We start from the raw sequence: 113,474 nt of genomic DNA, 5'->3' as shown, positions 1-113,474 counted from the left end.
GAGGACGATTCGTCCGGGCTCATCAGCATCCAGCTCGACGGCGAAACGGCCGACATCACCGCGGCGACGAAGGACGCGCTTGGCGAGGAAGTCGCCGCACTGCAGGACGCGCTGCCCGAGGGAGCCGTGGCCTCCCTTGGCGGGCAGCTGTTCAGCACCAACCTGCCTGCGTTGAGCATCGTCGAGCTTGTCGGTGTCGGCGTTGCCCTCATCGTGCTCCTGCTCACCTTCGGATCGTTCCTCGCTGCTGGGATGCCCCTGCTCACCGCCCTGCTCGGCGTCGGCATCTCCATGGCACTGATCTTCCTTGCGACGGCGTTCAGTTCTATCAACTCGACAACGCCGATGCTCGCCCTCATGCTCGGTCTCGCCGTCGGCATCGACTACGCGCTGTTCATCATCTCGCGGCACCAGGAGCAGCTGAAGGGTTCACTCTCGGCCGAGGAATCGGCGGCGCGGGCGACGGCAACGGCTGGTTCCGCCGTGATCTTCGCCGGGCTCACCGTGATCATCGCCCTGCTCGGTCTCGGTGTCGCCGGGATCCCGTTCCTCACCGTCATGGGTGCTGCCGCCGCGGTCGGCGTCGGCGTGGCCGTGCTGATCTCGATCACCCTCATCCCAGCGCTGCTCGGCTTCGCCGGCGAACGCCTGCGGCCGAAGCCGAAGAAGCACGCGAGACGAAAGCGCCGGGCACGCGCTGCCGCAGCATCCGATGCGGTAGACGCGGCCGAACACCGACCCAACCGGTTCTTCACCGGCTGGGTGCGTGCGGTCACCCGGTTCCCGATCGTCACGATCCTGGCGGTCGTCGCCGTTCTGGGCCTTGCGGCGCTCCCGGCCCTCGGACTCCGCCTCGCCCTCCCGGATGCCGGCGGCCTGCCGTCTGATGATCCGGCCCGCATCACATACGACCTCGTCTCCGAACACTTCGGCGAAGGGTTCAACGGTCCCCTCATCGTGACCGGGTCGATCGTCACGTCGACCGACCCGCTCGGGCTGATGGCCGACCTGAAGGACGAGATCGAAGCCCTCGACGGCGTCGCCGCCGTTCCGCTTGCGACGCCCAACGAGACAGCGGACACTGGGATCGTCCAGGTCATCCCCGAAGGAGCACCGGACTCTGAGGAGACCAAGGCGCTCGTCGCCGAGATCCGATCGATGCACGACTACTTCGTCGACGAGTACGACGTGGACCTCTCGGTTACCGGCTTCACCGCTGTGGGCATCGACGTGTCCGACAAACTCGGCAACGCCCTGCTGCCGTTCGGCATCATCGTCGTCGGCTTGTCGCTCGTGCTGCTGACCATGGTGTTCCGGTCGATCTGGGTACCGATCAAAGCCACCGTCGGCTACCTGCTCAGCGTCGCGGCGTCCTTCGGCATCGTCGCCCTCGTCTTCGAGTACGGCTGGTTCGCCGACGCACTGCACGTCGCGAAAGAGGGCCCGGTGATCAGCTTCATGCCGATCATCCTGATGGGCGTCCTGTTCGGACTGGCCATGGACTACGAAGTGTTCCTCGTCGCCCGGATGCGCGAGGACTACGTCCACTCCGGCAAGGCGCGCGCCTCCATCGAAACCGGCTTCCTCGGCTCGGCGAAAGTGGTGACCGCGGCCGCCATCATCATGTTCGCTGTGTTCGCGGCCTTCGTTCCCGAAGGTGACGTGAACATCAAACCGATCGCGCTCGGTCTCGCCGTCGGTGTCTTCATCGACGCGTTCATCGTCCGGATGACGTTCGTCCCCGCCGTTCTCGCCCTCCTCGGCGAGAAGGCATGGTGGATACCGCGCTGGCTCGACCGCTCGCTCCCGTCGTTCGACGTCGAGGGTGAAGGCCTGCACCACGAGATCGAACTGCGCGACTGGCCGTCGACGGCATCCAGCGACGTTCTCAGCGCGGAGGGTCTCACCCTCTCCGGTTCACGGACTGCACTCTTCGACAACGTCGACGCGCACCTGCCAGAAGGCGGAACACTTCTGGTCTCCGGCGAGCGCGAGTCCAGCGTCACCGCGTTGCTCCTGACCATGTCGGGCCGCATGCACGCCGACACGGGGAAGCTCAAGGTAGCCGGTTATGTGTTGCCGGTGCGGGCGGCATCCGTTCGTTCCCGCGTCGCATTCGTCTCGATCAGCGAAGCGGTGGACCCCATTCGGGCGATCACCGATGCTGTCCGCGAGTCGCCGCGGATCCTGACCCTGGACGGAATCGACACGGTGACGGATGCACTCACCCGCCGCAACCTGCGCGACGCCCTCTCGGATGCGCAGGCCCAAGCGCACGCGAACGATCGCCCGCTGGCTCTCATCGTTGGCACCGCGTTCCCCGATACGCAGGCCGACGCCGTTCCCGGCGCCGACACGGCTGTCCGCGTCGCCCTCACCTCCTCCAACCTGTCGCACGAAGCAGAGGTACCCGCATGAGCACACCACTGGCACGATTCGAATCCGCTCGCGCTCCCGGGCGGGTCACCTGGTTGTCCATCCTCGGCATCGTTCTCGTACCGCTCGTCGTTGCCGGAGTTCTGGTCTGGGCGTTCTGGAACCCTTCTGAGCGGCTTGACCAGGTGAACGGGGCCATCGTCAACAACGACACGCCCGTTGAAATCGACGGGCAGACGGTGCCGTTCGGTCGCCAGCTCGCCGCAGGGCTTGTCGGCGGCGACGCGGCATCCGACACCAACTACACCTGGGTGATCACCGACGAAGACGACGCAGCCAGTGGCCTCAACTCAGGGAAGTTCACCGCTGTCGTCACGATCCCCGAAAACTTCTCGTCGGCAGCCACCTCGTTCTCGGGCGAAGCCTCCGAAGCCGAGAAAGCGACGGTCGACGTGGCGACGAGCGATCAGAGCCGCCTCGTCGATGACGCCGTCAGCCAGGTGATCACCACGACGGCAGCCGGTCTCGTCGGCAACGAACTCACGACCTCCTACCTCGAGAACGTCTACGTCGGGTTCAACGGCCTCGGCGAGCAACTCGGAACGGCCGCAGACGGCGCCGCTCAACTGGGTGCAGGCGCAACGGAACTTGCGACAGGTGCATCGACCCTCGCTGATGGCACGACCGAGCTCTCCAGCGGCGCCTCAGGACTGGCAACAGGAATTTCGGGGCTGTCCGGAGGACTGTCGTCACTAGCATCCGGTCTGTCGACGCTCGAGAACCAGACCGCAGCGCTGCCGACGCAGGCGCAGTCCCTCGCGACCGGCGCCGCGGAAATCGCAGACGGCATCGACCAGCTTCAGCTCGCGGTAGCCGGCCAGGCCGTGTCGCTGAACGCACAGGCCGCCGACCTGGCCGCCCTCGCCACAGAGTCCTGCACAGCGGACCCCGTGGGCAGCCAATGCGCCGCGCTCAGCACTGCCGCAAGAAACGCCGCTGTATCGGCCGGAACGATCGCCGCGATCGGCACGCCAGGTGAACTCGCCACAGGGGCCGACTCGGTGTCCGGCGGGATCAGCGCCCTCGCCACCGGGCTATCGAGCGTCACCGCTGGGATCAGCGACACGGCGGCAGGCGCATCGAGCCTCGCTGCCGGGGGCTCATCCATCAGTGCGGGGGCATCGGAGCTTGCCGACGGGGTGTCGGAGTTGAGCACAGGGGCCGCCGGACTCTCGACCGGCGCGGCAGGCGTCGCCGACGGGGTGAACTCCCTTGCGGGCGGGCTCTCCGAAGCGGTTGCGGCTGTGCCGAGCTACAGCGAATCCGAACGCACCACCCTCGCCGAGGTCGTCGCTGAACCGGTCGTCGCCGACGGCGAACTGGCCCTCTCGTTCGGTGCCGCCGGGGTTCCGTTCTACGCGGCACTCGCCCTCTGGCTTGGGGCGTTCGGCAGCCTGATCGTGCTCCGAGCGAAGCCCGCGCGCACCCTCGGCTCGACGCGGCCATCGGTTCTGCTCGCCCTCCGGGCCTGGGCGCCGGCCGCTGGTGTCGGCGCGCTTCAGGGCATCCTCGTCGCGGCGATCCTTCAGCCGCTTGTCGAGCTGGATGCCGGCGGCTGGATCGGGTTCGCCGTGGTCGCGGCGCTCACCGGGGTCGCGTTCGCCGCAACGAACCAGGCCCTCAACGCGGTCTTCGGTGGGGCGGGGCGGTTCCTGTCGATGATCGTCGCGCTCGCGCTCATCGGCACAAGCATCATCGCCACGGCACCTGCCGCGCTCGACACGGCGCAGAGTTTCATGCCGGTCCACCCGGCTGTGAACGCCCTCCACGCCGTCGTCACGTCGGGCGGTGGGCTCGGTGCGGCCATCGTCGGGCTGCTGATGTGGACGGCGGGGTCCCTCGCGGCGACAACGCTCGCCATCGCCAGGTCGCGCACCGTGACGGTGCGGCAGCTGGTGCCGCGGGCGGCGTAGCTCGCCCGCGCGGGTGAAACTGCGGTGCGCGGGTGCAATTGCACCCGCGCAGCGCAACAACACCCGCGCGAGCGGCCCGGCGCGCTAGAGGAACGGCGTGCGCGTCGCGACCTCGGCTTCGGACCAGATCGCCTGGGCGGCACCCGCGTCGACGGTGACGGCCGCAGGCTGGGCGCGGACCGCCGGCCCCTTCGCCCCGTAGCGCGGGCCGTAGAAGGCACCGCCGCCGGCATCCGGGTCGGTGACCGCCCGCACGACCGGTTCAGCGCCGCGGTTCTTACCCTGCGTGAACGGGGCCTGCAGCCCGTCGACGAACCGCTTGCCGCGGCTCGGTTCATTCACTCCGGGCACGTGAGGGGTGCGCCCAGAGATCGAGTACCCGGGGTGGGCGACGAGAGACCGGATGCCGCTCCCCCGCTCGCGCAGACGGCGGTCGAGTTCGAACCCGAACGACGACAGCAAAATCTTCGACTGGGCGTACGCCTGCCATCCTGAGTATCGGCGGGTCAACTGCAGGTCATCGAGCCGCAACGACACCAACAAGGTGGCGAGGCTTCCGAGAGACACGACGCGCGAACCCGGGGTCCGTTCGAGCGCGGGAAGAGCTGCAGCGGTGAGCGCGAACGCCCCGAAGAAGTTGGTGGCGGTGATCAGTTCGAGCCCGTCGACGGTTTCTGTCCGCCGCAGGGGCGGGTGCACGATGCCGGCGTTGTTCACCAGGGCGTCGAGCCGATCGAGCCCGGCCAGGTGTTCGCCGGCGGATCTCACCGACGCGAGGTCCGCCGTGTCCAGCTGCAGCACCGAAAGCTCCGCGTCAGGTACCCGCGCACGGATCGCGCGCATCGCGGCATCCGCTCGCTGCGAATTCCTGCAGGCCAGGATCACGGATGCGCCGGCGCGCGCGAGCGCGAACGACGTCCAGAACCCGAGCCCCGCGTTCGCGCCGGTAACCGCGACCACCCGTCCGCGCTGGGACGGCAGCCGAACGGGGTCCCAGGTCACCGTTGCCCGTTGGCGATCTGCTCGTGGTGGTGGATGACCTCGGCGACGACGAAGTTAAACCATTTCTCGGCGAATGCCGGGTCGAGGTGTGCTTCTTCGGCGAGCCCGCGGAGGCGTGCGATCTGGCGCCGCTCCCTCTCGGGGTCGGCGGGGGGCAGCCCGTGCTCCGCTTTGAGGGTGCCGACCTGCTGGGTGGCCTTGAACCGCTCGGCGAGCATGTGGATGAGCGCGGCATCGATGTTGTCGATGCTGCGTCGAAGGCTGTTGAGCTCTGCGGAGACTGCGTTCTCGACCATGCGACCAATCTACCGCGCCGGGCTGTCGTGCCGGACGTTGCCCTCTGGTGTGACGTCAGGCGACGACGCGACGGCTGAGCCGGATGCGTTGCTGGGTGAGCAGGATGCCGATGAATACCAGGACGGCGCCGACGGGTTCGTGCCAGCCGAGCGACTCCTGCAGGAGCAGCACGCCGAGGATCACGCCGACGACCGGGGTCACGTAGGTCACCCCGCTCGTGGCTGTTGGCCCCCATGCTGCGAGTACGTTCATGTTCCAGATGTAGACAACGCCGGTGCCGAGGGCGCCGAGGCCGATCAGGCTCAGAACGACCCAGACGTCCAGTTGCACGGGATGCCAGGCAACCACCGGAGTGAGTAGCGCCATGATCACCGCCGCCATCCCGATGTACATGAACGCCGACGTGATCGACGGCACCTTGTACGGGGCGAGGAACTTGCGCAGGTAGCCGAGCGCGAAACCGTAGCAGGTCACCGCCCCGAGGCAGGCCAGTTGTCCACGCCAGTCGCCGAGCAGCGCACCGACCTGCCATGGCGCCACGATAACGACGACACCCACCATGCCGACGAGCACCCCGAGGACCTGGCCCCAGTTGAGTTTCTCCACCCGGAAGACGAGGGTGGCCATGATCGCGGTCGTGATCGGCGTCACGGCGTTGAGGATCGAGGCGAGACTCGACGAGATGTATTGCTCCGCCCAGGCGAACAGGAGATATGGGATAACGCAGAAGGTGATGGAGATGATCGCGTAGTGCAGCCAGATGATCGGCTGGCGCGGGAGCCGGGCGCGCGTCACAAGGGCGATGATGCCGAGGGTGAGAGCACCGAGCATGATCCGGGTCCAGGCCACCTGCCCGAACGAGACGCCTTCGAGCGCGACCTTCATGAAAAGGAAGCTGGCACCCCAGATCATCCCCATACCGATGAACTGCAACACGATCCGCGGCTGGGCGGATGTCTGGGTCGATGGCGGGGTCATGCGCGGGGATCGGCTGGTGCGGATGCTGGTCACTCAGTCAATCTAGCGACCGCGCGGCGTCGCCACTGGCGGATTCCGGCCACGGCACCGCAAGATCCTGCCCGATCAGGACGGACGCGGCACGACGGGGCCAACCTGCCTCGACAATCGCGCTTCCAGGTGGGCTCGAACATCGGGCCAATCGTCGAGAATCACCGAGAACTGGGCCGTGGTGCGCCAGGTTCCATCGGCGCGCCGCTTGTCCCGGCGGATGAGCCCCTCGAAGGTCGCGCCGATCCCGGCGATTGCCGCCCGTGACCGTTCGTTCCGTTCGTCGGCCTGGATCTTCACCCGCCCGAACCCCGAGTCGAAGGCGAGGCCGAGAAGAAGCAGCTTCGCTTCAGAGTTGACAGCCGAACCCCACACCGTGGGACTGTACGCGGTCCAGCCAAGGTGCGCATGCTCGTTCGCCTCATCGAAGTCACCGAGGGTGGATGTGCCGACGATGAGGCCGTCGGCGTCGCCGCCGCCGATGAGACGGATCGTGAAAGACCGGTTGGTTCCCTGGTTGAAATAGCCGGCGGCGAATCGTGTGAAGGCGTCGAGGTCGCGCGGCAGTCCCGCCGGGCCTCCACCGTACCCGCCGGCGAAGACGTCGGGAGTCGCTATGGCGTTGAACAGCCCTGGATGATCGTCGCTCGTCATCGGATCGAGCCGGAGGAATGTGCCGACCAGCGACGCTGGCTCAGGAATCGTTGCGATCACCGGAACAGTCTAAAGACGCGCACGGACGAGGCAGGTCGGGGAGCCCACTTCAACCGTCCCGATCCGCTTGGAGGGCACGCCGCGCGAATCAAGGCGGAAACTCGACACTCCACCGGATCGTTCGTTGGCGACGTGCAGGAGCTCTCCCGACTCGACATGGTGCCGCGGCCAGTTGCCGCCACTGTCAACGTCGGCCACCGCGCGCACGGTCGACCCGTCCCCGGTGATCGCAAGGGTTGACACCCGGTTGCTGCCCCGAATCGACACGTGGAGCTGTTCGCGGGAGGCCGCGAGGCTGATTTCCGAGGCGTTGTCACCGTCCTCGATCGAATCGGCCGTCGCGAGAACGGATGCCACGACCCGCCATCTCCCGTCGTCCCCCCGCCCCAGCGTGAAGACTTCGTTGGAGTATTCGGTGACGACATGCACGTGGCCTGACGGGTGGGCGACCAGGTGGCGCGGACCGACGCCGAACGGGAGGACGATCTCCTGGCTGCGCGACAGTCGCGTGCCGGTGCGGGCCCAGATCCGGACGGTGTCGTGGCCGAGGTCCGTTGTCGCGACGCGGCCCTCCGGCAGCACGAGGGAGGCGTGCGCGCGGGACTGGCGGTCGACGGCGGCGTCGGACACCGCCTTGCGCAGCGCGAGTTCGGCGAACGGGTCGTCACCGAAGTCGACCGGCTCCTCCGACGCGGCCTGCGCTGCGAGCGGATTGCCGTACGGGTCGTTGGAGGCGTCCGCGGCGATGCCGTCGGCAGCGAACGATCCGTTGCCGGCCAGCGCGAACACAACGACGCGTCCGTCGCCGTAGCAACTCGCGATGAGAGCCGAGCCGTCCGGCGTCACCGTGAGCTGGCAGACCGCTTCCCCGGCCTCGATCGGTTTGCCGAGCGGCACGAGCCCGTATTCGCCCCGTCGGGCGAGCGCCTCGACCGTGCCGGAGTGTTCGAGTGCGGCATACACGACGGGAAGGGTGGGGTGGGTGGCGATGAACGACGGCGAGTCGAGCGCCGACGAGGACAGCGGATGCAGCGTGCCCCGGTCTTCTTGCCGGAGTGCGGTGATTCCGGCGCCGGACCCACCGGCATCCTCGGTGTACGAGCCGAGCCAGAAGAAGGGGTTGGGGACCTCGCGCTGTGCCATGCCTTTCAGTCTGGCAGCAGTTCGTGCAAGCATGGGGACCATGGGCACTGCCTCCAGCTTCTCCCGCGCCGCCGATGTCTTCGTCGACCTGGTCCGTGGCATCCGATCCGACCAGTGGGAATCGCTTGGGCTCGGTGTGTGGAGCGTCCGCTCGCTCGTCGGTCACACCGCCCGCGCGCTGATCACCGTCCGCGACTACCTCGAACTCGACCCGGCGAACCAGATCGATATGGAGACCGCCGGTGACTACTACGGGCAGATCTACCTCGTTTACACGAACCCGGAGGCCATCGCCCAGCGCGGCGTCGCCGCGGGCATCGCGCTCGGCGACGACCAGGCCGCCCGGATCGAGGAGCTGAAGGAGAAGGCACTCAACCTGATCCTGGCCCAGGAGCCGTCACGCCTGGTGTCCCTTGGCGGAATGGGGATTCCGCTCGACGAATACCTCCGAACGCGCGTCTTCGAACTCGTCGTCCACTCGATCGACATCGCTCGCGCCACCGGTCAGAAAGCCCTCTTCGACCCGGACCTGGTCGAAGAGGCCGCGGCGCTGGCGGCCGGGATCGCCGCGCGCAAGGGCGACGGCGAGCAGGTGCTGATGGCGCTGACCGGCCGCGAAACGCTGCCTGAGGGGTTCAGCGTCGTCTGATCTTCTTACGGGAAGCCTGTTGACCGGCGCGGATCGGGTAAGTACCGTCGGAGGATGAATTTCGTTGAGGCCGTCGGCCTCACAAAGACATACACACCCAAGGGCGCAGAGCCGGTCCACGCGTTGGACGGGCTGGACCTCTCCGTGCCACGGGGCACGATCACCGCAATTCTCGGACCGAACGGTGCCGGTAAGACCACGGCGGTAAAGGTGCTGACGACGCTCATCGTCCCAGACAGCGGCACCGCGACGATCGGCGGCATCGACGTGTTGCGCCGCCCTGAGGCGATCCGCCCCATCATCGGCGTGTCCGGTCAGTATGCCGCGGTGGATGAGAATCTCACCGGCTTCGAGAACCTCGACATGGTCGGCAGGCTCTATCACCTCGGCGCCAAGGCGTCCCGGGCGCGAGCGAAGGAACTGATCGATCTGTTCGACCTGTCCGAGGCGCAGAACCGCCCGGTGAAAGGGTTCTCCGGTGGCATGCGGCGGCGGATCGACCTGGCCGGCGCCCTCGTCACCCAGCCGGAAGTGCTCTTTCTCGATGAGCCGACCACCGGGCTCGACCCGCGGAGCCGCCTGGGCATGTGGGACATCATCCGCTCACTGGTGAGCCAGGGCTCCACGGTTCTCCTCACCACCCAGTACCTGGAGGAGGCAGACCAGCTCGCCGACGACATCAACGTCATCGACGAGGGAAGGGTGATCGCGAGGGGAACCGCCGACGAACTGAAGGCATCCGTCGGTGGCCAACGGGTGGAGTTGAACCTCGTCACCCCCGATGACACCGTCGCCACAGTGGAGGTCCTGCGCCGCTACGGCACCTCGGAGCCCGCCGTGTCGAATGACTCGCGCACGGTCACGGTCAGCGTGGCGAGCGGTCCGGAGGCGCTACAGCTCGTTCTGCGAGACCTCGAGCAGCAGAACGTCGCCCTCTTCGACGCCGGCATGCGGCGGCCCACGCTTGACGACGTGTTCCTGCGGCTCACCGGGCACACCACCGCCGATGCCGAGGCTGAAACCGTGAAGGAGAAAGCACCGTGACCGTCGGGGCAGCGATCCGAACGGATGCCACGGCGCGACCCGGTCCGCTCTCGCGCTGGATCAACGACGGCTGGATCACCACCCGCAGGAACCTGATCAAGATCAAACGAGTGCCGGACATCCTCGTGTTCACCACGCTTCAGCCGATCATGTTCGTGCTGCTGTTCACCTATGTCTATGCCGGCGTCATCGATATCCCGGGCAGCACGTACACCGAGTTCATCATGGCTGGGATCTTCGCGCAGACCGTCGTGTTCGGGTCCACGTACTCCGGATCGGCGATGGCCCAGGATCTCAAAGACGGGATCATCGACCGGTTCCGCACCCTGCCGATGAGCCCATCGGCTGTGCTCATCGGCAGGACGAACGGCGACCTGCTCATCAACAGCATCTCGATGGGCGTGATGATGGCGACCGGGTTCGTCGTGGGCTGGCGGATTCGATCCAGTTTTCTCGAGGCCGTGGGCGGCGTCGCGATACTGCTCCTCTTCGCCTACGGGCTGTCGTGGGTGATGGCCTTTCTCGGCATGATGGTGCGCAGCCCTGAGGTGATCAACAACGTGTCATTCCTCATTCTCTTCCCACTGACCTTCATCTCGAACGCATTCGTCCCGGCCGAGACCCTGCCTCCGCCGCTGCGGCTCATCGCCGAGTGGAACCCCGTGACCTGGCTCGTGCAGGCTGCCCGTGAGCTCTTCGGCAATGTGCCTCCTGGCACTCCGGTCGGCGACAGGTGGGTGCAGCAGAACCCGGAACTCGCCGTTCTGATCGGAGTCGTCGTGATTCTGATCATCTTCGTACCTTTGGCCATCCGCCGGTTCTCGCAAGTGACGTCACGCTGATTCGCATTCCTCACTCCGCGCACAGTCGACGGCATCGAATCTTTGACAAACCTTGAGGTTAGACCACCCGAAATCCTGATAATCGACAGGAAGAATCTAAGTCAGCGGCAACCCGAATACCGCTTCGGGCCGATGCCCGGTGGAAATCTACAGCAGCACAATCGTGGCGGACCCCCCCCTCGCCGCCATGATTCCCCTGAAGTCCACCGGGCGTCGCCTCTTCTCGCCGCCCGGCACCAGACAGGCGGCAGCTGGAGCCGCGTCAGACCATTACGGACAGCCGGTACCCGACGCCACGGACCGTTTCGATCCAGCGCGAATGCTTGGGGTCGTCGGCCAGCTTTCGTCGAAGGTTCGCGACGTGCACTTCGATGGAGCGTTCCTCCGACTCGCTGACGAAGTCGTTGGCGATGTAAATATCGTCCCGCAGCTCGCGGACCAGGTCGGCTTTGGAGCGCACCCGACGCTTGCTCTGCAGGATCGACTTGAGCAGGTCGAACTCGGTGCGGGTGAGCTCGAGCTCGGCGGCGTCAAGCTCGACCGTTCGGGTGTCGGCATTGAGGGTGAGTCCGTTGTGGCTGTAGACCAGTTCGTCCCGGGCCGGTTGGAGGGCAGGTCGCGGCGGGTCCGCGTTCGTCACCCGGGGCTCGGGGACGCGCGCCGGCTCAACCGGCGGCGTCGCGGCGTCCGGCGCCAGAGTGCTGCTCGAGCGTGGTCGACGGAGCATTGCTTCGATGCGGGCGCGTAGCTCTCGTGGACGGAACGGTTTGATCACGTAATCGTCTGCCCCGGATTCCAGACCGAAGAGGAGGTCCGCTTCGTCTGACTGGGCCGTGAGCATGACGATGTAACAATCGCTGAAGAGGCGCACGCGGCGGGCCACTTCCAGCCCGTCGATGTCGAGAAGACCGATGTCGAGGGTGACAACGCTCGGCTGCTTCTCGCGAACCAGCTCAACCCCTTCGGTACCGCTCGCCGTGGAGGTGACGTCAAAACCCGCCTGCCGCAGAACAGTCTCGACGAGGATCCGGATGTCAGCATCGTCCTCGATCACCACAGCCGTACGGCGCGTGTCCTCTGCCATCTTGAGCGGTCCCCCCATCGAGCGTTTGCACTTTCCCGTCGGGTGCAAGCGGCACGATACTCACTTCGGCTCCACTCTAGTTGGCGCCGCGGAAATCTCGGGCCGGAGCGCGACCCCAACGCGGGGTACGTGGCGCCCCTTGTTGTTGAGAATTACTCAAATTTTGCGTGATTCTTGAGGACTCCTTGCGCCGTTGCCGCGACTGCCCCACCACAGTGATCCCAACGCTTTGGGGGAACGGCGATAAGCACCGCAATGATCCCGGTGCGGTCGTATTGCCCAGCTTCGGCGCCTGGAGTGGCGTCTTCGAAAGGAAACACCATGAACAAGTTCGTAAAGGGATCCATCGCCGGTGCAGCCGGCATCACGCTCCTGCTCGGCGGCCTCGGATCGTTCGCCCTGTGGAACGACTCCACAACCGTGACCGCCGGGGCGGTGAACTCCGGTGAGCTGCAGATCGTCGAATCCGCCGCTGAGGGGTCGTGGGCACCCAAACTCGCGCACATCGTTCCCGGTGACACCGTCACCTACACAGAGACCTTCACGGTAAAGGCCAAGGGAGACAACCTCCACGCACAACTGATCGCCAACGTCGGCGAGCCCGCGTCCAAAATCACCGGAGCGGAGGTGACCACGAATTTCAGTGTGTCGGGGGGAGCCACTCGGGACCCGGCCAATAAGAACCTGTACACCTTCGACCAGGGGACTTACGAAGTCAAGGTGACGATCACCGTCGTGTTCGACTGGACAACGGCCGGGCGCACCGGCCAGAACCAGACATTCACGCCAGGCCCCGTAACGGTGTCGCTGGAGCAGGTTCTTCTTCCGTAGCCCATTCAGCGGGGGCGCCCGCCCTCTGGCGGGCACCCCCGGCTCCTCGGTCGCCGGAGCATCCGGATTCCCACACTCGCAAAGGACGCGGACCCCGCATGACACAGCACAGAAGGGCACACGCCTCCGAGAGGCCGAGGTCGTCCGCCATCCGGCGGATTCTCGCCACCGCCGGCGTCTTCGGGGTCGCAATCGCGACCGCGCTCTCGGCGACGGGAGCTACCTACGCGCTATGGAGCGACAACGCCTCGGTGAACGCGCCCACCCTGACGGCCGGCTCAACGGGACTGACCATCAACGGGATGACGGACGCGACCATCCCCATGACGGCGGCCCATCTGTATCCCGGCGGCTCGGTGGTGTCGGCGGCACCCCTCACCGTGCACAACACCGGAACAGTTCCGCTTTCAGTGACAGCCGCCGCCCCGGTCTTTTCCAGCACGGACGCCGTTCTTGCTCCCCACCTCACCGTCGCTCTCCGCCCCTCTGACGCCTGCGCGCCCGGCGCCGTTGGCACCCCGCCGACAGCGTTGCCTGCGTCCATGGGCAGCCCCCTCCTTCTTCCGCCGGGGGCCGACGTTCGGCTCTGCCTCGAGGTCTACCTCAGCGCAGACGCTCCGAGCACGGTGCAGGGAGCAGCGGCCGCTTTCGCCGTGGAGCTCGACGGCGCCCAGGTTCCGCGATCATGATGCGCAATCGCGCGGCGGCGCTTGCCGCCGTCATCCTGTTCCTCGTTCTCTCCGGAAGCGGGATCTCCCACGCTTACTGGAGCACTCACGCAACGAGCCGGGCAAACGTCCAGGCGGCATCCCTCGCGGACAACTGCCCGACCGTCCGGGGCGTCCCCACTGGTTCGGGGCCGTGCCTTGTCGCCGTCACGACCCTCACCAACGTCACCAGCCCAGGCACGCCGCCCCGCGTCGGTGACACCCTCGAGTACACCACCACCGTCACGAACAACGGCGGCGCTCCGTCCGGTCTCACCCGGCTCAGCGGCACAATCCCTGACGGGCTCACCTTCGAGGCCGGATCTCTAGGAACGACCGGAGCGTCGCAGTCGGATGCCGCAGGCGATGATCATGCGGAATACCTCGCGTCGTCTGGCACCTTCACCGCACGGCTCGGCGACGGCGCTACGGCGACGACAGGTGGGGCCATCGCGCCAGAGAGCAGGGCGACGTTCACGCTTCGAAGCATCGTCAACGCGCACAGCACCGCCGAGAAGATCATCAGCTACGCCCAGGCGACCGTCACCTACATCGACACTCGTGCCCCGCAGTGGACGGTCAATTTTTTGTTGGTCCCGGTCGTCTCAACGATCCAGGACTCAACCGACCTCGCGACGACCCAGGTCGTCGCGAGTCCCTGGGTGACCCCGGGAGGATCGAACGGTCCGCGCTGGACGATCACCGTGACGAACAACGGCCTCAGTAACGACGGCGCCGTCGTGCGCGTCGTGGTTCCCACCGGGCTGGCGAATCCTTCCTTTTCCGGGCCGAATTCGTGCCCGGCGGTCACCGGGATGGCACAGACGTTTGACTGCGACGCGGGTACTTTGTCTGCCGGGGCGTCGAAATCGATCATCTTTCAGGGGACGGTGCCGTCGACGTACTCCGGCGACCCGTTGCTGTCGGTGACAGCGACCGTACGGGGATCGATCTACGACCACGAGCCGGCAAACAACACGTCGACCGGCACCGTCACTGTGGTGTATCCCGTGAACACCCCGGCTGGGGGACGGTGACATGGTGACATCCTGCTCCAGTCCCCGACTGATGGCTGGCGCTTTCCTGTTCGCCGCGAGCGCGTCGCTCGGAATGGCCGCAACCCCGGCCAACGATCCGGGCCTTCTCGTCAGCTCAGACGGCGTCACGTTCGCGACGACCCTGGACAAGAGCCTCTTCGACGACCTCGCGCTTCTGGTGCCCACCGAGTCGACGACGTCTGACCTCTGGATCAAAAACCCCACCGCCTCCCCCATATCGGTGCGCATCAGCGTCGAGGAGGTCGATTCCGGATCCAGCGCGTTTGCCGACAACCTGACGCTGACCTCGCTTGTCGCGAGCTCGGGCACGACGCGCGCCGCGACGCTCCGGGAACTGTCCGGATGCAACGTGATCGTTGCATCCGAAACGCTCCCGGGCCGTGGCACTGTGAAGGTTCACTTCACCGCATCCCTCGGCGATCTGAACGGTCTTGCCGGGCAGAATGACAGTGCGCCCATTGTGCTCCGAGTCGAGATGCGCGACGGCGAAGCCGGCCGGTTCCCGTCGACGCCGTGCGAGGACCCTGAGACGACGGCCACAGCCTCCGGAGAAACCCTTGCCCACACCGGCGCCGACGCGTCCGGCATGCTGACCGCTGGCGGCTTGCTTCTGGTGGCGGGCATCCTTCTCGTCGTCGATCGTTTCCGACGCGGGCGTTCGGCGCGATGACGACCACCGTCGAGCGCCGAGGGAGCATGGCCCCTCCCTCAGACCGGCGCGCACGGCGAGGGGTGTGGCACTACCTCGGACTCGGATCCAGCATCGGGCTCCTGCTGATCGTCGTCGCTGTGGCCTTCGCCGTCATCGTCGTGCCGAAAGTCACCGGGTCGGTGCCGCTCACCGTTCTGACGAGTTCGATGAAGCCGGGCCTGCCCGCCGGAACCCTCATCATCGTCCACCCGGTCGACCCGGAGGACCTTCACATCGGCGACGTCGCCACCTACCAGATCCGCTCCGGCGAGCCCGATCTCATCACCCACCGGATCGTGTCCATCGGCACAACGACGGCAGGCGAGACCTTCTTCACGTTTCAAGGCGACAATAACCGCTCTGCCGACCCCGATCAAGTCCAGGCGGATCAAGTGCAGGGGAAGGTCTGGTACTCGTTGCCCCTCCTTGGACACGTCAACAGCGTGGTCGGGTCGAACCGGTCCTGGCTGGTCCCCGTCCTCGCCGCCCTGCTCCTGGGGTATGCCGTCTTCATGATGGCGAGCGGCGCAGCCGAGGCAGCGAGACAGCAACGGATGGCCAGAAGGGCCGCACGAGGCTCCTTGCTCGAATGACACCTTAAACGTGATTTCTCCTCCCTGCCGCGCGCGTAACACCCGGCGTACCATGTGCGCTGACGGGTTCGACACACGGGGGCTTGAAACACCGGGGGTCTGAAATTCAAAGGAGTGGACGCGATGAAGCGTTCAATAGCATTACTTATTGGCATGCTCCTCGGCGCGGTCTTCCTCGTGTCGACAGGGCCTGCTGCGACAGCCGCTCCGTACTGCGGCATCACCTGGGGCTCCCTTCCGGAGTCCCAGAGCATCGGGTCGATGGATGCGTCATTGACGAACGTTCGCGCCGGACAGCATCCGTGTTACGACCGACTCGTCCTCGACGTCCGCGGCGACGTGCAGGGCTACTTCGTCGAGTACGGGCCGGTCGTACGTGACGGCATCGGTACGCCCGTTCCGTTGCGTGGCGCGGGCGACCTGCGCGTGATCGCCCTCGTGCCCGACAATCTCAACGGGGTGAAGACCTACAACCCCGCCAACGAGACTGAACTGGTCAACGTGACGGGATACTCCACCTTCAGACAGGTATCGTACGCAGGCAGCCACGAAGGCCAGACGACAATCGGGCTCGGCGTCCGAGCCCGCCTTCCGTTCCGGGCATTCATCCTCGACGGGCCGGGAACCGGAAGCCGCCTGGTGGTCGACGTCGCGCACTTCTGGTAGCCACGCCAGCGGCCATCACCCGAACGCAGGAGTGGCCCGAAAGACAGACTCTTTCGGGCCACTCCTGGAATGGTGTTGTTACTGGCTAGTCGATCAGGTCGTGACGCACAACGATCGCTTCACGACCCGGCCCGACGCCGATCGCCGAGATGCGCGATCCACTCATGGCCTCAAGCGCCAGCACGTAGTCCTGCGCGTTCTTCGGCAGATCCTCGAACCGGCGGCAACCCGAGATGTCCTGCTTCCAGCCCGGGAACTCTTCGTAGATCGGTGTTGCGTGGTGAAAGTCGGACTGCGAAACCGGGACCTCGTCATGTCGGACGCCGTCAACGTCGTATGCGACACAGACCGGGATGGTGTCGAGTTCGTCGAGGATGTCGAGTTTCGTGAGCACGAAATCGGTCACTCCGTTGATCCGCGCCGAGTAGCGTGCGATCGGAGCGTCGTACCAGCCGACCCGACGTGGCCGCCCGGTGGTCGTTCCGAACTCGAATCCGCGTGAACGCAGGTGATCACCGGATGCGTCGAACAGTTCGGTGGGGAACGGACCTGCACCGACCCGAGTCGTGTACGCCTTCACGATCGCGATTACCCGGTCGATCCGGTTCGGAGCGATGCCGGAGCCGGTCGCCGCTCCGCCGGAGGTCGCGCTGGATGACGTGACGAACGGGTATGTACCGTGGTCGACGTCGAGCATCGTCGCCTGGCCGCCCTCGAAAAGCACGATCTCGTCGCGCTCGAGCGCCTGGTGAAGCTCGAGTGCGGTGTCAGCAACCATCGGACGCAACCGTTCGGTGTACGACAGCAGGTCGTCGACGATCTCGTCAGCCGAAATCGCGCGGCGATTGTAAATCTTCAGCAGCATGTGGTTTTTGACGTCGAGCGCACCCTCGACCTTCTGCCGGAGGATGTTCTCGTCGAACAAGTCCTGGATCCGGATGCCGACCCGGTTGATCTTGTCGGCATACGCCGGCCCGATCCCCCGCCCGGTGGTCCCGATCTGGCGCTTGCCGAGGAACCGCTCGGTCACCTTGTCGAGCGTGCGGTGGTACTGGGTGATCACGTGTGCGTTGGCCGAGACTTTGAGCTTTGACACGTCGACACCGCGCGCGGTCAGCGCTTCCAGCTCGTGGAACAGCACCTCGAGGTCGATGACGACACCGTTCGAGATAACGGGGGTGACCCCTGGCGTCAGGATGCCCGACGGCAGAAGGTGGAGCGCGTACTTCTCATTGCCGACGACAACGGTGTGGCCGGCGTTGTTACCGCCGTTGAACTTGACGACATAGTCGATCCGGCTGCCGAGGAGGTCGGTCGCCTTCCCCTTGCCCTCGTCGCCCCACTGGGCGCCGACGATCACGATTGCTGGCATGGCGGATGCTCCTTCTTGGCGGAAAAATAGTGGGTGCCGGCGCGCCGGCGGCTTTCTCGAGCTAGTCCTGTCCTCGGATGAAGAACACTTCGGTCGAGGGGGGCGGCTCCAGTGGCAAGCCTTCGGTGTCGATCCGCGCTGCCGCGGTCTCGTCGGCGTCACGCAGGAATTCGGTGAGCCGGTTCACCTCGGCGACCTCGCCGATGGCATCCGCCGCATTCCGCAGCGCGTACAGGGCACGGAGAAATCCCTGGTTGGGTTCATGGGACCACGGCACCGGGCCCTGCCCCCGCCAGCCTGCCTTGCGGAGCGCGTCGAGCCCGCGGTGGTAGCCGACCCGAGCGAAGGCGTACGCCGTGATGGGGTGTGCTGAATCGAACGAGGCTTCGGCGAGTCGTGCCCAGGCCAGGGATGACGTCGGGTGCGCTGCGGCGACGGCGGCAAGGTCGTCGACCGTCGATGAGCGGTCGATGGCGTCGACGACCTCCGGCTCCGCGGGCAGGCGGGTCTCCGGCACTCCAAGCAGGTTGTCTCCAGTCACCCGTCCAGCCTACCGCGTCGCGGATGCACAGGCAGCGGCCGGGATTCTGCTAGACCGAAACGCCGCGGGCCCGGAGGAACGGTGCCGGATTCGTGTGGGCGCCGTTAACGTAGATCTTGACGTCGGCGTGGCAGCCTGTGGCAACGCCGGTTGCTCCAACGTTTCCGACAAACGTGCCAGCGCTGATCTGGCTCCCGACACCTACCCGTATTGAACCAGCCTGCATGTGCCCGTAATAGGACTGCACCCCTCCGCCGTGGTCGACGATCACGCGGTAGCCGAAGCCTCCGGCGTAGCTGGCGTATGAGACCCTGCCCCCGGCCACCGCACGCATCGGCGTGCCGCAGTTGTTGGCGAAGTCGATTCCGCTGTGAAACGGTGCGGAGCAACCGGTGCCGGCGCAGATGATCGAGCGGGGACCGTACGACGAACTGACTCTGCCGGGCAGCGGTCGCCACCAGCCCTGAGCGGACGGCTGGAAGTAGGTTCCGGTGGCACCGGCGTTCGAACCGCCGCCACCCCCGTCGCCGCCACCGCCACCACTGCCCCCGTTGTTCTTGCCCGCTGCAATGGCATCGGCAAGGGCTTTGGCGGCTGCGGCGCGTTCGCGTTCCTTACGCTCTTCCTCCGCCTTCCTGGCTGCTTCAACGCCCGCGGCGTAACCCGCCTCCACGGTCGCAGTCTCACCCTCGAGGAACGACAGCTGGCCGAGGAGGGTTTCCTCGTGCAGCTCCTGTTCGGCCACCGCTGCGGCCGCAACGGCGGCGGCATCCTCAGCCGCCTTGAGCTTCGCTTCGGACTCTGCCCGCGCTTCTTCAAGCACCGTCGCGGCGACGACCGCCTGCTCGCTGAGCGAGGTGACCTGGTTCGCATCCTGCCGGGCATCGTCGAGCAGTTGGGAGGACAATCCGGTGAGCTTGTCGATCGCCCCGAGCTTGTAGAGTGTGTCGTCGGCATTCCCGGAGTCGACGAGCAGGCTCGCGGTCACGTCGAACGTGTTCGTGCGCCCCATTCGGGCGAACATGGAACCGGCCTGCTGGGCGGATGCGGCAGCAGAGGCCTGTGCGGTTTCGAGCTGGGTCTTCAGGTCGGCGGACTTCTGCTCGGCTTCGTGCGCGACAAACAAGGCATCGTCATACTCGGTGGCGGCGGTTGCGGCCGCGGCCTGGGCGGCGGCCGAAGCGTCACGAAGTGACGTGATCAACGCTTTTACCGTGTCGATCTGCGCCTTCTTGGCCGCCTCGTTCGCCCTGGCGTTCGTCACATCGTCCCAGCTCGGGTAGCTGACGGCGGCGGTTGCCGGCACGGCGATCCCGACCGCTCCAACGACCACCGCGAGGGAAACGGCAGCGACAAGGGATCGAAAACGCAAAGGCTTTTCTTCATCGTGACAGAAAAAAGAGGATCTGTCTGGAGGCTAAGGGTGAGTCGCTCACACCCAAAGCGGGTGCCCCCCTGCACCCGCTCGGGCTGTTGCCAGGCCTAGAAGAGGTCCTTTTCGGCGAGCCAGTCAGACGCGAGGACCTCGGGCGATGCCTTCTCGTCGCCCTGGTTCCTGCCGTTGAGTTCGATGAGATCTTCAGTGGTGAGCTCGGCCGAGACGGCATTCAGAACGTCCTTCACCTTGTCGGATGCTTTCTCCGAGTTGATCAGAGGAAGCACGTTCTGGGGAAGGATCATGTTCAGAGGATCATCGAGGGTGACGAAGCCGTTTTCGGTGATCGACGGCGTGGTCGAGAAAATGTCGGCGATGTTCACCGTGCCGTCCAGGAGGGCGGCAGTGGTGAGCGGTCCGCCGGAGTCGCTGATCGGAACGAAGCTGATGTCGGCCGCAGCGACACCGTAGACGTCGGTCAACCCCTGCGGACCGTAGGGGCGCTCTGCGAGTTCGGGGTTTCCGCCGACGATGAGCGGAACGCCGACCCCGGCGAGGTCCGCGAGGCTCGTGACACCGTTCTGCTCGCTGAATTCCTTCGTGACGTTGTAGCTGTCCTTGTCTTCGGCCTCGGACTGGTCGAGGACTTCGAAGCCATCGGGGAGGGCATCCGGGAGTGCGGCAAAGACCTCCTCGCTGGACTTGGCTTCTGAGTTCTCGTCGAAGAACTGGAGCAGGTTACCGCTGTAATCGGGGATGAGGTCGATCGAGCCGTCCTGCAGGGCTTCGATGTAGACGTCGCGCTGGCCGATCTGCCCGGCGAAGTCGACGGTGATGTCATTGGCCTCGAGTGCCTGCGCGAAGATCTGGGCAATGATCTCGGACTCGGCGAAGCCCGCAGACCCGACGATGATCGTTTCTGCGTCGCCCGACGACTCGTTCCCGGACTCGAGAGGGTTGCCTCCTGCGCCGCAACCGGCGAGGGCGAGGGCTGTACCCGCCGCGAGGACTGCAGCGGCCAGGCGGCCGTGTCGTGAAAAGAACATCGAATTTCCTTACTGTGTGGGATGAAGCGGTGCCGATCAGGTGGCTCGGGATGCTGCCGAAGCGTTCTGGCCAGTCGCGCGAACCCTTCGGAGCGGCGGGCTCGTTCGGATTGCCCGGACTCCGGCCGGGACGGTCAGTCGTTGGATTGAGATGAGGATTCCCTCGAGCACAAGGGCGAGGAGGGTGACAAGCAGCGCTCCGACGAGCACTTTCGTGTAATCGCGGACAGGGAGGGCATCAATTATGTACCGCCCAAGCCCGCCAAGCGAGATGTACGCGGCAACGGTGGCCGTCGCGACAACCTGCAGCACCGCGGATCTCACTCCCCCGATGATGAGCGGAAGCGCGAGCGGAATCTCGACTTTCCACAGGATTTGCCACTCGGTCATCCCCATCGACCGTGCGGCATCCACCGTGCGGGGATCCACCGACTCGATCCCCGAGTACGCGCCCGCGAGCAGCGGCGGAATCGCGAGGACGACGAGCACGATAATGGTGGGGATGAGGGCAAGCCGGATGCCGAATCCAAAGGCGATGGCGAGGTAGGTCAGCAAGCCGAGGGTGGGGAGCGCCCGCAGCGCGCTTGTCGCGCCGATCGAGGCGCCCCGGAATCGCCCGGTGTGGCCAATGTACAGGCCGAGCGTCACGGCGATGAGAATGGCGATGACCACCGTCAGCCCGGTGTAGGCCAGGTGCTCGGCAAGGCGGGTGGGGATGCCGTCTGGACCGCTCCAGTGGGACGGGTCGCCGATCCAGGCGAAAGCTTCGGCGAAAGCATTCATGCGGCAACGGCTTTCGTGCGCGCCGTCCTGGCGTTGCGACGAGCTGCGGCGTCCACGCGCGCCCAGGGCAGGAGCATCCGCCCGGCGAGGACCAGCAGTACATCGAAGACCACGGCGATGAGGATCGTACCCACGATCCCGACGAGGATTTCCGTCGCGAAGTTTCGTTGGTACCCGTTGGTGAAGAAGTAGCCGAGCCCTGACATTCCCACGAGGGCACCGAGCGTCACGAGACTGACCGTACTCGTTGAGACGACGCGCACACCGGCGAGGAGAACGGGCCCGGCGAGAGGCAGCTGAACCTGCCAGAACCTGCGCCAGGCGCCGAAGCCGACGGCGGTGGCCGATTGCGTGACGTCGCCGGACACCGCGTCGAAGGCATCCGTCGCCGTACGCACCATGAGCGCGACGGCGTAAATCGTGAGCGTGACGATGAGGTTCGCGGGGTTGAGGATCTGGGTCCCGAGCACAGTCGGCATAGCCACGATGAGAGCGAGTGACGGGATCGTGTAGAGCAGCCCGCACACCGTCAGCAAAACGCCGCGTGACAGGCGATAACGGTGTGCGACCCACCCGATCGGTACGGCGAGGAGGAATCCGAGAAGAATCGGCGGGACGCTGAGCATGATGTGGTCGAGGGTCAGGTCCCAGATTTGCTCGATGTTCGCCAGCACCCAGGTCATGTCGGAGCGCCATCCTTGAGGATGCCGGCGAGCCGGCCGGTTCCGTCGATCACGACCTGGCGCCCTGACACCTCTTCGATGCGAAGTGCGCGTCTGCCGCGGTCAGCGCCGATGAAGGTGTCCACGAAGTCGTCGGCGGGGTTGGCGAGGATCTCGGCCGGAGTGCCGACCTGTGCGATCTGGCCGCCGGTTCGCAGGAGCACGACCTGGTCGCCGAGCAGGAACGCCTCGTCGATGTCGTGGGTGACGAAGACAATCGTTTTCGCGAGGTCCTTCTGGATGCGGAGCAACTCCTGCTGCAGTTCGCTTCGAACGAGCGGGTCGACCGCTCCGAACGGTTCGTCCATCAGGAGGATGTTGGGGTCGATGGCAAGGCCCCTGGCGACGCCGACCCGTTGCTGCTGCCCGCCCGAGAGCTGGGACGGGTACCGATCGGCGAGTGAACGGTCGAGCCCGACCGTATCCATGAGGGTCAGCGCTTCGGCACGCGCCTGTGCGCGTTTGACGCCGGAGAGCAGCGGTACCGTGGCGATGTTGTCTGCGACGGTGCGGTGCGGCAGAAGGCCCGAGTTCTGCATGACATAACCGATGCTGCGGCGCAGCTTGACCGGCTCGAGGGTGGAAATGTCGTCGTCATCGATCCGGATGCTGCCGGATGTCGGATCGACCATGCGGTTGATCATGCGCAGCAGAGTGGTCTTGCCTGACCCGCTCGACCCGACCAGGACCGTCGTGGTGCGTGACGGAATTGTCAGGCTGAAGTTCTCGACGGCGAGTGTGCCGTCGGGAAACCTCTTCGATACCGCGTCAAACCTGATCATGGCGGACCCCTCGGGCTAAGCCGGTCGGGTGGCTTTGCATTATTCAGCGTAGACAACGAAATGCCGGAGGCGCCAGCGTTGCTACGCGGGACTCTGCTGGTGTAGAGCGACGTGCCAGCTGCCGCCGCCGTACAGGTACGTCGTCGACATGCGGAGTTCGACCGTCTCATTTCCGCGGGTGGCGACCGCCCGATAGGCGACGATTCCGGCCCGCTCACCCAGCCGGACGATCGCGGGCTCGTGGATTTCATACGCATCCCACGGGACCGTGCCGGCGAAGGACGACACGATGTCGTCGCGGCCGATCGCCCCGCCGGGGACGATCATCAGGGGGTCGCGGGTCATCGCCCTCGCGTAGTGCTCACCGCCGCGGCCCTGGAGAATGGCTTTCCAGCCGGCGTGTTCCTCGCGGAGGAGGATTGCGGGTAGATCATCGGTGATCTCAGTCATGGGCTCACGCTACCCCCTCAGGGGCCGTTCACTCTCGATCAGCTGTCGAGCGGGGAAAGCTCACGTGCTGCATCACCCAGGCGTGCATCGCGACGGCCGCCGCTGCTGACGCGTTGATCGACCTTGTTGAACCGAACTGGCTGATCTCGAGCACCGCGTCCGATGCGGCGATCGCTTCAGGTGAGAGTCCTGGCCCTTCCTGCCCGAAGAGCATGAGGCAGCGCTCAGGAAGGGTGAAGGTCTCGATCAGCACAGAGCCGGGAACGTTGTCGATTCCGAGGATCGGGAGGTTCTCAGCGCGCGCCCATTCGACCAGCCCCGCCACATCCGGATGGTGCACGACGTGCTGGTAGCGGTCGGTGACCATCGCGCCGCGTTTGTTCCAGCGGCGGCGACCGACGATGTGCACCGTGTCGGCGCCGAACGCGTTTGCGGTGCGCACGATGGAACCGATGTTCATGTCGTGCTGCCAGTTCTCGATAGCGACATGGAACGGATGCCTGTGCTCATCGAGATCGGCGACGATCGCGTCGAGCTTCCAGTAGCGGTACCGGTCGATGACGTTGCGGGTGTCGCCGTGGGCGAGCAGGTCCCGGTCGAAGTATTCCTCGTCCGGCCAGTCGCCTTGCCACGGGCCGACGCCGTTCGTGGACAGCTCGTGGCTGAGATTGGGAGGGAGATCTGGCACCCTCCAACCCTAACCGCGGCGCCCGCCCTCACTGTCCCCGGCCGCGGTCACCCGGCCGGTGTTCCCGTCGACCGTGACCAGCTGCCCGGTCGCCAGAACGCTGGTGGCCGCTCCTGTTCCCATCACCGCCGGCAGCCCGTACTCCCTCGCGACGATCGCGGCGTGCGAACCGACGCCTCCGCTGTCGACGACGACAGCGGCTGCGCGGGAGAACAAGGGCGTCCAGGACGGATTCGTGTACGGGCAGACGAGGATCTCACCCGAGTGCAGGGTGCCGAATTCGGAGGCGTCGACGATGACGCGCACCCGCCCGGTGGCGACGCCCTGGCTCGCCGCGTTGCCCGAGACGAGCACGTCACCGGTGGGCGACGGGTAGATCTGTGAGTAGTCGAGGAGCTTCACCGAGGCGAGTTCCTCCCTCCGGGCTGCGCGGACACGGACCGCTGAACGCAATCGTGCCGCTTGCCCCGCCGGTATCCGTCGCGGGTCCGCGATCGTCTCGAGTTCTTCGAGTCTCAGGTGGAAGACGTCCTCCGGTGTTCCGAGCAGTCCGGCCTCGGCAAGCCGCCTGCCCATTTCGAGCAAAGCGGTTCGAAGCGGTGGGAGCAGGCGCATGAATTCGAAGTGGGAGTCTTCGCGGAAGCGGATGCCTTCCCTCGCCCGCGCGAGCATCCGCTGAACACCGCGCCTTCGTATCGCTCCTGCCAGCAGCGGATGCCGCAGCAGCTCGCGTTCCGCGTCGCCTCCGGGAGATTCCCGATCCGGGTCGTCGGTCGAGGCGAGAAGGGCGATGAGGCCGAGGGGCACGTCGGGGCGCTCGGACCAGGTCGGCGACGACGCAAGCACGGGGCTCACCGTCTCCCGGTGCCCGAACTCGTCGAGGAACCCGGCAAAATCGGCCCGGAAACGGTCGGCACCCTCGACGGTTGCGAGCTTGCCCTCGATGTCGGCGGCGTCGTTCGCAGCGAAGACCGCCTGGAGGGCGGGCCCCTCCTTCACCTGGGCGGCCAGGCGGACGAGGGCGTCGTTGCCGTCGGTCGTGCGGGTGCGCGCGCCGATGAGGAGATCCCCGAGGAGCCGTCGTTTGCCGAGCACGCTGAGCAGCAGGAGCAGCCGCCCGATGGCGAGTGCTGAACCGGGAAGATAGTCGGCACGCAGGCCGGTTATGGGCGTAATTGCGGCGGCCACGGAGCGGGGCACGCGCAGAAGCGAACCCCATCGCATGCGCTCGGGCTGCGCCGCACGCAGCATCCGTACCGCGGTGTCGAACTGGGCGTACCGGGGATCGGCTCTCCACCTGGCCGGGTCGAATCTGCGTGCGCGCCAGACGATTCGGATCGGCGCGGTGAGGGTTCTGGGCGTGGGCCGGGGCGACGGAGGCACGAACCGGGTGACCACGCCGTCGACTTCAGGAAGGAGGCCGGCTTCGTCGATCCGGATGCCCAGTCCCTTCGCGATGGTCAGCATGAGGCCAGCCGGGCCAAACCTCCACCAGGTTGTGATGTCGAGCGGGTACGGGCGAACAGAGAGGTAGTCGAGGAGCACGGTCGCGGCTCGCTTCTGGATCGGATTCAGCCGGATCGGGGGCGGGGGCAGCGCTGTCATCGGCCGGGCCTGGACGATGGACAGGATGCCGCCGGCGAGGACCCATTCGATGTCCTGTGGCCGGCCGAAATGCGCCTGCACCTCCGCTCCCAGCTGCGCCAGTGCGGTCACCTGGGCGGGATCGAGGATCGGCTTCGCCGTCGCCATTCCAGTCTCACGCCGGACCCCGCCGTCGGAGGGGCGGATCACGACCTCCCGGAGACCGGCCGTCCAGCTCAGGATCTCGCCGTGCTCGCTGACGATGAAGTGATCGGGGGTCACGAGACCGGAGACGACGGACTCGCCCAGGCCGGCGCTTGCGTCGACGACCGTTCTGCTGCGATCGCCGGTGACCGGGTCTGCGGTGAACATGACCCCAGCGGCATCCGCATCGATAAGCGACTGGACGACCACCGCGATCCGCACCTCGGCTGGTCCTATGCCGAGCCGCCGCCGGTAGGCGATGGCTCGGTCTGTCCACAGCGATGCCCAGCAGCGACGAACGGCGTCGACCACCGCTTCGTCTCCGTCGACGCCGAGGTAGGTGTCCTGCTGGCCGGCGAAGGCAGCCCCGGGGAGGTCCTCGGCGGTGGCACTCGACCGGACGGCGACCTGACCCCGGCCGAGATGCTCGTACGCGCTCACGATCTGCGACCGCAGGTCGGAGGGTATGGGAACGGATGCCAGTGCAGCGCGGATCGAGGCGGCGTCCCCGGCCGAATACCACCCGGCGATGTCGAGGGCACCAGCGACCAGGGCATAGGCATCCGTGGTGATGACGAAGCCGGGTGGAACGGGGAAGCCCGCCCGCACGAGCTCGCCGAGGTTCGCGCCCTTTCCCCCGGCCCGGGCGACGTCACCGCGGCCAACGTCGGCCAGCGGCACAATGAGCGGCCGTGCCTTCATCGCGACACCTTCCTCGGTTCCCGGCTGTCCCTCAGTCCTATCACCGGCATCTTTCCAGCCGCCTCTTTTCGGTACACCGAAATCTTGCTACGATTTCGGCATGCCGAAATCGCTGTCTGTCGTCGATACTCCTCCCGCGCGGGTCGCGAGACCGCCTCGACTGCTCTGGCTGCTCGGCCCCGCACTGGTCGCCGGAGTCGCCTACCTCGACCCAGGCAACGTCGCCAGCAACATGACGGCTGGCGCGCAATACGGCTACCTCCTCGTCTGGGTGGTCGTCGCCGGCAACACCATGGCGTGGCTGATCCAGTACCTCTCCGCCAAACTCGGCATCGTCACCGGTAAGAGCCTCCCCGAGATCCTCGGCGAGCGTCTGCGCTCGCGGCCGGGCCGGCTCGCGTACTGGCTGCAGGCCGAGCTCGTCGCCATGGCCACCGACATCGCCGAGGTGATCGGCGGCGCCGTCGCCCTCTACCTCCTCTTCGACCTCCCCCTCCTCGTCGGCGGACTCATCACCGGGACGGTCTCGATGATTTTGCTCGCCATCCAGTCCCGGCGCGGCCCGCGCGCCTTCGAGTTCGTCATCATGGGCCTTCTCGTCATCATCGCGGTCGGCTTCAGCGCTGGGGTGTTCCTCGCGCCGCCGGACGCCGCAGGTGTCGCGTCCGGCCTGGTGCCCCGGTTCGAGGACGCCAACTCAGTCCTGCTGGCGGCATCCATTCTCGGAGCGACGATCATGCCGCACGCCATCTATGCGCACTCGGCGCTGAGTCGGGATCGCTTCGCGGTGCGGGCGTCGGGCCTCACCACGAAACGCCTCCTGACGGTGACGCGGTGGGATGTCTCCATCGCCATGGTGATCGCCGGAAGCGTCAACCTCGCCATTTTGCTCCTCGCAGCGGCCAACCTCGCGGGAGTCCCGGGGACCGACAGTCTCGAGGGCGCACACGCCGCCCTCGAGTCGTCACTCGGCACCGTCGTCGCGACGCTCTTCGCCGTCGGCCTCCTGGCATCCGGTCTCGCCTCAACGTCGGTCGGGGCCTATGCGGGTGCCGAGATCATGCATGGCCTTCTGCACGTGCGCATCCCGCTGCTCACCCGGCGCATCATCTCGCTCATTCCTGCGCTGGCCATCCTCGGGCTGGGATTGGACCCGACCATGTCGCTCGTGCTCAGCCAGGTGGTGCTCTCATTCGGCATCCCGTTCGCGCTCATTCCCCTCGTCGTGCTCACCGCCAAGTCGAGCATCCTCGGGAGTTTCGCGAACCGGTGGCTGACCACCGCGGCGGGCGCGGTGGCATCCGTCCTGCTGGTGACGCTCAACGCTGTACTCCTTTTCCTTGTGTTGACGGGCGCCTAACGACCCTCCCGGTAGTCTGGGCAACAGCATGAAGCAGTCGAAACCGGTGATCGAGGACTACCTCAAGACCATCTACGCCCACACCGAATGGCAGTCGGATGCCATCACCCCGTCCGCGCTGGCGGCGCGGCTCTCTCTGGCACCGTCGACGGTGACCGAGATGGTGAAGAAGCTTGCCGCGCAGGGCCTCGTCACCCATGTGCGCTACGGCGCGATCACGCTCACCGACGAAGGAACCACGGCGGCCGTCGCCGTCGTGCGGCGGCACCGGCTCGTTGAAACCTGGCTCGTGCAGGAGATGGGGTACGGCTGGGACGCCGTCCACGACGAAGCCGAGGTACTCGAACACGCGATCAGCGACCGGCTCCTGGCGAGCATCGACGAACGGCTCGGGCACCCGGACCGGGACCCGCACGGTGACCCGATCCCGGCCGCTGACGGTTCGGTTCGGCGTGAACGTGCCGTGCTGCTGGAGGCCGCGCGTGACGGGCACACCGGGGCGGTGCTGCGGATCAGCGACCGCGACCCCTCCCTGCTTCGCGACCTCGAGGCATCCGGAATCGATGTCGGCACGACCGTGTCGGTTCGCCCGGGTGCGTTGCTCGTCGGGTCGACACTCGTTCCGCTCCCCGCACCGGCGGGGACGGCGATCTGGCTCAGCATCTGAGGCCATCACCCTAAACTGGGGCTGAGCGAAGGAGTTGCGGCATGACTAGACGCGATGAAGTTGAATGCTGGCTGACCGACATGGACGGCGTGCTCGTGCACGAGAACAGGCCGCTTCCCGGCGCTGCCGAGCTCCTGCAGCAGTGGCGCGACCAGGGCAAGCCCTACCTCGTGCTCACCAACAACTCGATTTTCACCCCGCGCGACCTCAGTGCGCGGCTGCGGGCATCCGGTCTCGAAGTGCCTGAAGAGTTCATCTGGACCTCAGCACTCGCCACCGCCGCTTTCCTCAAAGACCAGATGCCCGGCGGCTCCGCCTTCGTCATCGGCGAAGCCGGCATCACCACCGCGCTGCACGAGGCCGGCTTCATCATGACCGAGACGGCACCGGACTACGTCGTCGTCGGCGAGACCCGCAACTACTCGTTCGAGGCGATCACCAAGGCCATCCGGTTGATCAACGACGGCGCCCGGTTCATCGCGACGAACCCGGATGCCACCGGCCCGAGTGCGGACGGCCCGATGCCCGCAACGGGCGCGATCGCCGCTCTCATCACGAAGGCGACCGGCAAGGAGCCGTACATCGTCGGCAAACCGAATCCGATGATGTTCCGCTCCGCGCTCAACAAGATCGGCGCCCACTCTGAGAACACGGGCATGATCGGTGACCGGATGGACACCGATGTCGTCGCCGGAATCGAAGCCGGCCTGCACACCATCCTCGTGCTCACCGGCATCAGCGATGAGGCCGAGATCAAGAAGTACCCGTTCCGGCCGTCGGAAATCCTCGGCGGTGTCGTCGATCTGCTCGAACCCCACCCGGTCGAGTCCGAGATCGTCTGACCCGCCGCTGACCACCCGACCGGGTTCAGGCGGACGCGTTTAGCCCTGGGGTGCGGCGACCGATCCGTTCAGCGGCTCACCGCTCGAACGGTCGACGAAGCAGTAGTAATTGCGCTGCCCCGCGGCCCACTGCTCAGCGGATACTGGATACGTTCCCTGCACCTGGAGGTCGGAGTAGTTCTCTGCCGCGGCCGGGTCGAGGACGCCGGGCGCGCTGCACCAGAGAGAGATCTGCGAGAGGATCTCGTCCTCGCCCGGGTATTCGGCCGCCGGATCCTCGGCCACCGGTGCGGTGAAGACCATCTGCGCGGCGTGCGGGGCGCCGCAGTCGACGACAGTGAACGTCTCGGCCCACGGCGTCGAGTATGGGTCGACACATTCGCCGCCGCCGAGTGCCGTCCAATGCTGTTCGCCCAGGGCAGCGGGTCCGACGGGTGCTGCCGGCGCCGCTGGGCTCGTCGGTGCGGGTGTCTCAGTGGGGGCGGGTGAGGAGGATGCCGCGGGTCCGGCGAGCAGAGCCGGGAGCCGGGAACCGAGGAAGAACAGTCCGACGAAGACGAGGAGTGCGACGACGCCGATTGCCGCAAGGATCACCGGGCGCGGTGCCCGGGCAACGGCCGAACGCACGGACGAACGCTCGGACGGTCGTGCTGCCCGGAGCGGGCGCCCAGGGGGCTCGACCGAAGGCGGCGGTACGCTCGGCGACTCCATGTCGGTGAACGTTCGCCTGCGCGGAGCGGACTGCGCCGGCGTGGTGACGTCGGCCGGTTCGGGCAGAACCGAAACCGGCTCTGCATCCTCACGAGCGACTGGTGCCTTGCGGCGGGTCTGGGCCTCGGTACCGGGCTCTCCGACCGGGAAAATGGCGGTGTCGGGAGGCGTCGCCCCCGCGGCATCCCTTCCGGTCACCGGGGCGTGGACCCGGGGATCGAGCTGGTCGTTTGCGGTGAGCCCCCAGCTGAAGTTGTCGAGGTCTTCGGTCTCGTACGGTGCGTCGCCCTCGGGCGTCCGTGCAACCCCGACGGCCTCTGGGTTCGACTCTGGGTTCGACTCTGGGTTCGACTCTGGGTTCGACTCTGGGTTCGACTCTGGGTTCGACTCTGGGTTCGAACCGAAGTCGAGGTCTTGTGCCGGCGGAGTGAACACCGGGGCCGGAAGGGGCTCGTGTGCGTCGTCGGCCGGAGCGTCCGATCCCTCGGGCTCCTCACTATCGGACTGGTCAGATTCTGACGTCTCGTCGTCGACGACGTCTCGTGCGGATCGCGGTGTGAACATCGGCGATTCGAACGAGGGAATCAGCCCGGTCTCAGCCTCGTCTTCAAGCTCAGCCTCGTCTTCAAGCTCAGCCTCCGGCTGGCGATCGAAGGACGTGGTGGCGTCGACATCGCCGGGGGCCCGGGTGCGTTCGGGGGCCCGGGTGGGTTCGGGTGTCCAGGCAGGTTCCGGAAGAAATGCGGGCTCCGGCCCAGTCAACGAATCGGGTTCCGCCGTCTCGGCACCCCTCGGTTCGAACTGTGCGGGTTCGGCGAGCGGGGATGTCACGTCGTCGACGTCCGCCGAGTCGGTGGCACCTGTGTCGGTGAGATCTTTGTCGATGGCATCGGTGTCCGCGGGATCCGTCCCGGCGGCGTCCTCGACGACCGGGCGTGGCTCAGGATTCACGAGGGCGTCTGCGGCGACGAGCTTCTCACGCCACCACGCGAGTACGGGGCTGTCCCCGCCGTCAGCGTTCTCCCGTGGCGCCTGTCGCGTGTCGAACTGCCCCGTCGGGGCGGCGTCGAGTTGAGAGATCAGCCAATCGGCCCCCGCGACGTCGTTCTCACCGGTGGGCGGGTCGACCGGTGCCTCGTCGTCGTCCCCCGGCGGCCGGCGGGTGTTGTCAGCCACTACTCCAGCCCCAGGTCGGCGAGTCCGATGGCGGCGAAGTAGGGGTACCCGGCTGCTTCGATGATCTCGCGTGCACCGGTGTTGCGGTCGACGACGACGGCGACACCGGCGATCTCGGCGCCGACCTTCTTGAGCGCCTCGATGGCCGCGAGCGGCGAACCACCGGTTGTCGAGGTGTCTTCGAGAACGATGACGCGCTTTCCGGCGAGCTCGGGTCCTTCGACCTGCTTGCCGCGGCCGTGGTCCTTGGGCTCCTTGCGCACAACGAACGCGTCGTACGCGAGGCCGCGAGCGGCCCCCTGGTGCAGGACCGCGGCAGCGACGGGATCCGCCCCCATGGTCATTCCGCCGACGGCGGCGACATCGGGCACGTCCGCGATCAGGTCGATCATGACCTGTCCGATGAGTGGTGCAACGCGGTGGTCGAGGCTGACCCGGCGGAGGTCGACGTAGTACGTCGCCTTCTTGCCGCTGGTCAGCGTGAAGTCCCCGTGGAACACGGCATCCGCTGTGATGTATTCGATGAGTTGCTTGCGCGCGTTGGTCACAGAGGCAAGTTTAGCGATGCGGGTTCCCGGCGGCGAATGCCAGCGCGCGTGGCTGGCATCCGCTCTTCTCTTGGCACGGGGCTTAACGCACGAATTCGCGCCCACCCTGGGACACACCGCATCTGGCGCTGCGGGGTCGACCGGGGAAGACGCGAATTCGTTTCGCGATGCCTTACGGCAGCGTGATGTAGGTGCGCGCAGGCACCTGGCGGTATCCGTCGCGCTTCACCACGAGGACGCTGCCGGCAACAGCGGCAGCACTCAGGACGGCGATTCCTGCAAAGAACACGAACATGAGATTCCAATCAGGGAGGCGACGGGATGCCGCTGGACACGCTCCAATACTGGACCCTTCAACTATTCAGGACAAGCGATGCTTTCTTAGCTCACTCAGTAGCATAGCTACATGGACGTACGCCGCCTCGACCTGCTCCGCGAACTCGCGGAGCGCGGGAGTATCGCTGCGGTTGCCGCCGCCACTCACCGCACCCCGTCTGCCGTGTCGCAGCAGTTGAAGGTGCTCGAAAGAGAAGCGGGCGTTCCCCTCACCGAGCGGAGCGGTCGGGGCATTTTGCTGACGGATGCCGGGCGCGCGCTCGCCCGAAGCGCCGGCGACATCGCGGTCGCCCTGGAGCGCGCGAACGCCGTGTGGGACGAATACCGCAACGACGCGACCGGGACGGTCTCGGTCGCCACCTTCCCGACGGCAGGGCAGATGCTCCTGCCGCCGGTGCTCGCCTTTCTCAAGTCCGTCGCCGGACTGGAGGTGACGATGGTCGATCGTGACCCTGAAACCGAGGACTTTCCGGCGTTGACCGCCGACTTCGACATCGTCCTCGCGCACTCGGTCCCCGGCGGCCGCTCCTGGAGTGGCCGCGGACTGCGGAACCTGTACCTGCTCAGCGAACCCCTCGACATCGCGCTTCCCCTCGGGCACCGCCTGGCCGGTGTGAGTGCGTTGACGCCGGAACACCTCGTCGACGAACCGTGGATCGGGGTTCCGGAGGGCTACCCGTTCGACCGCCTGCTGCATGAGATCGAGGCAGTCACCGGTGCGTCACTGAAAGTCGTGCAACGGGTGACAGACAGCAGTATCACGGAGGCCCTCGTCGCCGCGGGGATCGGGATCAGCATGATTCCGCGTTTCACGGCATCCGGCCCTGAACGGGGCATCCTGACCCGCCCGCTCACGGGCGTGGACATGTCCCGGCACATCGTCGCGCTCATGCGGCCGGACAAGGCCGAACGCCTCTCGGTCCGGACGGTCGCCGACGCATTGCAGCGGGAGGCGGCTGCGGTGCAGCAGGCGCACGCACCGGTTGAGGACCCCGCTCCGTTCACGTCCCCGCGCTGGGTGTAGCCGGCCGCGCATAATTCGGTCTGCCTGCCGCCGAAACGGGCAAAACCGGCCCCGCAGGGCCGGTTTTGCTCGTTTGGGCTGAGTTATGCGCGGTTCAGTCGTGCTCAGGGAACCCGAGGTTCAGGCCGCCATGGCTCGGGTCGAGCCAGCGGCTCGTGATCGCCTTCTCGCGGGTGAAGAACTCCACCCCCTGCGGACCGTACGCCTTCGCGTCGCCGAACATCGAGTGCTTCCAGCCGCCGAACGAGTGGTAGGCGACCGGCACCGGGATGGGCACGTTGATGCCGACCATGCCGACGCTCACTTCGCGCTGGAACCGGCGCGCGGCACCGCCGTCGTTGGTGAAGATCGCCGTGCCGTTGCCGTACGGGCTGTTATTGATGAGTTCCAGCCCCTCGGCATAGCTCGATACCCGGACGACCGAGAGCACCGGCCCGAAGATCTCGTCGCTGTACACGGTCGATGAGGTCGGCACGTGGTCGAGCAGGGTGGGACCGAACCAGAACCCGCCGTCGTCACCGTTGACCTCCGGGTTCCGCCCGTCGACGACGACGGTCGCCCCGTCGGTGCTGGCGACCTCGACGTACCCGGCCACTTTGTCGCGGTGGACCTCGGTGATGAGCGGCCCCATGTCGCAGCCCCGACGGCCGTCGCCGGTGGTGAGCGACGACATCCGTGAGGCGATGCGAGAGACGAGGTCGTCGGCGATCGTGTCGACGGCGAGGAGGACGCTGATCGCCATGCAGCGCTCACCGGCCGATCCGAAGCCGGCGTTCACCGCGGCGTCGGCGGCGAGGTCGAGGTCGGCATCGGGCAGCACGAGCATGTGGTTCTTGGCGCCGCCGAGAGCCTGCACCCGTTTGCCGTTCTTCGACGCCGTCTCGTAGATGTAGCGCGCGATCGGCGTCGAGCCGACGAAAGACACCGACTGGATGACGGGATGCTCGAGGATGGCGTCGACAGCTTCCTTGTCGCCGTGCACGACGTTGAAGACCCCGTCGGGCAGCCCGGCTTCCTTGAGCAGTTCGGCCATCCAGACGGCGGCGGACGGGTCCTTCTCGCTCGGTTTGAGCACGACGGTGTTGCCCGCGGCGAGCGCCAGCGGGAAGAACCACAGCGGCACCATGGCCGGGAAGTTGAACGGGCTGATGATGCCGACGACGCCGAGCGGCTGCTTGAGGGTGTACACATCGACCCCGGTCGAGACGTTCTCGGAGTACTCCCCCTTCAGTAGCTGCGGGATACCGGTCGCGAAGTCGACGACTTCGAGACCGCGCGCGATCTCGCCGCCGGCATCCGACAGCACTTTGCCGTGTTCGGAGGTGAGGATCTCGGCCAGCTCTCCCTTGCGGGCGTTGAGCAGTTCTCGGAACGCGAAGAGAATCGCCTGCCGTTTCGCCAGCGAACTGTCCGCCCAGCCGGGAAAGGCGGCCGCTGCGGCCTTGACGGCGGTGTCGATGTCGGCGGCACTGCCGAGGCGGACCTCTTTCTGGATGACCCCGGTGGCGGGGTTGAAAACGGGTGCGGTGCGGGTGGAACTGCCCTCTGCGGTCGAGCCGCCGATGAAGTGGTTGATGTATGTGGTCATGCGTGTCCTCCCTGGACGGTTGTGAAAACGGCGTCATACGCCGCCAAAGCCTCGGCGACCTCGTCGCTCGTGACGGTGCACGGTGGCACGACGTGGATCCGGTTGTCCTGCACGAACGGCAGCAGGCCGCGCCCGACGAGCGCTGCCTTGATCTGCCCCATCGCGCTGGCCGGGAGCGGCTCCCGGGTCGCGCGGTCGGCGACGAGTTCCATTGCCCAGAACACACCCTCCCCGCGCACCTCGCCGATCAGGGAATGCTTCTCCGCCAGTTCTGCGAGGCCGGGGCCGATCGCCTCGCGCCCGATCCGGGCGGCGTTCTCGACGATGCCCTCATCGGCCATCGCGTCGAGCGCTCCGACGATGGAGGCCATGGCGAGCGGATGCCCGGAGTACGTCAGTCCACCAGGGAACACCGTCTCATCGAAGTCGGCGGCGATCGCGTCGGGGATGATCACGCCACCGGCGGGCACGTACCCAGAGTTCACGCCCTTAGCGAAGGTGATCAGGTCGGGCACGACGTCGTACCCCTCGAAGGCGAACCAGCGTCCGGTGCGGCCGAACCCGGCCATCACCTCGTCGAAGATGAGCAGGATTCCGTAGCGGTCGCAGAGCGCGCGAACGCCGGCCAGGTATCCGGGCGGCGGCACGAGGATCCCGGCGGTACCGGGAACCGACTCGAGCAGGATCGCCGCAATGCTCGCCGGCCCCTCGGCCTGGATCACTCGCTCGAGGTGGTGCAAGCCGCGTTCCGCCTCCTCAGCGGGCGTCGTCGCCCAGAAGTCGGAACGGTAGAGGTACGGTCCGAAGAAATGCACGTGTCCCCGCGCGAATTCGTTCGGTACCCGCCGCCAGTCCCCCGTGGCGACGATCGCGCTGCCAGTGTTGCCGTGGTACGAGCGGTAGGTCGACAGCACCTTGTCCCGGCCGGTGTGGAGGCGGGCCATCCGGATCGCGTTCTCGTTGGCATCCGCCCCGCCGTTGGTGAAGAAGACTTTATTGAAACCGTCGGGCGCCAGGTTTGTGATGCGCCTGGCTGCCTCCCCGCGGGTGAGGTTCGCCGTCGACGGTGCAATGGTGGTGAGCTGGTCGGCCTGGGCCTTGATGGCGGCGATCACCGCCGGATGCTGGTGGCCGATGTTCACGTTGACGAGCTGGCTGGAGAAGTCCAGATATTCGGTCCCCTCGAAATCCCAGACGCGGGTTCCGAGCCCTCCGGCCAAGACCAGAGGCTTGAGCGTTCCCTGGGCCGACCAGGAGTGAAAGACGTGGGCGCGATCGAGGTCGAGCGTCTGCTGGTTGGTGTCGGATGTGAGCGTGAGTGTCACGGCATCTCCCTTGTTGCGTGAATCTGTTGCGGGTATTGCTGGTGGAGGCCCAGGGCGGCCGTCGGGCCGCCCTGGGCCTGGAATGCTAGTTGCCGCCCTCCTTGAGGGTGACCTCGATGGGTTCGAAGTCGTCGCCGGAGGTGTCGACGCCGTCTTCCTTGAGCTCATCGAGCGCCTTCTGGACGTACTCGTTCGAGTACGCCGTCTCCGGCGGCTCCGTGGTGATGATGGTCGCGCCTGTCTCGTTCTTAGTTCCGAGGGCGATCGCGACGGTCCTTGCCCACGAGTCCTCGTCGATCAGGCCTACCCCGTTCGTCGACGGCCAGATCAGCTTGTTGACCTCATTGGTCATCCAGAGCTGGTGGCTCTCGCCGAGGGTGGACCCGGACGCCGTGACGATCGCCGCCGCTTCCTCCGGGTTGTCCTTCGCGTAGACCCAGCCCTTGATCGATGCCTTGATGAACTTCACCGTGGTGTCGGCGTAGTCCTCGTCGTCAAGCTTCCCGGTGTCAGCCCAGATGGCGTCCTGGAGCATCGCCGTTCCGACGTCGTTCCAGTTGATGACGTTCAGCTCGTCGGGCTGGTACAGCTTGCCAGTCTCCGGGTTCATGGTCTCCAGGACCTGCGCGTACTCGTTGTAGGTCATCGCCTGCGCTGCGTCGATGTCGCCGGCCAGGAATCCGTTCATGTCGAACGCCTGCTGGACGAGGTTGATGTCTTCGAGGCCGACACCCTCTTTCTGCATGCCGGCGAAGAGTTCCCATTCATTGCCGTAGCCCCAGCTGCCCACGTTCTTGCCGGCGAGGTCTGCCGGCGACGTGATGTTCTTGTCCTTGAACGAGATCTGCGTTGTGGCTGACCGTTCGAAGATCTGGGCGACATTCGTGATGTTCGCGCCCTGTTCGATGGAACCGAGCACCTTGGGGACCCAGGAGATCGCGTAGTCCGCGTCTCCTGCGGCCAGGACGTCCTGCGGCACGATGTCTGCGCCGCCCTCGAGGATTTCGACGTCGAGGCCTTCATCCTCGTAGTAGCCCTGATCGAGCGCCGCGTAGTACCCGGCGAACTGGGCCTGCGCGAACCACTGGAGTTGAAGTTTGACCGGGGTCAGGTCGCCCGATTCCGCGTCGCCGCCGTTCGACGAACCGCCGGTCGAACAACCGGTCAGAACAAGTGCGCTTGCCGCGGCGATCGCGCCGATCTCGAGGGCAAGCCGTTTGCTGTGTTTCATTCTTCCTCCTTCTCATTCTCTGTCTGTGCTGCTGTGGTGGTACTTCGACCGCGGAGCGGACGCTCAGGGGGTCGGTCTGTGCCGGGAAACGAATTTCTCGAGGCCGAGGGTGATCGAGTAAAAGACGAGGCCGACAAGAATCGATCCGAGCACGTAAGCCCAGGCGAGCGAATAGTTGCTGCTCGATGCTGCCGAGGTGATCGATTTGCCGAGGCCACCGACCGGACCGCCGAAGTACTCGGCGATGAGCGCCGAGATGACGGCGAGGCTCGACGCGATCCGGAGCCCGGTGAAGATGAACGGCAGTGAGCTCGGGAGGGTGACGTTTCTCGCCGTCTGGATCCCGGATGCCGCGTACACGTGCATGAGTTCCCGGTGCACCGGCCGGACCTGCCGGAAGCCGCGCAGCGAGTTGAGGTACACCGGGATGAAGACCGCGATGGCAGCGATGATCTGCCGTGCCGTCTCGGCGCCCGCCCCGTACATCGTGTACAGCACGGGCGCCAGTGCCACGATGGGGATCACCGCGAGAGCAGCGACGATCGGGGCGCTGAGTTCGTCGAGGACCGGCCACACAGCGGCCAGGGTGGCGAAGAGCACGCCGGCTATGGCGCCCAGGACGAGCCCGACCAGAGCGTTCCAGCCGGTCACGGCGCTCGCCGTCCAGACATTGTCGATGTTGCCGAAGAACTGGTCGGCGATCGCCGCGGGGCCGGGCAGCACAAACGGCTTGATCTCAAGGGCGACAACCGCGAGTTGCCACAGGGCGAGAACGGCGATGCCGAGCAGGAGCGGCGCGACCACCATCCTCGCCGAGGTGAAATGCAGTCTCATCGGGTATCCACCCCCCGCGCGTTGCCCGTGTCCGGTGTGCCGTGCAGGCTCTCGCGCACCGCGCTGACCCCGTCGAAGAACGCGGCGTCCTCTCGAATGTGTTCGCTGCGGTCGTCCGGCCCGCCCAACCGGATCGGCAGGACCGAGCGGATGCGCCCGGGTCGCGGCGACATCACGACCACGCGGTCGGAGAGGAATACCGCTTCGGGGATCGAGTGTGTGACGAAGACGACGGCGGCCCGGGTTTCGGCGCAGATCCGGATGAGCTCGTTCTGCATGCGTTCCCTCGTCATCTCGTCGAGCGCGCCGAACGGTTCGTCCATGAGCAGGAGGTTGGGGCTCTCGGCGAGGGCGCGGGCGATGGCCACGCGCTGCTGCATACCGCCGGAGAGCTGGTCGGGGTAGCTGTCGCCGAAGTCTCCGAGGCCGACGAGTTCGAGCAGTTCGGTCGACCGGGACCTGCGCTCGGCGGTGCCGACCTTGTGTAGTTCGAGCGGCAGCTCGATGTTCGCCCGCACCGTCCGCCACGGCAGGAGTCCCGCCTGCTGGAACGCGATGCCGTAGTCCTGGTCGATCCGGGCCTTCCTGGCCGTCTTGCCGAAGACCTCGATGGTGCCTGCGGTGGGTTGGTCGAGGTCTGCGATGAGCCGCAGCAGTGTCGACTTGCCGCACCCGGAGGGCCCGATCAGCGAGACGAACTCGCCAGGCGCGACGGTGAGGTCGACCGACTCAAGCGCCGTCACCGGCGGCTTCTTCTTGATCGAGAAGATCCGGCTGACCCCGGTCACCTTCACTGCGTGGGCATCGGTCACGGGGAGGGAGTCCTTCCGGGTCATGCGGGAACCTCTGCTCGGCGGAAGCGGCGGAGGGTGAGGCCGATCAGGGAGACCAGCCCGGCGGCCAGGAGGCCGACGAGGACGGCGCCGAAGATCGGGGCCCAGGGTTTGCCGGGGTCGCCGCCGGCTGCCGCGGCGAACTCGACGACCATCCGGCCGAGTCCGCCACGCAGACCGATCGACACTTCGGCGACGACGGTGCCGATCACGGCACTGGCAGCGGCGAGCCGGAGGGCGGGAAGCAGATACGGGACGCTGGCCGGAAGCCGCAGCCGAAGGAGGATCTTCCACCAGCCGGCTGCGTAGCTGTGCATCAGTTCCACGTGGTTGGTGTCCGGGGATTCAAGCCCTCGGAGTGCGCCGACGGAGATCGGGAAGAACGCGAGATAGGAGGCGATCAGCGCAACGGACATCCAGTTCTCCCAGGAGAACTCCCCGATTTCGAGAGCCGATCCCCACCGCCTGACGAGCGGCGCAATGGCGATCAGTGGCACGGTCTGGCTGAGGATGATCCACGGCAGGACCGCCTGCTCAGCGGTGCGGAACCGCTGCATCAGCAGCGCGAGGAGTATCCCGACGACGACGGCAACGAGCCAGCCGACCCCCGCGACCCCGAGCGTGAACGCCGACGCCTGGAGCACGGCCAGCCACATCGGCGGTGAACCGGCAGCCGAGGTGACCGGCTCGAACAGCCGCTGGAACATCACCCAGATGTGCGGCATGGCGAGGTCGGTGGTGCGGGGAAGCACCGTGACTCCGCCGATCACGACGCCTTCTGCCGGGCCGCGGAACTTGTACAGTTCCCAGACGCACGCGAGGAGCACGACGCCGAGCAGGCCGAAGCCGAAACGCCGCCACCAGCTCGAGCCCGCCGTCATGCCGTTGCCACGATCTTTTCCTTCAACGCGGGGATGACCCTCTCGCCGTAGACCCGCAGGGTTTCTTCCTTATTGTCGTGTTGCAGGTAGCCGGCGAACTGGTCGACTCCGATGCTCTTCAGCTCTTCCAGTTTTGCGATGTGGTCGCTCGCGCTGCCGAGCAGGCAGAACCGGTCGACGATCTCGTCGGGCACAAACGTGGTGTGGGTGTTCCCCGCTTTTCCGTGTTCGTTGTAGTCGTACGATTCGCGGCCCTTGATGTAGTCGGTGAGTGCCTTCGGAACCGCGCCGCCCGTCCCATATTTGGCGACGATGTCGGCGACGTGGTTGCCGACCATTCCACCGAACCAGCGGCACTGGTCGCGCATGTGCTCCACGTCGTCGCCGATATACATCGGTGCGGCGACACAGAACTTGATCGACATCGGGTCGCGGCCGGCCTGCTCCGCGGCATCCCGGACCGTTTTGATCATCCATTTCGCGATGTCGATGTCGGCCAGCTGCAGGATGAACCCGTCGCCCACTTCCCCGGTGAGTTTGAGGGCGAGCGGACCATACGCCGCAACCCAGACGTCGAGCTTCGAGCCGGCGCTCCACGGGAACTGCACCCTCGCCCCGTTGTATTCGACGGGGCGCGAGTTGGCCAGCTCGCGGATGACGTGGATCGACTCGCGGAGGGTTTTGAGGTTGGTCGGTGCGCCGTTCGTTGCGCGCACCGCTGAATCGCCGCGTCCGATCCCGCAGATCGTGCGGTTGCCGTACATCTCGTTGAGGGTGGCGTAGGTGGATGCCGTCACCGTCCAGTCGCGGGTGGCGGGGTTCGTCACCATCGGGCCGACGGTGACCCTCTTCGTTTCGTTGAGGATCTGGCTGTAGATGACGTACGGCTCCTGCCAGAGCAGGTGCGAGTCGAAGGTCCAGACGTGGCTGAAGCCGTACTGCTCGGCGAGCTTCGCGAGGTGGACGGTTCTCGAGGCGGGCGGGTTGGTCTGAAGTACAGCTCCGAAATCCATGGATGTCCTCAGATCAGGTACTGGCTGAGGCCGCGGTGGACGTATTCGCCGTCACCCTTGGTTCCCAGGTACTGGTTGTCGTCGACGATGACCTTGCCGCGCGAGAGCACGGTATCGACGTGTCCGTCGATCTCGAAACCCTCATAGGCGGAGTAGTCCATGTTCATGTGATGGGTCTTGCCCACGCCGATGGAGGTGTGGCCATTCGGGTCGTAGATCACGAGGTCGCCGTCTGCTCCTGGCTGGATCACGCCCTTCTTGCCGTACATGCCGAACATGCGCGCAGGAGTGGTCGAGGTGACCTCCACCCATCGTTCGAGTGAGATCTTCTTGTCGACGACGCCCTGGTAGAGCAGGTCCATCCGGTGCTCCACGCCACCGATTCCGTTGGGAATCTTCGCGAAGTTGCCGACCCCCATGTCCTTCTGCCCTTTCATGCAGAACGGGCAGTGGTCCGTGGAGACCATCTGGATGTCGTTCGTGCGGAGGCTCTGCCACATGTGGTGCTGGTGGCCTTCCGCTTTCGACCGCAGCGGCGTGGAACACACCCATTTGGCGCCCTCGAAGTCACCCCACTCCTCGCTCGTCGCACCGAGCTGGTCCTCGAGCGAAAGGTAGAGGTACTGCGGGCAGGTCTCCCCGAACACGTTCTGCCCGGTGTCGCGGGCGATCGTGATCTGTTCAACCGCCTGCTTCGCGCTCACGTGAACGACGTACAGCGGAGCTCCGGTGAGGTTCGCGAGCATGATCGCCCGGTGGGTCGCCTCAGCCTCGGCCTGCCACGGGCGGGTGATCCCGTGGTAATACGGCGTCGTGTTCCCGGCCGCGAGGGATTGCTGCACGAGCAGGTCGATGACGCTGCCGTTCTCGGCGTGCATCATGATCATCGAGCCGTTGTCGCTTGCCCGCTGCATCGCCTTGACGATCTGCCCGTCGTCAGACAGGAAGACGCCCTTGTAGGCCATGAACAGTTTGAAGCTCGAGACACCCTCCCTCACGAGCTCATCCATCGCCGTCAGTGACGAGTCCTGCACGTCGCTGAGGATCTGGTGGAAGCCGTAGTCGATGGCGCAATTGCCCCTGGCTTTGTCGTGCCACAGGGCGAACTGGTCGAGCACCTGCTCACCGGCGTACTGCACGACGAAATCGACGATGCTCGTCGTGCCGCCGTGGGCGGCCGCCCGCGTGCCGGTTTCGAAAGTGTCGCTGGCCTCCGTGCCGCCGAACGGCATCTGCATATGGGTGTGCGCGTCGATACCGCCGGGGATGACGTATTTCCCGGATGCGTCCAGCACGGTGTCGACGTTGCTTTCGACGTCGAAGCCGAGCAGCTGCGAGCCGGGGGCGAGTACCGCAGCGATCGTCTCGCCATCGACGAGGACGTCGGCCTGAGCCGTGCCGGTCGAGTTCACGACGGTGCCGTTCTTGATGAGCGTTTTCATGATTGCTCCTCTCGGTCCGGCTACGGCTTCGGAATGGACGTGTAGGACTCGGGACGGCGGTCGCGGTAGAACTGCCAGTCGTCGCGGACCTGCTTGATCATGTCGAGATCCAGGTCGCGGATGACGACCTCCTCGTGCTCGGAACTGCCACGCTCACCGACGAAGTTGCCCTGTGGGTTGACGAACTGGCTCGTTCCGTAGAACGTGACGGCGAGCGCCCCGTATTCGTTGTCCTCGGTTCCGACGCGGTTCGGGGCGGCGACGAAGTACCCGTTCGCAGCGGCGGCCGTTGCCTGTTCAAGGTCCCAGAGCCGGTTGGACAGGCCGGGTTTGGTCGCGTTGGGGTTGAACACGATCTGTGCGCCGTTGAGGCCGAGTTCACGCCAGCCCTCAGGGAAGTGCCGGTCGTAACAGATGTAGACGCCGACCGGGCCGACGGCCGTGTCGAACACCGGGTAGCCGAGGTTGCCAGGTCGGAAGTAGAACTTCTCGTAAAACTTCTCGAGGTGCGGAATGTGGTGTTTACGGTACTTACCGAGGATCGTCCCGTCTGCGTCGACGACGACGGCGGTGTTGTAGTAGACGCCTGGCATGTCCTCCTCGTAAATCGGGAGGATCATCACCATGCCCAGTTCCTTGGCGAGGGCGGCGAAGCGCTGCACGATGGGGCCATCCGCCGGTTCGGCGTAGTCGTAATACTTCTTGTCTTCGGTGATCCCGAAGTACGGGCCATAGAACAGCTCCTGGAAGCAGATGATCTGCGCTCCTTGCGAAGCGGCATCCCTGGCGAACTGTTCGTGTTTCGCGAGCATCGATTCTTTGTCGCCGGTCCAGGTGGTCTGGGTGATTGCGGCGCGGACTACCGTCATATCTAGCCTCCGTATCGTCATTGAGCGGTGGGCGCTTCTGGCCGTCCATCCGGGTTCGGGTTAGGGATACCGGAGCTCAGGCCGAGAGCTGTTTTCGTGTTCCGCTCATTTGTTATTATTCGAGCTGAACATTTCTCCATTGTTTCCCTCTGTGACGCGTTCGTAAATACCCAATCTCGGTTTCGCAGGAAGGCCGACCATGATTCCGGCGTACGGCGAGCTCATCGACGACCGGTCACCCCGTGGAATCGCGGAGGCGATCTCGCGGCTGATCACATCCGGCGTCCTCGCACCGGGCGACCGGCTCCCCACCGTCCGCCAGCTCGGCGCGGAACTGGGCGTCAGCCCGGCGACGGTGAGCCAGGCCTGGCAGGCGATGGCAAGCGTCGGACTGATCGTGTCCCGCGGCAGGAGTGGAAGCTTCGTGCGGGCCAGCGCCGTCCCGTGGCTCACCCCGCGCATGCAGACGATGGCCGGGCACATCGGGGAGTCCAGGCTCGACCTCTCCCGGGGCGCGCCAGACCCGCTGCTACTCCCCGACCTCACGGCAGCGCTCAGCCGGGTCTCCCAGTCCGCGGACACCTTCAGCTACCAGGAGCTGCCGGTCATTCCGCCGCTCCTCGAGCACCTCCGAGCGGCGTGGCCGTACGAGGTGGAGTCGATCACCGTCGTCGACGGTGCGCTCGACGCGCTGTCACGATCGCTCGAACAGGTGATTCGGTTCGGTGACCGGGTGATTGTCGAGGACCCGTCGTTCCCGCCGTTCTTCGACCTGCTCGACCAGCTCGGCGCCGTCCGAATACCCGTGCCGCTCGACCCCGACGGGCTCGACCCTGCCGCTCTCCGCCGGGCGCTGGCCCTCGGGCCGACCGCCCTGATCCTGCAGCCGCGCGCGCAGAACCCCACCGGGATCTCGATGACAGTGGAGCGGGCCGAAGAACTCGCTCGGATCCTGCGGTCCAGCCGACAGGCATCCGATCTGATCGTGATCGAAGACGACCACTCCGCCGGGATCAGTGCGTCGACCGAGATCAGCCTGGGCCGCTGGCTACCTGAGCGCGTCCTGCACATCCGCAGCTACTCGAAATCACACGGGCCCGACCTCCGCATCGCAGCGCTCGGCGGACCGGAACGGGTGCTCAACCAGATCGTCGCACGGCGGATGCTCGGTCCGGGCTGGACGAGCAGGATGGTCCAGACGATCCTGTACGAACTGTTGACCAGTTCGGATGCCGTCAGCACAGTGGCGGCGGCCCGTAGCATCTACCACTCCCGGCAGCGGCAGTTTGCCGAGGCCCGGCGCGCAACCGGCTTCGCCGCACCGCAGACCGATGGGCTCAACACCTGGATCGAGGTCACGGACGAACGCCACGCTCTTGTGCAACTGGCGGCGTCAGGCATCCGGGTGACCGGGGGCTCCCCCTATCTCTCCACACCGGAAGACCGCCAGTTCGTCCGGGTCACGGTCGGGATGCTGCGCGACGATTTCGACGGGGTCAGCGGCGCCCTCGCGGCGGTGGCTTCCCGCCGCTGAGCCCGGCGCAATATGCTCGGGGTGTGCAGCAGGCCAACGAAGACCTCTTGAGCGGTGATCTCCTCCAGCGCGTCGACGGACGGGTCGGACGGATCACGCTGAACCGCCCCGACGCGATCAACGCACTCACCCCAGCGATGCTCCACTCCCTGTCGGCTGCGCTGACCGACTGGGCCGAGAACGACCGGATCGAAGCCGTGGTGCTCGACGGCGCCGGCGCGCGGGGCCTGTGCGCTGGAGGCGACATTCGCCTGATCGCGTCGATGTCCGCCCCGGAGGCCGCACGCTTCTGGCGCGAGGAATACGCCGTCGACCTGCAGACCAGCAGGTTTCCGAAACCGTACGTCGCGATCATGGACGGCATCACGATGGGCGGCGGGGTGGGGATCTCCGCCCACGGGTCCGTGCGCATCGTCACCGAACGATCCCGCGTCGCGATGCCCGAGGTGCGGATCGGCCTCGCCCCCGACGTCGGCGGCAGCCTGCTGCTCGCGCGCGCACCCGGCGAACTGGGCACCCACCTCGGCCTCACCGCCGGAACGATGACCGGGCCGGATGCGATCCTCTGCGGATTCGCCGACCACTACGTGAACTCGGCAAAGCTCGAGTCCCTCAGGGCGGCCCTTGGCTCGAGCGCGGAAAAACCGGAAGCGGTGGTGCAGGGGTTCGCCGAAAGACCACCGGCGGCACCGCTTGAAGAACACCGTGAGTGGATCGACGCGTGCTACTCCTCCGACTCAGTTCCCGACATCCTCGACCGGCTCGCATCCTCGGGGAGCGACCGAGCGGCATCCGCACGCTCCGACATCCTCGCGATGAGCCCCACGTCTGTGGTGGTGACGCTTGCTGCGATCCGCCGTGCCGACCTGCTCGGCTCGCTTGACCTCGTGCTCGAGCAGGACCTGCGGGTGTCCACAGCGCTCTTCGCGCGACCCGACCTTGCGGAGGGCATCCGCGCACAGGTTGTTGACAAAGACCGGTCGCCGCGTTGGACGCCGGCCACGATCGACGAGGTGCGGCTGCACACCGTCCGGTCGATCCTGGGCACCGACCGACTCTCGATTGACCACAACATCAGCATCTGACAGACTTACTGTCCGACCGGTCGGTTATTATTCTTCTGGTCGTGACGTTCACCGACGATGGAGTCTGGAGATTCGATGGCTGAGCCGTCCCTGGTCGGTGCGGCACCCATGCCGACCAGTCGTTTCGGCGGGCTGCCCGGCTGCGTGGAGCGCGACTGATGGCCCGGACACTCGAGGTGACCTTCTCGGCGGAATGGGTTGAGGTCCTGCTCAACCGCCCGGCCGCCCGGAACGCCATCAACCAGGCCATGGTCGACGAACTGCACGCCCTCTGCGACGACCTCGAGCAAGAGCCACGGATTCTCCTGCTCGCCGGCGCCGGCGGTGTCTTCGCCTCCGGGGCAGATATCGCCGAGCTGCGGGAACGCCGGGCCGCGGACGCACTGGCCGGAATCAATACCCACCTGTTCGCACGGATCGCCGCCCTGCCGATGCCCGTCATCGCCGCCGTCGACGGCTATGCGCTGGGTGGCGGCGCCGAACTCGCCTACGCCGCCGATTTCCGGATCGCATCGCCGACGCTTCGGATCGGGAACCCTGAACCTTCCCTCGGCATCATCGCCGCAGCCGGCGCCGGCTGGCGGCTTCGGGAACTCGTCGGCGAACCGCTCGCCAAGGAGATCCTCCTCGCCGGGCGCATCCTGACGGCCGACCAGGCGCTCGCCGCGAGACTCGTCACCGAAATCCACCCGGCGGACCAGCTGCTCGACGCCGCTCGCGCGCTTGCGGGACGGATCCTGCGCGGGGACCCCGCCGCTCTCCGAGCAACGAAACGCGTGCTCGCGGCCGGCGCCAGCGAGCATCCGCAAATCGATCTGGAAGAGCAGGCTGTGCTGTTCGAGTCGCCCGAGAAGACAGCGAGGATGACCGCGTTCCTTGAGAGGAGGCATCCGTGAGCCTCCCGCCGCCGCGAGTGGCCCGCTTTGACGGGTGTGCGCGGCTCGACACCCCGCAAACCCGGCAACTCGCGACCTACCTCCAGGAGCAAGCATGACCACGATTCTGCCCAGCTACGTCTCCGGGGGCTGGTGGACTCCGGACGAAACAGCGGATGCCGCTCCGGTGACGGACGCATCGACCGGCGAGGTCCTCGCCCTGGTCAGCGCCCGCGGGCTGGACCTCGCCGCAGCGCTGGAGTACGCGCGAACGACCGGGCAGGCATCCCTCGGCATCCTGACCTTCCACCAGCGCGCGGTCCTGCTCAAGCAGATGGCGCAAGTTCTGACCGAACGTAAGGCAGAGCTGTACGAGATCTCGAGCCGCACGGGTGCAACGAAGGCGGACTCGTGGGTGGACATCGACGGCGGCATTGGCGTGCTCTTCACTTATTCGTCGAAGGGACGGCGGGAACTGCCGAACACGGTCGTCTACCCCGACGGGCCGGTCGAGTCACTCTCAAAGGACGGCTCGTTCCTGGGCAGGCACATCTACACCCGGCTGCCCGGCGTTGCCGTGCAGATCAACGCGTTCAACTTTCCGGTCTGGGGTTTCCTCGAGAAGTTCGCGCCCGCGTTCCTCGCCGGGATGCCGACCCTCGTGAAGCCGGCGACACCGACCGGATACCTCACCGAAGCTGTCGTTCGCATCCTGATCGAATCCGGGCTCGTGCCGGACGGAGCGCTCTCCCTTGTCTCTGGCAGCATCCCGAACCTGCTCGATTCGCTCCGACTCGGTGACCTCGTCGCGTTCACCGGGTCAGCGTCGACGGCCCAGAGCCTCCGCTCACACAAGAACGTCCGGATCGGCGGGGTGCGGTTCACGACCGAGACCGACTCGATCAACGCGTCGATCCTCGGAACGGATGCGATGCCGGACACCCCCGAATTCGACGCATACGTCACACAGCTGGTTGCCGAGATGACGAGCAAGAGCGGACAGAAGTGCACGAGCATCCGTCGTGCCCTGGTGCCGCGTGAGCTGGTGGAGCCGCTCATCGCCGCCGTCCGCACCAGGATCGACGACCGCGTGGTGCTCGGCGACCCGCGCGCAGAGGGTGTGACGATGGGACCGCTGGTCTCCCTCGCCCAGCGCGACGACGTCCTCCGCCAGGTCGGCAAACTCGTCGACGCCGGTGGCCGCATCGTCGTCGGGTCGACGGATGCCCCGAGCGCCCGGCTCACCGACGGCAGCACGCGTGTCGCCGAAGAAGGCGCCTTCGTCGAACCGCTGCTCCTCCAGTTCGACGACGGCAACGCGGATGCCGTCCACACCGTCGAGGCGTTCGGCCCGGTTTCCAGCGTGATCGCGTATGACAGCATCCCCGACGCCGTGCGCCTCGTCGCGCTTGGCGGGGGGTCGCTCGTGACGAGCCTCGTGACCCACGACCCGGCCGTCGCGACCGAGATTCTGACGGGAATCGCCGCGATGAACGGCCGGGTGCTGCTTCTCGACCGGGACGACGCACGCTCATCGACCGGCCACGGCTCCCCTGTCCCGCACCTCGTGCACGGTGGGCCCGGGCGCGCCGGCGGCGGGGAAGAGCTCGGCGGCATCCGTGCCGTGCTGCACCACATGCAGCGGACCGCGATCCAGGGATCCCCCGACATGCTCACGGCGATCACCGGGATCTGGCACCAGGGAGCGGCGGCGAACCCCGACGGCACGCACCCGTTCCGCAAGAGCCTCGCCGAACTCCGGCTCGGCGACCAGGTGCTCTCCGCCGAACGCACGATCACGCTCGAGGACATCAGCCACTTCGCCGAGTTCACCGGCGACACGTTCTACGCGCACACCGACGAGGAGGCAGCGGCGGCGAACCCGTTCTTCCCCGGCCGGGTGGCACACGGATACCTTCTGGTGTCGTGGGCGGCCGGGCTGTTCGTCGATCCGGAACCGGGTCCGGTGCTCGCGAACTACGGCCTCGAGAACCTACGCTTCGTCACGCCCGTGTCGCCGGGCGACAGCATCCGCGTCGCCCTGACAGCGAAGCAGATCACGCCACGCGAGACGGATGAGTACGGCGAAGTTCGGTGGGATGCGGTGATCTCGAACCAGAAGGGCGAGCTGGTCGCGAGCTACGACGTGCTCACCCTGGTGGCGAAGGAGCAGCGGCTGCCCCTCTCCCCCACCTGAACTCCAAATTCAGGAACGCCCCGAAGGCGGCAGATCCGCCCCGACACGCCGTACGGGAGGGCCCGAACACGGCGTGTCGCACCGGTTCTCCTGAATGTGGAGTGGACGGTCGGCATCCGCAGCTTCATGGACGGCGCACCGCAGAGCCACTAGCTTTGGGCCATGAGCCGCCAGGAGACCGACCGCTACCTCGCCAGTAGCAGCCAGGCGCTGAAGGGTGCACTGGCCGAACTATGCGACATCATCCGCGCGCTCGACCCGCGCATCGACGAAAGCATCAAGTGGAACGCGCCGAGCTTCTCGATCTCCGATCACTTCGCGACCACGGGTTTCTCGCCCGCGGGCGCCATCCGGCTCGTGCTCCACACCGGCGCGACGAAGTTGGCAGCTCCCCTCGTGCTCGACATCGAGGATGCCGGACTGCCGCTCGACTGGAAAGGCACGGACCGCGCCGTGCTCACGTTCACGTCGGAAGAGGATGTGCACGACAAGGCCGATGCTCTCAGAGCAGTGCTGCGGCAGTGGATCGCGCAGACGCAGGATTGACCGTCATGCCCGGCGTTCGAGCGGGTCTTTCTGCGGAGCGCGGGCGCAATTGCACCCGCGGGGGCCAAAAACGCCCGCGTGTCCCTGACGAACAGTGTGACCGTGCGAAAGCTCAGCCGGCGCGGTCGGCCGTGGGCGTCCGGAGCCCGTCGAGGGCCACAGCGAGGATGTCGTCGGCCAGCTTCTCGGTGTTCTCCGGCCCACCCGGCCGGTACCACTCGACGAGTGAGTTGATCATGCCGAAGAGCAGGCGGGTGACGATCCGTGGGTCGATGTCGCTCCGCACCGAGCCCTCATCCCGAGCCTCGACGACGAGCGCAGTGACCGAGCGGTCGAATGCGCGGCGGCGGGCGAGGGCATCCCGTTCCACATCGGTGTTGCCGTGGACCCGGAGCAGCAACGTGACATAGGAGATGTTGTTCACCAGCACGATCACGGCACCGCGCAGTACGAAAGCCAGACGGTCGGCCGCCCTCCCCTGCAGCGCTTCAGGAGCGGTGAGCACTCCCTCGAGAGCGGTCAACGCCTCGTCCAGGGCGAGCCGCAGCAGGTCGCCCTTCGAGGGGAAGTGGTGGTAGATCGCCGACTTGCTCAGACCGAGCCGTGCGGCGAGAACACCCATCGACGTCGCATCGTAACCGTGCTCGATGAACGCGGCCACGGCGATGTCGAGCACCTGGCGCTGGTCGTAGCCCGGACGACCCCGCCTGGGTTCGTCGCCCGACGGCGGGGCGGGGACGGCGGCTGGGATGGATGACATGTCGGTCAAGTCTGGCACGGGCGGCGGGTCGGGTTTCAGCGGTCGGGGACGGCGCGATTGGTGGTGAGGCTCCTGCCGCGGAACTCCGCGACGACGTGCTCCCCGTCGGAGACCTGCACGTCGTAGATTCCGCTCCGGCCGCTGCGACTGCGCGTGAGCGCGGTGGCGGTGAGGGTCTGCCCGAGCGTCGTCGCACGGAGGAAGGTGATGTCGGCGCCCGCCGCGAGCGTGACCCGTTCGTCTTCGTTGCAGGCGATAGCGAAGGCCGTGTCGGCGAGCGCGAAGACCATGCCGCCGTGAGTGACATCGAAGCCGTTCAGCATGTCTTCGCGGATGACCATCGATACGACCGCATGCCCGGGATCATCGCGCTGCACAACCATTCCGAGGGCGGCGGATGCCCGATCGCGCGCCATCATGGGCCGCGCCCCTGGGTCGGGGGAACCTGTCATCGCTGGAACCTCGGCAATCTCATCGTTGAGCGCTGGCTGCTGAGCGGTGCGCCGCGAACGGCATTGCCGCTGCAATGTCGATCAGTATATACTAAGTGAACGATCGTTCAGTAATCCGGCGTACGAGGGAGTTCCGAGATGAATTCAGCGGAATTGACGCTGCCCGCGACGGACGACGCCCAGGAACGGTACTTCCAGGAACTGATCGATCGTGACTCCCGGATCGAACCGCGGGACTGGATGCCTGCCGAGTACCGCACGTCGCTGATCCGGCAGATCTCGCAGCACGGCCACTCCGAAATCATCGGAATGCAGCCGGAAGCCAACTGGATCACCCGGGCGCCGAGCCTCAAGCGCAAGGCGATCCTGATGGCCAAAGTGCAGGACGAAGCAGGGCACGGACTGTACCTGTACTCAGCCGCCCAGACGCTCGGCATCAGCAGGGACGAGATGGCCGAGCAGCTCATCGCCGGCAAAGCCCGCTACTCCTCCATCTTCAATTACCCCGCCCTGACCTGGGCCGACATGGGCGCCATCGGCTGGCTCGTCGACGGCGCCGCGATCTGCAACCAGGTGCCCCTGTGCCGGGCCTCGTACGGACCATACGCCCGCGCCATGGTCCGGATCTGCAAGGAAGAGTCGTTCCACCAGCGCCAGGGGTTCGAGATCTTGCTCGAACTGAGCCAGGGCACGGCGGCGCAGAAGGAGATGGCGCAGGACGCGGTGAACCGCTGGTACTGGCCGAGCCTCATGATGTTCGGGCCGCCGGACGACGAGTCCCCCAACTCGGCACAGTCAATGGCGTGGAAGATCAAACGTTTCTCGAACGACGACCTGCGCCAGCGATTCGTCGACATGGTCGTGCCGCAGGCCGAGGTCCTCGGCCTCACCCTCCCCGACCCCGAGCTGGCCTGGAATGAAGACCGCGGACACTACGACATGGGCGAGATCGACTGGGCCGAGTTCCACGAAGTCCTCGCCGGTCGCGGGCCGTGCAACGCCCAGCGGATGCAGCGCCGCCGCGACGCCCACGAGGACGGACGCTGGGTTCGCGAAGCCGCCGCTGCGTATGCAGAGAAGCAGGCCGCGGCATCCCTGAAGGCGGCATCATGACCACACCGGGCGAACGGGACTCCGCAGACACCTGGCCACTCTGGGAAGTGTTCGTCCGGCCGAGTCGGGGCCTGTCCCACGTGCACGTCGGTTCACTGCACGCCCCGGACGAGACGATGGCCGTCCGCAACGCCCGCGACCTCTACACCCGCCGCAACGAGGGCGTCTCGGTCTGGGTCGTCCGCGCCGCCGACATCACGACGAGCGATCCGGATGCCAAGGGCGCATTCTTCGAGTCCCCATCGGGCAAGAACTACCGGCACGCTTCGTACTACACGAAGTCAGAGGGCGTGAAACACCTGTGAACGACGGAGCACCCGCACACCCGGACGGCCACGGACACGTGGACGTGGCGAAGGTGACGCTCAGCGAAGAGATCGTCGACCGGGCATCCGTCGCCTCCACCGACGTCGCGGAGTACGCGACGTGGCTCGGCGACGACGCGTTGATCCTCGCCCAGCAGCTCGGCTGGTGGATCTCGCGGGCGCCCGAGCTCGAGGAGGACATCGCGCTTGGCAACATCGCGTTGGACCTGATCGGGCACGCGCGGTCCTTTCTGCACTACGCCGGAACCGCCACCGGTCGAAGCGAGGACGACCTGGCCTACTTCCGTGACGAGCACGAGTTCCGCTCGGTGCACCTCGTCGAACAGCCCAACGGCGACTTCGCCCACACCATCGTCCGGCAACTCCTGATGAGCCTGTACCTGTTCGAGTTGTACCGGGAACTGGCCGGATCGGCAGACGCGACACTCGCCGCCGTCGCCGGCAAAGCGGAGAAGGAGGTCGACTACCACCGCGACCACGCCTCGCAGTGGATCCTGCGGCTCGCTCTCGGCACGGAGGAGTCGCGGGAACGCCTGCTCGTCGCCCTCTCGGACCTGTGGCCGTACGTGGAAGAGCTGTTCCGCGATGAACCGTTGCACGACGTCCTGGCCGGGATCGCGGTGCGGCCCTCCGGGCTGCGGGAGGCATTCGACCGGGTTCTCACCGACCTGTTCGCCGAAGCAGAACTCGCTCGTCCGCGCACGCCGACCACCTCAGGCGGGGGCAGGCGCGGCCAACACTCCGAGTACCTCGGTTATCTCCTCACCGAGATGCAGGTCCTCGCGCGCCGGCATCCCGGGGCAACCTGGTGACCGGCATGGCCACGTCAACCCGTTCGAGCGCGGTCACGGCCGACCCGAAGGCCGGGGCGTGGGCTATCGCCGCGAGCGTGGTCGACCCTGAAATCCCCGTCCTCACGATCGAAGACCTCGGCGTGCTCCGTGACGTGAGCGTGAGCGGGCGGGCGGTTTCGGTGGTGCTCACACCGACCTACTCCGGTTGCCCCGCCATCGAAGCAATACGTGACGACGTCGTCACGGCGCTGACCCAGGATGGCTGGGGCCCGGTGAGCGTGACGTTCACGCTCTCGCCCGCCTGGACTACCGACTGGATGTCAGAGGCAGGCAAGGCGAAGTTGCACGCGTACGGCATCGCAGCACCGACCGGCTCTGCACCTCTCCGGAGCGCCGGCCCGGTGCGGCTCCGACTCTCGGTGAAGTGCCCACGATGCGCGTCGCTTCGAACCCGTGAGCTGGCCCGGTTCGGCTCGACCTCGTGCAAGGCACTCTACGAGTGCCTTGACTGCCTGGAACCCTTCGACTACTTCAAGGTCCTCTGACCGTGGCCGCGCGAAACCTCGGTGCGACGAAGCATCGTGCCCGGTTCCACACCCTCACCGTCTCGGAGATCCGCCCGCTGACCGCCGACAGCGTCGAAGTGAGCTTCGAGGTTCCGCCGGAGCTTCACGGCTCGTACGACTATCTGCCCGGCCAGCACGTGGCGCTCCGGGCGAACGTCGGCGGGCATGAACTGCGCCGCAGCTATTCGATCTGCCGGCCGCCGACGGTCGGCAGCATCAGCGTCGCCATCAAACGCGACCTCGGCGGGGTCTTCTCCAGCTGGGCGAACGATTCGCTGCGGATCGGCGACCGTATCGACGTGATGAGTCCGCAGGGCACCTTCACCGTGCCGCTGGACGAGCTCGCCGGCAAGCATTTCGTCGGCATCGCCGCCGGGTCGGGAATCACCCCGCTGATGTCGCTCGCACACATGGTCCTCGACGCCGAGGCGACATCCCGCTTCACGCTCGTCTACACGAACCGGACGGTGCTCGATGTGATGTTCCTGGAGGAACTCGCCGACCTCAAGGACCGGTATCCGGCCCGGCTGGCGCTGCACCACGTGCTGTCCCGGGAGCAGCGTTCCTCGCCGCTTCTTTCCGGGCGCATCGACGAGGAGAAGCTCGGCATCCTGCTCGATGCCGTCATCCGGCCGGAGTTCGTCGACGAATGGTTCCTCTGCGGACCGTTCGAACTGGTCGAACTCTGCCGGGTCGCCATCGAGCGTGCCGGGGTCGACCCGGCCGCCGTGCATTTCGAACTGTTCACGACCGGAGACCCCGTCGTCGCGCAGGGCGACAGCGGCCGCCCCGTCGTCACGAACCCCGGGGATGCCACGTTCAGCATCGAGTTCACCCTCGACGGCCAGACGGCGACGGTGGCCACGCCGGTTCACGCGAATGAAAGCATCCTGAACGCCGCCCTGCGGGTGCGCCCGGATGTGCCCTTCGCCTGCGCCGGTGGTGTGTGCGGAACCTGCCGCGCCAGGCTCGTCGCCGGGAATGTGACGATGACCGAGAACTACGCCCTCGAACCCGACGAACTCGAGAAGGGCTACATCCTCACCTGCCAGTCCCACCCGAGAACCGAACGAGTCGTCGTCGACTACGACGTCTGAAAACGCCGCCAGCCGAAACCGGAGAAACCTCGAATGATCGACCTCGCTCTCGACGCCGATGTCGCCTACGTCACCCTGTCGGCACCGGCAAAACTCAACGCGCTCGACGCCGACGCACTCCGCGACCTGGGCGCGGCATACGCGCGGGCCGAGAACGTGGGTGTCCGGGCACTCGTGCTTCGCGGAGAAGGCCGGGCGTTCTGTGCCGGACGGGACATCTCCGGGGTGGACCCGCGGACGGACGACGTCGCCGGGTTTCTCGACGGTCTGGTCACCCCATTGCTGCAACGGATGAGCGCCTTCCCCGCCCCGACCTTCGCCGCGGCGCACGGCGCGTGCCTGGGAGTGGGCCTCGGCCTGCTGATCGCCACCGATGTCGTCTACGTCGCCGATACGGCGAAGATCGGTTCGCCGTTCGCGGCGCTCGGCGCCACCCTCGACTCGGGCGGGCATGCCCTGTTCACCGAGCGAATGGGAGCGCACAAAACCCTCGATCTCATCTACACGGGCCGGCTCATGTCGGGAACAGAGGCAGTACAGTCCGGCCTGTTCAGCCGCGTTCTCCCTGCGGACGACGTCCTGGAAGCCACCACGGCGGCGGCCGTCACCGCGTCGACCGGCGCAACGCGGGCGTTCCTCGCCAGCAAAGCCCTCGTCGCCGAACTGCGCGACGAACGCCTCGGACTGTGGGAGTCGATGGCGAACGAGAACGCCGCCCAGGCCGCCCTCTGCGACACCCCGGACTACCGGGAGGGCTTCGCCGCGTTCCAGGAGAAGCGGACGCCGAGCTTCACTGGCCGCTGAACCCGCGAGTTGCTGACTCTGCAGGGGTGGGCGGCCGGACACCCCCTCACAACCAGCATCTCGCGGGGCTCTGGCTACTCCCAGTCCCGCGGCGTAGAATCCGCGCACAGCTAGGTTCGACGAAGGATGTTGATCGTGTCGCGAAAATCGCTCAAGTGGCTTCCCGCCCTCGTTGTTCCTGCAGTGATTGCGGTTGGTGTCGTCTCCGTCCCTCTTCAGGCGGGAGCAGCCGTCGACCTGCCAGACAAGTCCGCGAACGAAGTACTGCAACTCGTCGCGAACAGCACGGAGGATTCCTTCTCCGGAACGGTATCGAAGACGGCAAACCTGGGCCTCCCGGCAGGGCTCAGCACCGCACTGTCCGGCACGTCCGGCTCCGTGCCGAGGGGCACGGAATCGATGAAGGGCGGTGCGACAGCCGGAGACGCCCTCGCATCCGGCCTCGAATTCCTGAGCGGCACGCATGAAGCCAGGGTCTTCGTCTCCGGGCCGAGAAACCTGCGCGTGCAGGTGAAGGATCAGCTCGCCGAGCGCAAAGCCGTGAGCAACGGAACGGATGCCTGGTTCTACGATTCGGAAACGAACGTCGCCACCCATGTCGCCATTCCCGCTGAGGCGACGTCCGAGGTGAGCGAAGAACTTCAGGATGCAACGGAACTCGCGACACCCGCCCAGGTTGCCGACCGCATCCTCGACAAACTCGGCGACAGCACCGACTTCGCCGTCGGCACCGACGCGAGAGTCGCCGGGCGCACCGTGTACGAACTCGTGCTCACTCCCAAGGCCACCGGAACACTCGCCGAGTCGGTGTCGATCGCTGTCGACTCCGAAACCGGGCTGCCGCTCCAGGTATCGGTCGCCGCCGCCGGGCAGGCCGACCCAGCGATCGAGGTCGGTTTCACCTCCATCGACTTCAGCGAACCCGCCGCCGACCTCTTCACCTTCACGCCGGGCGACGGGGTCACTGTCGAGGAGCTGCCGCTCCCGACCGAACGACCATTGGATGCAGCTCACCCTGACCTGGGGATCGGGGAACCGGTCGTTACCGGCGCCGGGTGGGACGCCATCGTGGAGGTTCCGGCGGCATCCGCTCTGGGCGAGCTTTCCGCCAACCCGCTCTTCGAACAGGTGACGACGGATGTCGACGGCGGTCGCGCATTCTCCACCGCGCTGGTCACCGTGTACTTCGCCGACGACGGCCGCGTACTCGCGGGCTCGGTTCCGCTGGACCGGCTGCAGGCCGCGGCGAACTGATCCCACGTGACAAGCCGCCGCACGAGAACCGCCCTGTGACGCCGGATGCCGCCGACGGCGACCTCGCGATCGAGAGCCGGGCGCTGACGAAGGTATTCGGCTCCCAGCGAGCCGTCGACGGGATCGACCTCGCCGTGCCGCGCGGATCCGTGTTCGGGTTCCTCGGACCGAACGGCACAGGCAAGACGACGAGCATCCGGATGATGCTGGGCCTTGTGCGGGCGACGAGCGGCGACGTCCGCGTGCTCGGCGAACCGATGCCTGACCGGCTCCGCGACGTCCTTCCCCGGGTGGGCGCGCTCGTCGAGGGACCGGCGTTCTACCCGTTCTTGTCTGGCGAGGCGAACCTGCGGCGATTCGACAGCGCCGACCGCCACGCCTCGCCGGCGACGCGACGCGCCCGGGTGGCATCCGCCCTCGAGCGGGTGGGGCTCAGCGCGGCCGCCTCCAAGAAGGCGGGTGCGTACTCCCTCGGCATGAAGCAGCGCCTGGGCATCGCCAACGCGCTCCTCCAGCCGCGCGAGCTGCTCGTGCTCGACGAACCGACGAACGGGCTCGACCCCCAGGGAACTCGCGAAGTGCGCCACCTCGTGCGGTCGTTCGCCGCCGAAGGGACGACGGTGTTCGTCTCAAGCCACCTGCTGGCCGAGGTCGAGCAGATCTGCACGCACGCCGCCATCATGAGTGCGGGCGCGCTTGTCGCGCAGGGGTCGCTCGCCGAGCTGCGGGGTGCCGGGCAGAGTTCCGTTCGAGTTTCCACTCCTGACCCCGGCGCTGCGGCTGCCGTCCTGGTCCGTTTCGGCCTGACACCGGCGCTGTCCGAGCCGGCCTCTGCCTCCGCCGAGGTGTCAGCGCTTCTTCCTGATCGCGCGGCGACAGACACCGGCGGGCGGATCGATATCGACGACATCCTGCCCGCGCTCGTTCGCGCAGGCGTGCGGGTGCGCGGTTTCGTCGTCGAGGAGCCCAGCCTCGAGGATCGGTTCGTCGCGCTGACCGGGGAGGGATTCGATGTCGTCCGCTGAGACCGCAACCCGGCGCCCGTCCGCAGGGCTCGCCCTGCTCGGATCCGAGCTCTCCGTGCTGTTCCGCCGCAGGCGCACCTGGGCGATGCTCGCCGCCGTCGCCCTCATCCCGATCCTGCTGGCCGTCGCCCTGCGCCTGTCGTCTGGGACGGTCGAACCCGGTGAGGGTCCGCCGTTCCTGGACCGGGTCACCCAGAACGGACTCTTCGTCGGGTTCACCGCCATGGTCGTGGCGATCCCGCTGTTCCTGCCGCTCACCATCGGCGTCGTCGCCGGAGACACGATCGCCGGTGAAGCTTCGCTGGGGACCCTCCGTTACCTCCTCGTCTCGCCGGCCGGTCGCATCCGTCTGCTCCTCGTCAAGTACGCCGGGGCGGCGGCGTTCTGCTTCGTTGCCACGCTGACCCTCATCGTCGCCGGCGCCGTCATCGGGGCGTCCCTCTTCCCGATCGGACCCGTCACCCTGCTGTCCGGGGATGTGATCAGCGTGCCGGAGTCCGCAGGGCGGTCCGTTCTCGTCGCCTGCTACGTCAGCGTGTCCCTGCTCGGCCTCTGCGCGATCGGCCTGTTCATCTCCACGCTCACCTCCGTCCCCGTCGGCGCGATGGCCGCGACCGTCGTCGTGTCGGTGATCTCGCAAATCCTCGGCGTGCTGCCGCAACTGTCGTGGCTGCATCCGTGGCTCTTCACCCACTACTGGCTGGGATTCGCCGGGCTGCTGAGCCAGCCGCTCGACGCGAGCACGTTCGCCGACAACGCCCTGCTGCAGGGCGGATACATCCTCGTCTTCGGTGCGCTTGCCTACGGCCGCTTCGCGTCGAAAGACATCCTGTCCTGACTCCGACCGCGAGTTGCCCACGTCGACGGGTGCCGCGGCGCTGACACCCGTCATGGTGAGCCACTCGCGACGTTGAGCTCAGGAGCGTATCGTTGACGCAGACCACCGGTTGGCTTTGACCGGTTGAGCCGGCCCGGATTTGGGCGGCAGGTCGTACCGCACACCGTGCTGCACCCTGCCCACACTTACCCAGATCCGAGGTCTCATGGCATCCGCCCGATCCTTCTCCGTTCCCACCCGTCCGCTCGCCGCCCTTGGGCTCGCCGCGGCGCTCGTAGCCCTGACCGGGTGCGCCGAGGGCGCGGCCCCGGCAGCGGAGCCGTCCGCGTCCGCTACACCGACGGCATCCGCGTACCCGCTCACCCTCAAAAACTGCGGCACCGAAGTCACCATCGAAAAGGCGCCCGAGAAAGTCCTGACCATCAAGTCGACGTCAACCGAGATGCTGCTCGCGCTCGGGCTCGAGGACCGGTTGATCGGCCGCGCCTTCCCCGACGGGCCCATCCCTGCCGAGCTGGGCGGAGAGGATGTGCCCATGATCAGCGACAAGGTTCCGGGCCAGGAGGCCGTGCTCGACCTCGAACCCGACTTCATCTTCGCGGGCTGGGAGTCGAGCTTCTCGGCCGACGGCGCCGGCGACCGCGCGACCCTCGAAAGCCTCGGCGTGGACACGTACGTGTCACCGGCAGCCTGCAAGGAGGTCGGCAAGCCCGACAAGCTCGAGTTCGACGACGTCTTCGACCAGATCGCCGAAGTCGGCGCCATCTTCGACGTGCCGGCGGCCGCCGACGAGATCATCGCCACACAGAAGACCGCACTCAAGGACCTCACCCCCGTGTCGGATGTGAGCGCACTCTGGTACTCAAGCGGCTCGGACACTCCGTACGTCGGGGCGGGCAGCGGCGCACCGCAGATGATCATGGATGCCGTCGGCGTCACGAACATCGCCGCCGGAGTCGACGACTCGTGGACGCCGTTCAACTGGGAATCCGTCGTCGACGCCAACCCCGACGTGATCATCCTCGTCGTCTCCGACTGGGGCAGCGCCGAGAAGAAGATCGGGGTGCTGCAGTCCAACCCGGCAACCGCGAAACTGGATGCTGTCGTGAACGAACGCTTCATCACTGTGCCGTTCGCCACCACCGAGGCCGGCGTGCGCAACGTCGATGCCGCCACCGACATCGCCGAGCAGCTGGAGGCGCTGGGGTTGTGACAGCGACGACGGCGCCCTCTGCCACAACCGGGCAGGCCCCGCCTCCCCGGCGGGGCATCCGGCACGTGCCGACGGGTGTCTGGGTCGTCATATTGTCCGCAGTCCTGCTGCTGTCGATCGTCTTCGCCGTGACGCTCGGCCCGGCCGATATCCGGCCTACAGAGGTGTGGGGATCGATCCTCGGTCACCTCGGCCTCGATCCGACCGCACTCGGCGGGGACGTCCTCTCCCCGCTTCGCGACGGCATCGTCTGGGAACTGCGGATGCCACGGGTCCTCACCGCCGCGGCGGTCGGCGCAGGTCTCGCGCTCTCCGGCACGGTGATGCAGGCGATCACCCGCAACCCTCTCGCCGACCCGTACCTTCTGGGGTTGTCGGCGGGGGCATCCCTCGGCGCCGTCGCCGTGATCCTCCTCGGCGTCGGCCTGCTGTTGCCGATCGCCGCCTTCGCGGGCGCCCTCACCGCGTTGCTCGCCACGCTTCTCCTGGCCGGCGCCGCCGGGACGCTGACCCCCACCCGAACGGTTCTCGCCGGTCTCGCTGTGTCAGCGTTCTTCGGGGCGCTCACCAGCCTCGTGATTTTCTGGTCGGCGACCGGTGACACCTACCGCGAGATCCTCAGCTGGCTGCTCGGATCGCTGAGCGGAGCCGGCTGGCCGGCGGTGGCGATCAGTGTCGGCGCTCTGCTCGTCGTCGGGATGCCGCTGATGCTGACCGGGCGCACCCTTGACGCGTTCGCCTTCGGCGACAATGCGGCATCCGCCCTCGGAATCGGAGTGAACTCGGCCCGCTGGTTGCTGCTCACGGCGACGGCCCTGCTCACCGGGGCGATGGTGGCGGTGTCGGGCTCGATCGGTTTTGTCGGGCTGATCCTGCCGCACGCTGTCCGCCTCGTCGCCGGACAGCGGAACCGGGTCGTCCTCCCCCTGTCCGCCCTCGCCGGAGCGATCTTCCTGATCTGGATCGACACCGGCGCACGGACCCTGTTCGACCCTCGGGAACTGCCCGTCGGCATCCTCACCGCCGTCGTCGGTGCACCGGTGTTCGCCTTGCTTCTGCTGCGGGCAAGGAGGATCCGATGACGAGAACGGCGCATGGGCTGGGCGATGCGGTGTCGATTACACCGGCCGCGCTCGCGGCCAGCCGCCTGAGTTTCGCACGCGACGGCCGGCTCGTTATCGACGGTGTCGACGTCGATCTGCCGGTGGGCTCGTTCGGCGCCGCGATCGGGCCCAACGGGGCCGGCAAGTCGACGCTGCTCCAGCTTCTCGTCGGCACTCTGCCCGTCGACTCCGGGGCTGTGCTCTTCGACGGCGCCGACCTGCTCGCGCTCCGTCGCCGGGATCGCGCCCGCATGGTGGCGCTCAGCGAGCAGCACGGTGACGGCGACACCGGCCTGCGGGTGAACGACGTCGTGATGCTTGGGCGCACGCCGCACATCGGCCGCTGGGCGAGCGAAGGTCCCTCTGACCGGCAGGTGGTCGCTGACGCCCTCTCCGCTGTCGGAATGTCCGCCTTCGCTGACCGCCCCTTCGACACCCTCTCCGGCGGCGAACGCCAGCGAGTGCAGCTGGCCAGGGCCCTCGCCCAGCAGCCGCGGCTGCTTCTGCTCGACGAACCGACCAACCACCTCGATGTGCGTGCGCAACTGAGCCTGCTGTCGCTTGTCCGAGCGCAGACCGCTGCGGGTATCACCGCCGTCGCGGCCCTCCACGACCTGAACATCGCCGCGGCGTACGCCGACGCGGTGATCGTTCTGAGCGACGGGAAGGTCGTCGCCGCCGGGCCGGCGGCATCCGTCCTCACCGGAGAACTGATCGGCGACGTTTACGGCGTCCGCGCCGACGTGCTCCGCCACCCGCGCACCGGCCGGCCGCTCATCGCGTTCGACACGACCTGACGCGGGTCTGCGCACAACTCCGCCAAAAAGAGCGTCCTGCCACGACCACACGCACGACGACGGGGCCGGGAAAACCACGGGCACCCGAGCAGGCGGAGTTACGAACGCGCGTCGGCCGCGGACGCACGGCGGCGGCGGCTGATGCCCGGACCGGCCCCTTGCGCACAACTCCGCCAGACCGCGCCGACGCCGGACTCGACCCGCGAGGTGGCGGGCGGGTGACTGCGGCCAGTCCGCGAGCAGGCTGAGTTATGCGCGCGGCTCGGTGCGCGCCGCCCGGCCGGCCTCGAACCCCGCGGCGTACGCCTCGTCACTGCCGAGCCGGAACATGTCCTTCTCCGGGCCCCGCACGAGCGCCCGGGCGCCTGGCCCGTCCTCCTCGGTGAGCAGGTGAGGGAGCCCGCGAACGACGGCGACCGGCCGCCCGGAGGCCTTGCCCTTCACCAGGTCGGCTGCCCCGGCGAGTTCATCGGCGACGGCAGCCACGGTGACGGTCAGCGGCCGGCCCGAAGCATCCGTCTGACCGCGCAGGTCGTCGACGACACGGATGCCTGCAGCCCCGATCGCGATATCCGTCTGGCCCTCACGCCACGGCCGGCCGACGGTGTCGGTGATGACAACGGCGACTGAAATCCCGAACCGGGCGCGCAACCCCTCCCTCAGCACCCGCGCCGAGGCGTCCGGGTCGACGGGCAGCAGCAGCACGGTGCCGTCAGGGGTGTTGCTGGAATCCACACCGGCTGCAGCCATCACGAGACCCAACCGGTTCTCCACGATCCGGGTCACCCCGTTCGGATGCTCCCGGCTGGCCACCACACGCACGGTTTCGTCGGTGATCGCCTGCTCCCGGTCGGCGGCGGCGATTCGCCTGCCCTCGGCTTTGGACACGATCTTGGAGGTGATCAGCAGGATATCGCCGTCCTCGATGTACCCGCGAACGGCATCCGCCACGATGCCGGTCAGGTCGGCGCCCTCCCGAATCTCACCGATGCCGTCCGGTGCCCAGATGCTCAGCATGATCAACGCACCAGCCTGGGCAGAACGTCCCGGCCGAAGGTCTCGATCCACTCCCGCTGGTTGCGGCCGACGTTGTGGAGGTAGATCCTGTCGAAGCCCAGGTCAGCGAACCGCTGGATGTGAGCCCGGTGCACGTCGGGATCGGACGAGATCACCATGCGCCCGTCGAAGTCTTCAGCCCGGACCATCTTCGCCATCTGTTCGAACTCGAACGGGGAGCGGATGTCGGCCTTCGGGAACCGCATCGCCCCGTTGGGCCATTCTGTCAGCGCGTTCTGCATCGCTTCCTCCTCGGTCGGCGCCCAGGACAGGTGCAACTGCAGCACCTTCGGCATGGTGGAGGCGTCACGGCCGGACTCGCGCGCGCCCTCAGCGAACCGGCCGAACAGCATCGAGATCTTCTCGAGCGGCGCCCCGACGGTGATGAGCCCGTCGACGTGTTTGCCGGCACGTTTGGCCGTCACCGGGCCGGCCGTGGCGACGAGGATCTCGGGGGCAACCGCGGGCATCGTCCACAACCGGGTGGACTCAAGCTTGAAATACTGGCCGCTGTGTTTGGCGTCGCGGCCGGCGAGCGACGCCGTGAAAAGTTTCTTGATGATGTCAGCGGCTTCGAACATGCGTGAGATCCGCTCGGCGGGTTCTGGCCAGTACTGCCCGATCACATGCTCGTTGAGCGCTTCACCGGAGCCGATACCCAGCCAGTGCCTTCCCGGGTACATCGACGCCAGCGTCGCCGATGCCTGGGCGACGACAGCGGGATGCAGCCGGAACGATGGCGCTGTGACCCCGGTCCCAAAGTCCCCTGTCGTCCGTTCGCCCAGCGCCCCGAGCACGCTCCAGACGAACGACGACTGCCCCTGCTGCGGAACCCACGGCTGGAAGTGATCCGTCGCCATCACCCCGGTGAAGCCATGCTGCTCGGCGAGGGCGCTGAGCGCGACCGCCTCCTGCGGCGCGAACTGCTCCAGCATGGCGGCGTAGCCGACGGAGAGAGAACCCATGTCCCTATCTTGGTGCACGCCCGTGATCGCAGGACCTCGAGTTGCCCGGTTGATCGGGTACGACCAACACCCGCCGAACCGGGCAACTCGCGGCTCCGGGTCGGATACCGTGGAGATCATGCGCATTGCCACCTGGAACGTCAACTCCATCCGAGCCCGCGTCGGACGCACCGTCGACTGGATGGTGCGTGAAGACATCGATGTGCTCGCCATGCAGGAGATCAAGTGCAGGCCCGACCAGTTCCCTGGCAAACTCTTCGAAGAGGCAGGCTATGAGCTGGCCGTTCACGGCCTCAACCAGTGGAACGGCGTCGCGTTCGCCAGCCGCCTGCCGATGACGGATGTCGTGACCGAGTTCACCGACATGCCCGGTTTCCTCAAAGGCCAGGAGGGTCCCGGCCTGCCGCTTGAAGCGCGGGCGATGGGGGCGACGATCAACGGGGTGCGATTGTGGAGCCTGTACGTTCCGAACGGCCGGTCACTCGACGACCCGCATTACATCTACAAACTGGACTGGCTCGCCCGGTTGAAAACGGATGCCGCCGCCTGGCTGGCCGCGAACCCCGGCGTCCCCCTCGCGCTGATGGGTGACTTCAACATCGCACCGTTCGACCGAGACATGGGTGACCCGAGCGTCGTACCCGGCCTGTCTACCCATGTCTCACAGCCGGAGAGGGACGCCCTCGCCGCGTTCGGCGAGATCGGGCTCACCGACGTGGTCCGGCCGATCCAGCCGGACGGTTTCACGTACTGGGATTACAAGCAGCTTCGGTTCCCGCGGAACGAAGGCATGCGGATCGACTTCATCCTCGGCTCCCCTGAGTTTGCGAACCTCGTGACGGATGCCTCCATCCACCGCAATGAGCGCAAGGGTGAGGCCCCGAGCGACCACGTTCCGGTCGTCGTGAATCTCGACCTCGAGGTCGAGGACGACGACGATCGACCGATGATTTTCTAGGGACTGGTGACCACGGCGAATCCGCCGGGCTTGATCGTCACATGCGCTGGCCCTGCGATCGTGTACGAGGCGACGAGTTTGCCGCTGGGGTCGTAGCTGCGAAGCGTGCCGGGGCCGCCGCCTTCATTCATCGCGACCCGCTGCGGCATCGTGCTCGACGAGTGCGCCAGCTCGGTGCTCCCCACCGGGCCGCTGAAAACGAGTCGGCCGACGACCGGCCGCACGATCAGCGCGTCGAGAGCAACCGTTCCGTTCAGCACGGTCACCGACACGGTGGACTGCGATGCGGGGATATCGATGCGCAGCGGCTGCGGCAAGAGCACCCCGGGAACGGCCGTGACGCCCTGGTCACCGACACCGTGCCGAAGCACACCGAGCGGCAGAACCCCGCCCCGCCACAGCGAGCGGGCCTTCTCGTTCTCTCCGTTGAACACGACAGGTTCGATGAGCCGGGAGCTCGAGGATGCCGGCAGGGTGAAGGTCGCCGATTCGCGGCGGTCCAGTGCGAGGTGGCCTGTTCCGGAGTATTGCGATTCACCCGTCCAGGTGGACTCAGGCGTGACCACGGAGCCCGTCGTGAGCGGCGTCGTTTCCGCCTCGACGACGGAGAGTCCTGAGCGCGACTCGACGGTGGTGAGGCCGACGGCCCGTTCGGCGACATCCGGGTGAGCGTCAAGGGCGAGCATCGACAGCAGCCCGTGGATCGTGCTCTCGGCGCCGCTGTTGCGGTTGATGACGCCATCCCCACGGACGCCGTCGTAGGTCACGCCGGTGGCCGGATCGTAGATCGGTTCCCCGGAGGCGTTGGTGCCGAAGTACCAGCTTCCGAACAGCGACGCGAGCTCTTTCAGACCGGGCAGCCCGGCGACATCCGCCACAGCAAGAAGCGACTGCAGTCGGGAGTCGACACCGTACGCGATCTGTGTGCGGTCGATCGGCGTCGGCAGCCAGGCGTTGTCGGGTCCGCCGGCAGTCAACAGGATCGGGTCGAAGACGGCCGAGTCGGCGATGGCCGGTTTCAGAAGCTCGGGCTTGCCGAGCGTGGCGGATGCTTCGGCGAGGGCAGCGGGCATCTGCGTGCCCCAGGCGTGCCAGATCGACCGGGACTCCGCCCACGGGAGGATGGCGCCGTACGGCCAGGTCTGGGGGTCGCCCGCGCCCATCCTTGCGATCCCATCGGCGAGTTTCGAGAGAGTGTCCCGCGCGGCAGTGTCGTCCGGCGCGGCGGTTGAATAGGCGGCCAGCCCGAGGACCGCCTCGGCACTGGCGTCTGCACCGTTGGTGATGAGCCAGGCGGGCAGTTCGACGCCGTCAACGACCAGGAATTCGCCATAACTGTCGAGGACCTGGCGATCCACAGCGCCCACGCTCAGCTGCAACCGGTCTTGGAGGAAGCCGGCGAACTCGGCGTCGACGTCGCGGAACGCCGCGTAACCCTCCCCGAGGGCCCAGAGGGTACGGGCAAGCCAGTAGCTCTCGGCGGAGTCAGACGGGTCGGGCAGCTCGACGGGGTCGGCGCTCGGATTCAGCGTGCCGTCCTGCTGCATCCACAAGACGACGTTGCCGGCGTTCGGTCCGGATGCTGTCTGCAGGTACGCCACCGACCGGAGAAGTTCGTACGCCTTCTGCCTCGAGTCGTCGTCGCCGAACTGCTGCCAGTGTCGGATGTAGACGACGGCCGCGCGGGTGACGTCGTCGGCGTTGAACGCGCCCTGGCCGTAGTACCCGGTTGCGGGGTCGAACGTTCCGCCACCGATCCGTTCGAACGTGCCGCCGTCACGGGCATCCGCGTACGTCCACGGCATGACGAGGGCGGGTTCCTCGTTGAGCCGGTACGTCGTGTGCTCGTCGGTCGTCGCCGGGGTGACCTCGTCGAGGAGGAAGTCCAGGTGTTCGAGGTTCGTGAGACGCTCGGGAGCGGCGCTGGCGGGGAGGCCGGGAATCAGGGCACCGACTGCGAGGAGTGCCGCGGTGAAAATCGCCGTGATCCGATGGCGTGCCCCTGCAAGCATATGCCGCTCCTCTCAAGCGCCGGTGCTGTGAGTGATCGTCAGCTTACGCGCTCCAGCCGTGCCGCGCCGATCTTCGAGTCTGCCATCCCGTAGAAGACGAAGTGCGCATCCCCGATTTTCTCGATCGCCGTCGGGAAGACGACGTTCGGAACGATCCCGCTCTTCTCGTCGTCAGTTTCCGCGGCGAGAAGCGGTTCTTCGGTGCGGGTGACGACTTTCCACGGCTGCTCGCCGTCAAGGATGATTCCGCCGGCGGCGTAATTGACGTTCTGCTGCTGGTCGAATGCTCGTGAGAGGACTCCGGTGACGCCGTGGTGAAGCAGCAGCCAGCCCTCCGGCACCCGGAGCGGAGCGGGCCCTCCGCCGATCTTGACCGCTTCGAACGGGAACTCCGGTCCGGCGAGGAACCGGTGCCCACGCCAGAGGGTCAGGGAACGGATGTCGCGGGCGACGTCGTCGACGTGGACGAAGCTGATCCAGATGCTCTGCCGTTCGTCGGGAACGCCGGCAGGAACCCGGACGCCCTGGCCCGGCTTCACTTCGTCGAGGTCCCACATCGGCCGGTGGAGCACCGCGAAGCTTCGCACGCCGTCCGGGCCGGTCACAGCTTCGGGGAAGAACACCGTGTCCTTGTTGTGGAAGAGGTTCAGGTCCATGTCGAGGCCATCGTCGTATTCGAAGAGAACCGGGCCGAGCCGGGTCCACTCGCGGAGGTCCGGGGAGGTCGCGAGAGCACTGCGCGGCCCGAGTGGACCGTACGCGACATAGGTCATGACATGCAGACCGAGTTCCTCGATCCAGGTGATGCGCGGATCCTCCACGCCGGCGTTGCCGACGCCGCGTTCCCACCCGCGATCCGGAGCCAGCACGACGCCTTCCCGTTCGACCGACACCGGGATCCCGTCTTCGACGACGACGCGGGCGAGACCCACCCGGGAGACGTTCCCGGCCGCAACCATGCGGGGCAGCAGGTAGAGCTCGCCGTCAGGTCCGCGGCCTGAACCCGGGTTGAGCACCCCTTCTGCCTCGAGTTCGTTGCCCGGCTCCGGCGTCATGACGACGCCGACGCGGGTGAGCTTGTAGGGGAAGGTGGAGGGAGAAACTGACATTACTAACCTTTCACGCCGGACCCGATGTCCGTTGAGATGAAGAACCGCTGGCCGATGATGAACAGGACGACGACAGGTGCCGCGAGGACAACCGCACCGGCGAGCATCGCTCCGAACGGGTTGGCCGTCGACGAGGCGATCGTCGAGATGTAGTTCGCGAGGGAAACCGCGAGGGGTTGAAGACTCGCCTCCTTGGTGATCAGGAACGGCCAGAGGAACTCATTCCACGGGCCGATGAAGGTGAGCAGAATCGCGGTGACCAAAGCGGGTCTGACGAGCGGGATCGCCACCTGGAGCAGCACACGCATCTCGCCGGCGCCATCGATCCGGGCGGCGTCGAAGAGCTCTTTCGGCACCTGCAGGAAATACTGCCGGAAGATGATGACCGCCGTCGAGTTGATCAGGTACGGCAGGATCATCCCGAAGTGGGTGTCGCCCAGGTTGTAATCCCGCGCGATCATCACGTAGAGCGGGATCATGAGCAGCTGGAACGGAATGACCTGCACGAGGAGGGCCAGGGCGAAGGTCGTCCCCCGCCCGCGCCACTGGAGCACGGCGAGCGCGTAACCGGCGAGGATCCCGAACACGATCGTGCCCAGCACGACGGCGCCCGCGAAGATGCCCGAGTTGAGCAGCCCGGAGTACAGGTTGATCCGCTCGTTGATGGCGACGTAGTTCTCACCGGTGATGTTGGCCGGGTTCGGGAAGATACCGCCGAGTGATGTGTCGGGGTTCGTCTGGAGCGATCCGATCACCATGTAGTAGAACGGGAACAGGAACACGAGCGCGCCGAGGGCGAGAACAATGCTGCGCAGTGCCGCCTGTCCCCTGGTGAGTTGACCGGGAACCCGGTGTTGATTGGCCATCACTGCTCCTTTCCGCCGGCGAACCGGTTCTGCAGCAGCGCGATGATAAGCACGACGATCACCAGGATGACGCCGATCGCCGCGGCGAAGCCCGGCTTGCCCTGCTGAAGACCCTGCTGGTACATGATGAGGACGGGCGATGCGGATGCGCCGTTCGGCCCGCCACCACCGGTCAGCAGGTAAGGCTCCGTGAAGAGGTTCGCACCGGTGATGGTCGACAGCACGAGGACCAGTACCGTGGCTGATCGCACCCCGGGCACCGTCACGGAGAAGAACGACCGCATCACCCCGGCGCCGTCTGTCGACGCTGATTCGTAGAGCTCGTTCGGCACGTTCTGCAGCGCGGCCAGATACAGCAGAATGAAGAATCCGAGCTGCTTCCAGGTGACGAAGAGTGCGATGGTCGGCATCGCGAGGCTGGGATTTATCAGCCAGGAGGGCTCGGGGGCCAGCGGACCGAGGAGAGTGTTCACCAGCCCACCGCCGCTGAAAAGGAACAGCCACACGGCCACGACAGCGACGCTTGCCGTGACATACGGGACGTAGTAGCTCACCCGGTAGAAGGTCCGAAGATGCACGACCTTATTGAGCGCGGTTGCGAGCACCAGGGACAGGACCACCGTGAGGGGAACGTTGATGATCAGGAAGATGCCGACGTTGGCGAAGGACCGAAGCACGGCGGGGTCTGTCAGCGCGGCGACGTAGTTGTCGAGACCGACGAACGGACGCTCGACGACGGCGCCGGGTGCCGAGAAGAAGTAGTCGTGGAGCGACATGTACACCGCGAAGAAGAGCGGGTACGCGAAGACGACGGCGAGGAAGATCAGATACGGCGTGCTCAGCAGCCAGCCCAGCGGATGCTTGCCGAGCACCCGCTGGAGAGCGGGCTGCCTGCGGCGGCTCCCACCTCCCGCCCCGCGGGGGCGTGTGGCCCCCGCGGAACGATCCAGCGTTTCGGATGACATCGTTTATCCCTTGGATGCCAGCTCGGTGACCTTGTCTGCCGCCGACGTCAGCGCCTCCTGGAGGTCGCCTTCACCAGCGATGACGGCCTTTGTGTAGGCGTCACGGATGACCTGCAGCATTTCAACGGTGTTGCTACCGCCCGGTACCTCGATGGTGCGGGAGGCCTGGTCGCCGAACGTCGTGTAGGCCGGGTTCGCCTCGAAGTAGTCGGCGTAGACCTCAGGCAGGTCCTGGCGCAACGGCATCTGCCCGGTCAGCTCCAGGAGTTGTCCGTCCTGTTCCTCGCTGGTTGAGAACTTCAGCACGTCCCACGCTGTCGCCTGGTTCTTGCAGGCCGAGTACAGTCCGACGTTCTTGGCGTCGCTGAATGTGTAGATCTCCTCCGGCGCCATGCCGTCCTTCGTCGGAACGGGCACGGATCCCCAGTTCACCGCGTCCTTGTAGACCGATACAGCCCACGGGCCGACGATGGCCATGGCTGCGTGGCCGTCTGCAAACGCGTCACCCTGGTACTGCTCCTTACCGGCCAGACCGCCGTCGTACAGCGACTTCCAGAAGCTGGCGGCGTCGAAGCCTTCTTCGCCGTCGAAGGTCGCTTTGCCGTCTTCGACAAGGCCGGTGCCTCCGCTTTCAGCCGCATACGTCGGCACGAAGTCGAACAGCGTCTGGAAGAACTCGCTCGTCGGAGCCGGGTTGATCGCGAATGGTGCTACACCGGCATCCACGAGGGTCTTCGACGTGGCGAGGAACTCGTCGTAGGTGGCGAGCTTGGGGTTCTCCGGATCGAGCCCGGCGGATGCGAACATGTCCTTGTTGTAGAAGATCATGACGGGGTTCGACTTCCACGGCATCTGGAAGTAGCCGCCGTCAGGGGACTTGTACTGCTCTGCTGAGTCTCCGCTGCGCTCTTCGATGTAGGACGCGCCATCCTTGAACGACTCGAGATCGACGAGACCGCCCTGCTTCTGGAACTGACCGACAGCGGCCGGTGCGGTGTTGTAGATGAGACAGGGGGCGGTGCCGGCGGTGATGGACGCTCCGATGACTTCCTCGCTCGACTTGCCGGCGGGGATTTCCTGGCCTTTGATTTGCTCGTCTGGGTTGTCGGCGTTCCAGGCGTCGATCATGGCCTTGGCCCATTTGACTTCGAATTCGTTGTTCGAATACCAGACGGTGATGTCGCCACGGGCGGTCAGGGCATCGGTATTGCCTCCTCCTCCCGAGCATGCGGTGAGGGCGAGGAGGGCGACGGCCGCTGTCGCGGTCGCCGTTATGAGAGTGCGTCGATGCACGGTGTTCTCCTAACTGTGTGCGGCAACGGTGCCGCGGTCGGATGGTGGAGGGCCGGTTGAGGCGCGGACGAGTAGGGCGGCCGGCGGGAGCTCGACGCTTTCGGCGGTGCCTTCGGCGATGAGCCGGAGGAGGGTGCGTGCGGCGACCCGTCCCCACTCGACCGGGTCGCTCGTGATGGTTGTGAGGGCCGGGAAGACGTATCCGGAGATGTCCGTGCCGTCGAACCCCGTGATCGAGAGGTCGGCGGGGACCCGCAGGCCGCGCTGCTGCGCCACGCCGAGCCCCGCTATGGCCATCGGGTCGTTGGCGTAGACGATCGCGGTCGGTGGTCGTCGTTTCTCCAGGAGCATGCGTGTGGCGTCCGCGCCGCACGCGGCCGAGAAGTCGGTTTCAACGATGAGACCTGGCTCGAGTCCTGCCTCGCGCATCGCCTCGTTGAACGAGCTACGTCGGCGCCCGCCGTGCATCATGTGCGGGTCGCCCGCGACATGGGCGATGCGGGAATGCCCCAGGTCGGCAAGGTGCGCGACAGCTTGAGCGATACCGTGCGTGTCGTCGAGCTGCACCGACGGGAACGGGACCGCGGGGTCAGGGCGACCGAGCGCGACGGCAGGGAGCCGGAGTTCGGCAAGCAACCCGAACCGTGCGTCGTTGCTGCGGAGGTCGGTGAGGAAGACGCCGTCGACACGGCTGTCCCCGGCGAGCGTGCGGTAACTGCGCAACTCGGCCGCGGCATCCGGGACCACGCTGAGCACCAGGGCCCGCCCCTCTTCGGCGAGGACAGATTCGACACCGGCGATGAACGCCGGGAAGAACGGATCGGCGCTGATGACCTCGGGTTTGCGTCGGATGACCAGGCCGAGGGCGTATGACGTGCTCGTCGACAGCGACCGGGCCGAGAGGCTGGGCCGCCAGCCGAGGTCGCCGGCGACTTCGAGGATGCGCTTGCGCGTTTCGGGTGAAACCCCGGGTTTGTCGTTGAGCGCGAACGACACGAGGCCCTTGCTCACGCCGGCGGTGCGGGCAACGTCTGTGATGGTCGGTTTGCGCTCCGCCATGACACCTCCACATCGAGATCCGGGCTTAACCGGTTTAGGTCACGCTATACCGGTTTAGTAGCCGGGGTCAAGAGTGGCGGTGTTGCGCCCGCATCCGCTGATCGAGTAGCGACCGCCCTTCGACGCGGCCGCGGGCGGCCTTGCTCAGGAACCAAGCGCAGCGAGTCCGCAGATCGAGATCCGCTCAGTGCAACAGCAACGAAGCGACGAGCAGCACACCCACCGACCCGACCGTCGTCAGCAGGACCGTGTCGCGCGCGAGCAGCACGCCGCGGTCGTACCGTTGGGCGTAGTTGAAGACGTTCTGGGCGGTTGGAAGTCCGGCGAGCACCACGATGGCGAAGAGCTCGGTGCCGGTGATGCCGAACCCGAACTTGCCGATCAGCCAGGCCGCGACGGGCATGAACGCGAGCTTGACCGCCGTCGCGAGGACGACATCGCGCCTGCTGCCGCCCGGTTCGAGGATCCGCGTGCCGTGTAGCGACATCCCGTAACTGATCAGCATCATCGGCACGGCGGCCGCCCCGATCAGCCGGAACGGTTCCATCACCGGCGCGGGGATGTGGATACCCGTGACCGAAACCACGAGACCCAGTAGCGATCCGATGATGATCGGGTTCCGGAACGGCTGGCGGAGGATGCGACCGACGGATGTCTTCCCGCCGGTTCCGATGTCAAGGAGGGTGAGCGCGATCGGGGCGAACACGAGCAACTGGAGGAGCACGACGGGTGCCGAGTATGCGGCATCACCGAGGACGTATACCGACACGGGGATGCCGATGTTGTTGGCGTTCACATAGCCGGAGGACAAAGCCCCGATGGTGGCTTCGGGGAGCTTCCGGCGCCAGAACACCGCGGCGACCACGAGGAACATGGCGAATGCCGCGACCGCGGCCAGCAGCGAAACCACGAGAAGCGGCGAGAACAACCGTTCGACCTCGGCGTCGGCGAGCACGGTGAAGAGCAGAAACGGCGAGAGCACGAAAAAGACGGTTCGGGCGATCACCGGTTGCGCGTGCTGCCCGAGGAGGCCGGAGCGCCCGACGATATAGCCGATGGCAATGATGGCGCCGATGACGCCGAAACCCGTGAGGACGCCAGACACCCGTTCATCCTTTCACGGCGCGGGACGCGCTCATGCCAGTTGGCTCCGTGCTCTAGCTGTGTCACGCCTCGGTCGCTACCCTCGAAGAATGCCCCACGTCGACGTGCCGGGAGCCCGGCTTTTCTACGAGACAGCAGGCCCCGCCTCAGGCGAACCGCTTCTGCTTCTCCACGCCGGCATCGCGACCTCGCGAATGTGGGATCCGCTCGTCGAAACCCTCGCCGCTGACCACTACGTCATCCGCTACGACTGCCGTGGTTTCGGTCAAACCGATTGCGAGGCATCCGGGTTCTCGAACCGTGATGACGCCCGCGCCATCCTCGACCACCTGGGCATCACCCGCGCCACTTTCGTCGGGGCGTCGCGCGGCGGACGGATCGCCCTCGACATCGCCGTTGAGTCGCCGGATCGCGTCGCCGGACTTGTGACCATCGGTTCGGGCCCCAGCGGGTTTCCTGAGGTGGAACTCACCGACGAGGAGGAAGCACTCATCACCGAACTCGACGAAGCCTGGGAGGACCGGGACTTCCCCCGGATGGTCGACCTCGAGACGCGACTCTGGGCGATCGGTCCGTTGCGGAAGGAAGAAGACCTGAACCCGGATTTCGTGCGGACCGCGTACGAGCTCGGCCGGGCGAACCTCCGTCACCAGCCGGAAGTGGACACCCCTGCCGACGAACTGGAACCGCCCGCATACGACCGGGTGGTGGACCTGGAGGTTCCATCGTTAGTCACCGTCGGCGAGTTCGACATCACACCGGCACTCGTGCAGTTCGAGTTCCTGGCCGCAACGATCCCCGGCGCCGACCGGCACGTCTTCCCGAATACCGCCCACCTGCCGAGCGTGGAGCATCCCGACCAGTTCCTTGCCGTGCTCTCGCCGTGGCTGGCTGAACACAAGCTCTAGTCGGATGCCCGCTTCGAGCGGGTGACCACGTCATACGCCGCGAGCGCCGCCCGCCGGCTCGCAGCCAGGTCGACGATCGGCTCCGGGTAGCCGTCGGTTTTCCATTCGGGAACGTTCTGCCGGATGTACTCGCCGTGCGGGTCGAACTTCTTCGCCTGAAGCTCCGGGTTGAAGACGCGAAAATAGGGCGCGGCGTCCGCCCCCGATCCGGCGATCCACTGCCAGTTGAACGCGTTGCTCGACGCGTCGGCGTCGACGAGGGTGTCCCAGAACCACTGCTCACCGAGCCGCCAGTCGATGAGCAGGTTCTTGGTGAGAAACGAGCCGACGATCATGCGCACCCGGTTGTGCATCGCGCCGGTGCGCCACAGCTCCCGCATGCCGGCGTCGACGATCGGGATGCCGGTTTGCCCGCGTTGCCACGCGTGCAGCGCATCCTCGTTGAGCGGAGGCCACGGGAACGCGTCGAACTCGCGGCGCCAGTTGACCGTGGCGAGCTCAGGGGCGGCGAAGAGCACGTGCGAGGCGAATTCCCGCCAGCCGAGCTCCGTGATGAACCGCGACGCGCCTTCGGCTGTACGCCCCGTGGCACCGCGCCGCGCCTCGTCGGTCTCATGCAAAACGCGGTACGGGCTGATCTCACCCCAGCGCAGGTGCGGGGACAGCCCTGACGTGGCCGACTCGGCTGGCACGTCACGGTCGCCGGCGTAGTTGTCGAGTTTCTCGGTGAGGAACTCCTCGAGCAGCCGGTGGGCGGATGCTTCACCAGGCGACCACGCATCCCGGAGGCCACCTGCCCAGTCCGGCCGTGTCGGCAGGAGCGCCCACCCGGTGAGGTCGTCGGACGCAACCTGCCCGGCCCAGCCGTCGACCGCGGTCGGAGCATCCAGCGGCGCCCGTGGCGGCGACGACGCCTGGCAGGCCCGCCAGAACGGGGTGAACACGGAGTACGGCGTACCCTGACCGGTGGCGATCGTCCACGGCTCGTAGAGAAGTGACGCGGCGAAACTCGCCACGTCGATGCCTTCGTCGCGTAGCCGGGTTTTCAACCGGGCGTCGACCGCGCGCTCGGCAGCCCCGTAACGCCGGTTCCAGTACACCGCACTGGCGCCGATCTCCGCGACGAGCGAGGGCAGAACCTGTTCGGCGGGTCCACGGCGGAGGACCAGCCGCGCGCCGAGACCGTCCAGCCCGCTCGCAAGCGACGTGAGGCTCTCATGCAGCCACCATTTCGCGGCCCCGCCGAACGGGCGGATGCCGGCCGACTCCTCATCGAGGATGTAGACGGCGACGACTGGATCCCCACGGCGCACCGCTGTCATCAGCGCGGGGTTGTCGTCGAGCCTCAGGTCGTCGCGAAACCAGACGACGGACGGTGTCACAGCCATTTGTTCTTCTTGAAGACGAGGTACAACGCGGCGCCCATCCCGACCATGAGCAGAACGGCGAACGGGTAGCCGAACTGCCAGCGGAGCTCGGGCATGTGGCGGAAATTCATGCCGTAGATCGTTCCGATGAGCGTCGGTGCGAACAGGATCGCCGCCCAGCTGGAGATCTTCTTCACCTGCTCACTCTGCGCATAGCTGGCTTCGGACAGGCGCCGGGTCTCCTCGTTCTGCCGCTGCCCGACGAGGGCGCTGTTCACCGTGAGGGCGTTCTGGAGGACCGCACGGAAGGCATCCGCTCGTTCGATCACCCGGAGGACGTGGTCGTGGACGTCACGCAGGTGGCGGCGGAGTTCGACGTCGACGTCGTATTTGTCGAAACCGGCTGTGAGCGCGTCGAAAATACCGACGAGGGGTTTCGTCGCCCGCTGGAACTCGATCACCTCGCGGCTGAGGGCGTAGATGCGTTTGGAGGACTCCTTGCCTTCGGTGAACAGGGCGTCGTCGATCTCATCGATGTCGTTCTGCAGTCCCGCGATGACGGGGGCGTAGCCGTCGACGATCTCGTCGAGCACCGCGTAGAGCACCGCTTCGGGTCCCCGCGCAAGCAGCTTGGCATTGCCCTCGAGCCGTTTGCGGATGATGCCGATGTTGGGCGTCTCTGAGTGCCGCACGGTGATCGCGAAATCGGGGCCGAGGATGATGTGGACCTCACCGAACTCGACGCGTTCGTCGGCGTCGACGTAGCGGGCGGCTTTGAACACGGCGAGGAGGGTGTCGCCGTACCGTTCAATCTTCGGCCGCTGGTGACCGCGGAGGGCGTCTTCGATCATGAGCTCGTGCAGGCCGAATTCTGCGGCGACCGAGTGCATTTCCGCTTCGTCCGGGCGGTACAGTCCGATCCACGCCATTCCGTGTTTCTCATGCAGCACCTCGTAGGTGTCGTCGAGGCTCGGCGGGCTGGCCACGCGTTCTCCGCGGACGTACACCGCATTGTCGATGACGACCATGACCTGCTCCCTTTTCTGGCTGCACGTGCTGTGCCCGCAAGTGTTACACAGTGTTTCGGCTCGGTGGGCACCGTCGCAAGCGCGTCAGTACCGTGGTAGCAACCCGCTCTCTCATCCCTCGGAAGTTCCGTATGCCATCCACCAGCACCGCACCGGCCCCCGCCGGCAGCACCTCGGCTGTGTCTCGGCCGGCGGATGCTCCGTGCGCGGTTGAATTCGCGTCGGTCGGGCGGTCCTTCCCCAGCGAACGCGGCGCCTCACGCACCGTCCTCCGCGACGTGTCGATCTCGGTGAAGCCCGGCGAAGTCGTGGCGATCCTCGGCACGAGCGGCTGCGGAAAGTCGACCCTCCTGCGCATCGCGGGTGGCCTTGACGCCGCCTCCGCCGGCCGGGTCCTCATCGACGGCTCCCCCGTCACCGACTTCGATTCACGCACGGCCGTCGGCTTCCAGGAGCCCCGCCTCCTGCCCTGGCGCAGCGTCACCGAGAACGTCGCGCTCGGCCTGCCCCGCGGAACCTCCAAAGCGGATGGCGCCGCCCGGGTCGCTCGACTGATCGACCTCGTCGGCCTCGGCGACTTCGCCGGCCACCGACCGCGAGAGATTTCCGGCGGAATGGCGCAGCGGGCATCCCTCGCTCGTGCACTCGCACGCAACCCGGGAGTGCTGCTCCTCGACGAGCCGTTCGGTGCGCTCGACGCGCTCACCCGGCTCAAGATGCAGGACCTGCTCCTCGACGTTCACGCCGCCGCCCCGACAACCGTTCTGCTCGTGACCCACGACGTCGACGAGGCCCTCCAGCTCGCCGACCGGATCATCCTGCTCGGCCGCCAGGACGGGGTAGACGGGTCGACGATCGCGCAGGAGATCGTCGTGCCAGGCACACGCCCCCGCGACCGTGGTTCGGCGGAGCTCGCCGAGTTGCGCGCCCGTCTCCTCGATGGGCTCGGCATCGACCGGCACGGTCAGGCCAGGGGCATCGAGTCGACGACCGCTATTCCGCACTTCCCGTACTAAAAGCACCCAGCACCACAGCACAACAGCATTCAGCCATCCAGCAGAAGGACTTTCATGATTCGCAAACGCCTCTCAGCCGCGGCGCTCGTCGCCGGCGCTGCCGCCCTTCTCCTGACCGGTTGCGTCGCAGGTGAGAACTCCGCAGGGTCGTCGGAGTCCACCACCGACTCCGCTGGCGAGATCGTCACCACCGGTGGCGAACTGAACATCGACTTCGCCACGTACAACCCGCTCTCCCTCGTCATCAAGGAGAAAGGCTGGCTCGAGGAGGCTCTCGCCGACCAGGATGTCACCGTCAACTGGATCCAGTCGGCCGGCTCGAACAAGGCCAACGAGGCCCTCCGCGCGAACGCCGTCGACGTCGGATCGACCGCGGGCTCCGCAGCACTGCTCGCCCGTGCGAACGGCTCGCCGATTCAGGTCATCGACCTGTACTCACAGCCCGAATGGTCGGCCCTCGTCGTCGGCCCGGACTCGTCCATCACCGATGTCGCCGACCTCAAGGGCAAGAAGATCGCTGCGACCAAGGGCACCGACCCGTACTTCTTCCTGCTGCAGGCACTCGAAGAGGCCGGGCTCAGCCAGAGCGACGTGACGATCGAGAACCTCCAGCACGCCGACGGCTGGGCTGCGCTCCAGAACGGCTCAGTCGATGCCTGGTCGGGCCTTGACCCGATCATGGCCGGCGCTGAGCAGGCCGGCGCGAAGCTGATCTACCGCAACGTCGACTTCAACAGCTACGGCTTCCTCAACGCGACCGAGTCCTTCCTCGAAGAGAAGCCCGACCTCGCCCAGACCGTCGTGAACGCGTACGAGCACGCCCGCGCCTGGGCCGCAGAGAACCCGGACGAGACGGCGAAGATCCTCGGAGATGTCGCCGGTCTCGACCCCGAGGTCGCCACCAAGGTGATCACCGAGCGCTCCAACCTCGACGTCGACCCGATCCCGGGCAGCGCACAGCGCGACGTGCTCAAGATCATCGGCCCGATCTTCGTCGAGACCGGCGACGTCACGTCGCAGGATGCGGTCGATGAGGCGCTCGACACCATCATCATCGACACATTCGCGAAGAAGGCCGACGCTGACGCGATCGGCTAATCGCCCGGCGGGGATCCGATAACCGGATCCCCGCCGCCCCATTTGTAAGAGGACCGAGCATGAGCCCCAACGATAACCTGACGACGAGCGAACAGGTGCGACAGGCATCCGCGGCCGGCCTTCCCGTCGCGGTTGAGCCTCGCCCCGAGGTGGCTGCTCGTTCCCGTGCCGCCGACAAGGCAGCAGACAAAGCAGTCGGCAGGGCCGCCGCCGGCCGCCGGCCGCTCACCCGCCGCACCTGGTTTGTTATCGTCGGTGGCGCCATTCTTCCGGTGATCGCGCTCGTCGTCTGGCAGCTTGTCACCACACTGGAGCTCGTACCCGTTTCGCAACTGCCGTCCCCTGCGATGGTGTGGGAGGCGGCCGTCGACCTGGTCCAGCGCGGCCAGCTCGGGCAATTCACCGCCATCTCCACCCAGCGCGTGCTGATCGGGTTCAGCATCGGCGCCATCCTCGGCCTGTTGTTCGGCGCGATCGTCGGGCTGTCCCGGCTCGGCGACATCCTGCTCGCCCCCAGCCTCGGCGCTATTCGGGCGGTTCCGTCGCTCGCATGGGTGCCCCTGCTCATCATCTGGTTGAAGTACGGCGAGGAATCGAAGATCACCCTCATCGCCATCGGTGCCTTCTTCCCCGTCTACACCACCGTCTCCGCCGCACTGCGGCACGTCGACCGGCAGCTCGTCGAAGCGGGCCGTGCCTTCGGCCTGAACGGTGCCCGGCTCTTCACCACGGTGCAGTTGCCTGCCGTGCTGCCGTCGGTGGTCTCCGGCCTGCGCCTCGCTCTTGCGCAGGCCTGGCTGTTCCTTGTGGCAGCTGAGCTACTGGGTGCGTCGATGGGCCTGGGCTTCCTGCTGAGCGACTCGCAGAACAACGGTCGCCTCGACCGGATCTTCCTCGCCATCGTGCTGCTCGCACTGCTCGGTAAGCTCACCGATTCGCTCGTCGGGCTGTTTGAGCGCTGGGTCAACAAACGCTGGAGCTAGTGGGGCGGCATCCGTCCTCCTCCGGAACGGATTCACGCGTGCCGGACCGCCTCATCCAGCATGCCGAGTGATGCCGTCCGAACTGGGTGACCACGGCGGCTGTGTGAACTCCCGCAGCCGTCCCTTGTCAAAGCACACGGCGATCGCGAAGATAAGAATGTCTGCACCGCGCCACCCGCGCACGCGCCGACACGCCCTCACCCGGGGCAGCTTCATCACCCACAAGGAGATATCGACAATGACGTCAGCATTCCACGCGGACGCGTCACTCGACGCGCTGCACTCCCCCACCCTCGACCATGAAACCGTCCTGGTCACCCGCGGCGCCCGTTCCGGACTCACGATCAGCGTCGCGGTTCACTCCACCCGCCTCGGCCCCGCCCTCGGTGGCGCCCGGGTCTGGCACTACGGGTCATGGCTCGAAGCCGTCGAGGACTCCCTCCGGCTCTCCGCTGGAATGACACTCAAGAATGCCGCAGCTGGGCTCGCGCGCGGCGGCGGGAAGTCGGTGGTGTTCGTCGCGAGCGGCACGACCCTCGATGACGGCGCCAAGCGTGCCGCCATGCTCGACCTCGGTGACGCGGTCGAACGCCTCGGCGGCAGCTATCAGACCGCTGAGGATGTCGGCACGAGCGCCAACGACATGGCCATCGTCGCTGAACGCACCGATCACGTCTGCGGACTCCCTGCCGACCGCGGCGGAGTCGGCGAACCAAGTGATGCCACCGCCGCCGGTGTGTACTCCGCGGTGACCGCCACCCTCGACACCGTGTTCGGGAGCCCGATCGTGCGCGGCAGGCGCGCCATCATTTCGGGACTCGGCCAAGTGGGCGGCCGCCTCGCCCGCAAACTGGCCGATGCCGGAGCGTCGCTCATCGTCACCGACGTGAACCCCGCGCGCCGGGCACTGGCTCACGAAATCGGCGCAAGCTGGATCGAACCCGGCGACGAGCACCTTTTCCAGACGGACCTGTTCATCCCGTGCGGTGTCGGCGGTGCCCTCAGCCGTGAGGTGATCTCGCAGTTGCGCTGTGCGGCGGTCGTCGGGGCCGCGAATAACCAACTCGCCGAGCACGACGGGGCCGAGGAGCTCGCTGAGCGCGGCATCCTCTGGGCACCCGACTTCATCGCCAACGCCGGGGGCGTGATCTACCTCGACATGGCATCCCAGCCTGGTGCTGACATCGAGTCGATCCTCGCCCGTGTTGATGGCATCGGAGACACCCTGCGACTGGTCTACCGTTCAGCGAAAGAGCAGGGAGTGACCACCCTGGCCGCGGCAGAGAAGCTCGCGATGGACCGGCTCGAAGGGGCAGCGCTCACGGCGGCGTAGCCCGGCTGCGCACAAAGTCACCCGTTCCGGACGGATGCACCCGGCACGCTGGGTGCACCCGTCGTAAACGAGTGAACCCGCGCGGCCGGCCGCGGCACAACGCTCAGCGCATCGCCCGGTATCGCGCCCGCTCCTCGGCCGGCAGGTGCTCGGTCGCATAGCTGAGCGCGGTGCGTCCAAGGGACGCTGCGTGCATGTCGAGGAAACCGGTGAGCACCTCGCGGCCGACGCGCTTACCGACCTCGCGGAGCATCCAGCCGACGGCCTTCTGCATCAGGTCCGCACGGTCATCCAGCAGGCGCTCGGCAAGTTCGAGCGTGGTCGAAGCGTCGCTGGCGTTGATGAAGCCGAACGTCGCCAGGACGGCCACCCGGCGCTGCCACAGCACCTCACTAGACGCCAACTCGAACAGCACATCACGGGGCCGGTCGAGCAGGTAGCCGCCGAGGAGGGTCGGTGCCGATGAGTCGACGAGGTCCCAATTGTTGACGCTCCCGTGGCGCACGGCGGCGAGGTAGAACGCGGCCAGCTCCCTTCGTACGCTCTCGTTCCGGGTGCGCGACGCCGATGCACGCTCGAACTGTGCGACCAGGATCAGGAGCGCAGCGAGCCGATGCTCGTGCACCGGGCTGTCGAGCAGTGCGTCGATTTCCGCCAGCGGCAGGTCAACGAACCGTTTGACGACCCGCCGGGTGTCCGGCACGGTGACACCGAGAAACACGTCCCCCTCCCCGTACTCCCCCGGCCCGGTTTTGAAGAACCGCGCGGAGCCGGCCGCTCGCTCAGCGGAGGCGACCGCCGCGAGGGCGTCCTTTACGTCGGTGGCGATGGCATCCGTCATGCCCGCACTCTAGCCCCCGCGAGTTGCTGCCTTTGAGGGGGTTCCCGGGGTGCCGCACCCCTGCACACGTCGCAACTCGCGGAAAGGACGCAGTTAAGCTGCGTGACCTGCGCAACTGCGCAGCCAACCTTCGCAAGAGTCAAAGAATCGCCTGACCCCTGCCGGATACGCTCATTGCACACTATTCGCACCGACGCCGGGAGGGTTGTTATGTCCAAAATTCACGCACACGTGATCGTTGGCGAGCCCGAGGTGCTTGAGGACACCAACGCCCATGACGCCGTCAACCTCGCGACCCACCCGGCCTGGCTTCGCCTCAAGAAGGCTGCCGTCGGCATCCGCCCGCTACAGGTCAAGGACGGCTCGATCCCCGAAACGGATGCCCATGGCGCCGCCCGCGATTTCGTCGCGGTGATCGTCGACGCCGTTCGCGAACTGGCGCCGCTGTTCCCCTGGGATGCCGCCTACCTCGACGCGGTCGTCGTCGATATCGAGCGCTGGGCGGCCGAGGACTTCGGCGTGCCGGACTTCTACGACGCTTTGATGGCGTTTCAGCCGCAGGAACAGCGCGCCGACGGACGTACTCACCTGGTGCTGTTCCCGATGTACACGCAGAACGGGTCAACCGACCGGCTCATCGAAGCGGTGCTGATCGAAGTGGTCTGGCCGGAGTTCATCGCCGAGCTGGAGAGCGGGGACTACTCGAACAAATTGTTCGTGCCGATTCGGTTCCTCGATTTCACCCCCGGCTACGACACCAACTCTGCCGTGCTGTTCCCAGAAACCGTCGCGATGCGCGCCATCCCGACATTCACGTGGGGCGCGATCTTCGCCGACCGCGAAGCCGCCCGGTTCCGCCGGGTGGTGAAAGCTGCCGCCGAGATCACCAAGCTCGAGCTGCCGGCAGACGCCCAGGCTCTCCTCGAGAACCAGAAGCTCACCGAGGAAACTTTCGTGATGTGGGACCTCATCCACGACCGCACTCACATGCGCGGTGACTTGCCGTTCGACCCGTTCATGATCAAACAGCGGATGCCGTTCTTCCTCTACTCCCTTGAGGAGTTGCGGTGTGACCTCACCGCCTTCCGGGAGTCGGTGAAACTCGAGAGGACTCTGTCGGCGCAGAGTCCGGCGGAGCTGACCGACGCGCAGACGGAGATCCTCGCCCACGCGAAGCTCGTGCAGTATGCGGTGATCTTCGACCGGATCTTCCGGTTCGCACTCACCGGCACCCGGGTGCGCAACTACGACGGACTCGGCGGCCAGCTACTGTTCGCGTGGCTGCACCAGCACCATGTGCTGCACTGGACCGACACAGCGCTGACGATCGACTGGGCGGAGGTTCCCGACGTCGTCGTCGCCCTGGGGACGGCCATCGACGAGCTGTACTGGCGCTCGATCGACCGCCCGAAGGTGTCACATTGGCTCGCCGCGTATGACCTCGTGTCAGGCACGGTCGAGCCGCACCCGGCCTCGGCCTGGGCGCGCGGGCTGCCGGATGACGTCCTCACCGGGGTGCCGAAGGGGTATACGGACCTCGTGTTGGATGACGAGTTCCCGCTGAGCATGTTCTACGAGGCACTCTCGAAGAAAATGCGCGACGTGATCGAGTCGACGGCAGGGATCACCGGGTCCGATCGGGCGTAACGCGCACGTTCCGCGGAGGTCGGATGCGTCGGCATCCGTCCCCCGTGTATCCGTGGACTCGGGAGCGGTCAGTCGGTGACTCCGAACAGGCCCTTGCCGTGTTGAACGATAACGTCATACGCGTCGCCATATCCCGGATGCGGTGAGGAACTCCCGCCGGGACTGCCCTGGTTTGGCGTCGTGCGCTTCGACCGCTGTTTCCACCGGTGTGCCCGTCGCTGGATGCTCCCGCGAATCCATGGTTCATTCTGACACGGCAGCGGACGGTGGACCAGAATGGTCGAATGATGTCGGTTTCAGGAAGACTTGTCCTCATCGCAGGCGCTACGAGTGCCAGCGGCAGGGCAGTCGGTCGACAACTGGTGGATGCCGGAGCGCGCGTTGTCGCGGTTGGCTCCCGCCCAGAGGCACTCGCGCGGTATCGCGAGGAGATCCCGGGCTCAGTGACCCTGGTGTGCGACCTCGGCGACCCGGCGGCGGTGGCGTCCCTCGCGGAGCGCATCCACGCCGAGCACGGCAGGATCGACGGGCTCATCCACCTCGTCGGCGGGTGGCGCGGCGGCGGCGGGCTCGCCGGCCAGACCGACGAGGACTGGGACTTCCTGCACGCCCGGGTGCTGACCACACTCCGCAACACCACCCGAGTCTTCATCGACGACCTGCACGCATCGGATGCCGGCCGGCTCGCGATCGTCTCGACCACAACACTCGACAAACCGATGCCGGGCGGAGCCAACTATGCCGCTGCGAAGGCTGCGGCGGAGACGTGGGTGAAGGCGATCGCGAACGGTTTCGCGAAATCGGCGCCGGCAGCATCCGCCACCATCTTCGTTGTCCGCTCGCTCGACGGGCTGGAGCCGCAACTCGCGACCGCGGTCACGGCCTTGTGGGATAGCAACGCGGCATCCGGACCGCTGCACCGGGTACCCCTGGCCGACGCAGCGGGCTAATCGGAAAGTCCGTCGCAGGGCGGATGCCGCCGCACCCTGGACTCAGTAGCGTGGGAGGGTGAGTTCTCCCATCGCACCCGCTATCGACCCGGACGATCCCACCTGGCGTCGCCCGGCTGTGACGCGAAGTGGACTCCGGGCGGATGCCATCCTCGCGACCGCCCTGTTTGTGGGCGCCCTGCTGAGCCTCATGCTGTACCGGGTCGCCGGCGTCTACGACGAGCCGGCGCCGATGTGGCTGAGCCTGGTCTGGGCGGTCCTGATCACCCTGCCGCTTGCGGTGCGACGCCGCTGGCCCACGGTCGCCGCCCTCATCATCGCCGCAGCCTTCATCGCCGGCGGTGAACTGCACGTGCCCGAGCTGCTGATCTGCAACATCACCCTGTTCATGGCGCTGTACGCCGTCGGTGCGTGGGTCGACAACCGCCGCACGGCGCTGCTCGTGCGCGTGCTGATCATCGCCGCCATGCTTCTGTGGCTCGTGCTGTCGATGCTTCGGCAGACTACGGACCCTGACGCGCTGGAGGGCATCTCCCGGGTAGGCACGTTCTCACCGCTTGCGGCGTTCCTGATGATCCAGATCCTCACCAACCTGCTCTACTTCGGCGGCGCCTATTATTTCGGCGACCGGTCATACTCCGCGGCTCGCCAGAAAGCGCTGCTCGAGTACCGCACCCACGAGCTCGAGCGCGAACGGGAGCTCAACGCTGACCAGGCCGTCGCGCTGGAACGGGTGAGAATCGCCCGCGAGCTCCACGACGTCGTCGCGCACCACGTCTCGGTGATGGGCGTGCAAGCCGGGGCCGCTCGCACGGTGCTCGACTCGGACCCGGCCGCGGCCAGGGATGCGCTCGTCAACGTCGAGCTCGGGGCGCGCTCGGCGATCGACGAGCTTCAGAGACTTCTCCACACCTTGCGCGACAGCGAGCCGGAGAGCCATCGGGATGCCAGCGCCTCGAGAAGCGCGTCAACGCTCAGCCTCGATTCCCTGTCTGCCCTTGTCGCCGATTCGACGGCATCCGGGATGCCCACAACGCTCGAAATCATCGGGGAACCGGGCGAGCTGTCGGGGATGGCCAAGCTCAGCCTCTTCCGCATCGCCCAGGAAGCGCTCACCAACGCCCGCAAATACGCCGGCCCTGGAGCCACAGCCGACGTGCGCGTGCGGTACCTCGACGGAGCCGTCGAACTGGAAGTGTCGAACACCGGCACCGTCCCCTCCCGGCCGCGACCGGGCGGCCTCGGCCAGATCGGGATGCGGGAACGCGTGGATGCCCTCGGCGGCACCCTCGAGCTCGGCCCGCGTGCCCGGGGTGGGTACCTCGTCCGTGCTCAGGTGCCGGCGGGCACCCCGACTGCAGCCACCCCGATAGACTACCGTGCAACGACCGCCGCCCTTCCCCCAAGGAGAGCCCAATGACCCGAGTGCTCCTGGCCGATGACCACGAGATGGTGCGCGCCGGGTTCCGGATCATCCTCGGATCGCAGCCCGACCTCAAGGTCGTCGGGGAGGCGGCAACCGGTGCTGAGGCCCTGGCGCGCGCCGCCGAGCTCGAACCGGACGTCATCTGCATGGATGTCCAGATGCCCGACATGGACGGGCTCGAAGCGACTCGACGGATCGTAGCCGATAAATCGAACACATCCGCCGTTCTCATCCTCACCACGTTCGACCGCGACGATTACCTGTTCGAGGCGTTGCGCGCGGGGGCGAGCGGGTTCCTGTTGAAGAATTCGACGCCGGAGCAGCTCATCGACGCCGTGCGGGTCGTCGCCGCAGGTGACGCCCTGCTGTCGCCGGCGGTCACCCGTCGGGTCATCGAACGTTTCGGCGCCCAGCCGGACGCCGACGCCGCCGAAGCGCCCGCCTCCCTTGCGTCGCTCACCGACCGGGAATCCGAGGTTCTGCAGCTCGTGGCGCAGGGCATGTCGAATGCCGAGATCGCGACGAGCCTCTACGTCGGCGAGGCGACGGTGAAATCGCACGTGTCGAAAGTGCTGCAGAAGCTCGGCCTGAGGGACCGGATCCAAGCTGTGGTCTGGGCATACGAGAACCGGGTGGCCGTGCCGCGGGCGTAGCACCGCTCACGTTCCGAACTGCGGAGAAAACGACCGGACCGGCGTGGGAACCCTCCCCACTGCCCCGTTTCACCCCGGATCTCCGCACTGAGGAACACAACCTCGCGCATCGGTCAGTCGCGGAGGTGCTCCCGCGGCATCCGCAGCGCCGACAACGCCGCGATCAGCAGGAACACGGCGGCAACGCCGAACGCCGCGGGGAAGGATGCCACGTCGACGAGCCAGCCGGCGATCAGCGGGCCGGCGATCGCGCCGAGGTCGCTCGCCATCGAGAAAAGGGCGACGGGCCGTCCGCCCCGCGCTCCTGCTGTGGCGTCGCCGACCGCCGCCGCCGGGGCGGTTCCCATGAATGCCGCCGCGACACCGTAGACGCAGAGCAGAACCGTGAGCACCGCGAAGTTCGGCGCGACCGCGATGGCGAGGATCGTGCCGGCCGCCACAAGATACGCCCCGAGGATCGCCGGCCGACGCCCGACCGTGTCGACGAACCGTCCTGCCGGCCCGAGCGCGATGGTCTGCACAACCGCCGCGATCGCGAACGCGATCCCGGTCCAGGCCGCCGTCCCGGCAAGCACGTCGACGACGAGGACCGGGATCAGGGCGCTCCGCACACCGAGCGACGTCCAGCCGTTCGCAAAGTTGGCCAGGCAGGCGGACCGGAATCGCGGATCGCGGAGCACCGTTCGCAACGCCACAACGGGCCCAGCGGCAGCCTCGTCGACCTCTGCGGTCTTCCGTTGCAGCATGAGGAGGCCGACGAGGCCGGCGACGGCGAGCGTGCCCGCATAGAAGAAGAACGGCGCGGTCAGCGACACGGATGCCAGGACGCCGCCGATCGCAGGACCCGCCATCCCGCCGAGAAGGAAACCGCCGTGGTAGAAGCTCACTGAGCGACCCCGCGACGACGCCGGTGTGGACCGGAGAAGCAGGGTCATCGCCGATACCGAGAACATCGCCGAGCCGATCCCGCCTGCGCCACGGAGGAGAAGCACCTCGACGTAACTGCCGGCGAAACCGACGAGCGCACTCGAGACGGCGACGATCCCGATACCGATAGCGAGCAACGCCCGCTCACCCAGCCAGTCGATCAGCCGCCCGCAGAACGGGCTGGCCGCGAAGCGCATCAGCGCGAACGCGGACACAACGGCGCCGACCTCGAGGTAGCCAACACCGAAACTGCGCACGAACACCGGCAGGACGGGCACGACGACACCAAACCCGACCATCACGAAGAAGGCGATGACCCCGAGCACGACGACGTCGCGCGGCAGGCGCGACAGGCGCGGCCGGTCGGCGAGCAGTCGGCGGATTCGGGGAGCGGTAGGCACCAGTTCAGCGTAGGCCAGGCTCCCCCGCGCGGCGGAGGCCGGTCGCGTGAAAAGACCCTTCTGCAGACGGATGCCATCGGCCCGGCCCGGTCGTAGCGTTGAGTTCAGCGTTCACAAGGAGGCAGCATGCTCGAGATCCGAGACGTCAACAAACACTATGGAACGGCCCACGTGCTCACCGATGTCAGCTTCGATGTCGAGCCCGGCCGGATGACGGGTTTCGTCGGTGGCAATGGGGCAGGCAAAACGACCACGATGCGCATCATCCTCGGCGTGCTCTCCTCCGACAGCGGGACCGTCGCCCTTGACGGAGCGGCGCTCACGCCGGAGGATCGGAGGCGCTTCGGCTACATGCCCGAGGAACGCGGGCTCTACCCGAAAATGAAGGTCGAGGAGCAGCTCGTCTACCTCGCCCGCCTGCACGGCCTGTCGTCCACAGCGGCGAAACGGAACGCCGGCGACCTACTGGAACAGCTCGGCCTTGGCGAACGTGCCGGATCGACGGTGGAAAGCCTGTCGCTCGGTAACCAGCAGCGGGCGCAGATCGCGGCCGCGCTGGTCCACGACCCCGAGGTGCTCATCCTCGACGAGCCGTTCTCCGGCCTCGACCCCCTCGCCGTCGACGTCGTGGTCGGTGTGCTCAAGGACCGTGCACTCGCTGGTGCCCCCGTGCTGTTTTCTTCGCACCAGCTCGACATCGTCGAACGGCTCTGCGACGACCTGGTGATCATCGCCAACGGCTCGATCCGGGCCAACGGTTCCCGCGAAGCACTGCGGGCCAGCCACTCGACGCTTCGTTACGAGCTCATCTCCAGCGGGGATGCCGGCTGGTTGCGTTCCGTTCCCGGTGTCCACGTCGTCGACTTCGACGGCAGCTACGCCCTCTTCGACGTCGACTCGGAGTCGACGGCCCAGGCGGTCCTCCGGGACGCCATCGGCCGCGGCGATGTCGCCACGTTCGCCCCTCGGCATCCGTCACTCGCCCAGATCTTCAGAGAGGTCATCCGATGAGCACGTCGACCAGGCTTTCTGCCCCGAGCTTCGCCCAGAGCACCTGGCTCGTCGCCGAACGTGAGATCACCATGCGGCTGCGCAGCAGGGTCTTTTTGATCTCCACAGGCATCCTGCTCCTCCTCGTGCTCGCGTCGATCCTAATCGGCGGGTTCACCGCACAGAACAGCAGCGACGACAAGACACCGGTTGCCGTCGTCGGCACCGCCGCGCAGTCCATCGGCGACCCGGCCAGCCTCGACGTGACCGAGGCCGCGAGCGTCGAGGAGGCGACCGAGCTCGTCAGGGACGGCACCGTCGATGCGGCCATCGTGCCGGACAGCTCAACGCCGCTCGGCATCGGGATTCTCGCCGACACCGACGTGCCCGCTTCGCTGGTCAGCCAGCTGAGCGTGTCTCCCCCGGTAACCCTGCTCGACGAGAGCGCGCCGAATCCGTTCATCACGTATCTCGTCTCGCTCGGTTTCGGCATCGTCTTCTTCATGTCGGCGATGACGTTCGGCTCGACGATCGCGCAGAACGTCGTTGAGGAGAAGCAGACCCGAGTAATCGAGATCCTCATGTCGGCCATTCCGGTGCAGGCGCTTCTCGCCGGAAAGGTACTCGGCAACTCCATCCTCGCGTTCGGCCAGATCGCGGTCACCGCGGCGTTATCGATCATTGGGTTGACGATTCTCGGGCAGACGGACCTGCTCACCGGCCTCGGCATGCCGATCGTCTGGTTCGTCGTGTTCTTCGCCATCGGATTCGTGCTGCTCGCCTCGCTCTTCGCGGCGACCGCGTCGATGGTGTCACGACAGGAAGACATCAGTTCGACCACCACCCCGGTGACCATGCTCGTGATGCTGCCATACTTCGCCGTCGTGTTCTTCAACGACAACCCCGCGGTGCTGACGGTCATGTCGTACGTGCCGTTCTCCGCCCCGGTCGGGATGCCGGTGCGCCTCTTCCTGGGAACGGCCGCGTGGTGGGAGCCGCTCGTCTCCCTCGCGATCCTCTTGGTGACGACGGCAGCCAGCATCTGGCTGGGTTCACGGATCTACGAGAACTCGCTCTTGAAGATGGGAGCTCGCGTGAAATGGCGGGAGGCGCTCAATAAGTAGGGCGCGCTGGACGGCTGCCGCGCTCCCGACCAGACTGGAACCCCAACCCAGAAGGAGCGTTCCATGTCGGCATCGCAACCCCCGCAGCATCCGATCGGGGCACAACTGAGCAACCTCGGTTCGCGGTGGCTCCTCATCCTCGAACGCACCATGCCCAACACCCCGCAGAACATCTGGGCGGCGCTCACTCAACGGGAGCAGGTCAGCCGGTGGGCGCCGTTCGACCCGGACCGGGACCTGACCGAGACCGGATTCGTCTCGCTGCCCGAGGCCGGCAAGGAGGGCTCAGACGACGAAACGGACGAGTCCATCGGCACCGTGGTGACGGTCGCCCCGCAACGGATGCTGTCGCTCGCCTGGGGCGGCGACGCGATCGACATCGAGTTGGCGCCGACCGCATCCGCAACGGTCGTCCGGCTGAGCCACACTTTCGACGACCGGGCCAACGCCTCCAGCTACGCCGCAGGCTGGCACCTGTGCCTCACCGCGCTGGACGGCGTCGCCAGCGGACTCGACGTGCCCCGGATGGTCGGCGAGGACGCCAAACTGTACGGCTGGAGCGAACTGCAGGAGAAGTACGAGGAGCTGTTCGGCGGCTGAGAGCGCCGTCCCACGCCCGGATTCCGCGCGAACCCACCGGCGCCAGAGAATTCCGGTTCGGCGCTGCATGGGTGGATGCGCAAAACTAAGGGGGTGACTGAAATCCTGCATGACCCCAACTCCCGTGGTTTCGCGAGCGACAACTACGCCGGGGTGCACCCGGAAGTACTCGAGGCGATCGGTGCGGCGAACGGCGGGCACCAGGTGTCGTACGGCGCCGACGTCTACACCGCGAGGCTTCAGGATGTGTTCGCCCGCCACTTCGGCGAGGGCGTGCAGGTGTTCCCCGTCTTCAACGGAACCGGGGCCAACGTCATCGGGCTGCAGTCGATGCTGCCGCGTTGGGGCGCTGTCATCGCGGCATCCACGGCCCACATCAACGTCGACGAGAACGGCGCGCCCGAGCGTGTCGGCGGTATGAAGCTGCTCACCGTGGATGCACCGGACGGCAAGCTCACACCTGAGTTGATCGACCGTGAAGCGTGGGGCTGGGGAGACGAGCACCGCGCCCAGCCGCTCGTCGTGTCGATCACCCAGTCGACGGAGCTCGGCACGCTCTACACCGTCGACGAGGTCCGGGCGATCGCCGACCACGCTCACGCCCACGGAATGAAACTGCACATGGACGGCGCCCGGCTCTCGAACGCGGCTGCCGCGCTCGGGGTCCCGTTCCGGGACTTCACCACCGACGCGGGCGTCGACGTGCTCTCCTTCGGCGGCACCAAGAACGGGCTGCTGTTCGGTGAGGCAGTCGTCGTGCTCAACCCGGCGGCATCCGACGGCCTCATCTTCCTCCGCAAACTCAACATGCAACTCGCCTCGAAACTCCGCTTCGTGTCGGCGCAGCTGATCGCCCTGCTCGACGGTGACCTGTGGCTCCGCTCCGCAGCACACGCCAACGCGATGGCCAGGCGGCTGCGGACGTCGCTGGAGGAACTCGTCACATCCGGGGCCGTGACCGGCCTGAGCTTCAGCCAGCCCACCCAGTCCAATGCGGTGTTCGCCGTTCTTCCGACGGATGCCGCGAACCGGCTGCGCGAGACGTTCCACTTCTACGACTGGGATGCCTCGAAGGGCGAGGTCCGCTGGATGGCATCCTTCGACACGACCGAGGCCGACATCGACGCGTTCGTCGCCGGGATCCGCTCCGAACTCGCCGCCTGATCGCTCGTCGACCGCAGGTTCGAGACGGTGGTGGGTGTCGCGCTTGCGGTGGTGTTGGTCCTGGCGACGCACCGGGTCCGGCATCCGCGGGTGAGTCCCACCCCGTAGCAATCGATCAGAGAGCGCCCGTCAGCCGGTCGAAGAGGGCATCCAACTCCGGATCGACGACACGGCGCGCCGCATCGGCGTCGTACCAGTCGACAATCTCCTGCGCGCCCTCAGTGAAGAGCGTGCGTTGGCCGAACTCCGGCACGAGCGCCTTGAGCTTGCTGTTGTCGAAGACCATCGAGTGGCTCTTGTCGCCGAGCAGGCCGGACCCAAGCTCCGGAGACGCCGCAGCGATCGCGTCGCTCGTCACGTGGGCGAGCACCGGTTCGGTACCCGCCGCAGCGCCGAGGGCTCGGTAGATCGCATCCCAGGTCGGCGCTTCGTCCCCGGTGATGTGGAACGAGTCGCCCAGGGCGGCCGGGTGCCCGAACAGTCCGACGAAACCGACGGCGAAATCGCGGGTGTGCGTCAGGGTCCAGAGCGAACTTCCGTCGCCGTGCACGACGACCGGCGCGCCGCGTCGCATCCGGTCGATGTCCGTCCAGCCGCCGAGGGTCGGCAGCATGGTGCGGTCGTAGGTATGCGAGGGGCGCACGATGGTGACCGGGTACCCGGTCGCACGGTACTCGGCGACGAGGACGTCCTCGCAGGCGATCTTGTTGCGCGAATACTCCCAGAACGGGTTGTAGAGCGGAGTCGACTCGGTGACGGGCAGCCGCGATGGCGGTGTCTGGTACGCGGATGCCGAGCTGATGTACACGTACTGGCCGGTGCGGTCACGGAAGGTGTCGAGGTGCAGCTGGTCGGGGGTGAAGCTCAGGAAGTCGGCGACGACATCGAATGAACGGTCCCCGATAGCCGCGTTCAGGGCATCCAGATCCCGGATGTCGGCTTCAAGCGTTTCGATCCCCTCAGGAACGGGACGCGCCTCAGACCGGCCGCGGTTGACAACGGTGACGTTCCAGCCGCGTTCGGCGGCGAGCGCCACCGCAGCCGTGCTGATGACGCCGGTACCGCCGAGAAACAGGACGCTTTTCGCACTCATTGCTCCATTCTCTCGCGAGTTGCCCGGGATGCCGGGTCCGCCGCGACGCACACCCGGCAAAGTCGGCAACTCGCGAACGTTACGCCGGGTTGCACAGCGATTCGTGACCGAGAACACCCCGCCGTAACGTCGAAGGATGCCTGCCGTGTCCAACCCCACCCTCGCCAACCTCTCAACCGAGACGCGGCGGTTCCCGGCGCCTGCCGCGTTCTCAGCGCAGGCGAATGTGACCGCCGAGGACTGGGCAAAAGCGGATGCCGACTCGATCGCGTTCTGGGCGGATGCCGCCACACGGCTCGACTGGGCCGAGCCGTGGCACACGACCCACAGCTGGCAGCCCGTCACCGAGGGCCCGGACGGCGCCCTGACGGTGCCGAAGGCCGAGTGGTTCGCCGGCGGCAAGCTCAACGTGGCCGTGAACTGCGTCGACCGGCACGTGGCATCCGGAAACGGCGACAAGATCGCGCTGCATTTCGAGGGCGAACCGGGCGACCGGCGCTCGATCAGCTATGCCGAACTGCTACGGGAGGTGTCGAAGGCCGCGAACGCGCTGACCGAGCTCGGTGTCGGCGCTGGCGACCGGGTGGTGATCTACCTGCCGGTGATCCCCGAGACCATCATCGCCACGCTCGCCGTCGCACGCCTCGGCGCGATCCATTCGCTCGTGTTCGGCGGGTTCAGCGCCGACGCGCTTCGGTTCCGGGTCGAGGACACCCAGGCGAAGCTGCTGATTACCACCGACGGGCAGTACCGCCGCGGAACAGCCGTCGCCGTTAAAGACAACGCGGATGCCGCCGTGGCCGGCGTCGACAGCATCGAGCACGTGCTCGTGGTGCGGCGCACCGGCGACGAGATCCCGCCGGTCGCATGGACACCCGGCCGCGACGTCTGGTGGCACGACACCGTTGGCACAGCATCCGACGAACACGAAGCCGAAGCGTTCGACGCGGAGACTCCGCTGTTCATCATCTACACCTCCGGCACGACCGGCAAGCCGAAGGGGCTCGTCCACACGTCGGGCGGATACCTCACCCAGGCGTCGTGGAGCCACTGGGCGATCTTCGACGCGAAACCGGACGACGTGCACTGGTGCACCGCCGACCTCGCCTGGGTGACCGCACACAGCTACGAGATCTACGGACCGCTGTCGAACGGGCTCACCCAGGTGATCTACGAGGGAACACCGAACACGCCGCATACGGCGCGGCACTTCGAGATCATCGAGCGGTACGGGGTGACGACGTACTACACGGCGCCGACGCTCATCCGCACGTTGATGACCTGGTTCCCCGACGGCGTTCCCGCCGCATACGACCTCTCCTCGATCCGCCTCCTCGGAACGGTGGGTGAGGCGATCAACCCGGAGGCCTGGGTGTGGTTCCACACGCACATCGGCCGGGGAATCACCCCGATCGTCGACACCTGGTGGCAGTCCGAGACCGGCGCCGCCGTGATGGCCCCTGTACCCGGCGTCTCCACACTCAAGCCGGGGTCGGCGAACCGGGCTCTGCCAGGGCTGTCGACGCTCATCGTCGATGACGAGGGCAACCCGGTGCCGTTCGGTGAGGGCGGTTACCTCGTCGTCGACCGCCCGGGCCCCGCACTGGCCCGGACCGTCTGGGGCAACCCCGAGCGGTACCGCGACTCCTACTGGGCGAGATTCTGGAAGCAGGGTTACTTCTTCAGCGGCGACGGCGCCAAATGGGATGCCGACGGCGACATCTGGGTACTCGGACGCGTTGACGACGTGATCAACGTGTCGGGGCATCGGCTGTCGACGATCGAGATCGAGTCGTCCCTCGTCGCCCATCCCGCCGTCGGTGAAGCCGGCGTCGTCGGGGTGGCGGATGCTCTCACCGGGCAGGCGATCGCGGCGTACGTTGTGCCATCCGCGCGTTCCGTCGGAGCCGAGGCGGAGCATCCGGACTACTGGGTGGAGCTCGGCCGCGAACTCACGGAGCGTCTGCGGGCGCATGTCGCCACGGAGATCGGTCCGATCGCGAAGCCCAGGAATGTGATCGTCGTACCGGACCTGCCGAAGACCCGGTCGGGCAAGATCATGCGCCGGCTGCTCGGCGACATCTCCGACGCCCGCCCGCTCGGCGATGTGACGAGCCTGCAGGACGACACGGTGCCCGGTCGCATCGAGGAGATCGTGCGGGCGAGTCGCTGAGTTCGTCCACCCGTCGGCCACTTCACTCGTTCCGGACGCATCCATCCGGCGCACCGCATGAGAGGGCCCGGAGCGAGTGAACCGACGGCGACAAAGGTCGCGGTCTACCCGATCCGCGGAGCCGGGGCAATACCTCGACCCCAGCTAAATGCCGCCCCTAGGCTGACCGACATGCGATTCGGAACCTTCATCCCGCAGGGATGGCGCCATGACCTTGTTGGAATCGACCCCGCCGAGCACTGGGAGAGGATGAGCGGCCTCGCCGCACACGCGGATGCCGGCCCCTGGGAATCCATCTGGGTGTACGACCACTTTCACACCGTTCCCAAACCGAGCGACGAGGCGACCCACGAAGCGTGGACGCTGATGTCCGCCTTCGCCGCCACGACCAAGCGGGTGAGGCTCGGCCAGATGTGCACCTGTATGAGCTATCGCAACCCGGCGTACCTCGCGAAGGTTGCCGCGACGGTCGACGTGATCTCCGGCGGCCGGGTCGAGATGGGGATCGGCGGCGGCTGGTACGAGCATGAGTGGCGTGCGTACGGCTACGGTTTTCCGCGCGTCGGCGACCGGCTCGGGCGGCTGGACGAGGGCGTCCAGATCATGAAGCAGGCGTGGGAGACCGGCACCGCCACCCTCGATGGCAAGCACTACCAGGTTGACGGCGCCATCGTGCGCCCATTGCCGCTGCAGGAGGGCGGCATCCCGTTCTGGATCGCGGGAGGCGGTGAGAAGGTGACGTTGCGCATCGCGGCCCGGTACGCGCAGTACACGAACTTCGACGGCTCCCCCGATGGCTTCACCCACAAGAGCGAGATCCTCCGCGGCCACTGCGACAAGGCCGGCCGGGAATTCGACGAGATCGTGCGGAGCGCGAACTACAACGTGGTTGTCGCCGACAGCGAGGCGGAGGTCGCGGATCGGCTCGACGCACTCGAAGCACGGGTGGCGCCATATCTCGGTGAAGCGAAGACGACACAGTTCATGGCCGAATACCGCAACGGTAAGGCCCTCGGAGTCGGCACCCCCGACCAGCTCGTCGAGCGGTTCAGCGACATGAAAGACCGCGGTCTTGGCTACCTGATCACCTACTTCCCGGAGGCGGCGTTCGACCGTTCGGGGATGGAGTTGTTCGAGGAGAAGGTTATCCCGGCGCTTGCGTAGCGGCACCCGCCAGACGGATGCCCCAGACGGATGCCCCAGACGGATGCCGCTCAGTGCGCGCCCGTAAAATCGAGAAGGCAACAGCGCTGCGGAATACTCCGCGGCGCCGTTTGTTTGCATCGAGGTAGGTCAATGGCGACCACGACGAAACTCGCACAACGAAGGAAGCCAATGACAACCATCAGCCGTACCGCCGTCACAAGCGCGCCGATCCACGAGGTACTCGCCGAGCGCTGGAGCCCGCGCTCCTTCGATTCCAGCGTCGAGGTTCCCTCCGAGAAGATCACGGCAGCACTCGAGGCCGCGCGCTGGTCGGCTTCCGCGTCGAACACACAGCCGTGGCGCTTCCTCGTCGCTCGCCGTGGCACCGCCGAGCACGCAACGATCGTCGAGAACCTGATGGGATTCAACCAGGCCTGGGCAGTATCTGCGCACGTGCTCATCGTCAACCTCGCAGCTGTCACCGCCGAAGATGGCACGCCGCTGCGCTGGGCCCAGTATGACCTCGGCCAGGCCGTCGCGAACCTCACGGTTCAGGCTCACCACGACGGCCTCCACGTGCACCAGATGGGCGGCATCGAGGTCGACGGGCTTCGCACCGCTTTCAGCATCGACCCGGCGCTCGAGCCGATGTCGGTCACCGCTCTCGGCGTGCTCGGCACGCCGGAGGCCCTCGCCAGCGACGTTCTGCGTGAGCGCGAGGTTGCTCCGCGCAGCCGGCGTCCGCTCGACGAACTGGTCCTTCTCAGCGCCTGATCTCCGAATAACACCGAAGCACCCGGCACCCTACAAGGGTACCGGGTGCTTTGACGTTATGCCGCGAGTCGCCCAGGGCGAGCATCCGGCGTCACAGCGGAGTTCGAGGCCACGCTCCTGCCGTCGCCGCTGCAGCCGGTCGATGCACCTGCCGACAATCTCAGGTGAAGGCGTGATGGGTCGGGAGGACGACACGCACCAGCCAGCCGTCACCGGTCGCGCCGATGACGCAACGGCCGCCGAGAAACTCGACCCGCTCCCGAATGGAATCGATGCCGTCGCCATCTCGAGGCATCCCCTCGGCCGGGTTGAAGAGATTGATTTCCAGGGCATCAGCCGACACGGCGCATCGCAACGATGCCTGCGGAGGAGATGCGTGACGGAGAGCCCGGGTGACGCTGTCCTCGACGATCCGGAACGCTGCCGTGCTCAGCGCGGCAGGCACGCGTTCGAGATCCCCCTCGCTGTTCAGGCGGATGTCAAGGCCGGCCTGCCGGCTCTCCTCGATGAGATCGTCGAGGTCTGTGAGCGGCCGCTCGGGCACGGGATCGACGTCACCGGTGGCCATCGACGGCCCCCGCAGCACGGTGAAGGAATAGACCAAATCGGCTGCCGCAGCTCTCAGCGCTCGCTCGGCGCGGCCGAGAGCGGCTCGGGCTGCATCAGGATCGGCGTCCAGGATGCCGGCGGCACGTCCCGTCTCGTCCGAGGTGAGGGCAAGGGCACGGCTGATCGAGGTTTGCAGCGCCCGTGCCAGAACATTCTGTCGCCGCACCCGGTCCGCTTCGGCGTTGGCGACGACGGCTGCCTCTGCTGCTGACGGCCCGAGCAGGGCGGCCGCAATCCGGGGAAGCACCACGCCGACGGCGGTAGCGATAACCAGGGCCGGGAGCACAACGACGGCAACGACAGCAACGGTCGCCACCCCAGACATTCCTGACAGGTCACCCGCCGGTTGCCTCGTTTGAAGCACAGTGGCGAGGGCTGGCGCAGCGACGAGCAGCCCTCCGACGGCGAGATGTCCTGCGAAGAACAGTGAGCCGCGGACCCTGGCGTCCGCGCTGCGGGGAACCCCGGGTTCAGGAATCGACGACCCGAGGAGCGAATTCACCAGCCGACGCTCAAGGGTGCCTGCGCCGGAAAGGAACACCGGGACGGTCATCAGTCCGACGATGACGACAGCGCCAGCCCTCGCCGCTGCCGATGCGTTGTCGTCGCCGAGCACGAGCAGGAACCAGGACCACGCGACCATCGGCGGTACGGCGGCTATCCCGCCGAGCAAAATGAAGAGAGCGCGCCGACCGAGTACGGGAAGCGCCGCAGGCAGTTGCTGAGTGAACCTCATGTTTCCATGCTGGCTCACTCGGTGCCGCGGCACCTCCCCCTAATCGGGAGCAAGCCGGCTCAGCGGTGGACTTGCGCGTCGACCGCCGCAGCGACCACGAGCTCGTCAGCCGTGGGGTCGAGGTCCACTCGCACGGTGTTGCCGTCCCTGACCGTGCCGTCGAGGATCGCGGTCGCGAGCCGGTCGTCGATCTCGTTTTGCATGAGCCGGCGCAGCGGACGAGCGCCGTAGATCGGGTCGTAGCCGCGCTCGGCGAGCCAGCTCCGGGCATCCGGGGTCACCGCGAGTTCAAGGCGACGCTCCTGCAGCCGTCGCTGCAGCCGGTCGATGTACAGTTCGACGATCTGGCTGAGGTCTTCCTGGGTGAGTGCAGAGAACACGACGATGTCGTCGAGCCGGTTCACGAACTCCGGTTTGAAAGCCTGGCGAACGAGGTTCTGCACTGCCTCCTCCTTTTCAGGCCAGGACATCGACGGGTCGACGAGATACTGCGATCCCAGGTTCGAAGTGAGGATGAGGATCGTGTTGCGGAAGTCGACAGTGCGTCCCTGCCCGTCGGTGAGGCGGCCGTCGTCGAGCACCTGCAGCAGCACATCGAACACCTCGGGGTGGGCCTTCTCAACCTCGTCAAGCAGCACGACCGAGTACGGGCGCCGACGCACAGCCTCGGTCAGCTGCCCGCCCTGCTCGTAGCCGACGTAGCCCGGAGGGGCGCCGACGAGGCGTGAGACGGAGAACTTCTCGCCGTACTCGGACATGTCGATGCGCACCATCGCTTTTTCGTCGTCGAAGAGGAACTCGGCGAGCGCCTTCGCGAGCTCGGTCTTTCCGACACCGGTGGGGCCGAGGAACAGAAACGAACCGGTCGGCCGGTCGGGGTCGGAGATTCCCGCCCGGGTGCGCCGGACGGCATCCGCCACAGCCTTGACCGCCTGCTTTTGCCCGACGAGCCGTTTGCCGAGTTCTGCTTCGAGATGCAGCAGCTTCTCGGTCTCGCCCTGCAGCAGCCGCCCGACCGGGATGCCGGTCCAGGCGGCGATCACGGCGGCGATGTCATCGGCGGTGACCTGGTCGTTGACCATGAGGGGCTGTTCATTCTCGGCCTGCTCCGCTTCGGCGATCTCCTTCTCGATCTTTGGGATGACCTCGTACTCGAGACGCGAGGTCTCCTTGTAATCCGCCTCGCGAAACGCGCGATCGCGCCGTATCTTCATCTCGTCGAGCTGGGTCTTGAGATCTCCGACCCGGTTGAGGTTCGCACGCTCCCTGTCCCAGCGGGACTGCAACTGAATCAACGACGCCTCGCGCTCCGCGAGGTCCTTACGCAGAGCGGACAGCCGCTCTTTCGACGCCTCGTCCTTCTCCTTCTTGAGCGCGAGCTCCTCGAGCTTGAGCCGGTCGACGCTGCGCCGGAGTTCGTCGACCTCGACCGGGGACGAGTCGATTTCCATCCGCAGCCGCGACGCGGCCTCATCGATCAGGTCGATAGCTTTGTCGGGCAGCTGTCTCGCCGGAAGGTAGCGGTTGGAGAGGGATGCCGCGGCGACGAGCGCAGAGTCGGCGATGGTCACCTTGTGGTGGGCCTCGTAGCGCTCCTTGAGCCCGCGGAGGATCGCCACGGTGTCCTCGACGCTCGGCTCCCCCACATACACCTGCTGGAACCGCCGCTCCATGGCGGCGTCCTTTTCGATGTACTCGCGGTATTCATTCAGGGTCGTCGCACCGATCATGCGCAGCTCGCCACGGGCCAGCATGGGCTTGAGCATGTTCGAGGCGGCGACAGAGCCTTCGGCGGCGCCGGCGCCCATGAGCGTGTGCAGCTCGTCGATGAAGGTGATGATCCGGCCGTTGGCGTCGTTGATCTCCTTGAGAACGGCCTTGAGCCGTTCCTCGAACTCGCCACGGTATTTGGCGCCGGCGACGAGGGCTGCGAGGTCGAGGGCGACGATCTGTTTGTCCTTCAGCGACTCGGCGACGTCGCCTTCGACGATCCGCTGGGCGAGCCCTTCGACGACGGCGGTCTTGCCGACGCCAGGTTCGCCGATGAGGACCGGGTTGTTCTTGGTGCGGCGGGTGAGGACCTGGCTGATACGGCGGATCTCGGCGTCACGCCCGATGACCGGGTCGAGCTTGCCTGACCTCGCGATCTCGGTGAGGTTCATTCCGTACAGTTCGAGGGCGCTCTGTTGCTCGTCCTGCGAGTTCCGACCGGCTTGCATGCGGGCTCCTTCAAAGTTGAGTCTGGCGGGCTCAAGTTTATAGCTTCCTCATCGATGACGCCACCGGCTCGATCTCCTAGGCTGGGAGAACCAGCGAACTCCCAGCCAGAATCGAGTGTCCATGCTTTCTGCCGACGTCATCGTGATCGGGCTCGGCTCCATGGGTGGGGCTGCGGCGAACGCGCTCGCCCAGCGGGGCCTGAGCGTGCTCGGGCTCGAACGGTTCTGGCCGTCTCACGACCGCGGGTCGGCGCACGGCGGCACCCGGATCATCCGTCAGTCCTACTACGAGGGTGTCGAATACGTCCCCCTCCTGCTCCGGGCTTACGAGGGTTGGCGGCGCCTCGAAGAGCAGTCGGAGCAGAAGATCGTCACTCTCACGGGCGGCATCTACATCGGCGACCCGGAGGAAGAGACGTTCACTGGCGCGCTGCGCTCGGCCCGCCAGTGGAACCTGCCCCACGAGGTGCTGTCGAGCGCGGAGATCACAGGGCGGTTCCCGGCGATGCGTCCCGCGGAATCCGCGCTCGGCCTGTTCGAGGCGAACGCGGGCTTCGTGAATCCCGAACGAACCACGGCCGCGAACATCCAGGTCGCGACCCAGCACGGTGCCCGCCTGCACTTCGGCGAGGCGGTGCGGTCGTGGACGGCCACGCGCGGGGGCGGCGTGGAGGTCGTGACCGATCACGGAACGTATGGCGCCGACCGCCTGGTCGTCGCCCCCGGCGCCTGGTCGGCTCAGCTGCTGGGAGAGGTAGGCGCGCCCGTGGCGTCCGAACGCCAGGTCATGTACTGGTTCGAGCCCGGCTATTCGCCCGGCCGGCCGGCGTTCGAGGACTACGCCGTCGGAAGGCAGCCGGTGTTCATCGAGCGCACGAATGGCAACGACCAGGTCTACGGTTTCCCCATCGCCGACGGACCGGGCGGCGGAATCAAGATCGGCTTCTTCCACGAGGAGCGGCCGACCGATCCGGATGCCATCGATCGGGAGGTGCTGCCGTTCGAAGTCGCGCGGATGCAATCCAGGGCGCTTGAACTGTTCCCGCACCTCACTGGGCGGCTGATCGACGCCAAGACGTGCCTCTACCCGAGTTCCCCCGATGATCACTTTATGATCGGGCTTCACCCCGAGCACTCGCAAGTGACCGTCGCGACCGGGTTCGGTGGGCACGGGTTCAAGTTCGTACCGGTCGTGGGAGAGATCGCCGCGGATTTGTCGACGCGCGGCCGCACCGATCTCTCGATCGACCTCTTCGCGCTGGATCGACCCGCGCTGCAGGACTGAGCGCTTCCCCGCACATCAATGAGCAACGGCAAGTCAGCTGAGTCATCTGCGGGGCATCGGAGGAGGTCGGCTGACTCGCCGTCGCAACCTTTGAATTATGGCCGTGCTGGCGGCAGTGGTGGTGGAGCGACGCGCGTGTCGTCGTCGAGGTACGAATCGCCGGTGCCGGCTTGATCAGTGCCAGTTCTCGACGCGTCATCACCGACCGGCCCGGCGGACGCGGCGTACTCGCTCGGAGACTCACCGGTCACGTCGCCCGGGTGGGTCTCGTCGTAGGAGTCGAGGATGCCGTTGGTCTGGTCGAAGGGGTGGGCGACGTCGCCAAGAACGCCCCTGTTGTCGTCGCCCGTGGCATCCGCGGACGTGGAACCGGCGGGAACTCCGGATTCCATGCGATCAGCGCCGCTGACGTCCCTGTCAGCATCGGTGATCTTCACCTGCTCGTCGAAATCTCGTGAATCACTCATATGTCGAAGGTACGCGGCTGAAAACCGCCATCAAGGCCCTTGACATCTTGCCCGGCGCTCTCCCCATCGCAGGATCGGGCTCCGGCACGCGCACAACTCCGCCAGTTCTGGGCACCAGGTCGCTAGCGGGGCCGAACTTTCGGGAAGCGACACGACCGGCGCAGCAAACGAGGCGGAGTTATGCGCTCCGCCCCGTGTTACTGCGCGGCCAGCCGCTCCCGGTAGCTGAACGACGCCCCGCGGTGCTCGTCAGGAAGGCGGTCGCCTCTGCCGTGCAGCTTGTTGCGGAGGCTGCCGGGCGCGTAGTCGGTCGGGTAGGCATCCCGAGCCTGCAGTTCGGGGATGACGAACTCGACGATGTCTTCGAACGACCCGGGTGTGATCGCGTAGGCCAGGTTGAACCCGTCGACGTCGGTCTCGTCCACCCATGACTGCAGCTGGTCGGCCACTTCGCTGCCGGAGCCCACGATCCGCGTGCCGAGCCCGCCGATGCCGGCCCACGCGGCGATATCACGGACGGTCCACTCGCTTCCGTCTTCGGATGCCGCCTGGAAGTTCGCGACGGCCGACTGGATCGCGTTGCTCTTCACATCCCCGATGGGAGCGTCGAGGTCATACTGCGAGAGGTCGATGCCCATCCAGCCTGACATGAAAACGAGTGCTCCCTCTGTACTCGCGTACTGCTGGTACTCCTCGTGCTTGGCCTGCGCCTTCTCGGAGGTCTCGTCGGTGATGACCGTCACGAGCTGGTAGATCTTCGCGGCGTAACGGTCGCGCCCGGCCTCCTCGAGGGCATCCCGGATCTTCGACACCGTCGCCTTCAAAATGGCCTTGGTCGGGGAACCGACGAAGATGGCCTCGGCGTTCTCAGCGGCGAACTGCACGCCACGGCCGGACGCTCCGGCCTGGAAGATCACAGGGGTGCGCTGCGTCGACGGCTCGGACAGGTGGATGCCCGGAACCGTGAAGTTCTTGCCGGCGTGGCCGATCTCGTGCACCTTGGCTGGGTCGGTGAACACACCGGTCTCACGATCCCGGACGACGGCGTCGTCCTCCCACGAACCCTCCCATAGCTTGTAGAGCACCTCGAGGTACTCGTCGGCGATGTTGTACCGCTCGTCGTGTTCGACCTGGTCGTCGTGGCCCATGTTGCGGGCGGCGCTCGGCAGGTAACCGGTGACGACGTTCCAGCCGATCCGACCCTTGGTGAGGTGGTCGAGCGTGGACAGCCGGCGGGCGAACGGGTACGGGTGCTCGTATGCGGTGCCGGCCGTGATGCCGAAACCGAGGTTCTCGGTCACCGCCGCCATGGCTGACACGAGAAGCAATGGGTCACTGACGGGGACCTGGGCGCCGTTCCGGAGGGCGGCCTCATGGTTGCCGCCGTACACGTCGTAGGTGCCGAGTACGTCGGCGATGAACAGCCCGTCGAACTTGCCGCGTTCGAGCAGTTTCGCGAGTTCGGTCCAGTAGCTGAGGTCGGTGTAGCGGTGCGACTGGTCGTCCGGGTGACGCCAGAGCCCTGGGGACTGGTGGGCGACGCAGTTCATGTCGAAGGCATTGAAACGGATGTGGCGAGGCATGTTTCCATGGTGCGTGTTCGCTTCGAAGCGTGCGACTGTGCCCGCAACATGGCGTCACAGAACTCCCGGTGTGCAGAACTCCGCCAATCCTCGGTGGCGGGCGAGTAGCGACGCGGGTGTGCGCGGGTGGCGGGGGCCGCGGAGCGATCGAGGCGGAGTTATGGACGCGTCAGCGCTGTAAAGACCGCCCCGCGAGCACCCGCTCGTAGACGCTGATCATGCGCGCCGTCTGGTGGCTCTGCCGGAAAGTCGAGCTGGCCTGCGGCTCGACGATCAGCCGGGACCCGGATGCCACATCAGCGGCGACCCGACGGAGGGCCACGGCGAGCGCTTCAACCGATCCGTCGGCCGGCTGCCAGTAGACCCCATCGGGGAGTTCACCGGCGATGTTCGGGTCGCTGACGATCGAGGGGGTGCCGAGCGCGGCCGCCTCGAACACGGTCATGCCCTGCGTCTCGAAACCGATCGATGTCTGGACCAGCGCGTCGGCTGAGGCGATCGCCGCCAGGGCCTTGGGATACGGCACCTTGCCGGCGAAGTGGACCCGGTCGCCGAGCCCGTTGTCGCGCACGAACGCCTGCGCCTTCGGGAGCAGGAGCCCCGCCCCGTAGAGGCGGAAGTCCGCATCCACGTCGGCGAGCCTGATGGCCTCAAGATATTCAAGAATGCGTTTCTCGGCGCTCATCCTGCCCATCCAGACGAACAACGGGCGGGCTGTCGATCGTGGCTCGACGCTCCCGAGCACCTTCTCAACGATCGAATCGTCTGCGCCCGTGAGGATCACCTCCACGTCGGATGCTGCACCCTTCCGCTCGAGCAGGGATGCGAAGTGACCGCTCGGCGCCGTCGTGGCATCCGCCCGCAGCGCGAGTTCGTTCAGGAACGCCCAGGCGCTCGGGGCTAGTCGCGAGAGCGACGGCTTGAGCAGCCGATGCTCCCACCAGAGCAACGCGCGAATCGCGAGCTTCGGAAACGGCACGACCCGCTCGATGCCGAACTCCATGTGGTTGTGGAAGGTGTGCACAGCGGGGATGCCGTGCCTCGCCGCGTACCGGTACCCCAGCATCGCGCCCCAGAAGTCGGCCTGCACGTGCACGACATCCACCGGAGGGCGCTTCTCGAGCGCTCGATCGAGAAACCGGTCGGTGCGACGCCCGACGAGCGTCATCGAGTACTCCCGGTCAAGCGTGATGGGGACGGACGGCAGGTCGACGTAGCCGGGATCCCCGGCGTGCTCCCGATGCATTTTCGGGGCGCACACGGTCACCGTGTGCCCCGCCTGCTCGAGGAAACGCTTCTGCAGCCTGAGAGAGACCTGCACCCCGCCGAGAGAATCTGCGTGCTGGTCGCTGAACATCAGTATGTGCATGGTGCCCTAAGGGTATCCGCCCTTCGACGCGGCCGCGGGCGGCCTTGCTCAGGAACCGACGAACGCGAAGTGTTCGAGGCGGGTTCAGGAACCCCCGATGCCCTCGACCTCTTCAAGTGCCTCCAGTAGAGAACCCTGCGCGAACCCGAACCAGTCGTACAAGCTCTCGACGTACTCGGCATCCGGGGTTTCGACGGCACCTTCGTCGGAGACGGTTGCGATCCCGAGGCTGGTGGCGAGGACAAGGCGCAGGTCGGTCAGCGTACCGAGCCAGTACATCGCGTGCTCCCGGTCGAGCCGCACCAACCGGACTTCACCGTCCGCTGTGCGTCGCGCCTGCGCCACGTCGAACGAGGCGAGCACTCCCCTGGCGTTCTCGACTTTGCGGTCGATCAGGTCGTCCAGGGTGAACCTGCGGAATTCGTCAGCGGCTGATGGGTCATCCGTATAGGCATCCGGGAACAGTCGCGCGAGGACGGTCGGCTCAACATCCGCCTCGCCCTCCTTGACCCGTTCAAGCAGACCAATGATCTGCTGCACCAGGTCGATGAACAGGGCCACCTCCTGCGTCTCGAACTCGGCGAGAAGGTCACCGGCCGGTGTCGCGTCGAACGCCCTCATTGCGGAACCTTCGCGAGCGTCGACAGCAATCCGTACCCGTGCATCGCCACGACGTGCCTCTCCATCTCTTCCTTCGGACCCGTCGCCACGACAGCGCTGCCAGAAGTGTGGACCTGGAGCATGAGCTCTTCAGCGCGGGCGCTGCTGAAACCGAAGTAGCTCCGGAAAACCCACGAGACGTAGGTCATGAGATTCACCGGGTCGTCCCACACCACGGTGTTCCAGGGCGTGCCGACGGTGAGCGATTCGGCGAGGTCCAGGCGGTGGTCAAGTTGTGGCACGGTTCAAGCTTGTCACCCCAACCCGTCAATGCAATGCCCGGCCACGCCTTGACATCGAATTCCGGGAACCGACGGATCAGGGCTCCGAATGAAAACAACGGATTCACAGGGACCGGCGTCGGGTCGTCCCGCTAGTGTCGAGGTTGTCGGCGAATGGCGCCGGACGTGGTGTTGCTGTGGAGGATCGCATGTTGAAGCTGGGCGTGAAGGCATCGGCGGAGCAGTTCGGGCCGCGCGATCTCGTTGAACTGGGCGTAATGGCCGAGGAGCACGGCTTCGACAGTGTCACGGTGAGCGACCACTTCCAGCCCTGGCGGCACAACGGTGGTCATGCGCCGTTCTCCCTGGCCTGGATGACCGCTGTCGGCGAGCGCACCGAACGGATCCAGATCGGCACGTCGGTGATGACGCCGACGTTCCGCTACAATCCGGCGGTCGTCGCGCAGGCGTTCGCCACGATGGGATGCCTGTATCCGGGCCGCGTGTTCCTCGGGGTGGGCACCGGCGAAGCCCTCAACGAAATCGCGACCGGGTACCAGGGCGAGTGGCCCGAGTTCAAGGAGCGGTTCGCACGGCTCCGTGAAGCCGTCGATCTGATGCGCCAGCTTTGGGTCGGCGACCGGGTCGACTTCGACGGCGAGTACTACACGACTCGCGGTGCCTCGATCTACGACGTGCCCGAAGGCGGCATCCCCGTCTATGTCGCTGCAGGCGGCCCCGTCGTCGCTCGCTACGCCGGCCGTGCAGGCGACGGCTTCATCTGCACATCGGGCAAGGGCATGGAGTTGTACACAGACAAGCTGCTGCCCGCGGTCGCCGAGGGTGCGGCAAAGGCCGGCCGCGACGCCGAGGGGATCGACAGGATGATCGAGATCAAGATCTCGTACGACACCGACCGGGAGGTCGCCCTCGAGAACACCCGGTTCTGGGCACCGCTCTCGCTCACCCCGGAACAGAAGCATTCGATCGACGACCCGATCGAGATGGAGGCCGCCGCGGATGCTCTTCCGATCGAGCAGGTCGCGAAGCGCTGGATTGTGTCGAACGATCCGGATGAAGCGGTGTCGCTGATCAAACCGTATGTCGATGCCGGCCTCAACCACCTCGTCTTCCACGGTCCAGGCCACGACCAGAAACGGTTCTTGGATCTTTTCGCCCGGGACATCGCACCGAGACTCCGCGCCCTGGCCTGATCAGCATGTCCGAGCAAAGCAGCGCGCTCGCCCGTGTTCTCCTCGCGCCGAACCCGGGCCCGATGACCCTCGACGGCACGAACAGTTACCTGGTCAGCGAACCCGGTGCCAGCTCGGTCGTGGTCGTCGACCCGGGTCCGGACGACCCCCGGCACCTCCAGGCTCTGGCGGCGGCGGGTCCGGTAGACCTCATCCTCGTCACCCACCGTCATCACGACCACACCGCAGGCAGCGCAGAACTGGCCCGGCTCACCGGCGCCCCGGTGCGGGGGCTCGATCCGGCATTCTGCATCGGAGCTGATCCCATCACCGACGGAGAGGTAATCAACGCAGCAGGCGTGCACATCCGGGTCGTCGCAACCCCTGGGCACACCGCCGACTCGGTCTGCTTCGTCCTGGCGCAGGACGGTGCCAGCGGGGCGATCCTCACTGGAGACACGATCCTTGGCCGCGGTACGACGGTGATCGCGGCCCCGGATGGCAGCCTTGCCGACTACCTTAACTCCCTCATGACACTCCGCGGCATGGGCCCGCTCACCGTGCTGCCTGCGCACGGTGAGCCGCTGCTCGATCTCGAAGCGATCTGCGATGGTTACCTCGCCCACCGGCACCGGCGACTCGACGAGGTACGGGCGGCGCTGCGGAATCTGGGACCGGATGCCAGTGCCGCCGCGGTCACCGACGTCGTCTACTCCGACATCGACCCGGCGGTCCGGTTCGCCGCCGAGCAGTCCGTCGAAGCCCAGCTCGCGTACCTGAGCGCCACAGACCGGGCTGGAGGATGAGAAACTTACCTATGACAACACTCGGACTTATCGGCGCCGGAAACATCGGCTCCCAGCTCGCACGCGCCGCCGTCGCTCACGGCTATGACGTTGTGGTCTCGAACTCGCGGGGACCAGAATCCCTGACCGAGCTCATCCTCGAACTCGGTGAGCACGCGACGGCCGGTACCCCGGCGGATGCGGCGGCCGCTGACCTCGTGGCGGTCGCGGTGCCGTTGAAGGATGTAAGAAGCATCCCGGCCGACCTGCTCGCCGGAAAGATCGTCCTCGACACCAGCAACTACTACCCTCGGCGGGACGGCGCCATCTCACCCCTCGACACCGGAGAAATGACGGTGTCGGAGTTCGTGCAGGCGCACTTCGCTGACGCTCGCGTGGTGAAGGCGTTCAACCACATCCAGGCGCCGGCGATCACCGGTGACGCCCAGTCTGCGCGCACCGCGGAGCGCCGTGCACTCATCGTCGCCGGCGATGACGACGACGCGAAGCGAGCCGTCGCGGAGTTCATGAACACGATCGGCTTCGACGCCCTCGATATCGGGCCCTTGAGCGAAAGCTGGCGCATCGACGCCGGCACCCCGGCGTTCGGGCCCCGTCGTGACCTAGAGGAGCTCGAGATCGACATCGCCCAGGCCACGCGGGCTGACCGTCGCTGAATCCGGCGGACGCTGTGGAAGACGTGGAAATACGTTGTCGTGCGCAGGTACACGAGTATGACCGCCGCGAGAAGCACCCAGCGGAAGTCGACGATGTAGTGGTCAGGTTTTGAACACTTCCATGACGGTGCCGACGACGTGGAAAAGAAGAATCACCCGCAGTCCGCGGAGAGTCTCCGGTCAGCGCCGAACCGACACCGAAACGGTGAATTTGGTGTTCCGTCCCACCTGGCGGGTGGGTCCGACCGTGCGTTCCAGCGCGGCCCGGTAACCGAGGTGCGAGTTCCACACGGTCCACAGTTCACCGCCGGGTTTCAGCACGCGCGCCGCATCCTCGAACAGCTTCCCGGCGATCCCGGCGTGCACCGTGGCCCCGATATGGAATGGCGGGTTCAGCAGAATCAACTCGGCTGAGCCGTCCGCCCAGCCGGACAAGCCATCGTCGCGCACGACGGTAACCCGGTCCGCGACGCTGTTCACCAACGCGGTCTCGCGAGCGGATGCCACGGCCGCCGCAGACTGGTCGGTGGCGGTCACGCGCATGGCGGGGCGGGCACGAGCAACCGCGGTCGCAAGGATGCCCGTGCCGCAGCCCAGGTCGATCGCGGTCTGTGCAGAGGGAAGCCCGTCTAGGAAGCCGAGCAGGAACCGGGTGCCGATGTCCACTTTGGTGCCGGCGAACGCGGCACCGTGCGCGCACACCCAGAGGTCGAGGTCGGCGTGGAACTCGCGAGCGGGCCAGCGGGGTTCTCCAGCCACTGGTCGCGGCTCCCGCGCGATCAGGACCCGGGATTTCTGCTGCGCGAGCGACGCTGTGACCGAACCGAGATAGGTCGCCAGCACGTCGGCCATCGCGGGAGTCATGTGCTTGACGCGTCCCCCTGCGTACACCGTGACATCCGCCGCCGCATACCTGGCGATTGTTTCGGCGATCTCGGCAAGCGCGTCGAGCGACCGTGGCAACTGCAGCAGCACGACGCGGGCGCCGCGAAGCAGGGTGCCGTCGAGGGGAAGGTTGGTGAAGGCATCCGTCGACGCGAGGGCCGCTGCGTTGGCGGCGAGGGCCCGTTCGCCGGAGAGTTCGTCCTGATGCGTTCGGATGCGGGTGGCGCCGCGGTGCGCCGCGCCGAGCGTGAGCGCGCCGTACCGATCGCCGATGACGACCGTTTCGCCGGGTGCGGCGGCGGCGAACGCTTCGTCCGCCAGATCGAGGATCAGCCGGTCGGTCGCGTCGGAGGCGAAGAGGTTGGTCGCTTCGACGTCGGGCCACCGGCGGAGCCGGTCGAACGGGAAGTCAGTCACCTGTTCAGGGTAACGGTGCGGCGGGCACCGTTACCCTGCGTCGTCCGACTCAGGCCGGTGAGGCCTGTGTCGTTGCCGAGTCGTCCACCGGCGTTCGCCGCTCTCGAAGCGCGTGCGCCATCCACCACCAACTGAGCAGGCCGACCGCTGCGTTCAATACGAGACCGATCAGCAGGAACAGAGCCCCGAACCCGATGATCGGCGTGAAATCGATGTTCTGCAGCGCGCTGAGGCCGTCGTCGCCAAGGTGTCCTGGCCTGCCGAAATCCGGTGTCCACAAGCCGGCCAGTCCCGAGATCGGAGAGCTGACGGCGCTGAGCACCCAGCCGGCGACGATAGCGATACCAAGGGCGCTCCACGTGACGGCAACCGGGCGGTTCACGCGGTGGCTGCGCAGGATCCAGAGACTCGAGAGATAACCGAGAATCCATAGGATGACGCCGAGGATGATCAGGCCGATCAGCCAGGGCAGGAACGTCGACCAGGCATCCGCGATGAACTGCTCGATCACCGCGGGCGGGAGTCCCGTACTAATCGCGACGTCGTCTGGATTGGTCGTCGCAGCCCACGAGAACACGGTGCTGAAGAACGCACCGAACGCGGCGATGGCCAGGGGTATCGCCGCGAGCGCGAACCCGAGGCTCATGAGGGAGTAACCGACGGCGCCCGCCAGCATCGCGCCGCGCCTCTGCCGCGGTTCGAGCGGCGGGCGCGGCGGTTCTGTCCTGGCCGGAGCGTGAGCGATGTATCCGGGCTGCGGGTGTCTCTGCTGCTGGACCGGGTAGCCGGGCTGCTGCGGATACCCCTGGGGCGGGTAACCGGGCTGCGGCGGATACCCCGGCTGATGCGTCGGGTAACCGGGCTGCTGCGGATACCCCTGCTGCGGGTAACCGGGCTGCGGCGGATAACCCTGCTGGGCCGGGTAGCCCTGCTGCGGATAGCCGGGCTGCTGAGTCGGTCCAGGCGCCGAAGCCGCGGGCGAGTCGCCCGCCGGTGGCAGCGGTGTACCGGTCGGGGGCGCGAGGGGAGAACCCGGCGGCGCACCTGCCGGCTGTTCGCCTTCGCCAGGCGCTGGTCCTGTCGGTGTTGGGTCTTGCCCGCCGTGCGGCGTCGCTGATGTGGCGTCTTCTGGAACGCGGGGCTCATTCTCGCTCATGCGGCTCAGCATAATCAGCCGGACGCGTGCACGTAACCCACCCTGGGTGCCGATCGAATCAATCCTGGGTACCGGTTTTGCGGCTCCCGGAACCTCAGCGCTGGAAAGGCCGCCAGACGACGAGCTCGGTGCGCCGCTGCGCCCGGGTGCCACTCTTGAGCGGAACGACATCGCCCTGGGATCCTGCCGCGAAGACGCGGCGACCAGGCGACTTGACCAGTTCGTTAGCGAGGGCGTGCTCAAGCTCCCGTACACGGGCGGAAAGCTCGACGACTTCGTTCTCGAGAGCGAGGATCCGGCCGATTCCCTCGAGGCTCACACCTTCGGCGCTGAGCCGGGCGACCTCCCTCAGCTGGGCGACGTCGCGCATCGAGTAGCGACGAGACTTGCCTGCCGTCCGCGTGGGTGAGACGAGGCCGAGCCGGTCGTACTGCCGCAGGGTCTGCGGGTGCATTCCGGCCAGCTCGGCCGCCATCGCGATCGCGAAAATCGGCGAATTCTCGTCCATCCTCGTCATCCCTTCGCCCTCAGGAGAAGGTCGTCACGGGGGTTCTCGTGCGGCTCGAGCTCGTGGAAATGCTCGAGGGCAGCGCGTGCCTCAGCACTGAGGTGCGAAGGCACCGCCACCTGCACGACGGCGAGCAAATCGCCGGTGCCCTTCGACGTCGAGACGCCACGACCCTTGACCCGGAGGACCCGGCCGGATGGCGTGCCGGGTGCGACACGCAGTTTGACCGGATCGCCGCCGAGAGTCGGCACCTCGATGGTCGCGCCGAGCGTCGCCTCAACGAAGGTGACCGGCACATTGACCCGCAGGTTGAGCCCGTCACGGTCGAACACCGGATGCTTGCGCACCGCGACAGTGAGCACGAGGTCGCCGGCCGGGCCGCCGTCGGGAGACGGGTGCCCCTTGCCGCGGAGCTTGATCTTCTGCCCGTCGGCTACACCGGCCGGGATGTTCACCTTGATCGTCCGGCCCTCGGCTGTCTGCAGGGTGATCTGGTCACCCTTCGTCGCCGTGAGGAAGTCGATTGTGGTGGATGCCGTGACGTCGCGACCAGGGGTCGGCCCGCCGTAGCCGCGGTAACCCCCGGTCGACTGGCCGAAGCCCCCGCTGCGTCCGAAGACCCCTCCGAGGATGTCCTCGAAGTCGGCCTGCTGGTAGCTGGTGCTCGTCCCACGCGCGCCGCCACCGAACATCCCACCGAAGACGTCGTCGAAACCACCCGCAGAGCTGCCGCCGGGCGCGGTGAAGCGAGCGCCAGAACCCATCGCCCGCACGGCGTCGTATTCCTTGCGCTGTTCGGGATCGTTGAGCACCGAGTAGGCCTCGCTGATGTCCTTGAACGTGGCTTCGGCTTTGGCATCCCCCGGGTTGGAGTCCGGGTGATACTTGCGCGCAAGCTTGCGGTAGGTCTTCTTCAACTCCGCCGGCGTCACATCCTTCTTGACACCGAGAACCTTGTAGAAGTCCTTGTCAAACCAGTCCTGGCTTGCCATGGGCGCCTACTCAGCGGGTACCGCGACGACGACCTTGGCCGCGCGCAGCATGGTCGAACCGATGAGGTAGCCGGTCTCGACGACGTCGATCACGGTCTCGGCTTCGACATCAGGGCTCGGCTGCTGGAAGACGGCCTCATGAATGTTGTGGTCGAACGGGTCGCCCTTCGCACCGAACGGCACGAGGCCGATCTTCTCGACGCTGGCCCGCAGTTTCGCGGCGATGGTCGCGAACGGCGCATCCCCTTCCAGATCGCCGTGCTTCTCAGCCCGGTCGAGGTCGTCGAGCACGGGCAGCAGGAGCTTGGCCACGTCACCTGTGACCCGTTCCCGCTCGACCTCACGGTTGGCCTCCGTGCGCCGACGGTAGTTGGCGTATTCGGCGGTCACGCGCTTGAGGTCGACGAGATGTTCGTGCTCAGGCTCGGCATCGGCGAGGCGTTCACCGAGGTCCTCGTCGAGGCCGTCCGCCTGGGCGGCATCGAGGATGTCCTGGACGGTCAGTTCGTCTTCGGTCGTTTCGGGCAGTTCGGAGTCCACCTGCGACTCAGGGTCGGAAGCTCGCGCTTCCGACCCTTCGTCCACTGGCTGAACCTCGTCACCGTTGTCTGGAGTCGGGTTCTTGTCAGTCATGGTTACTTCTTGTCGCTCTCGGTCTCGTTTTCGTCATCGACGACTTCAGCGTCAACGACATCCT

Annotated in this window: 111 protein-coding genes (2 of these 111 running past the window's edge); 53 read left to right on the top strand and 58 right to left on the bottom strand. The window is 66.7% G+C overall.

Annotated elements, in window-relative coordinates:
- A protein-coding gene (locus BM197_RS08405) for an MMPL family transporter (RefSeq protein WP_090710549.1) crosses the window boundary here: on the top strand, window positions 1-2,418 show its 3' portion. 363 nt of this gene lie to the left of the window's left edge; only the last 2,418 of its 2,781 coding nucleotides appear in the window; its start codon lies beyond the left edge, outside the window; its stop codon occupies window positions 2,416-2,418.
- The gene (locus tag BM197_RS08400) at window positions 2,415-4,349 is read left to right on the top strand and encodes a YhgE/Pip family protein (RefSeq protein ID WP_090710548.1); all 1,935 of its coding nucleotides are present in this window, start codon (window positions 2,415-2,417) and stop codon (window positions 4,347-4,349) included. The genes BM197_RS08405 and BM197_RS08400 overlap by 4 nt, the downstream gene beginning before the upstream one ends.
- An 84-nt stretch (window positions 4,350-4,433) precedes the next feature.
- On the opposite strand, the gene BM197_RS08395 is transcribed toward BM197_RS08400, so the two are convergent.
- From BM197_RS08395 to BM197_RS08375, 5 genes are all read right to left on the bottom strand, one after another.
- Window positions 4,434-5,351, bottom strand: a complete 918-nt coding sequence (locus BM197_RS08395) for an SDR family NAD(P)-dependent oxidoreductase (RefSeq protein ID WP_090710546.1) — start codon at window positions 5,349-5,351, stop codon at window positions 4,434-4,436.
- Entirely contained in the window at window positions 5,348-5,647 is a 300-nt protein-coding gene (locus BM197_RS08390) for a chorismate mutase (protein ID WP_090710545.1), read from the bottom strand. The genes BM197_RS08395 and BM197_RS08390 overlap by 4 nt, the downstream gene beginning before the upstream one ends.
- A 55-nt stretch (window positions 5,648-5,702) precedes the next feature.
- Window positions 5,703-6,659, bottom strand: coding sequence for a DMT family transporter (locus BM197_RS08385; protein WP_342714565.1), 957 nt, complete (start codon window positions 6,657-6,659; stop codon window positions 5,703-5,705).
- A gap of 72 nt (window positions 6,660-6,731) precedes the next feature.
- Window positions 6,732-7,370 (bottom strand): GNAT family N-acetyltransferase, encoded by a 639-nt coding sequence (locus BM197_RS08380; protein ID WP_090710544.1) that lies wholly within the window; start codon window positions 7,368-7,370, stop codon window positions 6,732-6,734.
- 9 nt (window positions 7,371-7,379) lie between these two features.
- A complete protein-coding gene (locus BM197_RS08375; RefSeq protein ID WP_177216784.1) occupies window positions 7,380-8,513 on the bottom strand; it encodes a lactonase family protein in 1,134 nt (377 codons plus the stop codon).
- Between the two features lie 40 nt (window positions 8,514-8,553).
- On the opposite strand from BM197_RS08375, the gene BM197_RS08370 reads away from it, so the two are divergent.
- From BM197_RS08370 to BM197_RS08360, 3 genes are read left to right on the top strand one after another with little or no spacing between them, the layout of a single operon-like run.
- A complete protein-coding gene (locus BM197_RS08370; RefSeq protein ID WP_177216783.1) occupies window positions 8,554-9,162 on the top strand; it encodes a maleylpyruvate isomerase N-terminal domain-containing protein in 609 nt (202 codons plus the stop codon).
- A 54-nt stretch (window positions 9,163-9,216) separates the two neighbouring features.
- On the top strand, window positions 9,217-10,206 hold the full coding sequence (locus tag BM197_RS08365) for an ATP-binding cassette domain-containing protein (RefSeq protein WP_090710541.1): 990 nt from the start codon (window positions 9,217-9,219) through the stop codon (window positions 10,204-10,206).
- Entirely contained in the window at window positions 10,203-11,048 is an 846-nt protein-coding gene (locus BM197_RS08360) for an ABC transporter permease (protein WP_090710539.1), read from the top strand. Before BM197_RS08365 ends, BM197_RS08360 begins: the two co-directional genes overlap by 4 nt.
- A 262-nt stretch (window positions 11,049-11,310) precedes the next feature.
- Here BM197_RS08360 and BM197_RS08355 read toward each other — a convergent pair whose 3' ends face one another.
- Complete coding sequence (locus tag BM197_RS08355) at window positions 11,311-12,132, bottom strand: response regulator transcription factor (protein WP_090710756.1); 822 nt, start codon at window positions 12,130-12,132, stop codon at window positions 11,311-11,313.
- A 321-nt stretch (window positions 12,133-12,453) separates the two neighbouring features.
- Here BM197_RS08355 and BM197_RS08350 point away from each other — a divergent pair, with 321 nt between their 5' ends.
- From BM197_RS08350 to BM197_RS08325, 6 genes are all read left to right on the top strand, one after another.
- Window positions 12,454-12,963: an alternate-type signal peptide domain-containing protein gene (locus BM197_RS08350; protein WP_177216782.1), complete on the top strand. Its 510-nt coding sequence runs from the start codon at window positions 12,454-12,456 to the stop codon at window positions 12,961-12,963.
- A gap of 98 nt (window positions 12,964-13,061) precedes the next feature.
- Entirely contained in the window at window positions 13,062-13,652 is a 591-nt protein-coding gene (locus tag BM197_RS08345; RefSeq protein ID WP_090710537.1) for a SipW-dependent-type signal peptide-containing protein, read from the top strand.
- Window positions 13,649-14,707, top strand: a complete 1,059-nt coding sequence (locus BM197_RS08340; protein WP_090710535.1) for a DUF11 domain-containing protein — start codon at window positions 13,649-13,651, stop codon at window positions 14,705-14,707. Before BM197_RS08345 ends, BM197_RS08340 begins: the two co-directional genes overlap by 4 nt.
- Before the next feature lie 31 nt (window positions 14,708-14,738).
- Complete coding sequence (locus tag BM197_RS08335; RefSeq protein ID WP_090710533.1) at window positions 14,739-15,398, top strand: LPXTG cell wall anchor domain-containing protein; 660 nt, start codon at window positions 14,739-14,741, stop codon at window positions 15,396-15,398.
- 26 nt (window positions 15,399-15,424) lie between these two features.
- Complete coding sequence (locus BM197_RS08330) at window positions 15,425-16,012, top strand: signal peptidase I (RefSeq protein WP_177216781.1); 588 nt, start codon at window positions 15,425-15,427, stop codon at window positions 16,010-16,012.
- Window positions 16,013-16,135: 123 nt separating this feature from the next.
- Window positions 16,136-16,678, top strand: a complete 543-nt coding sequence (locus tag BM197_RS08325) for an AMIN-like domain-containing (lipo)protein (RefSeq protein ID WP_090710529.1) — start codon at window positions 16,136-16,138, stop codon at window positions 16,676-16,678.
- An 85-nt stretch (window positions 16,679-16,763) separates the two neighbouring features.
- Here BM197_RS08325 and BM197_RS08320 read toward each other — a convergent pair whose 3' ends face one another.
- The 10 genes from BM197_RS08320 to BM197_RS08275 form a co-directional block, all read right to left on the bottom strand.
- Window positions 16,764-18,050: an adenylosuccinate synthase gene (locus BM197_RS08320; RefSeq protein WP_090710528.1), complete on the bottom strand. Its 1,287-nt coding sequence runs from the start codon at window positions 18,048-18,050 to the stop codon at window positions 16,764-16,766.
- Between the two features lie 61 nt (window positions 18,051-18,111).
- A complete protein-coding gene (locus tag BM197_RS08315; protein WP_090710526.1) occupies window positions 18,112-18,591 on the bottom strand; it encodes a DUF3151 domain-containing protein in 480 nt (159 codons plus the stop codon).
- Window positions 18,592-18,640: 49 nt separating this feature from the next.
- Entirely contained in the window at window positions 18,641-19,963 is a 1,323-nt protein-coding gene (locus BM197_RS08310; RefSeq protein ID WP_090710525.1) for a peptidoglycan DD-metalloendopeptidase family protein, read from the bottom strand.
- 110 nt (window positions 19,964-20,073) lie between these two features.
- Window positions 20,074-21,012, bottom strand: coding sequence for an ABC transporter substrate-binding protein (locus BM197_RS08305; RefSeq protein WP_090710524.1), 939 nt, complete (start codon window positions 21,010-21,012; stop codon window positions 20,074-20,076).
- Between the two features lie 36 nt (window positions 21,013-21,048).
- Window positions 21,049-21,795 carry an ABC transporter permease gene (locus BM197_RS08300; RefSeq protein ID WP_090710522.1) on the bottom strand — a complete coding sequence of 249 codons (747 nt, stop codon included), beginning with the start codon at window positions 21,793-21,795 and terminating at the stop codon, window positions 21,049-21,051.
- On the bottom strand, window positions 21,792-22,478 hold the full coding sequence (locus BM197_RS08295; protein WP_090710520.1) for an ABC transporter permease: 687 nt from the start codon (window positions 22,476-22,478) through the stop codon (window positions 21,792-21,794). Before BM197_RS08295 ends, BM197_RS08300 begins: the two co-directional genes overlap by 4 nt.
- Window positions 22,475-23,299 (bottom strand): ABC transporter ATP-binding protein, encoded by an 825-nt coding sequence (locus BM197_RS08290; RefSeq protein WP_090710519.1) that lies wholly within the window; start codon window positions 23,297-23,299, stop codon window positions 22,475-22,477. Before BM197_RS08290 ends, BM197_RS08295 begins: the two co-directional genes overlap by 4 nt.
- A gap of 81 nt (window positions 23,300-23,380) precedes the next feature.
- On the bottom strand, window positions 23,381-23,749 hold the full coding sequence (locus tag BM197_RS08285; RefSeq protein ID WP_090710517.1) for a DUF4440 domain-containing protein: 369 nt from the start codon (window positions 23,747-23,749) through the stop codon (window positions 23,381-23,383).
- Between the two features lie 28 nt (window positions 23,750-23,777).
- Entirely contained in the window at window positions 23,778-24,437 is a 660-nt protein-coding gene (locus BM197_RS08280; protein WP_090710515.1) for a TrmH family RNA methyltransferase, read from the bottom strand.
- 9 nt (window positions 24,438-24,446) lie between these two features.
- Window positions 24,447-26,927, bottom strand: a complete 2,481-nt coding sequence (locus tag BM197_RS08275; RefSeq protein ID WP_090710513.1) for a PEP/pyruvate-binding domain-containing protein — start codon at window positions 26,925-26,927, stop codon at window positions 24,447-24,449.
- A 100-nt stretch (window positions 26,928-27,027) separates the two neighbouring features.
- On the opposite strand from BM197_RS08275, the gene BM197_RS08270 reads away from it, so the two are divergent.
- The 3 genes from BM197_RS08270 to BM197_RS08260 are packed head-to-tail and all read left to right on the top strand — an operon-like array spanning window position 27,028 to window position 29,796.
- Window positions 27,028-28,287, top strand: coding sequence for an Nramp family divalent metal transporter (locus BM197_RS08270; protein ID WP_090710512.1), 1,260 nt, complete (start codon window positions 27,028-27,030; stop codon window positions 28,285-28,287).
- Between the two features lie 28 nt (window positions 28,288-28,315).
- Window positions 28,316-28,954, top strand: a complete 639-nt coding sequence (locus BM197_RS08265) for a metal-dependent transcriptional regulator (RefSeq protein WP_090710510.1) — start codon at window positions 28,316-28,318, stop codon at window positions 28,952-28,954.
- A gap of 41 nt (window positions 28,955-28,995) precedes the next feature.
- Window positions 28,996-29,796: an HAD-IIA family hydrolase gene (locus tag BM197_RS08260; RefSeq protein ID WP_090710509.1), complete on the top strand. Its 801-nt coding sequence runs from the start codon at window positions 28,996-28,998 to the stop codon at window positions 29,794-29,796.
- A gap of 39 nt (window positions 29,797-29,835) precedes the next feature.
- Here BM197_RS08260 and BM197_RS16280 read toward each other — a convergent pair whose 3' ends face one another.
- The 3 genes from BM197_RS16280 to BM197_RS16715 form a co-directional block, all read right to left on the bottom strand.
- Window positions 29,836-31,683: an MSCRAMM family adhesin gene (locus BM197_RS16280; RefSeq protein ID WP_177216780.1), complete on the bottom strand. Its 1,848-nt coding sequence runs from the start codon at window positions 31,681-31,683 to the stop codon at window positions 29,836-29,838.
- Entirely contained in the window at window positions 31,683-32,231 is a 549-nt protein-coding gene (pyrE, locus tag BM197_RS08245) for an orotate phosphoribosyltransferase (protein WP_090710504.1), read from the bottom strand. Before pyrE ends, BM197_RS16280 begins: the two co-directional genes overlap by 1 nt.
- A gap of 172 nt (window positions 32,232-32,403) precedes the next feature.
- Complete coding sequence (locus BM197_RS16715; RefSeq protein WP_281247418.1) at window positions 32,404-32,526, bottom strand: hypothetical protein; 123 nt, start codon at window positions 32,524-32,526, stop codon at window positions 32,404-32,406.
- Between the two features lie 111 nt (window positions 32,527-32,637).
- Here BM197_RS16715 and BM197_RS08240 point away from each other — a divergent pair, with 111 nt between their 5' ends.
- Entirely contained in the window at window positions 32,638-33,591 is a 954-nt protein-coding gene (locus tag BM197_RS08240) for a LysR family transcriptional regulator (protein WP_090710502.1), read from the top strand.
- A 94-nt stretch (window positions 33,592-33,685) separates the two neighbouring features.
- On the opposite strand, the gene BM197_RS08235 is transcribed toward BM197_RS08240, so the two are convergent.
- From BM197_RS08235 to BM197_RS08195, 9 genes are all read right to left on the bottom strand, one after another.
- Window positions 33,686-35,179 carry a CoA-acylating methylmalonate-semialdehyde dehydrogenase gene (locus tag BM197_RS08235; RefSeq protein WP_090710500.1) on the bottom strand — a complete coding sequence of 498 codons (1,494 nt, stop codon included), beginning with the start codon at window positions 35,177-35,179 and terminating at the stop codon, window positions 33,686-33,688.
- On the bottom strand, window positions 35,176-36,504 hold the full coding sequence (locus BM197_RS08230; RefSeq protein ID WP_245762461.1) for an aspartate aminotransferase family protein: 1,329 nt from the start codon (window positions 36,502-36,504) through the stop codon (window positions 35,176-35,178). The genes BM197_RS08235 and BM197_RS08230 overlap by 4 nt, the downstream gene beginning before the upstream one ends.
- A gap of 85 nt (window positions 36,505-36,589) precedes the next feature.
- The gene (locus BM197_RS08225; RefSeq protein WP_090710496.1) at window positions 36,590-37,735 is read right to left on the bottom strand and encodes an ABC transporter substrate-binding protein; all 1,146 of its coding nucleotides are present in this window, start codon (window positions 37,733-37,735) and stop codon (window positions 36,590-36,592) included.
- A gap of 63 nt (window positions 37,736-37,798) precedes the next feature.
- Window positions 37,799-38,569: an ABC transporter permease gene (locus BM197_RS08220; RefSeq protein WP_090710494.1), complete on the bottom strand. Its 771-nt coding sequence runs from the start codon at window positions 38,567-38,569 to the stop codon at window positions 37,799-37,801.
- Window positions 38,566-39,405: an ABC transporter ATP-binding protein gene (locus tag BM197_RS08215; RefSeq protein ID WP_090710492.1), complete on the bottom strand. Its 840-nt coding sequence runs from the start codon at window positions 39,403-39,405 to the stop codon at window positions 38,566-38,568. The genes BM197_RS08220 and BM197_RS08215 overlap by 4 nt, the downstream gene beginning before the upstream one ends.
- Window positions 39,402-40,283 (bottom strand): ABC transporter permease, encoded by an 882-nt coding sequence (locus BM197_RS08210; RefSeq protein WP_090710490.1) that lies wholly within the window; start codon window positions 40,281-40,283, stop codon window positions 39,402-39,404. The genes BM197_RS08215 and BM197_RS08210 overlap by 4 nt, the downstream gene beginning before the upstream one ends.
- Entirely contained in the window at window positions 40,280-41,296 is a 1,017-nt protein-coding gene (locus tag BM197_RS08205) for a TIGR03842 family LLM class F420-dependent oxidoreductase (protein ID WP_090710489.1), read from the bottom strand. The genes BM197_RS08210 and BM197_RS08205 overlap by 4 nt, the downstream gene beginning before the upstream one ends.
- Window positions 41,297-41,304: 8 nt before the next feature.
- The gene (gene hydA, locus BM197_RS08200) at window positions 41,305-42,741 is read right to left on the bottom strand and encodes a dihydropyrimidinase (protein WP_090710487.1); all 1,437 of its coding nucleotides are present in this window, start codon (window positions 42,739-42,741) and stop codon (window positions 41,305-41,307) included.
- A 17-nt stretch (window positions 42,742-42,758) separates the two neighbouring features.
- Entirely contained in the window at window positions 42,759-43,607 is an 849-nt protein-coding gene (locus BM197_RS08195) for a nitrilase-related carbon-nitrogen hydrolase (protein ID WP_090710486.1), read from the bottom strand.
- A 199-nt stretch (window positions 43,608-43,806) separates the two neighbouring features.
- Between BM197_RS08195 and BM197_RS08190 the strand changes: the two genes are divergently transcribed.
- The 5 genes from BM197_RS08190 to BM197_RS08170 all read left to right on the top strand — a co-directional run bounded on the left by BM197_RS08190 (window position 43,807) and on the right by BM197_RS08170 (window position 49,844).
- Window positions 43,807-45,141, top strand: coding sequence for an aminotransferase-like domain-containing protein (locus tag BM197_RS08190; protein WP_090710484.1), 1,335 nt, complete (start codon window positions 43,807-43,809; stop codon window positions 45,139-45,141).
- Between the two features lie 23 nt (window positions 45,142-45,164).
- A complete protein-coding gene (locus tag BM197_RS08185; protein ID WP_090710483.1) occupies window positions 45,165-46,226 on the top strand; it encodes an enoyl-CoA hydratase/isomerase family protein in 1,062 nt (353 codons plus the stop codon).
- Between the two features lie 158 nt (window positions 46,227-46,384).
- Entirely contained in the window at window positions 46,385-47,122 is a 738-nt protein-coding gene (locus BM197_RS08180; RefSeq protein ID WP_090710481.1) for an enoyl-CoA hydratase/isomerase family protein, read from the top strand.
- Window positions 47,123-47,216: 94 nt separating this feature from the next.
- Window positions 47,217-49,298 carry a phenylacetic acid degradation bifunctional protein PaaZ gene (paaZ, locus tag BM197_RS08175; RefSeq protein ID WP_090710479.1) on the top strand — a complete coding sequence of 694 codons (2,082 nt, stop codon included), beginning with the start codon at window positions 47,217-47,219 and terminating at the stop codon, window positions 49,296-49,298.
- A gap of 162 nt (window positions 49,299-49,460) precedes the next feature.
- Entirely contained in the window at window positions 49,461-49,844 is a 384-nt protein-coding gene (locus BM197_RS08170) for a DUF1801 domain-containing protein (protein WP_090710477.1), read from the top strand.
- A gap of 112 nt (window positions 49,845-49,956) precedes the next feature.
- Here BM197_RS08170 and BM197_RS08165 read toward each other — a convergent pair whose 3' ends face one another.
- Together BM197_RS08165 and paaI are read right to left on the bottom strand one after the other, a co-directional pair.
- Complete coding sequence (locus tag BM197_RS08165) at window positions 49,957-50,604, bottom strand: TetR/AcrR family transcriptional regulator (RefSeq protein WP_090710476.1); 648 nt, start codon at window positions 50,602-50,604, stop codon at window positions 49,957-49,959.
- Between the two features lie 35 nt (window positions 50,605-50,639).
- The gene (gene paaI / locus BM197_RS08160; RefSeq protein ID WP_090710475.1) at window positions 50,640-51,056 is read right to left on the bottom strand and encodes a hydroxyphenylacetyl-CoA thioesterase PaaI; all 417 of its coding nucleotides are present in this window, start codon (window positions 51,054-51,056) and stop codon (window positions 50,640-50,642) included.
- Between the two features lie 138 nt (window positions 51,057-51,194).
- Here paaI and paaA point away from each other — a divergent pair, with 138 nt between their 5' ends.
- The 12 genes from paaA to BM197_RS08100 all read left to right on the top strand — a co-directional run bounded on the left by paaA (window position 51,195) and on the right by BM197_RS08100 (window position 61,986).
- A complete protein-coding gene (gene paaA, locus BM197_RS08155) occupies window positions 51,195-52,169 on the top strand; it encodes a 1,2-phenylacetyl-CoA epoxidase subunit PaaA (protein ID WP_090710474.1) in 975 nt (324 codons plus the stop codon).
- On the top strand, window positions 52,166-52,474 hold the full coding sequence (paaB, locus tag BM197_RS08150; RefSeq protein ID WP_090710472.1) for a 1,2-phenylacetyl-CoA epoxidase subunit PaaB: 309 nt from the start codon (window positions 52,166-52,168) through the stop codon (window positions 52,472-52,474). The genes paaA and paaB overlap by 4 nt, the downstream gene beginning before the upstream one ends.
- Before the next feature lie 38 nt (window positions 52,475-52,512).
- Window positions 52,513-53,307 (top strand): 1,2-phenylacetyl-CoA epoxidase subunit PaaC, encoded by a 795-nt coding sequence (paaC, locus tag BM197_RS08145; protein ID WP_425435704.1) that lies wholly within the window; start codon window positions 52,513-52,515, stop codon window positions 53,305-53,307.
- A gap of 5 nt (window positions 53,308-53,312) precedes the next feature.
- Window positions 53,313-53,834, top strand: a complete 522-nt coding sequence (gene paaD / locus BM197_RS08140; RefSeq protein WP_177216778.1) for a 1,2-phenylacetyl-CoA epoxidase subunit PaaD — start codon at window positions 53,313-53,315, stop codon at window positions 53,832-53,834.
- Between the two features lie 2 nt (window positions 53,835-53,836).
- On the top strand, window positions 53,837-54,952 hold the full coding sequence (gene paaE / locus BM197_RS08135) for a 1,2-phenylacetyl-CoA epoxidase subunit PaaE (protein WP_090710464.1): 1,116 nt from the start codon (window positions 53,837-53,839) through the stop codon (window positions 54,950-54,952).
- Between the two features lie 33 nt (window positions 54,953-54,985).
- A complete protein-coding gene (locus BM197_RS08130) occupies window positions 54,986-55,756 on the top strand; it encodes an enoyl-CoA hydratase/isomerase family protein (protein ID WP_090710463.1) in 771 nt (256 codons plus the stop codon).
- Window positions 55,757-55,891: 135 nt separating this feature from the next.
- Complete coding sequence (locus BM197_RS08125; protein ID WP_177216777.1) at window positions 55,892-57,010, top strand: LolA family protein; 1,119 nt, start codon at window positions 55,892-55,894, stop codon at window positions 57,008-57,010.
- 35 nt (window positions 57,011-57,045) lie between these two features.
- On the top strand, window positions 57,046-58,035 hold the full coding sequence (locus BM197_RS08120; RefSeq protein ID WP_090710459.1) for an ABC transporter ATP-binding protein: 990 nt from the start codon (window positions 57,046-57,048) through the stop codon (window positions 58,033-58,035).
- A complete protein-coding gene (locus BM197_RS08115; protein WP_090710457.1) occupies window positions 58,022-58,873 on the top strand; it encodes an ABC transporter permease in 852 nt (283 codons plus the stop codon). Before BM197_RS08120 ends, BM197_RS08115 begins: the two co-directional genes overlap by 14 nt.
- A 205-nt stretch (window positions 58,874-59,078) precedes the next feature.
- On the top strand, window positions 59,079-60,086 hold the full coding sequence (locus BM197_RS08110) for a putative F420-0 ABC transporter substrate-binding protein (RefSeq protein ID WP_090710456.1): 1,008 nt from the start codon (window positions 59,079-59,081) through the stop codon (window positions 60,084-60,086).
- Window positions 60,083-61,168, top strand: a complete 1,086-nt coding sequence (locus tag BM197_RS08105) for a putative F420-0 ABC transporter permease subunit (protein WP_177216776.1) — start codon at window positions 60,083-60,085, stop codon at window positions 61,166-61,168. Before BM197_RS08110 ends, BM197_RS08105 begins: the two co-directional genes overlap by 4 nt.
- Window positions 61,165-61,986: an ABC transporter ATP-binding protein gene (locus BM197_RS08100; RefSeq protein ID WP_090710454.1), complete on the top strand. Its 822-nt coding sequence runs from the start codon at window positions 61,165-61,167 to the stop codon at window positions 61,984-61,986. The genes BM197_RS08105 and BM197_RS08100 overlap by 4 nt, the downstream gene beginning before the upstream one ends.
- A 249-nt stretch (window positions 61,987-62,235) precedes the next feature.
- Here BM197_RS08100 and BM197_RS08095 read toward each other — a convergent pair whose 3' ends face one another.
- Together BM197_RS08095 and BM197_RS08090 are read right to left on the bottom strand one after the other, a co-directional pair.
- Window positions 62,236-63,003, bottom strand: a complete 768-nt coding sequence (locus BM197_RS08095; protein ID WP_090710452.1) for a coenzyme F420-0:L-glutamate ligase — start codon at window positions 63,001-63,003, stop codon at window positions 62,236-62,238.
- 2 nt (window positions 63,004-63,005) lie between these two features.
- Window positions 63,006-64,007 carry a TIGR03557 family F420-dependent LLM class oxidoreductase gene (locus tag BM197_RS08090; RefSeq protein WP_090710450.1) on the bottom strand — a complete coding sequence of 334 codons (1,002 nt, stop codon included), beginning with the start codon at window positions 64,005-64,007 and terminating at the stop codon, window positions 63,006-63,008.
- 118 nt (window positions 64,008-64,125) lie between these two features.
- Between BM197_RS08090 and BM197_RS08085 the strand changes: the two genes are divergently transcribed.
- Window positions 64,126-64,965 (top strand): exodeoxyribonuclease III, encoded by an 840-nt coding sequence (locus BM197_RS08085; protein WP_090710754.1) that lies wholly within the window; start codon window positions 64,126-64,128, stop codon window positions 64,963-64,965.
- On the opposite strand, the gene BM197_RS08080 is transcribed toward BM197_RS08085, so the two are convergent.
- The 7 genes from BM197_RS08080 to BM197_RS08050 all read right to left on the bottom strand — a co-directional run bounded on the left by BM197_RS08080 (window position 64,962) and on the right by BM197_RS08050 (window position 73,374).
- Window positions 64,962-66,977 (bottom strand): hypothetical protein, encoded by a 2,016-nt coding sequence (locus BM197_RS08080; protein WP_090710448.1) that lies wholly within the window; start codon window positions 66,975-66,977, stop codon window positions 64,962-64,964. The genes BM197_RS08085 and BM197_RS08080 overlap by 4 nt on opposite strands.
- Window positions 66,978-67,015: 38 nt before the next feature.
- Window positions 67,016-68,086 (bottom strand): glycoside hydrolase family 130 protein, encoded by a 1,071-nt coding sequence (locus BM197_RS08075; protein WP_090710444.1) that lies wholly within the window; start codon window positions 68,084-68,086, stop codon window positions 67,016-67,018.
- A 2-nt stretch (window positions 68,087-68,088) separates the two neighbouring features.
- Window positions 68,089-68,952, bottom strand: coding sequence for a carbohydrate ABC transporter permease (locus BM197_RS08070; protein WP_218151850.1), 864 nt, complete (start codon window positions 68,950-68,952; stop codon window positions 68,089-68,091).
- The gene (locus tag BM197_RS08065) at window positions 68,952-69,917 is read right to left on the bottom strand and encodes a carbohydrate ABC transporter permease (RefSeq protein ID WP_090710442.1); all 966 of its coding nucleotides are present in this window, start codon (window positions 69,915-69,917) and stop codon (window positions 68,952-68,954) included. The genes BM197_RS08070 and BM197_RS08065 overlap by 1 nt, the downstream gene beginning before the upstream one ends.
- 3 nt (window positions 69,918-69,920) lie before the next feature.
- Window positions 69,921-71,210, bottom strand: coding sequence for an extracellular solute-binding protein (locus BM197_RS08060; RefSeq protein WP_090710440.1), 1,290 nt, complete (start codon window positions 71,208-71,210; stop codon window positions 69,921-69,923).
- Window positions 71,211-71,219: 9 nt separating this feature from the next.
- Window positions 71,220-72,269, bottom strand: coding sequence for a LacI family DNA-binding transcriptional regulator (locus tag BM197_RS08055; RefSeq protein WP_090710438.1), 1,050 nt, complete (start codon window positions 72,267-72,269; stop codon window positions 71,220-71,222).
- Window positions 72,270-72,453: 184 nt separating this feature from the next.
- The gene (locus tag BM197_RS08050; RefSeq protein ID WP_090710436.1) at window positions 72,454-73,374 is read right to left on the bottom strand and encodes an AEC family transporter; all 921 of its coding nucleotides are present in this window, start codon (window positions 73,372-73,374) and stop codon (window positions 72,454-72,456) included.
- 88 nt (window positions 73,375-73,462) lie between these two features.
- On the opposite strand from BM197_RS08050, the gene BM197_RS08045 reads away from it, so the two are divergent.
- The gene (locus tag BM197_RS08045) at window positions 73,463-74,281 is read left to right on the top strand and encodes an alpha/beta fold hydrolase (protein ID WP_177216775.1); all 819 of its coding nucleotides are present in this window, start codon (window positions 73,463-73,465) and stop codon (window positions 74,279-74,281) included.
- Here BM197_RS08045 and BM197_RS08040 read toward each other — a convergent pair.
- Window positions 74,278-75,669, bottom strand: coding sequence for a cryptochrome/photolyase family protein (locus tag BM197_RS08040; protein ID WP_090710433.1), 1,392 nt, complete (start codon window positions 75,667-75,669; stop codon window positions 74,278-74,280). The genes BM197_RS08045 and BM197_RS08040 overlap by 4 nt on opposite strands.
- Complete coding sequence (locus BM197_RS08035; protein ID WP_090710431.1) at window positions 75,660-76,676, bottom strand: magnesium and cobalt transport protein CorA; 1,017 nt, start codon at window positions 76,674-76,676, stop codon at window positions 75,660-75,662. The genes BM197_RS08040 and BM197_RS08035 overlap by 10 nt, the downstream gene beginning before the upstream one ends.
- Before the next feature lie 131 nt (window positions 76,677-76,807).
- Between BM197_RS08035 and BM197_RS08030 the strand changes: the two genes are divergently transcribed.
- The 4 genes from BM197_RS08030 to BM197_RS08015 all read left to right on the top strand — a co-directional run bounded on the left by BM197_RS08030 (window position 76,808) and on the right by BM197_RS08015 (window position 81,106).
- Window positions 76,808-77,692: an ABC transporter ATP-binding protein gene (locus tag BM197_RS08030; protein ID WP_090710429.1), complete on the top strand. Its 885-nt coding sequence runs from the start codon at window positions 76,808-76,810 to the stop codon at window positions 77,690-77,692.
- A gap of 54 nt (window positions 77,693-77,746) precedes the next feature.
- Window positions 77,747-78,790: an aliphatic sulfonate ABC transporter substrate-binding protein gene (locus BM197_RS08025; protein ID WP_177216774.1), complete on the top strand. Its 1,044-nt coding sequence runs from the start codon at window positions 77,747-77,749 to the stop codon at window positions 78,788-78,790.
- A 59-nt stretch (window positions 78,791-78,849) separates the two neighbouring features.
- On the top strand, window positions 78,850-79,773 hold the full coding sequence (locus tag BM197_RS08020; RefSeq protein WP_090710428.1) for an ABC transporter permease: 924 nt from the start codon (window positions 78,850-78,852) through the stop codon (window positions 79,771-79,773).
- 238 nt (window positions 79,774-80,011) lie between these two features.
- A complete protein-coding gene (locus BM197_RS08015) occupies window positions 80,012-81,106 on the top strand; it encodes a Glu/Leu/Phe/Val dehydrogenase family protein (RefSeq protein WP_090710426.1) in 1,095 nt (364 codons plus the stop codon).
- A 103-nt stretch (window positions 81,107-81,209) separates the two neighbouring features.
- Here the strand turns inward: BM197_RS08015 and BM197_RS08010 are convergent, their stop codons facing one another.
- Window positions 81,210-81,947 (bottom strand): DNA alkylation repair protein, encoded by a 738-nt coding sequence (locus BM197_RS08010; RefSeq protein ID WP_090710425.1) that lies wholly within the window; start codon window positions 81,945-81,947, stop codon window positions 81,210-81,212.
- A gap of 210 nt (window positions 81,948-82,157) precedes the next feature.
- Between BM197_RS08010 and BM197_RS08005 the strand changes: the two genes are divergently transcribed.
- From BM197_RS08005 to BM197_RS07990, 4 genes are all read left to right on the top strand, one after another.
- The gene (locus BM197_RS08005) at window positions 82,158-83,594 is read left to right on the top strand and encodes a DUF6421 family protein (RefSeq protein ID WP_090710423.1); all 1,437 of its coding nucleotides are present in this window, start codon (window positions 82,158-82,160) and stop codon (window positions 83,592-83,594) included.
- A gap of 287 nt (window positions 83,595-83,881) precedes the next feature.
- A complete protein-coding gene (locus BM197_RS08000) occupies window positions 83,882-84,544 on the top strand; it encodes an SDR family oxidoreductase (RefSeq protein ID WP_090710749.1) in 663 nt (220 codons plus the stop codon).
- 58 nt (window positions 84,545-84,602) lie between these two features.
- Window positions 84,603-85,964 carry a sensor histidine kinase gene (locus BM197_RS07995; RefSeq protein ID WP_245762460.1) on the top strand — a complete coding sequence of 454 codons (1,362 nt, stop codon included), beginning with the start codon at window positions 84,603-84,605 and terminating at the stop codon, window positions 85,962-85,964.
- On the top strand, window positions 85,961-86,623 hold the full coding sequence (locus BM197_RS07990) for a response regulator (RefSeq protein ID WP_090710421.1): 663 nt from the start codon (window positions 85,961-85,963) through the stop codon (window positions 86,621-86,623). The genes BM197_RS07995 and BM197_RS07990 overlap by 4 nt, the downstream gene beginning before the upstream one ends.
- Before the next feature lie 113 nt (window positions 86,624-86,736).
- On the opposite strand, the gene BM197_RS07985 is transcribed toward BM197_RS07990, so the two are convergent.
- Complete coding sequence (locus BM197_RS07985; protein ID WP_245762459.1) at window positions 86,737-87,951, bottom strand: MFS transporter; 1,215 nt, start codon at window positions 87,949-87,951, stop codon at window positions 86,737-86,739.
- A 126-nt stretch (window positions 87,952-88,077) separates the two neighbouring features.
- On the opposite strand from BM197_RS07985, the gene BM197_RS07980 reads away from it, so the two are divergent.
- The 4 genes from BM197_RS07980 (at window position 88,078) to BM197_RS07965 (ending at window position 91,829) form a co-directional block, all read left to right on the top strand.
- Window positions 88,078-88,962 carry an ABC transporter ATP-binding protein gene (locus BM197_RS07980; RefSeq protein WP_090710419.1) on the top strand — a complete coding sequence of 295 codons (885 nt, stop codon included), beginning with the start codon at window positions 88,078-88,080 and terminating at the stop codon, window positions 88,960-88,962.
- Complete coding sequence (locus tag BM197_RS07975; RefSeq protein WP_090710417.1) at window positions 88,959-90,065, top strand: ABC transporter permease; 1,107 nt, start codon at window positions 88,959-88,961, stop codon at window positions 90,063-90,065. Before BM197_RS07980 ends, BM197_RS07975 begins: the two co-directional genes overlap by 4 nt.
- A gap of 63 nt (window positions 90,066-90,128) precedes the next feature.
- Complete coding sequence (locus BM197_RS07970; RefSeq protein WP_090710416.1) at window positions 90,129-90,665, top strand: SRPBCC domain-containing protein; 537 nt, start codon at window positions 90,129-90,131, stop codon at window positions 90,663-90,665.
- A 75-nt stretch (window positions 90,666-90,740) separates the two neighbouring features.
- On the top strand, window positions 90,741-91,829 hold the full coding sequence (locus BM197_RS07965) for a threonine aldolase family protein (protein ID WP_090710414.1): 1,089 nt from the start codon (window positions 90,741-90,743) through the stop codon (window positions 91,827-91,829).
- A gap of 115 nt (window positions 91,830-91,944) precedes the next feature.
- Here BM197_RS07965 and BM197_RS07960 read toward each other — a convergent pair whose 3' ends face one another.
- Window positions 91,945-92,922 carry an NAD-dependent epimerase/dehydratase family protein gene (locus tag BM197_RS07960; RefSeq protein WP_090710412.1) on the bottom strand — a complete coding sequence of 326 codons (978 nt, stop codon included), beginning with the start codon at window positions 92,920-92,922 and terminating at the stop codon, window positions 91,945-91,947.
- Window positions 92,923-93,067: 145 nt separating this feature from the next.
- On the opposite strand from BM197_RS07960, the gene acs reads away from it, so the two are divergent.
- The 3 genes from acs (at window position 93,068) to BM197_RS07945 (ending at window position 97,015) form a co-directional block, all read left to right on the top strand.
- Window positions 93,068-95,095, top strand: coding sequence for an acetate--CoA ligase (gene acs, locus BM197_RS07955; RefSeq protein WP_245762457.1), 2,028 nt, complete (start codon window positions 93,068-93,070; stop codon window positions 95,093-95,095).
- A gap of 171 nt (window positions 95,096-95,266) precedes the next feature.
- The gene (locus BM197_RS07950) at window positions 95,267-96,259 is read left to right on the top strand and encodes an LLM class F420-dependent oxidoreductase (protein WP_090710409.1); all 993 of its coding nucleotides are present in this window, start codon (window positions 95,267-95,269) and stop codon (window positions 96,257-96,259) included.
- A gap of 171 nt (window positions 96,260-96,430) precedes the next feature.
- A complete protein-coding gene (locus BM197_RS07945) occupies window positions 96,431-97,015 on the top strand; it encodes a nitroreductase family protein (RefSeq protein ID WP_090710407.1) in 585 nt (194 codons plus the stop codon).
- A 160-nt stretch (window positions 97,016-97,175) separates the two neighbouring features.
- Here BM197_RS07945 and BM197_RS07940 read toward each other — a convergent pair whose 3' ends face one another.
- Entirely contained in the window at window positions 97,176-98,360 is a 1,185-nt protein-coding gene (locus BM197_RS07940; RefSeq protein ID WP_090710405.1) for a sensor histidine kinase, read from the bottom strand.
- Window positions 98,361-98,419: 59 nt separating this feature from the next.
- Complete coding sequence (locus tag BM197_RS07935; RefSeq protein WP_090710403.1) at window positions 98,420-100,579, bottom strand: ATP-dependent Clp protease ATP-binding subunit; 2,160 nt, start codon at window positions 100,577-100,579, stop codon at window positions 98,420-98,422.
- 121 nt (window positions 100,580-100,700) lie between these two features.
- Here BM197_RS07935 and solA point away from each other — a divergent pair, with 121 nt between their 5' ends.
- Window positions 100,701-101,864, top strand: coding sequence for an N-methyl-L-tryptophan oxidase (gene solA / locus BM197_RS07930; RefSeq protein WP_090710402.1), 1,164 nt, complete (start codon window positions 100,701-100,703; stop codon window positions 101,862-101,864).
- A 95-nt stretch (window positions 101,865-101,959) separates the two neighbouring features.
- Here the strand turns inward: solA and BM197_RS07925 are convergent, their stop codons facing one another.
- The 5 genes from BM197_RS07925 to clpS all read right to left on the bottom strand — a co-directional run bounded on the left by BM197_RS07925 (window position 101,960) and on the right by clpS (window position 106,185).
- On the bottom strand, window positions 101,960-102,331 hold the full coding sequence (locus tag BM197_RS07925) for a hypothetical protein (protein WP_090710401.1): 372 nt from the start codon (window positions 102,329-102,331) through the stop codon (window positions 101,960-101,962).
- A gap of 197 nt (window positions 102,332-102,528) precedes the next feature.
- Window positions 102,529-103,914: an LLM class flavin-dependent oxidoreductase gene (locus BM197_RS07920; RefSeq protein ID WP_090710399.1), complete on the bottom strand. Its 1,386-nt coding sequence runs from the start codon at window positions 103,912-103,914 to the stop codon at window positions 102,529-102,531.
- Window positions 103,915-104,083: 169 nt separating this feature from the next.
- Window positions 104,084-105,283, bottom strand: coding sequence for a glycosyltransferase (locus tag BM197_RS07915; RefSeq protein WP_090710398.1), 1,200 nt, complete (start codon window positions 105,281-105,283; stop codon window positions 104,084-104,086).
- 84 nt (window positions 105,284-105,367) lie between these two features.
- Window positions 105,368-105,904, bottom strand: coding sequence for a DUF2017 family protein (locus BM197_RS07910; RefSeq protein WP_090710396.1), 537 nt, complete (start codon window positions 105,902-105,904; stop codon window positions 105,368-105,370).
- Window positions 105,901-106,185 (bottom strand): ATP-dependent Clp protease adapter ClpS, encoded by a 285-nt coding sequence (clpS, locus tag BM197_RS07905; protein ID WP_090710394.1) that lies wholly within the window; start codon window positions 106,183-106,185, stop codon window positions 105,901-105,903. The genes BM197_RS07910 and clpS overlap by 4 nt, the downstream gene beginning before the upstream one ends.
- Before the next feature lie 188 nt (window positions 106,186-106,373).
- Here clpS and fgd point away from each other — a divergent pair, with 188 nt between their 5' ends.
- From fgd to BM197_RS07890, 3 genes are read left to right on the top strand one after another with little or no spacing between them, the layout of a single operon-like run.
- Window positions 106,374-107,378 (top strand): glucose-6-phosphate dehydrogenase (coenzyme-F420), encoded by a 1,005-nt coding sequence (gene fgd, locus BM197_RS07900; protein WP_090710392.1) that lies wholly within the window; start codon window positions 106,374-106,376, stop codon window positions 107,376-107,378.
- 5 nt (window positions 107,379-107,383) lie between these two features.
- Window positions 107,384-108,163, top strand: coding sequence for an MBL fold metallo-hydrolase (locus BM197_RS07895; RefSeq protein ID WP_090710390.1), 780 nt, complete (start codon window positions 107,384-107,386; stop codon window positions 108,161-108,163).
- A gap of 11 nt (window positions 108,164-108,174) precedes the next feature.
- Window positions 108,175-108,819, top strand: a complete 645-nt coding sequence (locus BM197_RS07890; protein ID WP_090710389.1) for an NADPH-dependent F420 reductase — start codon at window positions 108,175-108,177, stop codon at window positions 108,817-108,819.
- A 102-nt stretch (window positions 108,820-108,921) separates the two neighbouring features.
- On the opposite strand, the gene BM197_RS16840 is transcribed toward BM197_RS07890, so the two are convergent.
- The 7 genes from BM197_RS16840 to dnaK all read right to left on the bottom strand — a co-directional run.
- Window positions 108,922-108,975: a hypothetical protein gene (locus BM197_RS16840; RefSeq protein ID WP_425435703.1), complete on the bottom strand. Its 54-nt coding sequence runs from the start codon at window positions 108,973-108,975 to the stop codon at window positions 108,922-108,924.
- Between the two features lie 24 nt (window positions 108,976-108,999).
- Window positions 109,000-110,121, bottom strand: a complete 1,122-nt coding sequence (locus BM197_RS07885; RefSeq protein WP_090710387.1) for a class I SAM-dependent methyltransferase — start codon at window positions 110,119-110,121, stop codon at window positions 109,000-109,002.
- A 49-nt stretch (window positions 110,122-110,170) separates the two neighbouring features.
- Window positions 110,171-111,277, bottom strand: a complete 1,107-nt coding sequence (locus tag BM197_RS16275; protein WP_177216773.1) for a hypothetical protein — start codon at window positions 111,275-111,277, stop codon at window positions 110,171-110,173.
- A 94-nt stretch (window positions 111,278-111,371) separates the two neighbouring features.
- A complete protein-coding gene (locus BM197_RS07875; RefSeq protein WP_090710385.1) occupies window positions 111,372-111,785 on the bottom strand; it encodes a heat shock protein transcriptional repressor HspR in 414 nt (137 codons plus the stop codon).
- A 5-nt stretch (window positions 111,786-111,790) separates the two neighbouring features.
- Complete coding sequence (locus tag BM197_RS07870) at window positions 111,791-112,777, bottom strand: DnaJ C-terminal domain-containing protein (protein WP_090710384.1); 987 nt, start codon at window positions 112,775-112,777, stop codon at window positions 111,791-111,793.
- Between the two features lie 6 nt (window positions 112,778-112,783).
- Window positions 112,784-113,410 (bottom strand): nucleotide exchange factor GrpE, encoded by a 627-nt coding sequence (locus tag BM197_RS07865; RefSeq protein ID WP_090710382.1) that lies wholly within the window; start codon window positions 113,408-113,410, stop codon window positions 112,784-112,786.
- A 2-nt stretch (window positions 113,411-113,412) separates the two neighbouring features.
- Window positions 113,413-113,474, bottom strand: partial view of a molecular chaperone DnaK gene (dnaK, locus tag BM197_RS07860; protein ID WP_090710381.1) — the 3' end only. It continues 1,810 nt past the right edge of the window; only the last 62 of its 1,872 coding nucleotides appear in the window; the start codon falls outside the window, past its right edge; it ends in the stop codon at window positions 113,413-113,415.

This window comes from Mycetocola miduiensis (assembly GCF_900115155.1).
GTDB lineage: Bacteria > Actinomycetota > Actinomycetes > Actinomycetales > Microbacteriaceae > Mycetocola_A > Mycetocola_A miduiensis.
The sequence above is the reverse complement of the archived record's forward strand: the minus strand, read 5'-3'. Positions and strand labels throughout refer to the sequence as shown.

Excerpts from the sequence above, each read along its gene's own strand:
- BM197_RS08400 (WP_090710548.1), top strand. The coding sequence starts at position 2,415 with ATGAGCACACCACTGGCACGATTCGAATCCGCTCGCGCTCCCGGGCGG.
- BM197_RS08390 (WP_090710545.1), bottom strand. The coding sequence starts at position 5,647 with ATGGTCGAGAACGCAGTCTCCGCAGAGCTCAACAGCCTTCGACGCAGC.
- BM197_RS08375 (WP_177216784.1), bottom strand. The coding sequence starts at position 8,513 with ATGGCACAGCGCGAGGTCCCCAACCCCTTCTTCTGGCTCGGCTCGTAC.
- BM197_RS08370 (WP_177216783.1), top strand. The coding sequence starts at position 8,554 with ATGGGCACTGCCTCCAGCTTCTCCCGCGCCGCCGATGTCTTCGTCGAC.
- BM197_RS08365 (WP_090710541.1), top strand. The coding sequence starts at position 9,217 with ATGAATTTCGTTGAGGCCGTCGGCCTCACAAAGACATACACACCCAAG.
- BM197_RS08355 (WP_090710756.1), bottom strand. The coding sequence starts at position 12,132 with ATGGCAGAGGACACGCGCCGTACGGCTGTGGTGATCGAGGACGATGCT.
- BM197_RS08350 (WP_177216782.1), top strand. The coding sequence starts at position 12,454 with ATGAACAAGTTCGTAAAGGGATCCATCGCCGGTGCAGCCGGCATCACG.
- BM197_RS08345 (WP_090710537.1), top strand. The coding sequence starts at position 13,062 with ATGACACAGCACAGAAGGGCACACGCCTCCGAGAGGCCGAGGTCGTCC.
- BM197_RS08340 (WP_090710535.1), top strand. The coding sequence starts at position 13,649 with ATGATGCGCAATCGCGCGGCGGCGCTTGCCGCCGTCATCCTGTTCCTC.
- BM197_RS08335 (WP_090710533.1), top strand. The coding sequence starts at position 14,739 with ATGGCTGGCGCTTTCCTGTTCGCCGCGAGCGCGTCGCTCGGAATGGCC.
- BM197_RS08330 (WP_177216781.1), top strand. The coding sequence starts at position 15,425 with ATGGCCCCTCCCTCAGACCGGCGCGCACGGCGAGGGGTGTGGCACTAC.
- BM197_RS08325 (WP_090710529.1), top strand. The coding sequence starts at position 16,136 with ATGAAGCGTTCAATAGCATTACTTATTGGCATGCTCCTCGGCGCGGTC.
- BM197_RS08320 (WP_090710528.1), bottom strand. The coding sequence starts at position 18,050 with ATGCCAGCAATCGTGATCGTCGGCGCCCAGTGGGGCGACGAGGGCAAG.
- BM197_RS08305 (WP_090710524.1), bottom strand. The coding sequence starts at position 21,012 with ATGTTCTTTTCACGACACGGCCGCCTGGCCGCTGCAGTCCTCGCGGCG.
- BM197_RS08300 (WP_090710522.1), bottom strand. The coding sequence starts at position 21,795 with ATGAATGCTTTCGCCGAAGCTTTCGCCTGGATCGGCGACCCGTCCCAC.
- BM197_RS08295 (WP_090710520.1), bottom strand. The coding sequence starts at position 22,478 with ATGACCTGGGTGCTGGCGAACATCGAGCAAATCTGGGACCTGACCCTC.
- BM197_RS08290 (WP_090710519.1), bottom strand. The coding sequence starts at position 23,299 with ATGATCAGGTTTGACGCGGTATCGAAGAGGTTTCCCGACGGCACACTC.
- BM197_RS08285 (WP_090710517.1), bottom strand. The coding sequence starts at position 23,749 with ATGACTGAGATCACCGATGATCTACCCGCAATCCTCCTCCGCGAGGAA.
- BM197_RS08275 (WP_090710513.1), bottom strand. The coding sequence starts at position 26,927 with ATGAAGGCACGGCCGCTCATTGTGCCGCTGGCCGACGTTGGCCGCGGT.
- BM197_RS08270 (WP_090710512.1), top strand. The coding sequence starts at position 27,028 with ATGCCGAAATCGCTGTCTGTCGTCGATACTCCTCCCGCGCGGGTCGCG.
- BM197_RS08265 (WP_090710510.1), top strand. The coding sequence starts at position 28,316 with ATGAAGCAGTCGAAACCGGTGATCGAGGACTACCTCAAGACCATCTAC.
- BM197_RS08260 (WP_090710509.1), top strand. The coding sequence starts at position 28,996 with ATGACTAGACGCGATGAAGTTGAATGCTGGCTGACCGACATGGACGGC.
- BM197_RS16715 (WP_281247418.1), bottom strand. The coding sequence starts at position 32,526 with ATGTTCGTGTTCTTTGCAGGAATCGCCGTCCTGAGTGCTGCCGCTGTT.
- BM197_RS08240 (WP_090710502.1), top strand. The coding sequence starts at position 32,638 with ATGGACGTACGCCGCCTCGACCTGCTCCGCGAACTCGCGGAGCGCGGG.
- BM197_RS08235 (WP_090710500.1), bottom strand. The coding sequence starts at position 35,179 with ATGACCACATACATCAACCACTTCATCGGCGGCTCGACCGCAGAGGGC.
- BM197_RS08225 (WP_090710496.1), bottom strand. The coding sequence starts at position 37,735 with ATGAAACACAGCAAACGGCTTGCCCTCGAGATCGGCGCGATCGCCGCG.
- BM197_RS08220 (WP_090710494.1), bottom strand. The coding sequence starts at position 38,569 with ATGAGACTGCATTTCACCTCGGCGAGGATGGTGGTCGCGCCGCTCCTG.
- BM197_RS08215 (WP_090710492.1), bottom strand. The coding sequence starts at position 39,405 with ATGACCCGGAAGGACTCCCTCCCCGTGACCGATGCCCACGCAGTGAAG.
- BM197_RS08210 (WP_090710490.1), bottom strand. The coding sequence starts at position 40,283 with ATGACGGCGGGCTCGAGCTGGTGGCGGCGTTTCGGCTTCGGCCTGCTC.
- BM197_RS08205 (WP_090710489.1), bottom strand. The coding sequence starts at position 41,296 with ATGGATTTCGGAGCTGTACTTCAGACCAACCCGCCCGCCTCGAGAACC.
- BM197_RS08195 (WP_090710486.1), bottom strand. The coding sequence starts at position 43,607 with ATGACGGTAGTCCGCGCCGCAATCACCCAGACCACCTGGACCGGCGAC.
- BM197_RS08190 (WP_090710484.1), top strand. The coding sequence starts at position 43,807 with ATGATTCCGGCGTACGGCGAGCTCATCGACGACCGGTCACCCCGTGGA.
- BM197_RS08180 (WP_090710481.1), top strand. The coding sequence starts at position 46,385 with ATGGCCCGGACACTCGAGGTGACCTTCTCGGCGGAATGGGTTGAGGTC.
- paaZ (WP_090710479.1), top strand. The coding sequence starts at position 47,217 with ATGACCACGATTCTGCCCAGCTACGTCTCCGGGGGCTGGTGGACTCCG.
- BM197_RS08170 (WP_090710477.1), top strand. The coding sequence starts at position 49,461 with ATGAGCCGCCAGGAGACCGACCGCTACCTCGCCAGTAGCAGCCAGGCG.
- BM197_RS08165 (WP_090710476.1), bottom strand. The coding sequence starts at position 50,604 with ATGTCATCCATCCCAGCCGCCGTCCCCGCCCCGCCGTCGGGCGACGAA.
- paaI (WP_090710475.1), bottom strand. The coding sequence starts at position 51,056 with ATGACAGGTTCCCCCGACCCAGGGGCGCGGCCCATGATGGCGCGCGAT.
- paaA (WP_090710474.1), top strand. The coding sequence starts at position 51,195 with ATGAATTCAGCGGAATTGACGCTGCCCGCGACGGACGACGCCCAGGAA.
- paaB (WP_090710472.1), top strand. The coding sequence starts at position 52,166 with ATGACCACACCGGGCGAACGGGACTCCGCAGACACCTGGCCACTCTGG.
- paaD (WP_177216778.1), top strand. The coding sequence starts at position 53,313 with ATGGCCACGTCAACCCGTTCGAGCGCGGTCACGGCCGACCCGAAGGCC.
- BM197_RS08130 (WP_090710463.1), top strand. The coding sequence starts at position 54,986 with ATGATCGACCTCGCTCTCGACGCCGATGTCGCCTACGTCACCCTGTCG.
- BM197_RS08115 (WP_090710457.1), top strand. The coding sequence starts at position 58,022 with ATGTCGTCCGCTGAGACCGCAACCCGGCGCCCGTCCGCAGGGCTCGCC.
- BM197_RS08110 (WP_090710456.1), top strand. The coding sequence starts at position 59,079 with ATGGCATCCGCCCGATCCTTCTCCGTTCCCACCCGTCCGCTCGCCGCC.
- BM197_RS08100 (WP_090710454.1), top strand. The coding sequence starts at position 61,165 with ATGACGAGAACGGCGCATGGGCTGGGCGATGCGGTGTCGATTACACCG.
- BM197_RS08095 (WP_090710452.1), bottom strand. The coding sequence starts at position 63,003 with ATGCTGAGCATCTGGGCACCGGACGGCATCGGTGAGATTCGGGAGGGC.
- BM197_RS08090 (WP_090710450.1), bottom strand. The coding sequence starts at position 64,007 with ATGGGTTCTCTCTCCGTCGGCTACGCCGCCATGCTGGAGCAGTTCGCG.
- BM197_RS08085 (WP_090710754.1), top strand. The coding sequence starts at position 64,126 with ATGCGCATTGCCACCTGGAACGTCAACTCCATCCGAGCCCGCGTCGGA.
- BM197_RS08080 (WP_090710448.1), bottom strand. The coding sequence starts at position 66,977 with ATGCTTGCAGGGGCACGCCATCGGATCACGGCGATTTTCACCGCGGCA.
- BM197_RS08075 (WP_090710444.1), bottom strand. The coding sequence starts at position 68,086 with ATGTCAGTTTCTCCCTCCACCTTCCCCTACAAGCTCACCCGCGTCGGC.
- BM197_RS08070 (WP_218151850.1), bottom strand. The coding sequence starts at position 68,952 with ATGGCCAATCAACACCGGGTTCCCGGTCAACTCACCAGGGGACAGGCG.
- BM197_RS08065 (WP_090710442.1), bottom strand. The coding sequence starts at position 69,917 with ATGTCATCCGAAACGCTGGATCGTTCCGCGGGGGCCACACGCCCCCGC.
- BM197_RS08055 (WP_090710438.1), bottom strand. The coding sequence starts at position 72,269 with ATGGCGGAGCGCAAACCGACCATCACAGACGTTGCCCGCACCGCCGGC.
- BM197_RS08045 (WP_177216775.1), top strand. The coding sequence starts at position 73,463 with ATGCCCCACGTCGACGTGCCGGGAGCCCGGCTTTTCTACGAGACAGCA.
- BM197_RS08040 (WP_090710433.1), bottom strand. The coding sequence starts at position 75,669 with ATGGCTGTGACACCGTCCGTCGTCTGGTTTCGCGACGACCTGAGGCTC.
- BM197_RS08035 (WP_090710431.1), bottom strand. The coding sequence starts at position 76,676 with ATGGTCGTCATCGACAATGCGGTGTACGTCCGCGGAGAACGCGTGGCC.
- BM197_RS08030 (WP_090710429.1), top strand. The coding sequence starts at position 76,808 with ATGCCATCCACCAGCACCGCACCGGCCCCCGCCGGCAGCACCTCGGCT.
- BM197_RS08025 (WP_177216774.1), top strand. The coding sequence starts at position 77,747 with ATGATTCGCAAACGCCTCTCAGCCGCGGCGCTCGTCGCCGGCGCTGCC.
- BM197_RS08020 (WP_090710428.1), top strand. The coding sequence starts at position 78,850 with ATGAGCCCCAACGATAACCTGACGACGAGCGAACAGGTGCGACAGGCA.
- BM197_RS08015 (WP_090710426.1), top strand. The coding sequence starts at position 80,012 with ATGACGTCAGCATTCCACGCGGACGCGTCACTCGACGCGCTGCACTCC.
- BM197_RS08010 (WP_090710425.1), bottom strand. The coding sequence starts at position 81,947 with ATGACGGATGCCATCGCCACCGACGTAAAGGACGCCCTCGCGGCGGTC.
- BM197_RS08005 (WP_090710423.1), top strand. The coding sequence starts at position 82,158 with ATGTCCAAAATTCACGCACACGTGATCGTTGGCGAGCCCGAGGTGCTT.
- BM197_RS08000 (WP_090710749.1), top strand. The coding sequence starts at position 83,882 with ATGTCGGTTTCAGGAAGACTTGTCCTCATCGCAGGCGCTACGAGTGCC.
- BM197_RS07990 (WP_090710421.1), top strand. The coding sequence starts at position 85,961 with ATGACCCGAGTGCTCCTGGCCGATGACCACGAGATGGTGCGCGCCGGG.
- BM197_RS07980 (WP_090710419.1), top strand. The coding sequence starts at position 88,078 with ATGCTCGAGATCCGAGACGTCAACAAACACTATGGAACGGCCCACGTG.
- BM197_RS07975 (WP_090710417.1), top strand. The coding sequence starts at position 88,959 with ATGAGCACGTCGACCAGGCTTTCTGCCCCGAGCTTCGCCCAGAGCACC.
- BM197_RS07970 (WP_090710416.1), top strand. The coding sequence starts at position 90,129 with ATGTCGGCATCGCAACCCCCGCAGCATCCGATCGGGGCACAACTGAGC.
- BM197_RS07965 (WP_090710414.1), top strand. The coding sequence starts at position 90,741 with ATGCGCAAAACTAAGGGGGTGACTGAAATCCTGCATGACCCCAACTCC.
- BM197_RS07960 (WP_090710412.1), bottom strand. The coding sequence starts at position 92,922 with ATGAGTGCGAAAAGCGTCCTGTTTCTCGGCGGTACCGGCGTCATCAGC.
- BM197_RS07950 (WP_090710409.1), top strand. The coding sequence starts at position 95,267 with ATGCGATTCGGAACCTTCATCCCGCAGGGATGGCGCCATGACCTTGTT.
- BM197_RS07945 (WP_090710407.1), top strand. The coding sequence starts at position 96,431 with ATGACAACCATCAGCCGTACCGCCGTCACAAGCGCGCCGATCCACGAG.
- BM197_RS07940 (WP_090710405.1), bottom strand. The coding sequence starts at position 98,360 with ATGAGGTTCACTCAGCAACTGCCTGCGGCGCTTCCCGTACTCGGTCGG.
- BM197_RS07935 (WP_090710403.1), bottom strand. The coding sequence starts at position 100,579 with ATGCAAGCCGGTCGGAACTCGCAGGACGAGCAACAGAGCGCCCTCGAA.
- solA (WP_090710402.1), top strand. The coding sequence starts at position 100,701 with ATGCTTTCTGCCGACGTCATCGTGATCGGGCTCGGCTCCATGGGTGGG.
- BM197_RS07925 (WP_090710401.1), bottom strand. The coding sequence starts at position 102,331 with ATGAGTGATTCACGAGATTTCGACGAGCAGGTGAAGATCACCGATGCT.
- BM197_RS07920 (WP_090710399.1), bottom strand. The coding sequence starts at position 103,914 with ATGCCTCGCCACATCCGTTTCAATGCCTTCGACATGAACTGCGTCGCC.
- BM197_RS07915 (WP_090710398.1), bottom strand. The coding sequence starts at position 105,283 with ATGCACATACTGATGTTCAGCGACCAGCACGCAGATTCTCTCGGCGGG.
- BM197_RS07910 (WP_090710396.1), bottom strand. The coding sequence starts at position 105,904 with ATGAGGGCGTTCGACGCGACACCGGCCGGTGACCTTCTCGCCGAGTTC.
- fgd (WP_090710392.1), top strand. The coding sequence starts at position 106,374 with ATGTTGAAGCTGGGCGTGAAGGCATCGGCGGAGCAGTTCGGGCCGCGC.
- BM197_RS07895 (WP_090710390.1), top strand. The coding sequence starts at position 107,384 with ATGTCCGAGCAAAGCAGCGCGCTCGCCCGTGTTCTCCTCGCGCCGAAC.
- BM197_RS07890 (WP_090710389.1), top strand. The coding sequence starts at position 108,175 with ATGACAACACTCGGACTTATCGGCGCCGGAAACATCGGCTCCCAGCTC.
- BM197_RS16275 (WP_177216773.1), bottom strand. The coding sequence starts at position 111,277 with ATGAGCGAGAATGAGCCCCGCGTTCCAGAAGACGCCACATCAGCGACG.
- BM197_RS07875 (WP_090710385.1), bottom strand. The coding sequence starts at position 111,785 with ATGGACGAGAATTCGCCGATTTTCGCGATCGCGATGGCGGCCGAGCTG.
- BM197_RS07870 (WP_090710384.1), bottom strand. The coding sequence starts at position 112,777 with ATGGCAAGCCAGGACTGGTTTGACAAGGACTTCTACAAGGTTCTCGGT.
- BM197_RS07865 (WP_090710382.1), bottom strand. The coding sequence starts at position 113,410 with ATGACTGACAAGAACCCGACTCCAGACAACGGTGACGAGGTTCAGCCA.